Below are 115343 nucleotides of genomic sequence, written 5' to 3' on the forward strand. Positions count from 1 at the left end.
CAGCGGTTGCTGGATATCCACGCCCGGGCCGGTGCCACGGGGGTAACGGACCGCGGAAGGGCCGTGGTACTGGTAGGCACTGGTGAGCAGTTGGCGGCATTCATTTTCGTCGGAAGGCGCGGCGACGATCATGTTTGGCACGGTGCGCAGATAGGCCAGGTCAAAGACACCGCCATGGGTGGCGCCGTCTTCACCCACCAAGCCGGCGCGATCCAGGGCAAAGGTCACGTCCAGATCCTGCAGAGCCACATCGTGGATCAGTTGGTCATAGCCGCGCTGCAGGAAGGTGGAATAGATCGCTACCACCGGTTTCTGGTCTTCGCAGGCGAGTCCGCCGGCCAGGGTGACGGCATGCTGTTCGCAAATGGCCACGTCGTGGAAGCGGTCCGGGTACTGCTGGCTGAAGGCGACCATGCCGGACCCCTCGCACATGGCCGGGGTAATGCCCACCAGGCGCTTGTCCTGGGCTGCCATGTCGCACAGCCACTGGCCGAAAACGTCCTGATACTTGGGTGACTTGGCTTTGGTCGGCACGGCCACCTGGACCTTGGGCTTCGGCTCGATCTTGTTGATGGCGTGGTAACCTACCGGGTCGGCTTCTGCCGGGGCAAAGCCTTTGCCCTTGGTGGTGTAGACGTGCAGCAATTGCGGGCCTTCCAGGGCGCGCATGTTGCCCAGGGTGCGTACCAGCTCGTCGATGTTGTGGCCATCGATGGGGCCGATGTAATTGAAGCCAATGGCCTCGAACAGCATGTCCGGGCTCACCATGTTCTTCATGCTCTCTTCGGTGCGGCGGATGAAATCCCAGGCCGCCGGCATGGTAGAGAGTACCTTCTTGCCGCCTTCGCGCAGGGCAATATAGCTCTTGCTGGCCCAGATGCGGGCAAAGTAATTGGATAGCCCGCCCACGTTGTGGGAGATGGACATATTGTTATCGTTAAGGATCACCAGCAGGTTGGAGCGGGTGTGCGCCGCGTGGCTCATGGCCTCGAAGGCCTGGCCGGCGGTCATGGCGCCATCCCCGATAATCGCTACCGCCCGCCGGTCACTGCCGGCCATTTCTGCGCCCAGTGCCATGCCCAGAGCGGCACTGATGGAGGTGGAGGAGTGGCCCACACCAAAGGTGTCGTATTCGGACTCGCTGCGCTTGGGAAAACCGGACAGGCCATGCTGTTGGCGGATCGAGGTGATGCCCTCACGGCGGCCGGTCAGGATCTTGTGGGGATAGCACTGGTGGCCCACATCCCATACAAGGCGGTCGTCCGGCGTGTTGTAGAGGTAATGCAGCGCCACCGTCAGTTCGACAACGCCGAGCCCGGCGCCGAAATGGCCGCCGCACTGGCCGACTGCATACAGCAGGTACTCGCGCAGTTCATCCACCACCCGTCCCAGTTGGCTGGCAGGCAGCCGTCGCAATTCAGCGGGGCTGTTCAGTGTGTCCAGCAACGGCGTGGAGGGGCGCGTCAGCGGAATCTGCGTAAAAGTCTTGGGCATAGCGTTGGATTGCCTGGGTCGGTACTGGCTGCATGTCAACAGGGTTTAGTATACAGGCCCGGAGGGTGAGTCGTCAGTGATTGCGGGCAATGATGTATTGCGCCAGTTGTTGCAGGGGCGCGGCGCGGCTGCCATAGCCAGAGAGAACCTGTTGAGCCTGCTCGCAGAGCAAGCGGGCCCGTTCCCGGCTGGCATCCAGCCCCAGTAGCGAGGGGAAGGTGCTCTTGTTGAGCTTCTCATCCGAACCGGAGGGCTTGCCCAGTTGCTCGGTATCCATGGTCACATCGAGAATGTCGTCCTGGATCTGGAATGCCAGGCCAATGGCATCGCCGAACCGGGTCAGGTCCTCCAGCAGCACGGGCTGGTCGATTTCGGCGGCAAAATAGCCCAGCTGCAGGCTCACGGTGATCAGGCGGCCGGTCTTCAGGTAATGCATTTCTTCCAGTGCGGCCACGGTCTGTTGCTGGCCCTGGGCCAGCATGTCCTGCATCTGGCCTGCGGCCATACCGTCCACGCCTGCGGCGCAGGACAGTTGGCGGATCATGGCGATGCGGGTCTCGGCACGAAAATCCCCTTCGCTGGCGAGCAGCTCGAAGGCCCGGGTGTGCAGGGTGTCACCGGCGAGGATGGCCGTGGCCTCATCAAACGCCCTGTGACAGGTGGGTTGGCCGCGGCGCAGGTCATCGTCATCCATGGCCGGCAGATCATCGTGGACCAGGGAGTAGGCATGGATCAGTTCCACTGCACAGGCGGGGATGTCAGCCTGGCCGGGTGTGGCGCCGGCCAGTTCGGCGGCGCCATAGACCAGCAGTGGGCGAATGCGCTTGCCTCCGCTCAGCGCGGCATAGCGCATGGCCTCACTGAGGCGGCTGGCCGCACTGGTGGCGGGAATCAGCCGATCCAGACTGTCGTCCAGCCGGGTCAGGGAGGTGGTACGCAGGGTGTCCAGCGCCGGGAAACTACTGCTCATCATTGTCGCCGGTGAAAGGCTGGGGCTCGGCATCGCTGTTCTGCTCCAGCAGAATGCGGACTTTCTGCTCCGCTTGCTGCAAGGCCTGCTGGCAATCGCGGGACAGACGCACGCCCTCTTCAAAGGCTTTCAGGGACTCTTCCAGGGTCAATTCTCCGGATTCCATCCGTTCAACCAGGTTTTCCAGGTTGTCCAGTGCGGTTTCCAGGGCGGGCGGCGCCTTTTTGGCCATGGGAAGTCTCCGGGGCTGCGTTGGTGGCATTGGCTGGATTATACGGCGGCAACAGTAAATCAGCCTGAGGGGTGAATCAATCCGTTTATGGCCTGAAAATCACCGTTACATGACCCGGTTGGGGTGGGTTGGCAGTGTTGTAACCTATTGAAAGAGAGGCTTTTTTGTCCGGAACTTTGCCCGGCTGCGGATTGATTCCAAAAGGTTCTAAAGAAAGGGTTTCGGGGCGGGGCCGAGCCTGCTTATAGTGAAAGACCCGCCGGAAACCGCAGGGCGGCTTCTTCCTCTGATCTCCTAAGCTATGGCGTGAGCCCTGCGGCGCCGGCGGGGTTCTTGATTGGCGCTGGACGCCGGATGCTTGACGCCAGATGCAAACCAAACCCTGGAAACCTCTGACACTTCCGAATCCCGCTGTTCTGTTGATCAAATGGCATGTCTTTCAGTAGACGCCGCGCCCGGGGTTCGGACGCGGCGTCTTGGGTCAGTCTTACTGCACACCTTGGTGTCGCGTTGTTGCGTGCAGCGTGATGCGTGAAGCGTCTCTCTTAAAAATCATAGCGCAGACCCAGTGAGAAGGCCTGACCATCACTTTCCGCCAGATAGGGAGCCAGCGTGTCAAAACTGCGGCTATTGGGGGTATAAATCGCGTAGCTGAGCTCTTCATAGAAGTAGTCGGCGAACAGCTTCAGATTTTCGCTGTACTGATAGTCGAGACCGACCTGATAGGAGTCACCCTGATAGAAGGCGGCGGGATCATCGGTTTCCTCGCCATTGGCAAACATGGCTTTCACCGTGTACTTGTTCCAGCTGTAGGAACCATACAGGTTGTAGGTAACCGGATCCTCGTCCTGCAGACCATCAATGTTGGATTGCAGCTGCTCCACCTTGGCGGCAAAGCGCCATCCACCGATCACATAAGCCAGCGATGCCCCCGCCTGGTCGGCATTATCACCGGTTTCCTGCTCGGTATCCTGATAGGCCAGTCCCAGGGTCAGGTCGCCAATGGCCCAGCCAAGGGCGTACTGCCAGCTATCCAGGTAATTGGTACCGGCCTCATGGGTCATGTCCACGGCAGAGACGGTAGCCGTCAGCCCCCCGATGGTTGGGGTGGTGTAGGTGGCGGCATCCCGGCGGAAGGTGGCCTGGGTGGCAAAACCGGAATAGAACGAACTGAAATAATCCACCGGGTAGGCCACTGTATTGTAGTAGGCCAGCCATTGGGTACCCACACGCAGGGTGCCCAGATTGTCTGTGGTAGCGGTGATATCCGCCACCCGGGGTTTGTTGTTGCCCTTGTAGGATGCCTGGAAGAAGGACGGATCTTCCGCGCGGAGCAGTGCGGAATTGATGGGGAATTCTACAGTGGCGTTGAGATCTACCCAATCGAGATCATTATAGGCAGCCGTTACCCCCAGACGGGAATAGGCATCGCGCAGGGCGGTGTAAGAGTCATCTTCACCGGGTTTGGCATCATCCACAGACACCGCTTCGGTAGAAATTCGCAATGAGCCGTACGGGGTGACTTCCAGTGCGGCGGAAGCCGGCAATGCGGCAAGGCTGGCGAGGACTGCAGAAGACAGCCTCAAGGTACGTTGATAGTTCATTGTTTTCTCCCTCTGGTTTTAAACAATCAGCACCGGGCATTGCGCCAGACTGGCGACGCGCTGCGACACACTGCCAAGAAAGTAGCCGTCCACATCACTGCTGGTACCCCGGGCGCCCATGACAATCAGGTCAATACCGTTGTCCTTGGCAAAGCGAACAATGGCGCGTGACGGTCTGCCGCCCTTGACGAAGGCGCGCACCTTTTTTGCGCCCGCCTTGATGGCCATTTCCCTGGCATGTTCTGCAACTGTGGTGGCGTACTCCCGCAGGGCGTCGTCAGGCAGATCGACTTCCTCGGGACGCACCATGGACAGTGAGGCTTCGAAGAGGCTGTGGTGCTTGAACACGCACAGGAGAATCATTTCGGAGTCATCACTGTCATCCTGTTGCAGATGGGCAGCATGATCCAGCGCCACCAGCGACTGTTTGGAGCCGTCGATTGGAACCAGTATTTTCTTGTACATGCGAGCCTCCGTGCGCGAATGACAACCTCTTATTGGAAGAATACGTCCCGCAGGAACAGCGCAATCTGCGGGAAGAAAATGACGAGTAACGTAGCCGCCAACAGCATGATGACAAAGGGTGGTGTGCCCTTGATCACTTCCCAGTAGGGACGCTTGAAGATGGCAATGGCGGTGAAGATATCGCATCCGAATGGGGGCGTTGCCGACCCCACGGCCACCATCATGGTAATCAGGATGCCCACGTGTACCGGGTCCAGCCCGGTGGACGCTACCGCTGGCGCAAAGATCGGTGTCAGTACCAGGATTACGACAATGGGATCCACGAACATGCAGGCAATGAAGAAGGCAATGGCAATGGCCAGCAATACTCCATTGGGGCCAGCTTCATTGATGCCCAGGGAGCCCAGTACGGTTTGCGGAATCTGGGCAAAGGAAAGAATCCAGGAAAAGCCGTTGCCAACGGCAACGAGAATGAAGACCACCGCGGTGATCAAGCCGGTGGATTTGGCAATTTCGTAGATGTCTCTGGCTTTCAGTGAGCGGAAGATTACGAATTCCAGAATCACGGCATAGAGTACGCAAGCGGCTGCGGCTTCAGTGGGGCTGAAGATGCCGCCGTAAATCCCGCCCACAATGATGACGGGAAAACCCAGCGGCCAGAGCGCCTGGCGCACGGACCGGAAACGTTCTCCCCAGCTGGCCTTCGCCTCCGTGGGAACATCCATCCGGTATGCATAAATGATGCAGTAGATGGAGAACATGAAAAGGATCAACAGGCCCGGGCCAATGCCGGCGATGAACAGTTCGGCAATGGAGGTTCCTGAGATGACCCCATAGATAATCATGCCGATACTGGGGGGAATCAGGAAGGCAATGTCACTGGCGTTGATGATCAGGGCCAGGGTGAAGGAATCCTTGTAACCGGACTCCAGCATGCGCGGGCGCAATGGTGAGCCCACTGCGACCACGGTGGCCTGAGTCGAACCGGACACCGCGCCGAACAGGGTGCAGGAGGTGGCGGTGCTCACAGCCAGGCCGCCTTTGATATGGCCAATGAATGCCATCACCATGTTCACCAGCCGGTTGGCGGATTGTCCCCGGGTCATGATATCGGCAGCAAGGATAAACATGGGCACGGCAATCAGTGCGGTGGGGCGGATGCCTGCCAGCATTTGCTGGATGAAGAATTCCATACGGTCAAAACCGTCGAACATCATCACGAAGCCGACCACAGCGCCGAGAATCAACGGCACCTTCATGGGAAAGCCAAACAGCAGTAGCGCAAGCATCACCAAAAACATTATCCACGCCATGATTCAGACCTCCTTCTCTTTTTCTTCGTAGCCATCCAGCACAGAAGTGGAGAGGTACACATCACGGGAGACAATATTCTTGATGCCTGTCATCAGGTATTGAATGCCGGTCACTGCCAGCCCAACGGGCACCCAGAGATAAATGGTATAGATCGGGAAGCCCAGGGTGGGCAAAACGCGTCCGGTGCTGTAGACCGACTGGATATAAGTGACGGAAAACCAGCACAGGAAAAACATCACCGTCGCCGTCACGAAACTGATGATGACCATCATCACCCGGCGAACATGACTTGGGAAAACATCGTAAAGCGCAGACATGCGGATATGGCGGCCATGTCGTGCCGCGTAGCCGATACCGGCAAAGGTGATAAGTATGATCAGTATACGGTTCACTTCCTCGGAGAAATGCAGGCTTTCACCGAGAAGAAATCGGCCCACCACATTGGCAACCGTATTGACTGCCATCAGCAGAACGCCGAGGGCCAGAAAGAGTGACTCTATTCGGGCGATCCCGTTATCGATGGTGCCCAGGAAGCCAGGCAGGCTGGAGTCATGGTCAAGGGGCGCATCGTCGCTCATGGTCGTTTCCCTTTGTCAGCCGATACAGGATCCGGGTCCGATCTTCCTGACCGACCTCTGCTGAGCCGCCACGTACCCGGAAGCCCTTCCGGGCGCGAGGCGGATTGTCATGCCGGGGCGGGCCCCTTGCAGCGTTGTGTTACTCGGCGGCTTCGTCGTCGCCGGCGTCGCTGGTAACGGCCTGCAGGTCAGCCTTGAATTGTTCAAGCAGCTTTTCGCCGCGTTCACCGGTCATTTCAATGAACTTGGCTTCTACTTGCGGGGCGCGATCGCGAAACGCCTGGCGTTGCTCTTCATCCAGTCGGGTCACAGTGACTTCTTCGCTGTCCGCCATAATGGTGCCCAGTTTCTTTTCACCCAGACCTGGCACGTACTCGAAAATATGCTGGCGGGCGTGGGCGGTGGCATCTTTCACCAGTTGCTTGTTTTCTTCAGAGAGGCCGTTGTAGAAATCCTGGTTGGCCATCATGGCGGTCACAAACTGGCTGTGCCCGGTGAAGATCAGATTGGGGGACACTTCATAAAGACGTGCAGATTCGATCCAGAAGATCGGATTCTCCTGCCCCTGAATGATATTGGTCTGCAGGGCACCGTAGACTTCGCCCCAGGGAAGCGGGGTGGGCGTGGCACCAAAGGCACTGTAGGTCTCAGACAGCAACGGATTGGTCATCACCCGAATGTTCTTTCCCTTGAAGCCTTCCGGAGTTGTGACTTTTTCATCGGCCGTGACCACGACTTCACCTTCCGGGTACATGGCCAGCAGTTCCAGGCCCTGCTCGGCATAGAGTGCCGGGAACTCATCGTTGATGGCCTTGCTTTCCTTGAAGAAGGATACGATTTGCTGGCTGTCTACCGGCAGCAGGTAAGGGATGAAAAAGATTTGTGCTTCGGGGATCAGGGAGCCGGTGAAGCCGGGGGATTGATTGACGAACTGCAGGACGCCGGCCTGGGCCAGTTCCATGGCATCATCGGATTCGCCGATTTCACCATAGCGGTGAATCTTCAGGGTGTGAGGAGAATTCTCTTCGATGTATTCCTTGAATTTGTAGGCAAAGACATCCTGTACATCACCTTCGTATTCCTCGTGAGCATAACGCCAGGTCTGACCTTCTGGCTCAGCGCTGGCTGACTGGCTGGCGCTCTCACTATCGTTGTCGCTACATGCGGCCAGCGTGGTCATCATGACAGCCGCGACGATAGCACCGGGGAATGATCGAATGGTCATGGCAGTACCCTCTCATTGCCTGTTTTTCGTCAGATTTTTTATTCGAAACTCGTCCATTGTTTCGAATTAATGTGCTTTACCGTGTCAAATGAAAAGCGTGATTGCAAGGAACTGACGGCATTTATCCCGGTTATTTCCTTTATTTCGTCAATAGGTAGCTAAAAGTAGAAGGTCATTGCAGTGCGATAATTTGATAAAGGATCGCGGGTTGAACACCACTCGAGGGTGGCGTTTTCTGAACGGTGCACCGTGGGTGTGGGGGAACGTGATAGCGGACAATAAAGAGGAGAAGTGCGCAGAGAGGTCTTCGGTGCCATCCGCAATCATGCCGGTGGCTGTGCTGCCTGTGGTGTTTCTGTGTGTTGCTGGAGTTGTTGCCGCTGATTGTCGGTGATCGCCTGGCTCTTTCGTGTCACCGTGTTGAAGCTGACCAGTGCCGCCTTGCCCTCTGCCGTCAGTACCCCGTTCTGCCAGGCCCGTTGAATGACCTGCAATGAGCTGTTGCCAATGCGGCCAATGGTGGTGGTAATGGTGACCGGGCTGCCAAACATGGATTCAGCCTTGAAGGCGATCTCCATGTTGACCATGGCCAGACCATTGTCCGAACGGGTGGGGTCGGGTGTAAAAAGGGCAATCACCGGCTCCCGGGCTTCCAGGAACCAGACGGGTAAAACCGTATTGTTGATGTGCCCCAGTGCATCGGTTTCGCAAAAGCGGGGGCGGATGGTTGTCGTCCACATGCCAGAAAGTATGGCGCAATTCCGGGGAAGGGCAATGACCAAAAGCGACGAGCCACGGGCTACGCTTGACTGGATTAGGAAAGGCCAAAAGGTTCCCGGGGGTGGGCGGTTTCTTTAGTTGCCCGATTCGCCCAGGCAAGCTGGGCTCCTACAAAAAACACCCGGGGCCGCTGTAGGAGCCCAGCTTGCCTGGGCGATCCGAGCCTCGGCGAGGCAAGGATTCCAGAAACGCATTGAGGTAGGCCAAATTCTCTGCTTACTGGCCCGCACTTCACGTGCCGCCTGCCCCATCCTGCTATAGAATCCGCCCCATGAAACTGATTCTGGCCCCTATGGAAGGCTTGGCGGACTTCTGGGTCCGTCAGGCGCTGACCGATGTGGGCGACTACGACTGGTGCGTCAGCGAATTCGTCCGGGTCAATGGACTGCTGCTTCCCCCAAAAGTTTTCTATCGCTGGTGTCCCGAGCTGAAACAAGGCGCGCGCACCCGGGCGGGTGTGCCTGTGCATCTGCAATTGTTGGGGTCTGATCCTGCCTGCATGGGGGAAAACGCGGCCAGAGCGGTGGAGTTAGGCGCGCCTGCCATTGATCTTAACTTCGGTTGCCCGGCTAAAACGGTGAACCGGCATCGCGGTGGCGCGGTATTGCTGGACGAGCCCGACGTGGTCCATGCCGTTACCCAGGCAGTGCGTCGGGCCGTGCCGGAGCACATTACTGTGTCTGTGAAAATGCGGCTGGGTAATGAGGACGATGCGCTGTCGCTGGAGAACGCGCGGGCTGTGCAAGCCGCCGGTGCCGCCTGGTTGACCGTGCATGGACGGACCAAGCGTCAGGGCTACAAGCCACCGGCGTTCTGGGACCGCATTGGTCATATCCGTGAGGCGGTCAGCATCCCGGTGATTGCCAATGGTGAGATCTGGACGGTGGCCGATGCCCGTCGCTGTCAGCAGGAAAGCGGGTGTGATGACCTGATGCTGGGCCGGGGGGCGGTGGCCAATCCCTGGCTGCTGCGTGACCTGCGAACCGGGCAGCCGTCAGACTGGGAGAGTGTGGTGGCGGTGATACAGCGCTTTGCGCTGGATATCATGGGCACGGGGACCGACGCTCAGGTAGCCGGCCGGATCAAGCAGTGGCTCAGCTATCTGCGTCGGCAATGGCCCCAGGCCGGCGCCATGCTGGAGCAGGTCAAACGGGTCAACCAGCCGGAGGCGATGCTTCCGTATCTACAGGGAGATCAACGGATTCCGGCGGCGTCAGCGTCAGCCGCTGAAAGGGTTTGAGCACCACGAAATCACCGTTATGCCGATTGGCCAGCGCGTCGAAGGATTTATCCAGATTGTCGAGCAGCCAGGGCAGCGGCTTGACGTCTTCCGTCAGTTCCACAAAGAAGTTATCCCAGTGCACCGGGATGATGGTGTGTGCCCCCACGGCACCGACGGTCTCATCATAGAAAACCTGCTGATAATACTCACTCTGCTTCCCCAGGCTGGCACTGGCCAGCAGGGCATAATCTGCTTGGTAGCGATCCAGTTCGCCGGGCTGCATACCTGCACTGCCCTGGATCAGCAGGCTGCCTGAGGGGTGTTTGATCACCAGACCATAGCAGCCGCCTTCCTGCCAGGCGCCCAGATAGGCGGGCGGTTTTACTGGCGCGGTAATCTCGCCCTTGCCGGTCCATTTTTCGATGGGGCGGGGCAGCGGGACATGATCGGCAGGCACAAAATAAAGGGTGAATTCGCCGAATTGATAAGGGTGATGGGTCTGGACGGTGGTGATGCGTTTTTCATCCAGATCGCTACCACGTGCTGCCATGGCCGACGACGTAGAGCCCAGCAGCTGGGCGTCAGTCATGCGCGCAACGATGCCGCTATCCATGGCGTGATCAAAGTGGGAGTGGAGTACCGGGATGGCGTCCAGTTTATCGATGCCGGCCTTGTTCAGGGCCGATTCAATCCGCGCCTGATCCGGCTCGATACGGGTAAAGAGCTCGGGAATGCTCACCCGTGAAAAGTAGCCATCCGTGAGTATTTGGGTCTCGCCGTCACTGATCAGGATGGTACTGGTGCCCAGATAAGTGATCGTCACTTCCCCGGGGGTTGGGGGCTGTGGGGCAAGGGGCCAGCTACCCAGGTTCGGGGAAAGCTGCAGGGTGGCAGTGATGGTGATCAACAGGAGCAATACCGCACCCAGAATCCATCGTACTGCTTTCATTGCGACATCCATTGTTGTTATTAGGTTGGGGTCGTTCCTGACCAGACCCACCCATGATACTGAAATTCTTGCTCAGGTGCAGGCCCGGGGTCCGATAAATACAGGCCCCCAGGCCCTTCGACTAAAGTCATACTGTGCCAGACCTGCCCTTTGGCTAGTCTTGATACAAGCCCGATCTCCTGAGGAGAAGGCCACTTGTAACGAGGACGCAGAGGGACGAGTAATGAGAGAAGAAAACGCCCGTGCATATTGGGCCGCCAACCTGCGATTGATTCTGACCTACCTGGCTATCTGGTTCGCTGTCTCTTATGGCTGCGGCATTTTGCTGGTGGACGAACTCAATCAGATCAACCTGTTCGGTTTCAAGCTCGGTTTCTGGTTTGCACAACAGGGCGCGATCTATGCGTTCCTGGTACTGATTGTCATGTACGCGCATTCCATGAACAAGCTGGACCGCAAGTTCGACGTCCACGAAGACTGAGCTGGGAGGCCGTATGGATATTCAAACCCTAACCTATTTGTTTGTGGGCGGCTCCTTTGCCCTGTATATCGGCATTGCGATCTGGTCGCGGGCCGGCTCCACCAAGGATTTCTATGTGGCGGGTGGCGGTGTCTCTCCGCTTGCCAATGGTGCGGCCACGGCTGCGGACTGGATGTCAGCCGCGTCGTTCATTTCCATGGCAGGGATCATTGCCTATGCCGGCTACGATGCCTCGGTCTACCTGATGGGGTGGACAGGTGGCTACGTGTTGTTGGCCATGTTGCTGGCCCCGTACCTGCGCAAGTTCGGCAAGTTCACCGTGCCGGATTTCATTGGTGACCGTTATTACTCCAGTGTGGCAAGAACCGTTGCGGTGATCTGCGTGATCTTCGTGTCGTTCACCTATGTGGCCGGGCAGATGCGTGGCACCGGTATCGTGTTTGCCCGCTTCCTGGAAGTGGACGTGAACACGGGCGTGGTCATTGGTATGGCGATCGTTTTCTTCTACGCCGTATTGGGTGGCATGAAGGGGATTACCTATACCCAGGTGGCGCAATACTGTGTGCTGATTTTTGCCTTCCTGGTGCCGGCAGTATTCCTTTCCATCATGATGACTGGCCATGTTCTTCCGCAAACCGGCTTTGGCGGTACGGTGCTGGATGCTGCCGGGAATGACAGTGGCGTCTACCTGTTGCAGAAGCTGGATCAGGTGGTCACCGATCTTGGTTTTACCGAATACACTGAGGGCTCCAAGTCCACCATTGATGTGTTCTTCATTGCGGCAGCACTGATGTGCGGTACCGCGGGCCTGCCCCATGTGATTGTGCGTTTCTTCACCGTGCCTCGCGTAAAGGATGCCCGCATCAGTGCCGGCTGGGCGCTGTTCTTCATCGCGCTGCTGTACACCTCCGCACCGGCCGTGGGCGCTTTTGCCCGTCTGAACCTGATCGATACCGTGAACGAAACCCAGTACACCGAGCTGCCTGAGTGGTTCTACAACTGGGAGAACTCCGGACTGATCGGCTGGGTGGACAAGAACGGCGACGGTACCGTGCAGATGCGTGCCGGCGCACCGTTCGAAGGCAAGCCCACCTTTGCAGGCAGCCGTGAGGAAGCCTCCGGTGACTACGGCGAGCGGGTGCTCACCAATGCACCCACCGACAACACCTCCGAAGTCTATATCGACCGTGACATCATCGTACTGGCCAATCCGGAGATCGGTAATCTGCCGGCCTGGGTCATTGCTCTGGTGGCGGCCGGTGGCGTAGCGGCGGCGCTGTCCACAGCGGCAGGCCTGTTGCTGGTGATTTCCAGTGCTATTTCCCATGACTTGCTGAAGAAGACCCTGAAGCCGGATATCAGTGAGAAACAGGAACTGCTTGCTGCACGCGGTGCGGCGGTGGTGGCGATCTGTATTGCCGGCTACTTCGGGATCAATCCACCGGGCTTTGTGGCACAGGTGGTGGCCTTTGCCTTCGGCCTGGCTGCGGCAAGTTTCTTCCCGGTGATTCTCATGGGCATCTTCTACAAGCGGATGAACAAGGAAGGCGCCATTGCCGGCATGCTGGTGGGCCTGATCTTTACCTTCAGCTATATCGTGTTCTTCAAGTTCATCTCTCCGGAGCTGAACACGGCGGAACACTGGTGGTTCGGTGTGTCACCGGAAGGCATCGGTACCTTCGGCATGGTGCTGAACTTTATCGTGGCCTTTGCCGTGTCCCGTGTCACCGCACCGCCGCCGGAGCACATCCAGCACATTGTTGAGGATATCCGTATTCCTCGCGGTGCCGGTGAAGCTCACGCTCACTAAGATGTAGAAAAAAAGGGAGAGCTGGCCGGTATGAATGAAACATTCATGCCGGCTTTTTTCTCTGAGTTCAAAGTTGAAAGTTAAAAAGCGCGCTTGATGTGATGAGTGTTTCAGGCGCAGTGCCCGCGCACTACCAGGTGGTGCACGGCTGTTGACGGGCCAAGCTTAGACGTAGCTGTTTCGCGTTTTAACTTTCAACTTTCAACTTTCAACTTTCAACTGGGTTTAACCAGATGATTGAACAGGAACTCAATCACTACCCTTTTACCCTGCTCAGCGAAGCTGCACGGCATCGTCTTGATCAGGGTATGGACCTGGCGTATTTCGAAGAAGGGGACATCATTCTTGATGCCGCCAGCCCCAGTGACTATGTCTACGTGGTGCACAAGGGCAGTGTGGCCGAGCTGGATGTGAATGCCCCGGATGGTCGCAGTCAGGTGGGGGTCTATGCTGCGGGGGATCTGTTTGGCGCCATCAGTGTCCTGAACGGAAAAAGCCGCTACCGATTCCGTTGTGAAGAGCAGACGCTCTGCCATCTGATTCCGGCAAAACTGTTTCTCCAGCTGTGTGACGGCGATGACGAATTCGGGCGTTATTTTCGCCAGACACTGGCGGAAAAATCCCAGCGCTTGGCGGAACGTCGCGAAGGCGGTGTCACCCTGGCGGGCTTCATGCTGGCCCGGGTGGAGCAGTGCATGCGCGAGCCCATGATCATGTCTGCCGGTGCCAGCCTGCGTGATGCGGTGGAAACCCTCAAACGGCATGGCGTGGACAGTGTGTTGATCGAAATGGATGGCAGTTTTGCCATTGTTACCAAGACCGATCTGCTCACGGCGCTGGTGATGGAAGGGCGCAGCGCCGACGACCCGCTTTCCCATGTGGCAGAGACCCATCTGGTCACCGCGCTACCAGAAGATTACCTGTTCACGGCGCTGACCCTGATGACCCGACACAAGGTGGCACGTGTGGTGGTCATGGCCCATGAGCAGGCGGTGGGTGTGGTTGAGCTCACCGATGTGCTCAGTTTCTTCTCCAGTCGTTCCTATGTGGTGGGGCTGGAGATCGAGAAGGCCGAGAGCCTGGAGGCATTGCGCCTGGCCAGCGAACGGCTGCCAGAGCTGGTTGAGGCACTGATGGCACAAGGCGTAAAGATGCGTTTTGCCATGGACCTGCTTGCCGCCCTGAATGGTCGCATTATGGCCAAGGCCTTCGAGATGGTCATTCCTGCGGAGCAGCACACTGCGGCACTGATTGTCATGGGTAGCGAGGGGCGGGGTGAGCAGATTCTCAAGACCGATCAGGATAATGGACTGATTCTTGGCGACCATCAGGACTGGCCACGTTGCCACGACGATGCCCGGCAGTTCACCGAAACCCTGTTGATGCTGGGCTACCCGCCATGCCCGGGCAAGATCATGGTATCCAATCCGCAGTGGGTGGGCACCCTGAGCCAGTGGCGCGAACGGATTTATGACTGGGCTGGCGATGCGGGCGGGGAGGGCATGATTCATATCACCACCCTGGTGGATGCCCACTGCGTAGCGGGCACCAGCCACCTGCTGGATGAGCTGCGTCAGGCACTGTTCGACCGCTGCAGCGGTGACGAGGTATTCCTGCGCCATTTCGCCCGCCCGGTGCTGCAGTTCGCCACCCCACTGAACCTGTTCGGCTCGCTGAAAAAGCCCCAGCACGGCATTGATATCAAGAAAGGTGCCCTGTTCCCGCTGGTGCACGGGGTGCGAGCGATGGCGTTGCAGTGTCGCATTGAGGAAACCTCCACCCTGTCGCGCCTGGAGAAGCTGGTCGAGGCAGGTGTCATGGAAGCGGCCTTTGCAGAAGACCTGGGTGAGGCCATGGAATTGTTCAGCGAATTACGGCTGAACCATCAACTGGAGAACCGGCACGGGGATGAGATGAATATCCCCGGCAACCATATCGTGGTGCAGCGTCTGTCATCCCTGGAGCGTGATCTGCTTCGGGATGCGCTGCACCTGGTCAGTGATTTCAAACAGCGGCTGTCCCGTCGATTCCATCTGGAATACTGATGGCGCCGCTGCCAGGAGTACGCAATATGATCAGACAGTTACGCCGCTATGCCGACCGCTACCGTCATGCCCATGGCCCCTATGGCCATCTTTTTCTGCCCTATGAAGGCAGCGACGTGGTGGCGCTGGATTGCGAGACCACCGGGCTGGACAGTCGTCATGCCGAGCTGGTGTCCATTGCCGCTGTGCCGGTGCGCTCTGACCGCGTTTGTGCCAGCGAAAGCATGGATGTGCATTTTCAGGCGCCACCCAGCCTGACCGGTGAATCCATCGCCATTCACAGGCTTCGACCGGTGGATCTGGATGAAGGTGTCGATGTGGCTGACACCCTGGAGTCCCTGCTGGCGTTCATCGGCAACCGCCCTGTGGTGGGTTGGTGTATCGATTTTGACGTGGCCATGATCAACCGTTACTTGCGCCCGTTGCTCGGCTTCGATCTGCCCAACGCCACCATCGAGCTATCGAACCTGTACCAGAAGAAGATGCGCTATTGGCAACCGGACATTGAACCGGACCTGCGCTTTGAAGCCATGGCGAAAAGCCTGCGGGTCCCGATGATGGCGCGCCATAGTGCCCGGGGTGATGCGGTGACGGCGGGATTGATGTACCTGCAATTACAGCGGCCCACCCTGGATCAATAACCGGATAACGGGGTGACCCGAGAACAAAGAATAGGGAGAGTATCCATGCAGATCGCTGAACAGCTCCTGTTGGTGGCCGGGTTGGCCATCGTTGCTTTCAGTTACCTTAGCTACTGGCGTCGCACCGGTGATGCCCGCGGGGTGCTGGCTTTCTGGCGCAAGGGCATGGCGCTGGACACACGTGAATTCAAACTGCAGCGGGCGGGTCTGTGCCTGTTACTGGTGGCTGTGGTGCTGCGTTTTGTCGGTGCTCTGGTATAAAGGGGGAGATCAGGCTGCATGCTGAAGGGGCATGTGAAGCCCCCTGATGAGACCAACAAGAACCGGGAGCTGCCGTGCTATCGTTGTGGGAGTTGAGCGGGCTGGCACTGTGTTATGTGCTGGTGCTGTTCGTTATCGCCTGGCTCGGTGACCGGGCCGCCAGAGAAGGCAGAAAAACCTTTCAGAACGCCTGGGTCTACAGCCTCGGGCTGGGCGTGTATTGCACCTCCTGGACCTTCTTCGGCGCGGTGGGGGAGGCGGCACAGAACGGCTGGAATTACCTTCCCATTTATCTGGGTCCCATCATTACGGTGCTGTTGGGGGGCTCGCTGATCTACAAAATGGTGTCGGTGGCCCAGCAGCAGAACATCACCTCCATTGCAGACTTTCTGGCTGCCCGCTACGGCAAGTCCCGCCGTCTTGCCGTACTGGTGACCCTGGTGGCTGTGGTTGGCGTTTTGCCCTACATCGCCCTGCAACTCAAGGCGGTGACCCTGTCTTTTGACTATGTACTGCAGGACAGCAACAGCGCATCCGTGGACACGGCGCTGGTGGTTGCGGCCCTGATGGCCCTGTTTACCCTGTTGTTCGGCACCCGGCATATCGATACCACGGAGCATCAGTCCGGATTGATGCTGGCGGTGAGCTTTGAATCCTTCGTCAAACTGGTGGCCTTCGTGATGCTCGGGCTGTACTGCCTGTATGGCATTTTTGATGGCCCGGCAGACATGTGGTCGCAGCTGGCAAACCGCCCGGATGTGATGCAAACCTTCGAGCCCACCCTGTTTTCCCAGAGCTTTGTCACCGCCCTGTTGCTGTCCATGGTGGCAATCCTGTGTCTGCCACGGCAGTTTCATGCCGGGGTGGTGGAGAACAATGATCTGAGGCATTTACGCAACACCCGCTGGCTGTTTCCTCTGTACCTGCTGATGTTTGCCCTGTTCGTGCTGCCGATTGTGATCAGCGGCGTACTCACGCAGCCCTATCTGCTGGGGCAGGCGGACACCTACATGCTCTCCCTGCCTATGGCGCAGGGCAATGCGGGCATGCTGGTGCTGTCCTTTATTGGCGGGATTGCAGCAGCCACCGGCATGGTGATTGTGTCGACCATGGCATTGGCCATCATGCTGACCAACGAAGTGCTGCTGCCCATGTGGTTGCAATCGCGTTTGCATGAAAAGGACCAGTTATCGGATCTGGGCAAGCAGCTTCGTTTTCTGCGCCGCACCAGTATTCTGGTGTTACTGGGGTTGGCCTTTGCGTTTCATACCCTGATTGATCGTTTCGACGGGCTGGCCAGTATCGGCCTGTTGTCCTTTGCGGCGGTTGCCCAGTTTGCGCCTGCCCTGCTGGGCGCGCTGTACTGGCGCAATGGGCACAAGCAGGGGGCCTTCGTCGGCCTGGGGGTGGGCTTCGTGGTGTGGTTTTATTGCCTGCTGCTGCCGGTAATACTGCCAGTAGACTGGGTTGTCTCGCTGGATACCCACGGGCTGTTGGGGCTGGGATTATTGCGCCCCCATGCCATGTTTGGCATTGAAGGCCTTGAGCCTCTCACCCATGGGGTTTTCTGGTCGATCAGTCTCAACCTGGCGGCCTTTATCTATTTCTCACGCAGGGCGCGCCCTGACGCCCTTGATGAAGCCCAGGCCGCCCGCTTCGTGGATATGCCCACGGACTGGTGGCGCGAAGGCATGGGCCACCCTTCCATTACCACCGGTGAGTTGCTGGATGTCTGTCGACGGGGGCTCGGTAACCCCCGGGCGGAGCCCCTGTTTTTTGATTACATGCGGCGCCGGCATGTGTCGGAAGACCAGGACCTCCCCGCGCCGCTGCATCTTGTTCGTTACGTGGAACGCTTGCTGGCGGGTGCCATGGGTGCATCCACCGCCCGCATCGTGATGAGCTCCCTGCTGCGCAAACAGAACAGTCGCCACGATGATGTGGTGCGGATGATGGATGAGGCCTCTGAGCTGATTCAGTTCAATCACCAGTTGTTGCGCACCACCATTGAAACCATTGCCCAGGGGATCTGTGTGGTGGACCGCAGTATGCAGGTGGTGGCCTGGAATCAGGCCTATGTGAAGCTGTTCCAGTATCCGGATGGTCTGATCCGTCTGGGGCGGCCCATTGAGGAGGTGTATCGCTTCAATGCCGAGCGCGGGTTCTATGACGGTGAAGACATGGATGCGAATGTGCACAAACGGGTGCAGTTGTTGCGCGACGGTCATTCCCATCAATTCGAGCGTGAACTGCCCAACGGAATTGTTGTTGAGGTGCGCGGCACTCCCATGGTCGGCGGTGGGTTTGTCAGCACCTACATGGACATCACCGAACGCAAGCGGGACGAACAGGCATTGCGGCAGATTAATGAAAATCTGGAAAACATGGTGGCAGAGCGAACCCGCAAACTCACCGAACTGAATCTGCAGCTGGCGCAGGCCAATGAGGGCAAGACCCGCTTTCTGGCGGCGGCAGGGCATGACCTGATGCAGCCGCTCAATGCCGCCCAGTTGTTTGCCTCGTCCCTGCGTCAGCAGCTCCGGCAGCAGGATGAAAGTGGCTTTGCCAGGGAAGTGGATGTGCTTGGCCATATCGACAGTTCACTGCAGACGGCGGAACAAATCATTTCTGCGCTGATGGAAATCAGCAAGCTGGACACCGGGGTCATGCCGGTCCACCTGCACCCGCTCAGTCTGCAGAAACTGATGGAGCCACTGGGGCAGGAGTTTTCTGCCCTGGCGAGGGCCAGCGGGCTGAGATTGCACATGGTGGCCTGCTCGTGTGTGGTGGAAAGCGATGAAGTGTTGCTGCGCCGGGTGTTGCAGAATCTGTTGTCCAACGCCATTCGTTATACCGAATCCGGGCGCGTGCTGTTTGGCTGTCGGCGCCGTTCAGGCGCCGTTCGTATCGATGTATGGGACACGGGCCCCGGCATTCCTGATGACCAGCATGAGCAGATCTTTCAGGAATTCCAGCGCTTGCCCCAACAGAATGGCCGCGATGTAAAGGGGTTGGGGCTGGGGCTGGCCATTGCCGACCGTATTTGCCGTTTGCTCAAGCATACCCTGACCGTTCGTTCCTGGCCGGGCAGGGGCACCCTGTTCAGTGTCACGGTGCCTCTGGCCAGTGGGGAGCTGCCGCCCATGCTTTCCCATGAAGAGGAGGCGGTGCAGCGGGACCTGTCCGGCATGCGGGTGTTCTGTGTGGACAATGATCCCGGACTGCTGGCCAGCCTGGTGGAAGCGCTGAAAACGCTTGGTTGCGAGGTGGTGGCCGCCAACGGGCTCGTGGACGCCAGAGTCAAGGCGCAGGCTTCACCGGCACCAGACCTGTTGCTGGTGGATTACCAGCTGGATCACGAGAACGGTTTTGATGTGATCGAAGGGCTGGATGATTGCTGGGACGATGTGGTCCCCGCCACCCTGATGACCGCCGACCGCCGCCCGGAAATTCGCCAGCGCGCTGAAGAAAACGGCGTGGGTTTTTTGCAGAAGCCGCTGACGGAGGCGATGCTTAAGCGAACGTTAGAGGCAGTGAATAGTTAACAGTTAACAGTTAACAGTTAACAGTTGCGCGTGTAGCGCCTTGGGGGTTTGAAACGTATGAGGCCGCGCCCGGATTCCGGGCGCGGCCTCATACGTTCAACATCAAGAGCACGCGAGATCGCGCGCTGTTCACTGTTCACTGTTAACTATTCACTGCCTACCGATGGTTGCTCAATCGCCAGATCCTTCAGTGCCAATACCGCCTGGGTGCGGTTGCGGACGCCGAGTTTGCGGAAGATGGCGGTCATGTGGGCCTTGATGGTGGCTTCCGAGACTTCCAGTTCGTAGGCAATGACCTTGTTCTGCATACCTTCCATCAGCATGCCCATGACCCGGAACTGTTGAGGCGTCAGGCTGGCGATGCGCTCGCTCATGGCCGAGAGATCCGGGAGTGAGGGGGGCATGGCGCGGCGGGCGTGTTCGGGCAGCCAGCGCTCTCCGTTCATGACCTGCTGCATGGCTTGCGTCATGGTGTCTACCGGCGTGGATTTGGGGATGAAACCGTCCGCTCCGAAATGGATAGCTCGCTGAATCACATCCACATCCTCGGTGGCAGAAATCACGATCAGTGGCACCTTGCGATATTGCTCCCGCAAATAGATTAGCCCGGAAAAACCGTGTGTGCCGGGCATGTGCAGATCCAGAAGAATGACATCGAAAGGCACAGATTGCTGGCCCAGCGATTCCAGTGCCGCCAGAGAGTCGGCTTCGAGAATATGGGCATCGGCAAAGCTGGCGCTGACAGCCTGTTTCAGGGCTGTACGAAAGAGCGGGTGGTCATCAGCAATCAGTATGTTTGTCATGGCATTGTTCTAGCGATTATTTGTTCTTCTGTACAGCCTTCGACAACGAGAGCTGTGTAGCGTCTTGTATCCGTTTTCATGCCTTGAGGCATTGTCCGTGTTGCTGTTAATTGAGTTTCGATTAACCCGCCGTGAAAGGCAAATAAACCTGCCTGGGTCTTTGCGTGTTGCATGAAACGTGATGCAGCCGCAGAGCGGCAAAAAAAGGTTCATCGCGGAATGTCGGGGAAAGCCCGATTCAAGCCTCCCCCTTTCCGTAGGAGCGTCGGTTATTCGCTGCGCTCACCCCTTCGGGGCCGCCTTGTCAGGCGTTCCTTCGCTGCGCTCGTTGGCGGCGCGATAACCCAAACCTGAAGAACGACATTTACCACAGAGGCCACAGAGCACACAGAGTGAAAACCTGTTTTTCTCGGTGACCTCTGTGCCCTCTGTGGTGAGACAGCTTTTGCTCCTGGTCCTGGAATCGCGCCGCCAGCGACGCTCCTACGGAATGGTCTTTGCTATGCGCCATTCCTGCTAACCCGCGATGAAACAAAAAAAGGCTGCCTGGGCAGGCAGCCGGGGGAAGGGTTAATAACAACAGAATCCTTTCGTTAGGTGCCGCCATCTGTCACCCCATCCCATGCGGGGGAAAGAGGGAAAGGGGACGTTGGAGGTTGGTCCAGTCCCTGGACGGTGCTCACGATAAGGCGAGGCCAGTGTGGAGTGGCATGGGGGAAAGCCCAATTAGACTTTGGTCGTAAGGTGTCGCTTCAAGGGTTTCCGGGCAGGCGTTCATGGCTACGACCTATGGCTAATGGAGAACAAAACAGGACCTGTCGCAAGCTGCTTGTCGGAGTCAGTTATATCTTGCATCTGAATGACAACAAGAGGACAGGGCCATGAAAGCAATAACACCCAAGTACCTGTGCGCCAGTATTGCACTGGCCTGCGCCGGAACCGCCGGCGCGGCAACACTGGAAGAGCGCGTAGAGATGCTCGAGCAGCAGGCAGAGAATCAGCAGGCTGCCGGTCAAGCACAGGCGGGCAATACCCAACTCAGTTTCGGGGGCTTTATCAAGGCGGATACCCTGTACAGCAAGTACAGTGACGGTGAAGAAGCCACCGCGGGTGTGGGGGATGATTTCATGGTGCCGTCCACGATCCCGGTGGATCCCGCGGACCTGGTCGATGAAGGCTCCGGCAAACTGAACATGATCGCCAAGCAAAGTCGCTTCTGGTTGAAAAGTGCAACCGAAACCTCAGCAGGTACGGTGAAGAGCCATATCGAGGTGGATTTCCAGACCAATGGCATGGGCGATGAGCGCATCAGCAACAGCTATGCGGTTCGCCTTCGCCATGCCTATCTGACCTGGGACAAGTGGTTGTTCGGTCAGACCTGGTCTACCTTTTTCAATGTCAGTGCGCTGCCGGAAACGCTGGACTTCGTGGGCGCCGCGGGCACCGTTTTTGAACGCCAGGCACAGATTCGCTACACCAATGGCGGCTTGATGCTGGCCATGGAAAACCCCTCCACCACCCTTTATGGCGGTACCGAGAATCCCTACGACGATAACGCCATGCCCGATCTGGTGGCACGTTATAACTTCACCGGTGACTGGGGCAACATGAGCCTGGCTGCCATGGGTCGTGAACTGGCCTACCAGGACAATATCGGTGGCCTGGACCAGGATGAAAGTGAGTACGGCTACGGTGTCTCCTTTGCCGGTCGCGTCAAACTGGGCGAGATGGATGATGTCCGCTTCCAGGCCAACTATGGCAATGCTCTGGGTCGCTATACCACACTAAATGCGTTCCGTTCCGGGCAGATTGAAGCCGATGGCAATATCGATCTGATTGATCAATGGAGTGCGGTACTGGCGCTGCGTCACCACTGGAGTGATCAATGGCGCTCCAACTTTGCCTTGTCAGTGAGCCAGGCCGATAACCCGGATACGGTCGCCCTGACGACCAACAAGCGCATCGAGAGTGCCCATGCCAACCTGATCTGGCAAGTGGCCAAGCCGCTGTCTCTGGGTGGCGAGCTGATCTACGGTAACCGTGAAATTGAAAACGGTGAAGATGGCGATCTCAAACGCGTGCAGTTCACTGCCAAGTATGCGTTTTGAATAAGAGACGCTACATGCAGCACGCAACACGCTGCACGCGAAAAGACTAAAAGAAAGGGGCGCTTCGGCGCCCTTTTTTATGCCTGATTCTGAACCTGGGGCGCCAGACAGTTTCTAGGTGGGAAACTCAGCTTGCTGAGTGAGCAGCGCCCAACGTTTATCAAACGCTGCATTCGTTCAGCAAGCTGAATCTCCCACAAAAAAAGAGCGCCGAAGCGCTCTCTTTTTTGTTTTGGCGTGCAGCGTGTTGCGTGCTGCTTGCAGCGTCTCTTAATCCAGATCCGCCGGGTATACGCCATTTTCATCGTGCACTTCCTTGCCGCTCAGCGGCGGGGTGAAGGCACAGGCCACGACCATATCTTCATCGCCACCGTACAGCCAATGTTCGTCGTGCTCGTCGAGCAGATAGATAGTGCCCGGCTTCAGGTCGTAGACCTTGCCATCGGCGATGGTTTCGATCTTGCCGTTACCGGAAATCACGTACACGGATTCCCAGTGGTTCTTGTAGTGGATGTGGGTCTTGGTGCCCTTGAAGATGGTGGTGATGTTGAAAGAGTGCCCCATCTTGTCATCTTTAAGAGACAGGCGAACAGACTGCCAGTTGCCGTTTTCGGCTTTTACGCAGCGCTCTGAATTCTCGGCTTCCGCCAGAGTACGAACGATCATGGATTCATTCTCCAGGGTGGGTGATATAGCAGCCGCCCGGTTGGGCGGCTGTGTGAATCGTTCCGGTGACTGGCAGGATTAGCTTGCCAGGCTGGATACGGAGTGAGCTTCGCCGCGCTTGATGCGGTCGGTCATCACTTCGCTGACGCTTTCCTTGATGATGTCCAGCGCACGGGTCAGATCTTCTTCACTGATCGTCAACGGACACAGGGTCTTGATCACCTGGTCGTCGGCGCCGGAAGTCTCGATCACCAGCTGGCGCTTGAAGCAGGCTTCGGTGATTTCGCCGGCCAGCTCGCCGTCACGTGCCACCAGGCCCTGCATCATGCCGCGACCGTTCAGGTAGAACCAGTGGTCGTCGTAGCTGTTGGCGATCTCGCGGAAGTGCTCGGTAATGATGCCTGCCTTCTTCTGCACTTCCTTGGCGAAGTTGTCATCGCGCCAGTAGTGGTTCAGCGCTGCGGCAGCGGTCACGAATGCCAGGTTGTGGCCACGGAAGGTACCGTTATGTTCGCCCGGCTTCCACTGGTCCAGTTCCGGCTTCATCAGCACCATGGCGAACGGCAGGCCATAGCCGCTCAGTGACTTGGACAGGGTGATGATGTCCGGCTGAATACCGATGTCATCAAAGCTGAAGAAGGTGCCTGTACGGCCACAGCCTGCCTGGATGTCATCCAGAATCAGCAGCATGTCGTGCTTGCGGCAAACCTTTTCCAGGTTGCGCAGCCAGTCGAAGCTGGCAGCGTTGATACCGCCTTCGCCCTGAACGGTTTCCACGATCACGGCGGCCGGGTGGTCTACACCACTGGAGGAGTCGCCCAGCACCTTGTCCAGGTATTCGGTGGTGTCAAAGGCATCGCCCAGGTAACCGTCGTACGGCATCGGGGTTACGCCGCTCATGGAAACACCGGCCACACCGCGGTGGTGGCTGTTACCGGTAGTTGCCAGGGCGCCCAGGCTCACACCGTGGAAACCGTTGGTGAAGCTGATGATGTTTTCACGGCCCTTGATGTTACGGGCGATTTTCAGTGCGGCTTCCACGGCGTTGGTGCCGGTGGGGCCAGTAAACTGCATCACGTGATCCATATCGCGGGGTTTCAGGATCACTTCATAGAAGGCATCCATAAACTCACGTTTGGCGGCAGTGTGCATGTCCAGACCGTGCACGATACCGTCTCGCTGGATGTACTCGATCAGCTTTTCTTTCAGGATCGGGTTGTTGTGGCCGTAGTTCAGGGTGCCGGCACCCGCCAGGAAATCGATGTATTCCTTGCCGGTCTCGTCGTAAAGGTAGCTGCCCTTGGCCTGGTCGAATACCACCGGGAAGCTGCGGGCATAGCTCATTACTTCCGATTCGTGGCTTTCAAAAATCTCTGTGTCCATAGTCATGGTCATAATCCTCGCTTGAATTCGTTCAGGCTTCTTCGCGGTTGAAAGGGCCAATCCGCAGCAAATATTCATCGTTGTGTTCGCCGGCAAAATGAATGCGGGAATCGAACAGGATGAACTCTTCCGTCGGGTAGCTACGCTCATAGGCGAAGCTGCGGAACATTCCCCAGGACGCTTCATTGTCCGGGGTGATGGTGGTCTCAATGAACTGAACTTCGGCGCTTTCTTCCCGTTCAATCAGTTCTGCCAGCATGCGCTTGGCCAGTCCCTTGCCGCGGGCTTTCTCATGCACGGCCACTTGCCATACAAACAGCACGTTTTGCTGCTTGGGCGGGATATAGCCGGAGATGAAGCCGACCAGATCGCCGTCCATTTCTGCCGCCACGGAGGTGTCGGCAAAGTGGGTGCATTGCAGCAGGTTGCAATACACGGAGTTCTCATCCAGCGGTTTGCACTCGCTGATCAGTTTGTGAACCCGGCTGCCGTCCTGGCTTTCAGGTTTGCGAAAGGTAATGTCGTCCCCGTTGGTGGACGTATTCTTTGCGTCGTTATCTGCAGGCATAGTCTCAGTAATGGTCCGCTTCGAAAGGTTATTGGTTGCCGCCGTTGGCACGTTGGGCCAGATCCACCGCGGGTTGTGCGCGGTCGATGGCGCCCAGGTCGAGCATCGGCGAGGCGTCAATCTCTTCAGCATTCATCATGGCCGCCACTCGCTGCAGTGAGCTGAGGATCAGCGACTGCTCCCAGTCCTCCAGCCGGTCAAACCGGGAAATGAATTCTTCCTGGAGTGGCGTAGGGGCCTGATCAATGATGGCTTCGCCGGCGGGGGTCAGGTGGGCGTACACCCGGCGTTTGTCGGTTTCGCCCCGTTTGCGCTCAATCAGGTCGCGCTTTTCCAGCCGGTCAAGAATGGTGGTCACGGTGGCCTGGCTCAGGGATACATCATTGGCCAGATCACCCATGGTGATCTCACCCTTGGCCCCCATCGCCTGCATCACCAGCAGTTGTGGGGAAGTAAGCCCGGATACCTTGCTCAACTTCCGTGAGTAGAGGTCCGTTGCGCGAATAATCTGTCGTAATGAAATCAGCACGTCTTCGTGTCTGGCCATTGCCGCAAGTTCTCTTGATAACAAAGTAATGTGACGAAAAATGGTCACGGTGCCTCCTCAAACAGTTTTGAGGTGTAACGGCCTTTTTCAGTCAAACTTTCCCTTCAGCCAAGGCAAGGCCTTAAATTTCCTTGTTAGAATCGGCGAAGTATTTTAGGGGTAAAACATTTAGATGTCAAAGTAATGGGGTGGCTGCACAGGTCTCTTCCGGTGGAAAGCCGCGTGACAAAAGGGCTGGAGAGGGAAGGGGGGCAGGTCAGGGTTGGTTGCTTTTTAATCAGCGACACTGCCTTCACTCTGGTACTGTTCCAATCAACGGCGACTAGGGAGCCTCTAAATAACTTCTTGCGTACTCAGCGTGGCCTGGAGCGCCCAGCTGTTGTGTCTTGTCTCGATGGTCAGGGTGGTTCCCTTTTCGAGAGGCAAGGCGCAGCAGATGGGCGCTGCAGGCCGCGCCCTTCGGGTTTTCCAGGCTGAGTATGCAAGGGGTTATTCAGAGGCTCCCTGGGCCTCGCCACGCAGATTCATCGCAACAGGTGGAGGAAAAACCTTGCTGCAACGGGCTAAGCGAATTCTGGTAATTCTGGCGCTGTGCGTATCCACAGCCTCTGTTTATGGTGCAACGGAGACGGACCCTGGGCCCCGGGAAGAGGCGCAGAGCGAGATAGAGAAGGGGCCGGTGATTTCCCAGTTCCGGGAAAACTGGATCCTGAGTGAACTGCGTACCCTGCGGCAAGACATGATGGAGTACCGCAACCAGATGAACCTGCTGGTCACGGACCGGGAGCTGGAAGTGGCCGACAAGGCCATGGGGTATGCCACGAACACGGTGACCTACTTCTTCTATCTGATTGCCGGTGCGGCGTCCATTCTGGCGCTGGTGGGCTGGTCTACCATCCGGGACTTGAAGGACAACGTGCGGGTCTATGCGGAAAAGGAAATGGCCCGACTGACCAGCGAATACGAGTCCCGGCTGGCGGATCTGGAGCGTGAGCTGCGCAAGAAATCGCGCACCATTGCCGAGAACCAGGAAGAAATTGAGCGGACCAACGAGATTCACAGCCTGTGGCTCAAGAGCACCAAGGAGCCGAGCGCCCAGGCGAAGATCGAGATGTACGACCGCATTCTGGAACTGCGACCGGACGATGCGGAGGCGTTGGCCTGGAAGGCGGATGCCGCGCTGGAGCTGGGCGAGCAACGCTGGGCCCTGAGCCTGTGTGACCGGGTACTGGAAGTGGATGAAGAGAACTCCCATGCCCTTTACCAGCGGGCCTGTGCCTGGGCCGGGCTGGGTGAAATTGACAACGCCTTGCAGGATCTGGAGGCGGCGATAAATACTTCGGAAACCCTGGTGCGGCATGCCCGGGTGGAAGAAATGTTCCGCCCGCTGCGTGATCTGGAGCGTTTCCAGGCGTTGGTGGGAAGCGGCAACGAGCCCTCCGGTACCGTCTGATAGGTGTTCGCTGTCACTCTAATAGGCGCTGAAGCGCCGCTAAATGGTCAATTTGGCGGCGACTTTCTGCTAGACTTGCGCCCCCTTGTAGGAAAGGGTGATGACCCTCATATGAATAGGGTGTGACTTCTGCGGCCCCGACGTGACCCGGAAGCATAGTCATCACCTCTGTGGAGAATCCCATGACACGTGAAAACGGTGCTGGTGGCACCAAGCAGATGCCCGATGTGGCATCCAACTCCATGGTGGATCACATCCATAGCACCCTGGACTGGGTTGGCATGAGCGAGATCCATCTGCCTGCCCGGGTGAGCGATACCCTGGCCGGTGAGCGCCCGGTGAGCACCTCGATCCAGGCCTATGTGAATCTGGCGAACCCGGATGCCAAGGGTATCCACATGTCTCGCCTGTTCCTGATGCTGGAAGAAACCTTCGGCGATCACTCCGTCAGCGCGGCGTCCATTGAGCAACTGCTGCGCAACTTCCTGGAAACCCACGAAGGACTGAGCACCCGCGGTTTTGTCCAGCTGGATTTTGAATACTCCATGCGCCGTCCGGCTCTGAAAAGCAGCTACTCCGGCTGGAAGAGCTACCCGGTGAGCATCAAGGGCACCCTGTGTGAAGAAGGCATGCGCATCGAGATGTATGTGGAAGTGCCGTATTCCTCCACCTGCCCCTGCTCTGCGGCCCTGTCTCGCCAGTTGATCCAGGAGCAATTCCGCAAGGACTTCCAGGACGGCAAGATCGATGCGGAAGCCGTTTACGAGTGGCTCGGCACCGAAGAAGGGATTGTGGCAACCCCGCACAGTCAGCGCTCTGTGGCCCAGGTGCGTGTCCTGCTGGATCACACCGAAGGGGATGCGTTTCCGATCACGGCCCTGATCGATTCCATCGAGGGGGCGCTGAAGACGCCGGTACAGACGGCGGTTAAGCGTGTGGATGAGCAGGAGTTCGCCCTGCTCAATGGCCAGAACCTGATGTTCTGTGAGGATGCGGCCCGTCGCCTGAAACAGGCCATCGACCCGCAGACCTGCTACAAGGACTTCTGGTTGCGTGTGAATCACCTGGAAAGTCTCCACGCTCACAACGCGGTGGCCATTGTCACCAAGGAAGTGGACGGCGGTTACCTGCCAATCCCGTAAGGAACGGCGGGCAACAAAAGCAAGGCGGCCATCGGCCGCCTTTTTTTGTGGTTCATCGCAGAATGACGGGAAACAGGGGCAGGGCTGGACTGGCCGAGGCCGATTTTCGATCTTGAGGAGGGAACGTAGCGTAGCGGAGTAACGCACGGAGTGCGGCCCGAAGGGTGAGCGAAGCGAATAATTTGCTTGCAGACGAAGGTTTTCCCGCACTCGACCAAAACCCTTCGCTTGCAAGCAAGCTCCCACAGGGAGAATCGGAGCAACGTTCGCTGATACTGATGTTCAGTCACCTTTCCCTCTGACCCACAATAAAACCCATCGTTTTACCTCAGTGATCTCTGCGACATCTATATCCGCTGTAGGAGCGGCCGTTCGGCCGCGATCCGAGCCTAAGCGAGGAAGTGAGTTTCGAGTTTCGGTAAGCGAGTTGCGAAGATCGAAACCCGAACCCGACAGCCGGTTTCAGCTCTTCGAAACTCGGCACTCGAAACTCGCTTCTGGAATCTCTACCTCGCCAAGACTCCGGTCGCCTGCAGGCAGGCTCCTACGGAAAAAAAAGGGGGGCTTCGCGGAAATCCGCGATGAACCAAAAAAAGGGACGCCGAAGCGTCCCGTTTTGTTGGCGCGTTGCCTGTTGCTGCGCTTACAGGTTGCGGCGCTCGCAGGCCACGGTGACACGGGGATCCACCGAGGTTGTCGGCAGGCCCCAGCGGTTGACCCAGCAGCTACCACCGAAATGTTTCTCCATGATCTTCTCGGCGGTGCGGGTGGCGATGGCCTGGGTGGTCAGGGTCGGGTTAGGGCCCCCCAGCGCATTGGCCAGCGACGAGTTGTCGGCGATGTACAAGCCCTGCACGGCGCGTGCCTCACCGTTCTCATCCACGACAGAGTTGGCAGGGTCGCTGCCCATGCGCATGCTCGACTGCATGTGAATCAGGGAGGGTGGCGCCTTCGGGCGAATCACCTCTGAGGCGCCGGCGGCCTTGAGCAAATCCACCGCTTTTTGGGTCAGGTACTCGCGGTTGCTGCGTGTCCGTGCGGTGAAGTTGGCGGTTTGTGCGTTCACCAGCGGTACCGGGCCGTTTTCATCGGCCGGCTGGGCGGACAGGGAGACGCTGTTGCGTGGATCCACATCGTCGTCGGTGAGGATCACGATGCTGACCAAACGATCGATGTCGCTCATGGTCTCTTTCAGCTTGGGGCCGACCAGCCGACCGACCACATCCGCACCGGATTGATCCACTTCGCCGCTGTGATCATAGGCGCCCGCGATGCCGGCTTCACTGCCCAGGAAGGCGTTGGCCGCATAGGCGCCGGGCATGCCGCCGAAGGATTCGAATGAACCGTACCCCGGGAAGTCCGCACGCACGGCAGAGGCGGGGCCCTGGCTGCCTTTGGTTTCAAACGGCATGACCCCGGTCACCACGTCGGTGGCATGGGTGGTCAGGCCCTTGCCGACCCAGCCATTGTCGTTGGGTAGCCCGCTGTTCAGCCACAGCCGCGGTGTCTCGATCGCGCCGGCGGCCATGACGACCACTTTGGCCGTTTCTACCTGGGTTTCCCCGGTGGCACCAATGCGGAAGCCGACCCCCACCGCCTTCAGGCTGGCGCCACTGCCTTCGGTCAGCACCTGGGTGACAAAGGCATCGTCGATAATCTCTGCGGCCTTGCCATGGCGGGACCACAGGTCAGCAGTGAGTGCCATGGGCGCATAGCTGTTATAGGTGGAGCGTTTGGCTTTCAGGTTGCGCGGCGCCCGGCGGGGCATGCTGCAGCCCTGGTAGCAGTGGCCGCAGTAGGTGCAACCGCGGGCCCAGGGGAATTTCAGCCAGTCGGCCTTGTCGGTGCGGCCGGCAAGCCCACCGGGTTGCAGGATAGCGTTCTGCTGGGGACGGAAGCTGGCCTTGTCCACATCCTTGCCGCGCTCGTAGTGCAGGCCGATGCCTTCGGCACCACGAATAAACACTTCTTCCTTGGTGCCCATGGCCGCCGTCTGCACCGGCAGGATCTTTTCCACCCAGCGGTAATAGGGCTTCAGCTCGTCATAGCTGAAGGGGAACAGGTAATTGTTGTCATACAGGCTTTTGTCTGCGCCGTTGTAGCCGGCAAAACTGCCGGGCATGGCACGGGGTGAATTGCCAAAGTACTGCAGCGTCGTGCCGCCCACCCCGGCGGTCTGAAAGGCGGTGGACGCTTGGGCATATTCGCGCCGCCAGGGGCCCATGGCGGGATCGGTCGGGCCCCAGCGCAATACGCCCTGGGAGGCACTCTCATATAGAGGCCATTCCTGCTCGGCGTCACCGGTGTGGCGGCCCGCCTCCAGCATGAGTACATCCAGGCCCTGTTCGGCCAGTTCCTTGGCGACTACGGCGCCACCACCCCCGGCACCGATAATGATTACGTCACGCATGGCGTTATTCCTTCTGAATTTTTTTGGTTTGCTTGGCTAGCGTGTTGTTCGATCAGTAGTCGTAGGCGAAACGCTGGTTACGGTAGTAACCCTGGTAATCATCCCGTCCCACCGAAATGCCCTTGTAGTCGCTGATCTGCCAGCCCACCGGCTCGGCTATCAGTTCGCCGGTGAGCGGATTGAGCACGCCGGCTTCGGAGTAGCTCACCAGCCCGGAATAGAGCAGCAGGGCATTGGCCAGCGTGATCAGTTCGGCGCCAGCCAGTCCGCTCTCCATGGCGCTGAAAACGGCCACTTTTTCGTTCCAGGTCAGGTTGGCAAAGCGCGCGCTGAACGGGCCGGTGACCGTGGGGTTGATGAAATCCGTAACGTTATCCAGCGCGAAGCTGATCAATTCGGAGAGTGAATCGAACGGCGGCGGTGCCAGGCCGGCGGTATTGAGGCCAAATTCCAGAGGGAGCTGGGCATTGGCCTCCACGCCACCGGGCTGGTCGTCGGTGAGCTGCTGCTGCACGGAGTAGGGGTCTGCGCCGGGGACCACAAACGCGAGCACCGCATTGAGGGTGTCGGTAATCATGGCCGGTGGCAGAACCGCGGCGTGGGCCTTGCGGCTTTTCAGCAGCGCCGCTGCGGCGGCCACGGCTGCCGTAACCAGTGCAGAGCGGGCAAGAAACTGTCGCCGGGAGAGGGGTGCCAGGGGCTGATCTTCTGGCGCCTCGCTGGCTTTTTCTGTGATGTTATTTTGATGCTTTGTCATTATTTTTTCTCCAGAAAAAATAAAAAAGTCGTATCCCCGATGACTGACGCTAATGAAAAAAATTGCCCAAAAAAAGGAAATTTTTTTGCATATTTTGTGCACGTGAGTATCCACTACGGTGAGCCATTGCCCATGATTTACAGGGTTTCAGCGGGGTGTGGCGAAAAGGTGCCGTTGGTGGTTGTGGGAAATAACGCTAAAAATCGCCAGTTTGTGGCAATAAATGTGATGGGGCGCACGGTTTGTAAAGTCACCAGCGTGGGAGGGAAGCGGCACCAAGGTACAAAAAGGAAACAGATACAGGGGGGATTGTGACCTTGTGCAAGGAATGGCACTGTCGTGTCGGCTAGATTTGCGGGGGCATTGTGTGCGGTGGCCCGTGATGCCGGCACGACCATAACAATAACAACGTATTCCCAGGCAGGGAGTCGCTATGAGTTCGGGACGAACCACACGTCAGTTATCCGGCCAGTTCTACCGGCGGGAGCTGGTAGAACACCTCAATGGCTGCCATGACTATCCACTGACCTTGCTGCTGGCGCCGGCCGGCTCCGGCAAGTCCACCCTGTTGAACCAGTGGCGCCAACAAATGGCCATGGAGCAGGTGGTATTCATGGCCATTCAGCCATCGGACGATGACCCGGTGCGGTTCCTGCGACGTTTCGCCGAGCGCACCCGCGCGCTGGTGCCCGCGTTTGATACCTCCTGGTTCATGCCGTTTGATGTGTCGGAATTGCCGCCCTCTTCCATTGCCGAGGCCTTGCTGGATGCCCTTGGGCAAGTCCAGGAACCGCTCTACATCGTGTTTGATGACTTTCAGCACATTCGCAACGCAGAGACCCTGAAAGTCCTGGATGTGATGTGCGCCGCGCCGCCGGGGCGGGTACATCTGCTGATTGCAAGTCGCACCCGTCCCGGTTTGAATCTGACCGCCCTGCGTTTGCATGACGCGTTGCTGGAGCTGGATGCCAGTGCATTGCGGGTCAGCCGTGATGAGGTGATCGAACTGAACCAGCGCCTGGGCGGCGCGCCTCTGGAAGACGATGCCCTGGATCACCTGATGAGCATTACCGAGGGCTGGGTAGCGGGCGTCAAAATCGCGCTCATGGGGGCAATGGGGTCTGGAGTGAATACCCTGCATGATTTCCATGCCAGCCAGCCGGAGATCATGGAGTATTTTGGCCATGCGGTGCTCAAGGGGTTGCCGGAGTACGCCAGAAAACTGTTTCTGGAAAGCAGCCTGTTGGATCACTTCAATGCGGATATCGGCGATGCGGTGCTGGACACCACCCACTCGGCAGCGCTGATGGAAGAATTGTCCCGCCGGGAGCTGTTTATCATCCCGGTACCCGGGCGCCCTGGCTGGTACCGCTATCACGCGCTGCTGCGTGAGTTTCTGCAAACCCGGGTCCGTATCGACATGCCGGAGTGTGTGGCCCCCATTCATGCTCGCGCTACGGCCTATTTCCTGCAGCAGGGGGACTACGAACAGGGGCTCTGGCACGCACTGCGTGCGGATGATGTGGAGTTGTTGCTGGATGCGCTGGCGTGGGCGTTCGATTTCTGGCTACGCGAGGGCTACGCCAGCCAGATTCTGGAATGGGCAGAGCAGATCCCGGATGAGGAGTTGCTGGCACGCCTGGATCTGGCCGCGCCGCTGATCAGTACCCTGACCCTGTCCCGCCATTTTTTCCGCGCCCGCTTCTATCTGGATGCCTATCGGGACCAGGTGTCTGCCGCATCGCAGCAGGACCCGGATGCCCAGCAGACGCTCACCTTCCTGGAGCTGCATCTACAGCTGTTTCAGCACGATACGGATTTCATGGAAGGGGCCAATCTCTCCCTGCTGATGGAGACCAGCAGCCATCGGGATGTGCGCGCCTTTTCCCTGGCCATGGTGGCGTACTACCACTTGCAGCACGGTCGTCTGCAATCGGCGCTGGCGTTCTCCTCTCAGGCCCGCGAGGTGTTGATGCAGCTGGGTCAGCATTTTACTGCCGGTTACGCCGGGCTGATCAGTGCGCTGGCCCATCATCAGCTGGGCAATATTGCCGAGGCGGTGACCCTGGTGAGTGAACAGTTTGTCGCCACGCCCCGGGACTGTCCCACCTGGACGTTGTGGGCCACCGGCATGGTGGTGGTGCTGTACGACCAGAACCGCCTGGAAGAAGCGCGTCAGCTGTGTGAAGACCTGTTGCCGCTGGTGTCTTCTGCGTCGGCCACGGAAGTGATCCACACCGTGTACCTGATTCTCTCACGGTTGCAGCACCACCAGGGCAACCGCAAGAACTCCCTGCGCATGCTGGACAAGCTGTACAGCATTCTGCTGTTGGGGAACTACGAGCGCTTCATGAGTGGGGCGGTACTGGAGATGGTACGACAGGCCTATGTGAACGGTGACTGGGCACGGCTGGACGCGGTTGCCGAACGGTTTCAGTTAAGCCAATGGGTGGAGGGTAATCTCGGCCAGGCGCCGGCGGATTACAGCCAGAGCTGGGAGCGCCGGGGGCTGGCGGCGGTGTACTGGCTGATGGCCTCCGCCCGCCACGGGGAGGCAGAAGCGGCACTCATACTGCTGCGTGATGTGATCAATCGCGCCGGCATTCGCAGCCGCGGCGCGATCATGGAGGCCAACCTGCTGGTGCTGGCCGGCAAGCATGGCAGCGACATGGAGCAGCTGCGCGGTATCGAGACCCTCATCAGTCGGCATGGTCTGATGAATATCAACCGCTCTGTGTTTGATGAGGCGCCGGGCCTGGGCGGGCTGATGAGCGATCTGTGGCGGCGGGGACGGCTCTGCCTGCCTGACTTTTACACCCAGCTGTTTTCGGGGATCTTTGATCAGGAGCCGGAGCAACAACCCCTGGATGTGGATCCCGCTTCTGTCCTGACACCCAAGGAGTTCGAGATCTTCGAGCTGCTGCAGAACGGGTTGAGCAACGCCAGGATCAGTGAGCAGACCGGCGTGTCTGTCACCACCACCAAGTGGCACCTGAAAAATATCTACAGCAAGCTGGGGGTCTCCAACCGCACCGAAGCCGTCCTGCGCGCCACGTCGAGATGAGTTGAAAGTTTAAAGTTGAAAGTTCAAAAGCGCGGGTGAGGACGATGGGGATTTGCCATGTCGTGCCCGCGCTCAGAGGCCTGATTGTCGCTTGATCCCAGAGCCAGAGGGCCAGGGCCAGGTTTTGATTCTCCTTTTCAACTTTAAACTTTGAACTTTCAACTGCTCCCCAAACCTTGAACCCGTTCGCGTTTTCCCTTCCCGTCCCCCCCCGCCCCCTCCCGGAGGAGGGGGTGGGTAGGGGGCGCCGTTGCTAGAGTCCTGCCGTTGTCTGAATTACCCCGATAAAAACAACGACGGAGACTACTCATGGCGATGTCCCCCTGGGTCACCTGGCCGGCCCTTACCAAATTCGGCTCTCTTGGCGTCATGGTCGCACTGCTGGTGCTGGCCGGTGAGCGACAGGAGCTGCTGGAAAACAACATGTTCGACACGGAAGACTGGCAGGAAAAAAATGCCGATATTGTCTGTGATGAACGCAGCCTCACCGCCCGTACCGAAGACGGGACCTGTAATATTCTGGAGAACCCTGCCGAGGGGTCCGTGCATGTGAACTTCGGACGTAACGTGGACCCGGCAGCGGTGTATGCCGAATCCAACAGCGGCAACCTGCTGACCCCGAATCCCCGGGAAGTCAGTAACCTGATCATGTCTCGCGGTGGTGACTTCAAACCCGCGACCACACTGAATTTCATTGCCACCTCCTGGATCCAGTTCATGGTTCATGACTGGTTCGATCATGGCCCCCGTACCGATGCCAACCCCATCGAGTTCCCGCTGCCCGCCGGGGACGTGCTGGGTGGCGGCACCATGTCGGTCCAGCGCACCCGCCCCGACCCGGATGTGAGCGGCGATGAGGGCATCATCACCTACGAAAACATCAACACCCACTGGTGGGATGGCTCGCAGCTGTACGGCAGCAGCAAGGAAACCAACGACGAAGTGCGTGCCTTCGTGGACGGCAAGCTGAAAGTGGATGGCGATGGCCGCCTGCCCACCGAATTCTTCAGCGGCAAACCGGTCACGGGCTTCAATGAAAACTGGTGGGTGGGGCTGAGCATGCTGCACCACATCTTTACCCAGGAACACAACGCCATTGCCGACATGCTGGTGGCCAATTATCCGGGCGAAACAGACCAGTGGTATTACGACAAGGCGCGGCTGATCAATGCTGCCCTCATGGCCAAGATTCATACCGTGGAATGGACCCCGGCGATTCTCGCCAACCCGGTACTGGAGCGTGCCATGTACGCCAACTGGTGGGGCCTGGGTGGCGATCGCGACAAGCGCGACAAGTATCAGAACGATCTGGATAACCTGAACAATAACCTGGGCCAGATTGGTGGCCTGCTGGATCTGGTGGGTATCGATAACGGTCTGGGCGACAGCCCCACCGGTTCACTGGAGCATGCTCTGGCGGGCCTGGTTGGCTCGCGCACGCCCAACAACTACGACGTGCCTTACACCCTTACGGAAGAATTCGTGTCCGTGTACCGCATGCACCCGCTGCTGCGTGACGAAATCAAGGTGTACGACATCGGCTCCAACGTGGTGGACCAGGAAATCGCCCTGGAAGATACCCGCAACGGCGATGCCGAAGACCTGCTGGATGATCTGGGCCAGGACCGCTTGTGGTATTCCTTTGGCATTACCCACCCCGGTGCGCTGACCCTGAACAACTACCCGGACTTCCTGCGCAACCTGTCCATGCCGCTGATTGGCGACATCGACATGGCCGCCATCGATATCCTGCGTGACCGCGAGCGTGGCGTACCCCGTTATAATGAATTCCGCCGCCAGATTGGCCTCAAGCCGCTCACCAGCTTCGAGCAACTGACCAGTGATCCCGAGCTGCTGGCGGATCTGAAAGCGCTGTACAACAACGACATCGAACTGGTGGACACCCTGGTCGGGCAACTGGGTGAAGAAGTGCGCCCGGAAGGTTTCGGCTTTGGTGAAACCTCCTTCCAGATCTTTATCCTCAATGCGTCCCGTCGTCTGATGACCGACCGCTTCTTCACCACCGATTACACCGATGAAGTCTATACCGCAGAAGGTATCGACTGGGTGGAAGAGAACACCATGGTGGACGTGATCCGTCGCCACTTCCCGTCGCTGGCCACCAGCCTGGTGGGCATGGATAACGCCTTCAAGCCCTGGGGGCTGAACATGCCCGCGGAGTATCAGCAATGGGATGCGCAAACCAAGCAGAACCACCTGTGGGTAAACGGCGCCCTGCGCACCAGTTACGCGGACGGCGAAGTGCCAGCCATCGAGCCCATCGATATTGGTGGCCTGATCAATTCCGTCCTGTGGAAGAAAGTGCAGGATGTCACCGACGTGGCACCGCCAGGCTACAGCAAGCCGATTCACCCCCGTGGCGGTCTGGCCAAGGTGAAGTTCATTCCCGCCGCCGGTCACGATTTCACCGGCCTGTTCCAGGGTGCTGATCACGGCCTGCTGCGTCTGTCCGTCACGGGTGATCCTTCCGACCGCGGTTTTGCCCCCGGCCTGGCACTGAAACTGTTTGTGGACGGCAAGCGCTCCGAAAACGTGTCCGCGCTTTACACCCTCAGCGGGCAGGGCAGTAACCACAATATCTTTGCCAATGAACTGTCCAACTATGTTCAGCCGGAAGTGAACGAGACCCTGGGCACCACCACCCTGTTCTCGCTGGTATCCAGCAAGCCCACGCTGCTGGTGATGAACGACATGGCCAAGGTCACGCAGGACGGTACCGTTGTGGGGAACCCCAAGACCCCGTCGCAGATCTACTTCGTGCCCAACAGCACCCTGCGCAACAACATCACCACCGGTGCCCATGATTTCCGTGACGACCTGACCGCTATTCCCGCGGGCACCAAGGTCTACGACATCTACGGCACCACCCAGCGCATCAAGACCTCCATCTGGCCCTGGGTAACTGCCCGCTACGCGCGCGAGCGTCGCAACAGTGCGGTGAAAATCGGTGAACTGGTGACCGATTCCGAATTCACCCTGTCCCAGTTCGGCGACACCGGCATCTTCTTCAAGCACCAGCGGTATGAAGACCGGTAAGCGCCACAGTCACTCAACGAAGGGAGAGCTGCACCGCAGCTGATTCAGGCCCGGACAACGCCCGTTGTCCGGGCTTTTTTATGCCGCTCCGGATCACGCATCACGCAAATCCGGAAAACCACTCTGTGGGAGCTTGCTTGCAAGCGAAGCGGTTTTGGTCGACCTCGGGAAGGGTTTTGTTTGCAAGCCTCCCAGCCAGTACCCAATTTGGGGGATGGAGGCGGGTGAAGAGCTTGTTACGGTGGCAGGGGAATACATTCTGATACCACGGGAAAGGGGAAAACCATGAAAAACGAATACTGATCGCCATCCTGACACTGTTGCCCATGCCGCTGCTGGCCAACGAGATGGCGGCCACTTGCGCGGCTTTGCAGACACAGCTGTCCAAACTGGAACCCGCTGACCGGCGCGCCCTGGAAAGCCAGATGGCGTCAATCCTCGCCGAGTGCGACAAGGAAGATACCGGTAGCTACAAGGACGCCATGACCAGCGGCACGCTCTACTGCCGCAGTGGAGACCTGTGCGCGAGGTACGACTTTGCACTGGCCTCAGACAGAAAAATCTATGAGCCCCAGTGCGCCCAGGTGGCCAGTTGCCCCGGCAACTTCAGCGACAAGTGCACCGTTACCAATGACCAGGTAAGAGGCGGGCAGGGCACCGTGGACTGGACGATCTATGCCTACAACGGACTGGTACGAGATTCCAATGCAAACCTGAATTGCGAATAACCGTATCCGGTGACCGGATGACTACCGTCATGGGCTAAAGGAGGGCGAGCGACAGCTCGCCTTTTTTGTGTCATGAGAAAGCCATCTCCTAAACGGAATAACCCCGTGCTCAACAGACAGGATCATTCCCGTGTAAGAGATGGCTTACAGAAAATGCTAAATGATTGATATAAGGTGTTTTGTTCGGGGAGGCGAATGCGGTTCGGGTACGGTTGTACCGGTACTATGTCGAATGATTCGCGTTTTGTCAGATGAGAAAGGTTGTTGTTTTTTCGGTAACCTGTTGAGGTGATGGTTTTTTTGTTTGGGGTGATGTGTTTCTGGCTCAGAAATATGTGGAAAAAAGATATGTCGAACCGTTCGACTGAATACGCTGTTATGTGGTGTGGATAGCGAGAAATGAAAAAGTTTCTGCGAGTCCTTAGCGGAATACTAGGCGTCTGTGGAATTGGTGTTTTTGGCCTCATGCTTTACGCCGTTGCGGTTGACCTTTCTCACTTTTCAGGTCTTTTTATAAGTGCAGTATTTCTGGCGTATGGTATTGGTGGAGAGAAAGTAATCGGGGCTGTGTTTCCAGGGTTGCTGAGGAGTAAGTGGTAGCCAGTCACACATAACAAGCCAAGGCAGTGGGACATATTTTGTTTCGCTGCGCTCAAAACACAAAATATGCCCCTGCTTGGGGCGTTAGGCAGATATGAAACTCGAGTCTGAACTAAGAAAACTGGAGGAATGGATCGACCATCTTCCAAAGTTGGGCAAAGAGACATTGGGGCACGGTGATCGCCCCATGTACGTCCTTGACCTAATTTTTATTGGTGTGCTGAAGCGCTCGATGAGCCTCGCAATGGGGGTCAAAGCTCTAGTTGATAATAAGAACATGACCTGTGTGAGGGCCATGGTCCGAATGCAGTTGGATACGCTAAGTCGATTGCTGGCTTACACGTATGTTGATAACCCCTCAGACGTGGCACAACAGGTCATGGCGGGAAAACCTTTGAATAAATTTAGGTGCAGGGACGGAAAGAACCTTCGCGATGGATATCTTATCGATCGAATGACTGAGCAGTACCCATGGGTGAAAAACGTTTATCAGTATACTTCTGGTTATGTTCATTTTTCGGAGAGGCAAGTTTTTGACTCGATCCAATCGATAGGGTCTGAGGGATTAGAAACGATTGAATTTGGTGTAACACGGGAGGACCTTGGTTTTCCCGAAGATAGCTGGGTTGAGGTAGTTGCATGCTTCAATGAGATGTTATCCATAGTTCGTGATGTTTTTACAACGTATCGCCACGAGTTGGATCAAATCCGCGGCAATACTTAGCCTAACCAATACGGTCAACGGACGCTCCTTGCGTCGCGCCGCTGCCGCCAGCGCTAGCTAGCTCCCCAAAAAAGCAGACACCCATGATAAACCCCGTCATCCAGGAAGAAGAAACCGGCTGTGGTATTGCCGCCGCGGCCTGCATCCTTGGTCTCACCTACAAGCAGATGAAAGCGGTTGCCAATGGCATGGGCATTCAGGCTTCTGATCCTTCCTTATGGTCCGATACACAGTATGTGCGGCGGCTGTTGGCCTGGGGTGGGGCGAAAGCGGCTTTACGGGAGACGGCGTTCTCCTCCTGGGCGGCGTTGCCGGATCTGGCGCTGCTTTCCATCAAGCACCACCAGGAAGACGGTGTGAATTACTGGCACTGGGTGGTGTTTTGTCGGCTGGAAGGGCAACCGGCCGTGCTGGATTCGGCCCATTACCTGCCGAGCAATGTCCGTTACGATTTTGCGGCCATGCACCCCAAGTGGTTTATTGGTGTTTCCCCGCCTCAGTGCGGATCTGTGTGACAGCGTTGCGGCTAATGTTTCCTGCTCTATTCTGATCAGGCCAATAGGCATCTTTCTCTCTTTTATCGTGATTTCCTGTCGCTGATCGACTTGCGATACCTCCGGGGCTCCCCATGTCTGTGGCGGGACCGCACGGGTAAGGACACCTTCGATTGTGATGAGCAGGTTCACGTGCGTCGATGCAGGTTTAATCAAAAGGGAATGCCATGGGAAAGAAGATTGCGGTGATTCTGGGGAGTCCGGATCCGGACAGTTTCTGTCGTGCGCTGGCGGATCGCTATGCAGAAAGCGCGGAGCAGGCCGGGAACCAGGTGCGTTATTTCCGGTTGGGCGAGATCGAGTTTGATCCGGTGCTCCGCCATGGCTACAACCAGCGACAGGAGCTGGAGCCGGGGTTGCTGGACATCAAGGAGGCATTTACCTGGGCGGAGCATGTGGTGTTGGTGTTCCCGGTGTGGTGGGGCTCCATGCCGGCCATCATGAAAGGCATGTTCGACCGTGTTTTTCTGCCGGGGTACGCCTTCAAGTATCGCAAGAATTCCCAGTTCTGGGACAAGCTGCTGGCGGGGCGCTCGGCCCATGTGATCACTACCATGGATACGCCCCCCTGGTACTTCAAACTGGTTTATCGCAGCCCGGCGCATAACCAGATCCGCAAAACCATTCTGGAGTTTGTAGGCATCAAGCCGGTGGAAATGACGGTGTTGGGCCCGGTGCGGTATGCCTCGGATGCCAAGCGGCAGACCTGGCTGGAGCGGATGTCCGCGTTTGCCCGCAAGGTCTGAGCCACGCCTGCGGGGCTTGGCGGGCGTTTGCATGGGCGGTGGCTCCACCGCAATGCAGTATGGATTCGCGTCTGGACATCGCGGTCGAACGACCGCTCCTACGGTGAGCTCTGTGTACTCTGCGGTAAATCTGCTTTTGATCTTTGCGTGCCGCATGTTGCGTGAACCGTGTTGCAGCCGCGAAGCGGCATAAAAAAACCGCGCGGCTGCGCGGTTTTTTTTGGTGCCTGTGCCGGTTCAGAAGCGACCGTTGAGGCCCAGCGCCAGGTTGGTGACTTCATCGCCGCTGCGATCCACCACGCGCATGTATTCCAGGCTGACGAACATGCTGTTGGTGATGGTCACATCCACGCCCAGGCCCAGTGACAGGTCCTTGAAGTTTTCGCCATCGCTGCCACCAAAGCGGTTTTCCACGGTGGTTTCCATGTAGCTCACACCGATCAGGCCGTAGGGACGAACCGGCAGGGTGTTGGGGAACTGGCCACGGAAGAAGGCGCCGTAGTAGCGATCGATTTCCAGATCGGCGCTGTTGGTCAGTTTGTCATCGCCCATGCCCAGGCCCAGACGAAGCTCCCCGCCCAGGGTTTCGTCCTTGTTGATCCAGCTACCGAATTTGAACTGCAGGGCCTGCGGTTTGGCGGAGGCGGTGGTGTTGTCCGGTTCGATCTTGCTGCTGACGTAGTCCAGGCCGGCAAAGCCGCCCGCATTGGCACAAAGAGGCAGTGCCAGGGTGGCCGCAATAAGGGCTTTCTTCATGGTGTCTCCTGCATGGTCCGCAATAACGACAGTGTGATGAAGGGAGATTGTAGTGAAAAGCGCCGGTGACGGCGACTCTGGTGATTTTGCGGTGAGATAGCCCGCAGTGAGGGGCTTAAGAGGGGGAGATTGAAGGAGAAGTGCCCCTCCCCCTTATGAGGGGAGGGGCTGAGCAGACCGGGGATCAGTGGTCGTGGTCATGCTCATGGTCGTGGTCTTCTTCGTCTTCGTGTGCGTGTTCCTCGTGCTCACCGTCAAGGCCGACCCAGGCCAGCGCGGCAGGGGGGAAGCTCAGCGGCAAGGCGCCTTCCACGCTGCCTTCTTCCAGATGCACCACCACAATGGACTGGTTGCCGGCATTGGACATGAAGACGTGGGCGGGCTCACCGGCCACGGTCATGGAAACGCGGCTGCCGTGGCCGGTGGCGGGCGGCGCGGCGCTTGCCGGGTCGATGGCGTCTTCCAGGTGGGCGTGCTCGCTCCAGTCTGCGGTGTCGAAGATGCGCAGGTCGCCGGCATCATCCAGCAGCACCAGGTGTTCGCCATGGGGATCCAGGCTGTGGGTGTCCAGGGAAACCGCCGCCCCTTCGGTCCAGTCCAGTTCTTCCACGTCGCCATCATCCGGGTGAACAATGAAAATACGGTCGCCAGCGTAGCCTACGAAGTGCGCCATTTCATGGTGACTGTCGAAACTGCCGATGCGCTCGCTGCCACTCAGGCCGATGGTGGCATTGTCCACGTGCTGTGCGGTGAAGGTCTCTCCGTCCTGGTGAACGATGAGGATGCCATCGCTGCAGCCGAACACGGAGTAGTCTTCATTGGAGCCAGCGCCATGCAGGCCCGGGCAGTCCAGGCTGACAGTGCCTTCCTGATGGTAGTGGTCGTTGTGCTGGTGGTAGATGTCCACTTTTTCCGGCAGGCCGCTGGCGGCAGTGCGGAAGGTGGCCAGCAGGACATCCCCGCGGGGCTCGGCCACGCCATGGTGGGCGCTGGCCAGGGTTTGGCTTGCCACACTGCCGGCGTTTTCCAGGGATTCATCCGTGAGCAGTTCTACTTCCGCCATGATGGCGCTGCCGGCATCGCCGTCATAGAACAGGGCTGCCTGTTCGCCATGGACACGATAGTGGGTGGGCGCCGGGCCGCTCAGGGTGCCGGTGAAGCGGGGAGAGACTTCATCCACATGGTCGTCGTGGTAGTACAGGCCGCCATCCACAATCTGGACCTGGTTGGCTGCCCGCTGTGGCGCCAGTACAAAGCGCTTGCCCGGGCTGGTGTAAAGGCCGCTGGGGGCGTTGTCCAGAGCCAGGCTGCCCGGCAGCAGGGCGCCTTCTTCCAGGTCAAAGACATAGAGCTGATCGCCTGCTCCATCGCGGGAGGCGATCACAAGGCGGCCCGGGTGGGCGCTGCTGCCATGCTCATGATCATGGTCGTCTTCGCCTCCGCCCAGTGGACTGGTGCCGGTTTCATTACAGCCGGTCATGGCCATGGCGATCATCAGTGACAGGGGCAGAGCGGCGTTGTGTTTCAGTTTATTCATCATGCGTTGCATGGTTTTCTCCAATAGCGTTTTGCTGCCCGGCTAAAAAAGTGCCGGGGACATTGCCGTGGTAACGGCGATCAGAATTCAATGCGGGTGCCTACGGTGATGTTGCGTCCGGGTTCCGGCACGGTGCTGGCCAGGAAGGAGGCATGGTTGAACACCTCTTCGCCAAGCAGGTTGTTGCCGCGCACGAAGAAGGTGTAGCGCTGGTCACCGCGCAGCCGGTAGCTGAGGGTGGCGTTCACCATGTCGTAGGACGGGGTGGTTTCCTCGAAGCCGGCGATCTGGTCCTGGGTGAAGCTGCGGTAGAACTCCAGTTCACCGTCAAAGTGACCCACATAGCTGTTCAGGCGGGTGCCCAGACGTTTGGCCGGAATGCGGGGCAGGTAGCCACTGCCGTCATCGAACGTGGCGCGCACCATGTCAGCGAAGACGGTGATGCCCACCGGGTCGATACCGAAGTAACTCACCGACCCTTCGGCACCGGTAAAGGTGGCGTCGCGCTGGCTGTACTTGATCAGGCGGAAGTCTTCCTGCTGGTCCAGGGTGCGGGCATAGATATAGTTGTTGATGCGGTTTTCGAATACCCCCACATCAAACAGCCAGTCGCCCTGGGTCTTGCGCAGGTTCAGGTTGGCACTGAGGCTGATTTCATCGTCGAGCAGGTCGCGGGGGGTACCGCCACAGTCGCTGAGCAGACCGCACTCATAGGTGTTGGTGGCCAGGTGCACGCCATCGGCATACAGCTCCTGCGCTGTGGGCGCGCGACCGGAGTGGGCCGCAGACAGCACCAGTTCATAGCCAGGCACAAAGCGCCAGTTGACCGCGCCGGAGAAGGAGGCATTGTCCGCCGTCACCTTCAGCAGGGCGTCACCGTCACGTGCATCCGGTGTTTGGGTGAGATGCTCCTGACGGGCCCCCAGCTCAAACGACCATTGTTCGTTGAGGGTGTATTCCTCCACAACAAACGCGGCGATGGACTCGGTTTCGGTTTTGGGCACGAACGCTTCCGCCCCCAGCGAGCTGAAGTCGAAGCGGGTGTACTGCAAACCCACCACCCCACGCCAGTTACCGAACGGCGTGTGCTCCACTTCCAGCCGGGCATCGCCGCCCTTGTTGGTGAAAGTGCTGCCAATGGTGTTTTCTTCAATTTCGTGATGGCGGTAATCGGTGACGTTGCCCCGGAAGCGAACCTTGGCAATGCCGCTGAACGGATTGCGGTACTCGCCACGGGCATCAACACGGCGGCTGGCCAGGTCCACATAGGGCACGCCATGATCATGATCGTGGTCGTGGCTATGACCGCCGGCGGGGCAGTCCAGACTGGTGCCATCGGCCTCACACGCCTCGAACTCGTGGCTGTGGCCGGGCAGGTCATAATGATCACGACGATAGCTGTAGGCCAGGCCAAAGTAGCCCTGGTCCCCGATCCAGGAGGCGCCAATACTGCCGTTGTCGCTTTCAGAAAACGTGCCGGGGACCGTGAGTTGCTCGAAGCCGTTGATCTCGTAGTCCTCGGCGTCCCGGCGGCTGCCTTCCACCCGGAACACCAGATGGTCGGTGGCGGAGACGGTCACGCCGGCGGCGGTGGCATTTTCATCGGCCACGGTGTTGGCGCGCAGTCCCACAAAACCTTCCACGCCCTCTGTGGGCCGCTGGAAGGGGATGCGGTTGTCCAGCACGTTGACTACGCCGCCACTGGCTCCGCTGCCATACAGCAGGGTGGCCGGCCCGCGCAGCACCTCGATCTGCCGTGCCAGCATGGGGTCTACGGTGATGGCGTGATCCGGGGAAATGGTGGAGGCATCCAGCACCTGGGAGCCGTCGCTGAGTACGCCCACACGGGGGCCGCTCTGGCCACGGATCACCGGCCGGCTGGCGCCACCCCCGAAGGTGTCGCTGTGCACACCGGGTTGGTTGTTGAGCGTGTTGCCCAGGGTGTCTTCGTTTTTCTGGGTCAGGGTCTGCTGATCCATTACCGAGTAGGGAGTACTGGGGCTGCCACTGCCCAGGGGCAGCGCAGAGACATCCACTTTTTCCAGCTGGTGAATGTCCGCATTGTTGGTTTCGGCCATGACTGCTGCAGGCGCACACAGCGCTGCAACGACGCACCCGGCCAGGGTTTGGCGTCGAGAAAACATAACTACCTCTGTCTTTACCGCTCATGCAGGGCATGACGGCACAGGGATTCCAGGGGGAATCCGCTATGGAACGAACCGACAGGGGCCCGCCAGTGGCAAGGCGCCGGCTGTCAGATAGAACAGTTGGCTGTGGTGTTCAGACAGAGGCGGGAGGGCCGCGAGGCAGCGGCCCGATACCACGGGTGTGCCCCAGTGGGGGGAGGGTGGGATATAGCGGTGCCGGTTCGCTATGCGGCGACACCGGGGTGTCGTAAAGACTGGGCAGGGCCAGCAGGCCATGACCATGGGTACAGACATGGCAATCGGCGGCGGCAAGCAGTTCCGTTTCGGAGTCGTGCTCCGGGGTGAGAATGTGCGCAGGCGAGTGCCAGGCGAACAGGAGCTGTGCGCACAGCACGGCAAGGGCCAGCCATATCGCGAGATGACGACGACCGCTGGGCGTGGCGGGCTGTGGCCCACCCCCTTTGGTCGTGGCGAGGTGTCTGGCAGGTGTCGTGCTCATGCTCGTGCGGTGATCGTGCGGAAGATGGCGATAGCGGTGGCACAGAGTGCAAGACTGGTAACGATCGCCGGCCCGCTGGGCCAGTCAAGATACAGGCTGGCGGCCAGACCGATCAGATAGCCACTCAGCCCCGCCGCCAGCGCGTAAAGCACAGGCCGCTGGCTGCCGTAGCCCGCCAGTGCCGGGAAGATCAGAGAGGCAAACACCAGATAGACCCCCACGGCCTGTACCGAGGCAGTAATGGCGATGGCAAAGGGCAGATAGAACGCCAGTAGCGGGTGGCGGAACAGGGTCATGGCGGCGAGCGCGGCAAGGGCGCTGACTGCCAGCCCGATCAGCTGGTGGTTATCGACCCACAGAATCTGTCCGGCCAGGCTGCTGTTCAGGTGTTCGCCGCCATGGGGATCATGGGCCAGCAGCAGTACGCTGACACTGGCCAGTACCACAAAGGTGGCGCCAATCAGGGCCTCCTGAACCCGGTGCCCCAGCCGTTCCAGCTGGTGCAGGATGACAGCGAATCCCAGTGCGGTGCCAATGGCCACCGCCTGCAATACCCAGTCGGATTCCACATGGGCAAAGCGGTGTACCGCAATCAAGCCGGTGGCCGCAGCCTGGGCCACGGCCAGATCGATAAAGATGATGCCCCGCGCCAGTACCTGCCGCCCCAGGGGGATGTGGCTGGCCAGCACCAGCATGCCGGCCATGAAGGCCGGCAGCAGGATATCGATCATGGGGTCTCCTGGAGACAATCTTGCCGCGCCGAGGTGAGGCGCTGGATCACCGTGCTGTAGAGACTGGCGAGGGTGTCGGTGCCTTCTTCCCCTGGAGAGAAGGGCAGCTCGACCGCACAGGCCGCCGTCCGCGCAGCCAACCAGCTGGCCGCATCATCACCATTGATGGGGCGGTACAGGATCAGACCCACCTGCTCGGCCTCCGCTTTGCGGACCAGTGTTGCCAGGTGCCCCGGATTGGGGGGCAGGCCGGGTTTGGGTTCCAGTTCATCTACCCGGGTCATGCCCAGCCAGTCCAGCAGGTAGCTCCAGGTGCGGTGATAGGTGATGACCTTGAGCCCTTCCAGCGGCGCGGCTTGTGCTTCCCAGTCACTGATCTGTGACTGGAACGCGGCTTGCCAGGCCTGCTGCTGTTGGCGATAGGCGTCGGCATTGTCCGGATCCAGTTGGGCAAAGCGTTCCGCCAGTTGCCCGGAAATCGTGATCACCCGGTGCGGGTCCAGATGCACATGGGGGTTGCCCATGGCATGCACATCACCGTCGGCACGATCCAGGGTGGTGGGAATTTCCAGCCGTTCAACCTGCTCTGCGGCAAGGAACAGTCCTGGCGCCTGGCGCACTGCGGGGTTGCCGCCACGGTTGAGCAGTACTGGCAACCAGCCGGTTTCCAGTTCCGCGCCCGTGCACAGCACCATGTCGGCCCGGCGCACCTGGGCGAGCAGGCTGGGGCGGGCCTGGATATGATGAGCATCCTGGCCCGGTGCGCTGGCATTTTTGACCTGTACCAGCTCCCCGCCGATCTCGGAGGCCAGCTGCCCCCACTCTGTTTCACAGGCCAGGACCCGCAGTTTGGCACTGGCGGGCAGGGCCACCATCATCAGCAGAAGCAGGCACAGCCCCTGGACGGGGCGGCGCATTGTGTCGAGACGCATAGTCATCCTGTTTGCCTCTTCAGGTGGCGGATCAGAATGTGTGAGCCCCGTGGGCACCCAGGCTCAGGTTGTACTGCAGAAAGACCTGGTTGTACTCCTCGCTGCCGTCGTGGCCGTGCACATCGTTGCGGTTGAATTGCAGGCGCAGCTTGGAGAATTCGGTGGCGTACCAGGTCAGCGCGGCACTGTGCTGGCGGGACAGGCGCACTTCTTCGGTTTCGTCGCCCTCACTGAATTCACCACCAATGCCGCTGGCTGCCGTACGCAGGCCGATCTGCCAGCGTGGGGCGAAACCGTAGTTGGCTTCCACGTAGGCGGCGCCCTGTTCACTGGTTACCGGCAGGCCCAGTTCGGCGGGGTCGCTGTGAAAAACAGCTTCCTGGTCGGAATCGGCATAGAAGTATTCGCCGGCGAGGCTCCAGCCGCCCTTGCCATACTGGCCAGAGGCGAAGTGCTTGTACACCGCCTGGGCGCCGTACACATCGGTATCGCCTTCGGTGACGAACAGTTCGCCGCCGCCTTCCTCATGGAAGGACTGGCTGTCCTGGTGGCGGGCGGCGGACAGGCCCAGTTGCAGAGCGCGGTGGGCGCCCAGGTCCGGAGCGAAGCGCAGGGTAAAGACGCCCAGTTGCGGGCCATCCTGCTCGGACAGATTCAGGTCCTCTTCAGTGACGGTGCTGCCGAGCTCGGCAGTAATGTCTTCAGCAATGTGCTCGGCATCGATAATGCTGCCGACCCGTTCCAGATTGTCCCCCTGGGTGATTTCCAGACCCAGTTGCAGGTAGCTGTCGGTGGGCGCCAGCCAGGTGAGCTGGATGCCGTCGCCGCTGACGCCGTGATCACCGAACAGGCTCAGGTACGCCAGGTTCTGGTCGGCGAAGTTCCAGCTATGGGGGTGTTTTTCATTGTGATAGCCGATGGCGCTGAGGAAGCGACCGGCTTTCACTTGCAGGCCGGCGGGCAGGGACTGGCTGCGGATCCAGGCTTCTTCCAGCTCAAAGTCGCCCTCGCTGCTGATGGCGGCGGACAGCCAGGCATCGAAGTAACTGTCGACGGAACCGCTCATGGTCAGCTCGGTTTCGTTCAGGTTGAAGCCGCGCTTCAGGTCACCGTGTTCATGCTCTTCATGACCGCCGTGGCTGTGAAAGGCACTGTCGGTTTCTTCCAGCAGGGCTGCCCCTTCCCCATCCACGTTGTCGTGATAATACATGCCATCAAAAATCACCGAGAAGGCCGGGTTGAAGGCGGCCAGGGGGTTGTTGCTGGTGCTGTTGCCTTCGGCGGCAACCAGAGAGGAAGACAGGGCCAGCATGGCGCCGGCAGCAGTAATCTTTTTCATTGTTACGTCCTGATTAATCGCAATGTATCCGTCACGGGCATGGGAAGCAGGCGCACGGCGCCCTGAATAGCACGCAGGGGGCAATACGCTCACCACAACCGTCGAGTTGTCCAGTGGGCGGGAAAATCAGGCGTAATACGGCGGTGCCCGGGCTTGTGAGCGCCGGGCGGAGCGGGGTGCAAGGAAGGGTTGGGGCTGTGTCTGCCCCAGTACCGGAGCACTGGCGGGCAGGAACGGGACGCCGCTGCTGGGCAGGGCGACGGTGCCACTATGGCCGCACAGGTCGCAGTCGGCCACCTGCAACGCCTGTTCATGGGGCGCGCTGTCCGGATCAATGTGGCTGGGGCCGTGCCAGGCCAGAAACAGCTGGGCACACAGCAGTGACAGCACCAGCATGAATGACAGGCGGGAGCGACTCATTGCGATGCCTCCGCGTTGTCATGGGGTTCAGTGCCGGGCACATAGTCAAAGCCGCCGGGATTGCCGGGATGGCATTTGCAAATGCGCTTCACCGCCAGGCCACTACCGCGCAGGGCGCCATGCACCTCTATCGCCTGCTTCGCGTAATGCGAGCAGCTCGGATAGAAGCGGCACTGGTTGCCTGTCCAGGGGCTCAGCACTTTCTGGTACAGCCAGATGATGCCGAGCAGGAGCGGTTTCACGATGGAAGCCCTGCATGGTGAATAAGAATCAGGGTGATAATACGGGTAATGGGGTGGGTTTGACTACAGCCTGGTGACAACGGGCAGCGTAGGATCCTGCCTGCAGGCGGCAGGGAAGCAAGCTACAAGCTTCAACGCGAAGCAAGCCCATCGTGGCCTCCTTACGCCGTGCCCGCGCACCATCTTGTGTGCGTTCGCGGGCACAGGCTGCCAGAGCACGACAACCTTTCTCGCGTTGCAGCTTGTAGCTTGTAGCTTGCGGCTCGGCCCCTGGCGCCTGCAGGCAGGATCCTGCGGCTGGGGTGGTCGGTTGGGACAATTTCCCGGGGGCGCTTGAGTCGCGGGCTAGTGGGTGCATACTGCGCGCTGTTGATGCACTGCATTGGAGAACGTGATGAAAGCGCTGATTTTGGCCCTGTTGATGGTGGCCAGCCCGGTTTGGGCACAGGATGACATGGCAAGTTGGGACACCACCCGTGTGGGGGAAGCGCGTGGCGAGGTGAGCACCTATGCCCGCAAGGTGGATGGCAGTCCGGTGAAGGCATTCAAGGGTGAGGTTGAGCTGAAAGCGTCCATGACGTCGGTGCTGGCGGTGATTACCGCCGTGGATACCTTCCCGGAATGGATCTTCCAGAACCAGAGTGCAGAGCGCCTGACCAGTGATCACAAGGAACGTATTCTGATGGCCTTCAACGGCATCTGGCCGGTGTCGGACCGGGATGTGGTGTTGGCCAATACCCTGAGCCAGGACGACGCCAGCAAGACCATTACCCTGCACAGCGTGAATGCGGAAGGATTCGCGGACAAACGCGATGGTTTTGTCCGCATTCCGGCCCTGGATAACCAGTTTACCCTGACCCCGCTGGACGACGGCTGGGTGCGCGTGAAATTCGAGACCTTCGTGGATCCCGGCGGTAGCGTGCCGGTGTGGCTGGCTAACCTGGTGGCCACCCGGGCGCCCTATGAAACCCTGGAAGGCATCAAGGTACAGCTGCAGAAGCCGCGCTTTGCCAATGCCACACGGGACGACCTGCCGAACCTGCCAGGGATGGATCAGCTGGAGCTGTAAGGCAGCTGTGAGCTTTGAGCTGTCAGCTTCGAGGAAAAGCGGCAAGCTGCAAGCCTCAAGCTACAACGCGTGTTTCTGTAGGAGCTTGCCTGCAAGCGATCCGAGCCCAAACGAGGTAAGGATTCCAGAAGCGAGTTACGAGTAACGAGTTTCGAAAATCAAAAACAACAACCGGGCACGTGGTTTGAGGTTGTGTCTTTCGACACTCGCTTCTCGTAACTCGAAAGGCATTTCCTCGCCGAGGCCCGGATCGCTTGCAGGCATGCCCTGACGAGCACAGAGCGTTCCTGCGGCGCCCGGAAAGGTTCCGCGTTGACACATGGTTCGCGCCTCAAGAGGCACTCCTACAGCAAGTTTCTAGCCTGTGTTGGGCTCGGAAAGGAATCCCCTGTCAGGCCTGCGGCGGTGAAGGGATCGTTGTAGGAGCGGTCGTTCGACCGCGATGTGCCTGAACGCTGAGAATCGCGGTGGAACCACCGCTCCTACGGTTTGAGGAAGGGGCGGCGGCTAGCTCAGTGGACAAGATGCCGTTGTCACTGATGACATTGGCAACAATACCGGGTTTGATTTTCGCAACTCGCAACTCGTACCTCATTTCCCGCAAAACGCAAAAGGCCGCGCCCATCATCCGGGCGCGGCCTTTGCGTTTGTGTAGCGATAAACTTTCTGCCGCGTTGTAGCTTGTGGCTTGAAGCTTTTCCTCACAGCTCACAGCTCACAGCTCACAGCTGACAGCTCAAAGCTCACAGCTGCTTTACCGACTCCAGCGCGTCCCCTCGCGGGTGTCTTCCAGCTGGATGCCGGCGTCGGTGAGTTGCTCACGGATCTCGTCGGCGCGGGCGAAGTTCTTGTCTTTCTTGGCCTGGGTGCGCTCGGCGACCAGCGCATCGATCTCGTCGTTGCTGAGGCCATCTTCGCTCACGTTCTTGTTCTGGAACCAGGCAGTGGGTTCCTCGGTGAGCAGGCCCAGCAAGTCGGCGGCGGCCAGCAGTTCGGCTTTCAGTTTCGGCTTGTCGGCCAGCTCGGCCTTGTTCAGTTCGCCGGCGATGGCATGCAGGGCGCTGACCGCTTCCGAGGTGTTCAGGTCGTCCTTCAGGGCTTCCAGTACCGGGTGGTTATCCGGCAGCTGGTAGCCCGCTTCCGGTTCCACGGTTTCGCCACGGCCAAGCAGGGCGTAGTACAGGGTATCCAGACCTTTCTCCGCATTCTCCAGCACGTCGGCGGAGAAGTTCAGCGGCGAGCGGTAATGGCTGGAGACCAGTGCAAAGCGCAGGATCTCACCGTGGTACTGGGTGAGCAGGTCACGGACCAGACGGAAGTTGCCAAGCGACTTGGACATCTTCTCGCCGTCGATGTTGATGTAGCCGTTGTGCATCCAGTAGCGCACATAGTCGGTGCCGTGAGCGCAGCAGCCCTGGGCGATCTCGTTTTCGTGGTGCGGGAAGATCAGGTCCTGGCCGCCTCCGTGGATATCGATCACGTCACCCAGGTGTTTGTGGATCATGGCGGAGCACTCGATGTGCCAGCCGGGACGGCCACGGCCCCAGGGGGAGTCCCAGCCCGGTTGTTCATCGGTGGAGGGCTTCCAGAGGATGAAGTCGCCAGGATGGCGCTTGTAGTCGGCCACTTCCACCCGCGCACCGGCGAGCATGTCTTCCAGCTTGCGGCCGGAGAGCTTGCCGTAGTCGGGCATGGATTCTACCGCGAACAGTACCTGGCCATCGGCCTCGTAGGCGTGGCCTTTCTCCACCAGGGTCTCGATCATCTTGATCATCTCGGGGATGTGATCGGTGGCCTTGGGGATGATGTTCGGGGTTTTGGCGTTCAGGGCCGCCATGTCTTCCAGGAAGGCGGCACTGAAGCGCTCGGTGAGGGCGCTGATGTCTTCGCCGTTTTCCGCGGCCGCAGTGATGATCTTGTCATCGATGTCGGTGATGTTGCGGGCGTAGGCCACGTTCGGATAGAGCCGCTCCAGCAAGCGATAAAGCACATCAAACACCACCACCGGGCGGGCGTTGCCGATATGGACGAAGTTGTAGACCGTGGGGCCGCACACGTAGAGGGTGATACGGTTGGGGTCCAGCGGAATGAAGTCGTCCTTTTTCCCGGTGAGGGTGTTGTGCAGTTTTAGCGTCATGGCTTGCAGGGCTCTACTTGTAGAGTTCTTTGGGATCGATGATCGGCGTCTTGTCGATGGTCACGCTGTCGGCGTCGGCTTTCCAGTAGAAGCAGTCGCGGCGGCCGGTGTGGCAGGCGGGGCCGGTCTGGTCCACTTTCACCAGCAGGGTGTCTGCATCGCAGTCGATGCGCAATTCTTTCAGCATCTGCATCTGGCCGGAGGATTCGCCCTTGCGCCACAGCGTGTTGCGGGAGCGGGAGAAGTAACAGACGCGTCCGGTGTTCAGGGTTTCTTCGATCGCTTCGCGATTCATCCACGCCATCATCAGCACTTCGCCGGTGTCGTGCTGTTGGGCGATGGCGGGTACCAGGCCCTCGCTGTTGTACTTGAGGTTATCCAGGGCCTCCTTGAGGGGGGCCTGGAATCCTTCGGGCTGGTGTTCGTTTTGTTTGAACATGAGAGCTCCGGGGGCGGGTTGTGTAGGAGCTCCGCTTGAGGGACGAACCGGGCGAGGGGCTATCCTCGCTGAAGCTCGGTTCGCGCCTCAAGCGGCGCTCCTACAGCGGCTCCGTTAGATCGGCAGGCGTGCGGCGTCGGCCAGTGCGGCCACGGCTTCATCCAGGTCCACGGTTTCGGTGGCCTGGGAGCCCAGGGTGCGGATAGCAACCTGCTTCTCTTCCGCTTCTTTTTCACCAATTACCCAGATGCGCGGGGTCTTGGTTTTGGAATGTTCGCGTACCTTGAAGCCGATCTTCTCGTTGCGGATGTCCAGCTCGGCCGGCACACCAGCGGCCACCAGTTTCTGCTGCACTTCGCGGGCGTAGTCGTCGGCCGCGCTGGTGATGGTGCAGATAGCCACCGGTACCGGCGCCAGCCACAGAGGCAGGTGACCGGCAGTGGATTCGATCAGGATGCCCAGGAAGCGCTCCAGGGAACCCAGCACCGCACGGTGCAGCATCACCGGACGCTGGCGGGAGCCGTCTTCGGCCACGTATTCCGCATCCAGACGCTCGGGCAGTACGAAGTCCACCTGCAGAGTGCCGCACTGCCAGTCACGGCCAATGGCGTCACGCAGTACGAATTCCAGTTTCGGGCCGTAGAAGGCACCTTCACCCGGGTTCAGTTCGCACTCCAGGCCCAGGGATTCCACCGCTTCCCGCAACGCGCCTTCGGCCTTGTCCCAGGTCTCATCGGAGCCGGCACGGTTGTCCGGGCGATCGGAGAACTTGATGCGGAAGGATTCGAAACCGAAATCCCGGTAGACCTCTCGCAACATGGTGATAAAGCCGGCGGTCTCCACATTGATCTGTTCTTCGGTACAGAAGATGTGAGCATCGTCCTGGCTGAAGGAGCGGGCACGCATCAGACCGTGCAGGGCGCCGTGGGCTTCGTTACGGAACAGGGTGGTGAACTCGCCGAGACGAATGGGCAGGTCCCGGTAGCTCTTGATGCCCTGGTTGAAGATCTGCACGTGGCCCGGGCAGTTCATGGGCTTCACGGCCATCTCGCGGTGGTCGTGGGTACAGACGGTGAACATGTCATCGCTGTATTTGTCCCAGTGGCCGGACTGTTCCCAGAGGATGCGGTCCATCATCTGCGGCGTGGCGACTTCCTGGTAGCCGCCTTTTTCCATCTTGCCGCGGATGTAGTTTTCCAGGTTCTTGCGCATGCGCCAGCCTTTCGGGTGCCAGAACATGCTGCCCACCGCTTCCTGCTGGATATGGAACAGGCCCATTTCCTTGGCCAGTTTGCGGTGGTCACGCTTTTCCGCTTCCTCAAGCTGCTTGAGGTAGGCGTTCAGTTCTTTCTTGTCGCGCCAGGCGGTGCCGTAGATGCGCTGCAGCTGGGCCTTGGAGGCATCGCCACGCCAGTAGGCGCCGGCCACCTTGGTCAGCTTGAAGCCATCGCCCAGCTTGCTGGTGCTGGGCAGGTGCGGGCCGCGGCACAGGTCGATGAAATCGCCCTGGCGGTACAGGCTCACTTCCTGGTCGGCGGGCAGATCACGGATGATCTCGGCCTTGAACTCTTCGCCGGCTTTCAGGAAGAACTCCACCGCTTCGTCGCGGTCCCACACTTCACGGCGGATGTCCTCGTTGCGGCGCACAATGTCCTGCATGCGCTTTTCGATGGTCTTCAGATCATCCGGAGTGAACGGTTCGGCACGATGGAAGTCGTAGTAAAAGCCGTTTTCGATGGTCGGGCCAATGGTCACCTGGGTGCCGGGGAACAGTTCCTGAACGGCTTCAGCCATGACGTGGGCTGCATCGTGACGAATCAGCTCCAGGGCGTCGTCGGTGTCGCGGGTGACGATCTCCACCGTGGCGCCATCGTCGATGGGCAGATAAACGTCGATCAGGTTGCCGTTGACCTTGGCGGCCAGGGCCTGTTTGGCGAGTTTTTTGCTGATGCGACCGGCAATATCCAGTGCGGAGGCCGGTTGATCAAACTCCATGGTTGCCCCATCGGGCAGTTGGTAGCTCACACTCATGGGTGACAAGGGATCCAGGTGGTTGGCTCAGAACCGGAGGATGGTAGGGGCTGTTGGGGTTTCATTCAAGGTATAGCCCGTTCACAGCCCCGGCCAGACCCCATTTTCGGACGTATGGCTGCATCGGCGGGGCCAGGTTATGACGCAGAGGTTTCCCGGAGTATCCTCACCGCCTATTCTTGTATGAGATGGAGATCACATTTGGAGCCGGATGCTCATGACAACACCTGAACCCGACACCGACGTCCGTGATGGCAAGGACGTGCTGCCTCGGCTGCTACGGGTTGCCCAGCATCTCAGTGAACAGAAGGACGTCCCGCGGTTGATGGACGCCCTGCTGCGTGAAGCCCGTTTCCTGTGCAATGCGGACACCGGCTGGGCATGGCTGTGCCGGGATGACGACCGGGGCGAGGGACTGTTCTGTCTGGCCCCTCCTGCCGCCGGAAGCCCGGTGCGGGAAAATGATGCCTTGTTTCGGCCTCTGGGCGGCGCCGGGCTGGTAGAAGCCTGTTTCGCCGACGGTGAGCCGCTGACGGTGGTGCTGGACGGCCAGACCTTGCCGCCGGCAGATCAATCCTTGCTCACGTCACTGGCGCCAGACTGCAAGGCCACCCAGCTGTGGCCGCTCTACAACCATGAGGGGCGGGTGACCGGGGTCATGCAGCTGGCCTACCAGTGCGAGGTGCCGCGCAATCTGCAGCGGCTGGAAAATGGCCACCTGATCTTCCAGTCCTTGCTGACCTATGCCGGCACGGCGCTCAGCAACCTGAGCCAGGTACAGGATCTCAAGGCGTTGCTGGATGCCTTCATCAAGGTGCTGGCCCAGGCCATTGATGCCAAGAGCCCCCATACCAGTGCTCATTGCCAGCGGGTGCCAGTGATTACCGAATTACTGGCCCAGGCGGCCTGCGATGATCAGGACCAGTTCGCCGATTTCAATCTGGACGAGGACGGCTGGTACGAGCTGCATGTGGCGGCCTGGCTTCATGATTGCGGCAAGCTGGCGACCCCGGACTCGGTGCTCGACAAGTCCACCAAGTTGCACACTTTGCATGATCGCATTGATGAAGTGGCCAGCCGGTTTGCCGCCCTGCGGGCGGAAATCTGTTTCCGCTACGAGCGCGAATGTCTGCAGACGCCTCATCTTGAGCCTTCCCTGCGCGAGCGAATGGAGCAAGAAATCAGCGCTCTCACCGGTGACCTGACGTTTCTGGAACGCATTAACCGGGGCGGGGAAACCATGGCCGTGGAGGACCAGCAGCGGGTTCGGGATATTGCCGCCCGCCACTGGACCGATGCCTGGGGCCAGAGCAAGCCGCTGCTGACAGACGATGAAGTCAGGAACCTGTGTATCACCCGTGGAACCCTGACCCCTGAAGAGCGGCAAATCATCAACGGGCATATGGATGTGACCCTGGACATGCTCGGCTCGTTGCCCTTTCCGCCCAAGCTGCGTCAGGTGCCGGAGTATGCGGGGGGGCACCACGAGAAGATGGATGGCACCGGGTTCCCGCTGGGGCTGACACGGGATCAGATGTCGATACCGGCCAGGATCATGGCCATTGCCGATGTGTTCGAGGCGCTCACCGCCAAGGAACGCCCCTACAAGACGCCCCTCAAGCTCAGTGAGGCCCTGGCGATCATGCAACGCATGCGCGACAACCAGCACCTGGACCCGGATCTTTATCAGCTGTTCATCCGCTCACGGGTATGGCGCGACTATGGTGAGAGGCATCTGGATCCGGTGCAGCTGGATGTGGAGGACGGCGCGGGGTTTTTGTAGCTACAAGCTACAAGCTACAAGCTACAAGCTACAAGCTACAAGCTACAAGCTACGCTTGATTGGATTAAGAACGGCCGAAAAGTTCCTGGGGGAGAGCGGTTTCTTTCCCTACCCGGATCGCCCAGGCAAGCTGGGCTCCTACAAAGGAACCGGCGTTTCTACGAAGCCACTGTAGGAGCCCAGCTTGTCTGGGCGATCCGAGCCCAAGCGAGGTGAGGATTCCAGAAGCGAGTTTCGGGTACCGGATTATCGAAAATCCAAACCCGGCTGCCGGGGCTGGGTTTTCATTTTCGAACCTCGCTTCTCACAACTCGCCGTGCCAGGTTCCCTTATGAACGGCACCGTATTTTTATTTGAGGTTTTATGTTGAGAACACTCTTTCTTGCCGGGCTTTGTCTTTTTTCGGCGCCGTCGCTGGCCAGTGACTGGCTGCTTTCCCTTAACGGTGAGCGCACCCAGGGTTCGCTGCTGCGTGGTCAGGTGACGCCGGGGGTGAGTGTGATGCTGGCGGGGAAGCCGGTGCGTACCACTGAAGCGGGTTTTTTCGCGGTGGGGTTTGGTCGTGATGCGGACCTGGAACAGACCCTGGAATTAAAAAAAGGCGACCAGCGTCAGCAGGTGGCCGTGACCCTGGATAAGCGCGAGTACAACATCCAGCGCATCGAGGGCGTCCCACAGCGCACCGTGGATCCGCCGCCGGAAGCCGTGCTCAAACGGATTCGTGCGGAGGTGGCGGCCATCAAGCAAGCGCGGGCATCGGATACCGATCTGCAGGCATTTCTGAGTGAGTTTCAGTGGCCGCTGACCGGCCGTATCAGCGGTGTTTATGGCAGCCAGCGAGTCTATAACGGCAAGCCTGGCCGACCCCACTTTGGTGTGGATGTGGCACGGCCTACCGGCACGTTGGTGGTGGCCCCGGCAGATGCGGTCATCACCCTGGTGCAGGACGACAACTACTACTCCGGTGGTACCTTGATTATGGATCACGGCTACGGTGTGTCGTCCACCATGATCCATCTCAGTGAAGTGCTGGTAAAACCCGGTCAGGTGGTGAAACAGGGTGACCCCGTGGCAAAGGTGGGCGCCACCGGCCGAGCGACGGGGCCGCACCTGGACTGGCGCCTGAACTGGTATGACGAAAAACTGGACCCGGTCACCATCGTGCCGCCGATGGGGGAATGATAGCTACGAGCTACGCTTGATTGGAATAAGAAAGGCCAAAAAGTTCCCGGGCTGGGCGGTTTCTTTGGCTACCGGATTCGCCCAGGCAAGCTGGGCTCCTACAAAGGAACCGGCGTTTCTACGAAGCCACTGTAGGAGCCCAGCTTGTCTGGGCGATCCGAGCCCAAGCGAGGTCAGGATTCCAGAAGCGAGAAACGAGTACCGAGTTTCGAAAATCAAAAAAAGGCGGCCAAGTGCGAGGTTTACGTGTTTTGCTTTTCGAAACTCGAAACTGATTTGCCAGCACCTCAAACGACGCTCACACAGAGGGACGCACCCCTACCGCCACAACACCCTCAACTCATTCCCATTCCTGATCACCTCCGCCAGTGTGTAACCATCCAGCACCTTTAGAAACGCCTGCTGCGCCTGCAAGAACATGTTCTTGAGCTTGCAGGCCGGTTCGATGGTGCATTGTGAATTCTCACCAAAGCAGTCCAGCAACTTCAGGTTTTCTGTTTCCCGCACCAGGGTGCCCAGGTTGATGCTGTCCGGGGTGCTGGCCAGGACCAGGCCGCCGCCGCGGCCGCGCAGGCTGTTGATGTAGCCCAGCTGGGTAAGCGTCTGTGCCACCTTGGCCACATGGTTGGCGGAGATGTCATAACGGCGGGCGATTTCCTGCACAGTCATGGGGGCATTGTCCGGCTGCAGGGCCAGGCAGATCAGGGTGCGCAGGGCGTAATCGGTATGGGTGGTCAATTGCATGTCAGTTTTTGTGCTTGCACGTCGCTAAACAGGTAAATAATATGCCTCTTTAAAAGAAGCATGTAAAATACCTAATAAAGGAGAAAGCCGATGCTGAGCGAAAGCCAACTGGCCGTGATCAAGCAGACCGTTCCGATTCTTCAAGAGCATGGTGAAACCCTCACCCGCCATTTCTACCAGCGCATGTTCCGGGAAAATCCCGAAGTGCTGGCCTTTTTCAATCCGGCGCATCAGCACGCCGGGACACAGCAGCGGGCGCTGGCGGGGGCCATCTGTGCCTATGCCCAGCACATCGAGACCCCGGAGGTGCTGGCGGATGCGGTGGAGCTGATTGCCCAGAAACATGCTTCGCTGCAAATTCTTGCCGAGCATTACCCGATTGTCGGTGCCAATCTGCTGGCGGCGATTCAGGAGGTGCTGGGTGAGGGAGCCACGGATGCGGTGATCGATGCCTGGGGCGCGGCCTATGGTGTGCTGGCGGATATCCTGATTGCCCGTGAGGAGCAGATTTATGCAGATCAGCAGAAGGCTCATGGCTGGAAGGGCTTCAAGCGTTTTGTGGTGGCCCGTCGTGAAGCCGCCAGTGACAACATTGTGTCTTTCTATCTTCGTCCGGAGGATGGTGAGCCGCTGCACGCGGCGTTGCCAGGCCAATACCTGACCTTGCGGGTCGCACCCGATGGCAGCGAACCGGTGATGCGAAACTACAGCCTGTCCGGTCAGCCCGACCCAGACCTGTACCGTATCAGTGTGAAGAAGGAAGAGGGCAATGGCGCCGAACAGCCTGCCGGGGTGGTGTCTGCGTACCTGCATGAGCAGATTGGTGAGGGCGATGTGGTAGAGCTTGCGCCGCCCTGCGGTGAGTTCACCCTGCAACCCGCCCCGGCCGACGATATACCGTTGGTACTGATTGCCGGTGGTGTCGGCATTACTCCGCTGATGGCCATGCTTCACGGTGCCCTGGCGCAGCAGGCCGGGCGTGAAGTGATCCTGATCCAGTGCGCACGCAACGGTGCCGAGCAGCCTTTCGTGGAGGAGCTGAACAGTCTGAAAGGCATGCACGATAACCTGCGTACTCATGTGCGCCTGAGTGAAGCGCGTGCCGGAGATGAAGGTTTCGATAGCGAAGGCTTTGTGGATGGCGCTCTGCTGGATGAGCTGGTCGGCAATCGTCGCGCCCAGTATTACTTCTGTGGTCCCGCACCGATGATGCGGATGGTGAACCAGTTGCTTGTGTCACGGGGCGTGGATGACGCTGACATCCATTTTGAGTTCTTCGGGCCGAAGGAGGATATGGCGGCCTGAGGCGGCACGGCTACGAGCTACGAGCTACGAGCTACGAGCTACGAGCTACGAGCTACGAGCTACGAGCTACGAGCTACGAGCTACGAGCTACGAGCTACGAGCTACGCTTGATTGGAATAAGAAAGGCCAAAAAGTTCCCTGGCTGGGCGGTTTCTTTGGCTACCCGATTCGCCCAGGCAAGCTGGGCTCCTACAAAGGCCCCGGCGTTTCTACGAAGCCACTGTAGGAGCCCTGCTTGTCTGGGCGATCCGAGCCCAAGCGAGGTAAGGATTCCAGAAACGAGTGACGAGTAACGAGTTGCGAAAATCTAAAACCGGCGGACAGGCCCTGAATTTCGGTTCTGCCTTTCGAAACTCATTACCTCGCTTGGGCTCGGATCGCTTGCAGGCAAGTTATTCGCTTCGCTCACCCCTTCGGGGCCGCACTTGGTGCGTTACTCCGCTGCGCTACGTTCCCACAGCGGGGTATAGCGAGTTTTTTGCATCAGTCATGTTGCGTGAAGCGTGCTGCGTCTCTCTACGTCAGCATCTCCACCATGCCCTGATTGTTCATCATGGCGACCCGGTTACGGCCGGCACCCTTGGCTTGATAGAGGGCTTCGTCGGCTTGCTTGAGCAGGGCGCCGCCGTTTTCGGCGCCGCCGTCGGAACAGGCGACGCCGATGCTGATGGTGACCACCTGGCTCACCCGGGAACCGCTGTGGGGCAGACCCAGTTGTTCAACCCGATTGCGCATTCTTTCGGCGAATACCAGAGCGTCATTGAAGCTGGAATCAGTGAGCACGATGACGAATTCCTCGCCCCCGTAACGGGCGGCGAAATCCTTTTCGGCCTGGACCATGGACAGGGGCACGGCGGACACCTTTTTAAGGCATTCATCGCCGGCGGGGTGGCCGTAGGTGTCGTTGTACTGTTTGAAGAAATCGATATCGAACAACAGCAGGTTGATGCGCTCCGGGGCATCCGGGCTTTTCTGACTGAGCTGGTGATAGAGCTGGTTGAGACGGGCTTCCATGCCGCGCCGGTTGATGCAGCCGGTCATGCCATCCACGGTGGCCTGGCTTTCCAGTACCTGGTTGGCGGTATGCAGTTCATCCCGGTGTTGGTACAGCACATGTTCGGACAGGAAGTGCTTGCGCAGCAGCCGTTCGTAGATGTATTGCCCAAACAGACTCATGCTGATGAAGGCGAGGCTGAGAACGGTCAGGGTCAGGTGTTCGAAAGGCGTGTTTTCAGGGGCCATAAAGAGCCCGCCAATCATTGCGGCAGTCATCAGAACCGTGCTGAAAACGGTGCTGTGCAGGGGCAGCCGGAACAAGGTGCTGATCATCACCACGGATAACGGGGTTTGCAGGAAAAACACCCAGGAAAGCGGATGATCAATAATGACGCCCAGGTAAATGCCGGAAAGGGAAAGTGTAAAGGCGAGGGTCAGCAGGGCCGGTTGCAACCAGTCCCGCCAGCGGGGTTGCTGGCTCAATATCAGGCAGCCACCGGTAACCATCAGTGTGAACAGGCGTGGGCGCCATGTCTGCAGCAGGATGTCCGGCCCCACCAGCGATTCCACCAGCATGGCACAGAGCAGCAGGATAATCATCAGCAGGGCGGTGGACGCCGCCCCTGCAGCACTGTTGCGGGAATAAAAACGGAAATCCTGTTCCAGCGGGGCAGGAAGACGCAGATGCCAGGGCAGGCGGATATCGTTGCCTGTGGGCAGCGGAGTTTGGGTCTGGTTTGCTGTCACGCCGATTGAAGCTCCCTGGTTCCTTGTTAAGGCCGGACTCCCTTGATCATTGTCCGGCCCCAGACGCCTATTGTAGGGAGACTAGTCCAGTAGAGCCAACAACGCATGCTGTTTGGCAGGGGAGAGGCGACGGAAGCGTTCCAGCAGGTGCGCTTCTTCATTGCCCTCCGGGACCGCCGGCGCGCCCTGCGGGAGAGCGTCGGGCCAGTTTCCCAGGCTGTGCTGGAGCCGGGCGATAATTTCTGCATTCATGCTGCGGTGGCTAACCTGGGCCGCTTTTGAAACTTCTGCACGCATTCCGCAAGGAAAACGCACCACGAACTTCTCGGCTCGCGTGGTGACGTTACTGGTCATAATTACCTCTGATGCACTTCCGGCTAACTGAACCCGGATGACGTTTGCGGCTCGCCGGGGTTCGACAACTTGCTGGAAGGTTAGTGAACAGGGAATAACAAACCTAACCTTACGCATTTTTCTGCGTTCAGGCGATACTGGCAGCTTGCTATTAGTGCTAATTAGCGACCCTGTTAACACTGTCGGCGCTAACCAATTTGCTGATTGGCGCTCTCGCGGCGGCAAGTGTGATCCGCTACACATTAGGTGTGGGCCTGCGCCAGTGCTAGAATTTCGCACATTGATGACAACCTTTCGGCAAGCTGATCGATGAATATTGCGTCCGCGGATCTCAACCTGCTCAAGTACCTTGACGTCCTGTTGCGTGAGCAGAATGTTACCCGTGCTGCCGAGCAGCTGGGGATTACCCAGCCCGCCATGAGTAATTCGTTGAAGCGGCTGCGGGAGCTGTTTGGTGATCCCCTGCTGATTCGCACCAGTGATGGCATGACGGCGACCGAGCGTGCCCAGGAACTGCGTCCCCTGGTGCGCCAGATTCTGGCCCAGAGCGAGCAGTTGTTTACTCCGGAGGACAGTTTCCGGCCTGAAGAAAGCCGCAGGGTTTTCCGGATCATGACCAGTGACTATGCGGAAGGCACCCTGGTGCCGCACATCGTGCGCCGTCTGCGTGCAGAGGCGCCCCATGTGGTACTGGACTTCCTGACGCCCTCTGACGTGAGTTACCAGGACATGGAACAGGGCCGGGTGGATATGGCGGTGAACCGCTTTAATGAGATCCCGGGCTCGTTTCACCAGGTAAGTCTCTGGAAGGACTCCTTTTCATGTCTCCTCAACCGTGACAACCCGATTGCAAAGGATTTCGATCTGGACAGTTACCTGTCCGCGCAGCATATCTGGGTATCCAAGACCGGCTTCGGGGTGGGCTTTGGCATGAACCCGGAGAAACTGGGTGGGCTGGGCTGGATTGATCATGCTCTGGAACAGCTGGGCAAGAGCCGCAAGATCAGTATCTTCACCCGCCACTACCAGATGCCGGCGTTGCTGGCCATGAACAATGATCTGGTGGCGACCCTGCCATCCCGGGTGGCCCGCATGCAGGCACAGAACCCGCGATTGCTGATCAAGAAGCCGCCGTTTGATATCCCGGAATTCGAGCTGCAGATGGCCTGGTCATCGCTGCTGCATCACAACGTGGCTCACCGTTGGCTGCGCCGGCTGATTCAGGAAGAAGCCGAGCGGATTCTGGACGAGGAATAACAGCTACGAGCTATGAGCTACGAGCTACGAGCTACAAGCTACAAGCTACAAGCTACAAGCTACAAGCTACAAGCTACAAGCTACAAGCTACAAGCTACAAGCTACAAGCTACAAGCTACAAGCTACGCTTGATTGGAATAAGAAAGGCCGAAAAGTTCCTGGGGTGGGCGGTTTCTTAGCTACCCGATTCGCCCAGGCAAGCTGGGCTCCTACAAAGGAACCGGCGTTTCTACGAAGCCACTGTAGGAGTCCAGCTTGTCTGGGCGATCCGAGTCCGAGCGAGGTAAGGATTCCAGAAACGCGTTTGGAAATACGGGAACCTGAGCTCGGTATGGCGAACCGTGCGCAGCCTGAATCTGACCGGATGGCCGGACGCACACAAGGTTATTTGAGCTACCAGACCCAAAGTTCTCCGATCTTCCTTTTCAACGTTAAACGTTGAACTTTCAACTCGCCCTAAATCACCGCCGCGCCACTCAACCAGCCTGAATGGGCCTTGCCGGGCATGTCCTCACCGGCTTCGGCGATGGCCCCTTTGCCAATACCTTCAAATGCCCGTACCCGGAAATGTTTACCGGGGGCCTCATTGGCCAGCTGTTCGGCAATGTGGGCCGCCAGTTGCTCCACGGTGGAATCGGTGTCGATCAGATAGCAGTGATCCTCCGGGATCACCAGCTCAAAACGCCCCTGCGGTGCATCATAGCGGAACCGGTGGTGGGGAATTTCATCGATGTAATAGGTGCCTTCCAGGTCTTCCTGGGTGCCGATGTAGATATCTTCCCAGCGGTCTGCCCAGAGTTTCTCCCAGTAACGGCTGCGTCGTCCGTTTTCAAAGATATGAATGTTGGAGCGATGGCCATGGGCAATACGCTGACAGTTGCCATCGTGCTTTTTCAGGCCGTGGGAATAGTGGTAGTACGGCGCGGTGCCGGTATCTTCCTCACGCAGGATCACCCTGACCTCGTGGACATTGTTCGGTACCACATCCTGCACCAGCTCCATCAGGTAGAGGGTCAGGCTGGCCTTGGACACTTCCGGGCCCTGCATCAGCAGCAGGCTGTCGCTGGGTACCACCATGCGAATGGTGCCGCCGCGGTATTGCCATTCCAGACTGGTATCCCCGTCACGCTCGGCCACGTTGGCCTGGTCACAGTCCACCGGCACCAGCAGGCGGTGGTCGACGCTCTCGTCGATGGCTTCCTTGATGCGCTTCTTGATGTGGCCGAAGTCAAACACCATGCCCTGATTGTCCAGATCCCCGCTTAGCTCGAGATCCACCAGCCAGGATTCACCGACCATACCGCGCTTGGAGTGCAAGTAGGAAAAATCGGCGACGGTCAAATTTTCAACGAAGAGTGTGGCCATGCTGTTCCGGTTGATCAAAAGTGGGTTCAGAGAGCACTATAATGCCACCATTGTGACCCGTCGCTAAGGTGAACGTCACGGTATCGGTGCGAATTAGATGCAATTATGGTGTGAGCTGTGAACCGCGCCACACACTATAGACAGGAAAGTGCACATCTTGCGTCCATCTGCCGCCGGTGTTGGCGAATCGCTGAGGAGCTATCCCATCCATGTCTGAAACGCTTTTTTCCAAGATTATCGATCGTGAAATCCCGGCTGATATCCTCTTCGAGGATGACCAGTGTCTGGCATTCCGAGATATCAATCCGCAAGCGCCTACCCATTTCCTGGTGATCCCGAAGAAGCCCATTCCAAAGTTATCCGATGCGGATGCCGGTGATCAGGCCTTGCTTGGTCATCTGTTGTTGATTGCCAGTCAGGTGGCAAAACAGGAAGGGCTGGAGGATTTCCGCCTGAATGTGAATAACGGTGCCGGCGCCAGCCAGACCGTATTCCATCTGCATGTGCATGTCCTGGGTGGCCGCTCTTTCAGTTGGCCTCCGGGTTGAAGATAACGTCCCTCCGGGGCGTATCAGCGTATGAACTATCTGGCCCACCTGACCCTGGCACAGCCTTCCGTTTCCTCCAAGGTGGGCAACATGCTGGGAGACTTCATGCGCGGCGTGGATGTGCAGGCGCTACCCGCGCCGGTGCGTCAGGGGCTGGATAACCATCGTCTGGTGGATCGTTTTACGGATCATCATGATTGGGTGCTGGCGCAACGGCGGGCATTTTCGCCGTCCCGGCGGCGCTTCGCCGGGGTGGCCCTGGATGTGCTGTTCGACCATTTCCTGTGGCAGCACTGGAGCACATTTCACGACCGTCCCCGCGATGACACTATCCATCTTCATTATGCCCAGCTGCAGGCCGGCAATGCCCTTATGCCAGATGCCATGCGCACACGTATGCAGGCCATGGTGGAGCAGGATTGGCTCAATCGCTATGCCCGTCTTGAGCAAGTGGGGCAGGCGCTGGACATGATTGCCAGTCGCATCCGTTTTGCCAATGGTTTTGCGGGGATCGTGGAGGAAATCGCGCCCCGTTATGCGGAGCTGGAAGCGGGCTTTCTGGTGTTCTATCCCCAGTTGCAGGAAACCGTGCGGTCGGCGGGGCTGGAGTAACAAGCCTCAAGCCTCAAGCTACAACGCGGCACATGCGCCAGGGGTTACGTACTGGTCAGGGCCGCGCCCGGGCCTGGGCATGGCCCGGGTATTTCTGATCAATACTGCGCGTTGTCGCTTGCAGCTTGGGCCTGTCCCTACAAGGTCTACAGGGCCGGCAGGTCCAGCTCGGCCATGGTGTCGTAATACAGGGTGTCGGCCAGCGCAGTGTTGCGCGCCAGTGGTGAGCGCATCGCCGGTTTGAAATTGGCAAAGTATTGCCCGGTGATACCAGCGTATTGCGCATCCAGTGCCAGGCTGACCGTCTGCCGGGCGGCTTTTTCCGGGGTGGTCAGGGTGGGGCGGATCAGTGCCATCAGGAACTTGGGGGCGTAACGGAAAATCGGGGTATCCACGCCCCCTGGGTGCAGGGCGTTGCTGGTGATGCCCAGTTCCGCCAGGCGCTCGGCCAACACATTGCTGAACAGGATATTGCCAAGCTTGGACTGCCCGTAGGCATCCATGACCAGATAGGGCTTGCGGCCCCGCCAGGTCTTCTTGTTGATGCGTCCCAGCCAGTGCGCCACGGACGCCAGGTGCAGAATGCGCCCTTGCTCGCTTTTTTGCAGCAGCGGCAGCATCAGGTGGGTGAACAGCACCGGGCCAAGATAGTTGACCGCGAACTGCATCTCGTAGCCGTCCTTGCTGTATTCCTGCCGGGTGGGCACCACACCCGCGTTGTTGATCAGTACATCCAGGTGGTCGAGTTCCCTGTTGATGATGGCCGCACTGTCACGCACCTTGTCCAGGTCGGAGAGATCCAGCGAAAACAGACGCACCTTGGCAGAAGGATGGGCATTCTTAATGCGGGCGACGGCGGCCTGGCCCTTTTCCAGATCCCGGCAGGCCAGGATCACCTCGGCTCCCCGGCCAGCCAGTTGTTCCGCTGTGCAAAAACCTATGCCGGAATTGGCGCCGGTAATCAGAACCCGTTTGCCCATGAAGTGATCCTCCTGAAAGCGGCCGCCGTGGCAGCCGGGTGGTACCTGAATAGGGAAGTCATAGCCTATCAGTCTGAGCGGTGCTGTAACTGGCTCGCTGGGCCAATTGTCAGGCGGTTGGTGGAAGGCCCGGTGATTTTCTGACCCGTTACCACCGGTTGGGGGTTGGCCTGTTCTTCCAGCCACTGGAGGATCAGCTGACTGGTGGCGGGCCATTGCTTGCCCTGCAGCAAGAGATGGGGGCCTTGCTCGATCTGATGGTAATGAACTTGCCCCTGCAGGTGGGTGCGAAGTGCCTGTATGCCAGCGGCCGGTACGCTCTGATCCTTTTCGCCGTACAGCAACAGCACGGGAATGTCCCATTGGGTCAGCGCCGGTACCTGGTCGCTGGCCGTGTCTGCCAGTTTGATCAGCCCCCAGTAGCTGTCCAGCCGCACTTCCCGCATGACTCTGTCATCGTAGGCCAGCCGCTGGGCACTGTGGGGGGAGAGCAAGGGGTTGTCAGGGTTGCGCTCCACACTGACCCGGTAGCCCGGCGCCAGTGTTGCCGCGCTGGCAATGGCCAGGTTCCAGCCGTAGCGCAAGCGAATGCCTTCGCGCACCGCCGGGCCGGACAGGATGAGGCCCGCCACCCGGTCCGGTTGCTCCAGCGCAGCAAGAATGGCCACGGCGCCTCCCAGGCTTTCACCCATCACAAACACCGGCTGATGATAAGCTGATGACAGTTGTTCAATGCGTCTGGCGGCTTCTTCCACCAGCCGTGTTTCGCCGGCCCAGCGCCCTTCAAACTGGCGTGCGCCGAATCCGGCCTGGTCGTAACTTTCCAGGTAGATGCCCGCGTCGGCGAACCACGGGCCAAGCTGGTCATAGGCGGCGGAGAAATCGCCAAAACTGTGCAGGGCAAGGATCACGGCACGGGGAGGTTCTTCCGGTTGCCACTGGCGCAATGTGGGTTCGAGCGGATGTTCATGCGCGTTGAAGGACGGCGCGGCGCAAGCGCTGAGCAACAGAGATAGCATGATAAGAAACACAATTCGGAGCATATGATGACTGTACCGATTCCGCTGCAACGCAAGGTGAATGCCCTGGGCCTGGCACTGGTGCTGGTGATCGTGACCTGGGCGGTGTCCGTGAGTGAGGCGGGTCCACCTCCGGTGACCATGACCGTGACCGCTACGGCCTACAATTCCCTGCATGGGCAGGGCCATGGCAAGGATCATGCGTTGGCGGCCTGGGGGGATCGTCTGGAGCCGGGTATGCAGGTCATCGCCGTGTCCCGTGACCTGATTCCCCTGGGCCTTGGTCACAATGCGGAGCTACAGATTGAGGGCCTGCCCGGCACCTGGCAGGTGAAAGACAAGATGCATAGACGCTGGAAGAAAAAAATTGATATCTACATGGGAGAGGATCTCGAGGCGGCGCGGGAATGGGGCAAGCGCCAGGTGACGATTACCTTTGCGGCGCCGGAGGACGCGGGTGGCGCTGAAGACTGAATCCACATCGTGCTATTCCCTGCTGTAGGAGCTTGCCTGCAAGCGATCCAAGCCTGGGCGAGGTAAAAAGATTCGAGTCGCGAGTACCGAGTTTCGAAAGGCAAAACCTGCTGCGAGGAACCTGGTTTGGGTTTTGATCTTCGAAACTCGAGACTCGCCTCTGAAATCCTTACCTCGCTTAGGCTCGGATCGCGAGCAGGCTCGCTCCTACAGCGGGGTATAGTGAGGGTTTTACCGACGCAAAAAGGCCCGCCCGGGTTACGGGCGGGCCTTTTTGCGTCAGGCGTCAGGCGTCACTCCCTGCTCATGAATTTCATCAGCATGCGAGTGGTGAAGCCGGGCAGCAGCTTGTCGCCCAGTTTCATCAGTTTGAAAACCCCGCCTACCGGGTTGTGGACGCCGGTATCCTGGTTGGCGGTCTGCCACACGGCGTTGGCGATGTCGTCAGCGTCCAGATTTACGCCCATGCGATCAATCACCGGTGCGCGGAACTCGGCGTCGGTGACCATGGGGGTGCTCACAAAGGGGGGCATCACGTCAGCTACGCGAATGCCCTGCCGGCCCCATTCGATATCCAGCGATTCGGTCAGTGAGCGCACGGCAAACTTGCTGGCTGAGTAGGAAGAGAAGTGCGGGGTGCCATACATGGCGGAGGCCGAGCTCATGTTGATGACAACCGGCGTCTTGCTCTCCAGCAGATAGGGGTAGGCGGCCAGGGACATGTACATCAGCCCGGTCACATTGATATCCATGATCTGTTTGTGTCTGGCGGCGGGGATATCTTCAAAACGCCCCATCTGCAGGATGCCTGCGCAGTTGAACAACACATCCAGGCCGCCTTCGGCGGCGAAGTCCCGGGCTGCGTGCTGGCAGGCCAGATCATCCGTGACATCCAGCTGCCGATACCAGCAGCCATCCAGTCGTGTCGCCAACTCACGCAATGCGCTTTCATTTACATCCGTGATGCCCACCGTCCAGCCGTTGTTGTGAAACAGTGTGGCGGTGGCCAGACCGATGCCGCTGGCGGCGCCGGTGATGAAGATACGCTTCATGATTGAGCTTCCCTGCGGTGTTGATGGATAAAGCGGGCACAGGTCATCAGTGCGTGATCTGCATCGGCCAGCACCCCGGCATGTAGCTGAAAATCATGCCAGCGCTGTGGATGCACCTGCAAGCGGGACTCGGTGCCACTTTGGTTCAGTGCCTCGTTCAAGCGCAGACTGTCATTGAGCAGGATCTCGTCGCTGCCGACCTGGATCAGCACCGGGGGCAGGCCGCTCAGATCACCGTTGATGGGCGAGCAGGCCGGGCGTTCGGGGGCATTGCCGGCATAGTCCCGGGCCGCGTTGCGAAGCCATTTGGGGCTGAGCAGCGCATCCCGGTCGGTGTCGAACAGGTCGGTCAGGGTCAGGTCCACCCAGGGGGAAAACAGGATCACACTCGCGGGCAGGGGGATCTGTTTTTCCTTGAGCGCCAGCAGGGTAGCCAGCACCAGGCCGCCACCGGCGGAATCGCCCATCAAGGTCAGGCTCTTCGGCTCTACCCCTTGTTCAAGCAAGGTCTGATACACGCTTAGCGCATCCTCGATGGCGGCGGGGCAGGGATGCTCCGGTGCCAGCCGGTAATCGGGGACCACCACGCGCGTGTTGGCAAAACGGGCAAGATGAGAGGTTATTGCCTTGTGACTGTCCGGACTGCCTGCCACATACCCCCCGCCATGCAGATAGATCACTGTCCCTTCGGCATGCAGGGTCTGGTAGTGACGGCAGGGGACGCCGCCCACCGGATCATCATGATCTGCCACGTCACGGGCACGCAGGGTGGTGTGGGCAAGGATATCCAGCCAGCGGCGCTGGGCGGGCAGGCTCAACAGCAGCGTCGCGGGCTTGAACAGCAGTGCCAGGGACGTGCGCAGCAGTCGTGCCAGAATCTGTTGAAACAGTGATTGCGAACGGCTGACCCGATCAACGAACAAGCTCATAGTCGCTCCAGTTAACCTGACGGGTCAGGCGGCGATAATCGAAGGTGAACCCCGGCCAGTTGTTGGTGTTCTTGCCGGATGCGGTCTTGTACCAGCTATGGCAGCCCTTGTCCCAGACCGTGTCATGAATCTTGCGCTGAATCCCTTCATTGAAATGGGACTGGATGTGGGCGCGAACATCCACGGCCTTGAGCCCGTCGTCTTCCATGGCGGCCAGGCACTGGCGGATGTAATGAATCTGGCTTTCCAGCATGTAGATGATGGAATTGTGGCCCAGATTGGTGTTGGGGCCATAGAGCATGAACAGGTTCGGGAAGCCGTGCACGGCAATTCCCAGGTACGCTTCCGCGCCGTCCTTCCAGGCTTGATTCAGGTCCTGGCCTTCGCGGCCGGTGATTTTCATGGGGGTCAGGAAATCGGTGGCCTGAAAACCGGTGCCATAAATGATCACATCGGCTTTGTGGTGGGTGCCGTCGCTGTCTGTCAGCCCGCTGGCGTCCACGGACTGTATGCCGTGGTTGATCACCTCCACATTGTCCTGGGCCAGTGCGGGGTAATAGTCATTGGACATGAGGATGCGTTTGCAGCCCATGGGGTAATCCGGGGTGAGCTTGTCACGCAGCGCCGGGTCCGCAATCTGCTTGTTGAGGTGGCGTTTGAAAAGCCACTGGTAAAGCTTCATGGCTTGCTGCAGGGAGGTGAACCCCAGCACGCGGGCTTCGTTGGTGGCATAGATGCGCAGCCGGTCCAGGGTCTGGGTGATCGGCAGCCGCTTCAGCAGCCAGTGTTCGACGGCAGTGTAGGCACGGTCCGGCTTGGGAATGACATGGGCCGCCGAGCGTTGAAAAAGCATGACCTTGGCGGCGCGTCTGGCCACTTGCGGAACAAACTGGATGGCGCTGGCCCCGGTGCCAACCACGGCCACGGTCTTCCCGGTCAGGTCCACATCATGGTCCCAGCGCGCGCTGTGAAACTGGGGGCCCGCGAACGCCTTGATGCCCTCCAGAGGCGGATAGGCTGGCTGGTTCAGCTGGCCGGTGGCGGTGATCAGGGCCTGGCAGGTGAGGGTGTCACCGTTGCTGAGGGTGATCTCCCAGACATTGTCCTCATCCCGGTAGCGTGCCTCTGCCACTTCCGTATTGAAGCGAATGTGGCGGTAGAGATCGTATTTGCGGGCGCAATGTTGCTGGTACGCAAGGATTTCCTGTTGCGGCGCGAAGCGTCGGCTCCAGGGGTAATGGCGCTCGAAGGAAAAGGAATAGAGGTGCGAGGGCACATCGCAGGCGGCACCGGGGTAGGTGTTGTCACGCCAACAGCCGCCCACGTCGTCAGCCTTTTCAATGATCAGCAGATTGTCCTGGCCCTGTTCCTTGAGGCGGATGGCCATGCCCAGTCCGCCAAAACCGGCACCGATGATGATGACCTGATGTGTCGTGTTCATGGGGTAAACATTCCTGTTGTCATTATGGAGGTCACAATAGCGGGACTGGGCCGGGGTGTTTATGGCATTGTGGGACAGAAAATTGTGGAAAGCGGACACGCATGATTGCCCCAAGAACCCTTACCAGTGTGCGGTTGCAGGTCGGCTACGGTGTCGAGCAAGGCCTTGATGCGCAAGGGCTGCTGAACGGCTCCGGGATCACCCTGGACAGGCTGCACCATCAGAGCGATGAGACCATCGAGGCGGAGCAGGAATTGCGCGTGGTCGAAAACCTCTGTGCGCAATTGGGCGATCCGGTTCGCCATGGCCTGGCCATGGGGCAGCGGTACCATCTCAGCAGTTATGGGGTGTGGGGCTTTGCCCTGCTGACCAGTCCCACTTTTGGCGATGCCTTGCGCCTGGGGGTGCGTTATCTGGGGCTTACCTTTGCGTTTCTGGCAGTGGACCTGGCCGAGCGGGGTGAGGAAGGGGTGCTGATGCTGGGCGATGGGCATTTACCCGAGTCTGTGCGTCCCTATCTGTTGGCCAGAGATGCCAGCGCCATCATGGTAATTCAACAGGAGCTGTTTTCAGAGCGGGTGGCGCTGTCATCGTTGCGTCTGCGACTACCTGCGGGGAATGAGGCGGATTTTGTGCGGCTGTTTGGTCGTTGTCCTGACTTTGATGAGGATTGCAGTGAGGCTGCGTTTGCCCTGGAGGCGCTGGCGCGGCCACTGCCCCAGGCCAATCCCCTGACGGCACGATTGTGTGAAGAGCAATGCGACCAGCTGCTGGCCAGCCGCTATGCCGAGGACAGCCTGGCGGCGCGGGTCAGGCGGCGGTTGCTGCAGCAGGCCGGTCAGTTTCCCGACGCCGAGGCTGTCGCCGGGGAGATGGGCATGACCAGCCGCACCCTGCGCCGCCGGCTGAAACGGGAAGGCACCTGTTTTCGGGCGCTGCTGGATGAGGTGCGGCGGATGTTGGCGGAGCAATGGCTGCAGATGGGGGTGTTAACCATGGAGGAAATCAGCGACCGGCTGGGGTTCTCGGAATTGTCCAACTTCCATCATGCCTTCCGCCGCTGGACCGGTCAGACCCCGGCGCGGTTCCGGCGAGGGGTGAGGGAAGGCCTGAGTGTCCGCTGACCGCGGTCGCTTGTCTGCATTCGCTTGCAAGCAAGCTCCCACAAAGGAAGGTGAGAGGCAGTCCCAAAGCGGGGGGTAAAATGTGGGGCAGCAGTGGGCCCCCTGCCTTCTGTGGGAGTTTGTCTGCAAACGATGGTGCGGTTGGAGAAGCCGCATCGCGTGCAGGCAGGCTCCCAGATTGAAGGCGCCTGCTTTCCAGGTGACGGGCTAGCGGGGCATGGCGGGCAGCGCCATTTCCCCTTCCTTGTCGAAGCTGAGCGGAATGGGCACACCGGCAACTCTCGCCTTGCCTACCAGGCGATAGGTCAGCGGTGTTCCCGGCTCCTGCTGGATCTTCTGCAGCTTTTGCAGGCTTTCCAGCAGGCTGGTGGTAATGGTCGTGGTTACGGTGGCATCGCCCATCGCCGGCAGAGTGACGCTTTCCGCGGTCAGGCCACGGCCGAATTTCTCGCCATTCACATAGATCTCGTAATCCAGGCTTTTCAGGGTCAGATCGCGGTCATTGGGGTTACGCGCCCGCAGTGTCAGTCCCCATTCCTGTTCAAACAGGGTGACCTTGTTCAGATTGATCCCTGCCACCGACACTTCCGGTGATTCCAGCGAACCCAGCGTCTGACAGCCGGAAAGAAAGAGGGCTGTCACAAGCAGCCATGCAGAAAGCAGTGGTTTCATGGATATTTCCGTGTTTTGAGGTTCTGACATTGGAGCCAAGAATAACCAGAAGGTTCAATGGGGGCATGCCGGATGCTGGATGCCGGACAATAAAACCAAACCTGCAAATTATCAGTTTCGTCTCTGGGCTGGAACGTTAAAGGGCGTGATCATGGCGCTTAGGGTTGCGCTTTATTTGGACAGGTTGATCAGCATTGATGGCGTCAGGCGTCAGGCGTCAGGCGTCAGGCGTCAGGCGTCAGGCGTCAGGCGTCAGGCGTCAGGCGTCAGGCATGGGAATAAGTGCATGCCGGACGGCCCGGACTCCTGTCGCGCCACCGCGCCCTTTGCAAGGCGCGCATGGCGCGGCGTATGACCGGGCCGCCGGCACGTAGCCGATAGAGACTATCGACCTTTTGATAATGGTACCGCCGGCGAGGTTGTGGCAAGGAACATTTGTCTGAAAAATGTATCCCTTGATGGATGTTGTCAATTGCCGGATGAGAAGCTGGCAACAGCTACTGACACAAAGGTGTGTTAGATTCAGAAAAAATTTTCGTCACTGTTGTGAGAGGGAAGGATGCGCCGTGTAGTCATCGTGTTGCTGTTGTTGGCATTTTCGCCGCTGCAGAGCGCCGAGCTGGACAAGGATCTGGCGGATTTCAAGCGGGAAGTGCTGGAGGTCAACAAGCGACTTTTATTGCTGGAAGAAGAGCTGCTTTTCCCGGCGGATACCCAGGTGGGTGTCTATGTGTCTCTGGATGTGGGGCATTTCTTCGAACCGGACAGCATCACCCTTGAGCTGGATGGGGAAGTGATTGCCAGCCACCTCTATACCGAAAAGGAAGTGCGGGCCCTGCGCAATGGCGCGGTGCAGCGCCTGGCGGTGGCGAACGTGAAGAATGGTGGCCATGAACTGGTTGCCTTTGTCACCGGTGATGGCCCCCAGGGCACCGAAATTCGCCGGGGCGTCAATGGCCAGTTCGAAAAGGGCCATGGCCGGCACTTTGTGCAACTGCACATCGAAGATGACGCTGCCAAGCAGCAGCCCCGCTTCCGTTTCCGTGAATGGCGCTGATCCATGCGATTACTGCTTGTCACACTGAGCCTGTTGCTGGCTGCGCAGAGCTGGGCGCGCCTGGATGAAGAACACAAGGTACAGGAGCCTGCCTATGGTGAGGTGGCCTACCTGTATTTGCAGGGGGAATACTTCGCCGCCCTGACACGAGCCCAGATGGCGTTGGAGCGCGGAGAGGTGGATCACCACCGTGCCGATCTGCAGGTTTTGCTGGGGGCCATGTACAGTGCCTATGGCATGCCGGAAGATGCCGAGAAGGTGTTCAACGCGCTACTGGATACGTCGGTCAGCGATAAGGTTGCCCGTCGCGCCTGGGTGCATCTGGCCGGGCTGTACTACCGTCAGGGAAAATACAGCCAGGCTCTGGAAACCCTGCAGGAGCAAGTGGGTACACCGGATCCGGAGTTGGCGGAAGTCTATTACAGTCTGCGTGCCAGAATCCTGATGCGTCTTGGCCGTTACGAGGAAGCGGCCGAGTCCCTGGATGCCTTTGCAGAAGATCATCCGCTCAATGCCTACCTGCGCTACAACCTGGCTATCAGCTGGATCAACGGTGAGCACCCGTCCCTTGGACAGGAGTGGCTGTGGCAGCTGGCCAACCTGCCTCCCGGCGAGACCGAAACCGATGCCATCAAGGACAAGGCCATGTTGGCCCTGTCGGTGTATATGTTGCGCAGTGATCAGGAAGACAGGGCGCTGGAATTGTTGTCTGCGTCCCGGGCGGATGGGCCTTTTGCGGATGAATCCCTGATGCTCTACGCCCGCGCTGCGTTGATTGAAAACCACCCTGGCAAAGCCCTGCCTGCGCTGCAGAAGCTGGATCAGATGTCCATCCAGCGCCCGGCCGTGCAGGAGGCTCAGCTGGCCATTCCCATCCTCTACGACCAGCAGGGCAACCTGAAGCAGGCGCGTGCCGGATTTGAAACCGCCATCACGCGCTTTGATTCCCTGGATGACTACCTGTTGGGGATCGAGGCCCGCATTGCCAGTGGTGAATGGTTTCAGGAGATGGTGGGTGAGCCGCAATGGTCCACGGCCATGGATCCGGTACCGAAATTCCTTCCCCAGCGGGTGGAGAGCTTCCCCACGTTCTACAGCTGGTTTGCCACAGCCGGCTTTCAGCAGGGCTGGAACAACTATCACGAGCTGATGCGCCAGCATAACCTGCTTTCGCTGTGGGAAAACAAGCTGCCGGCCCTGAATGCCATGGTGGAAGCCCAGGAATACAAGCAGGAATCCCTGCGCCCGGAAGCGAAGGCCTTGCTCAAGGAGCTGTCGGATCAAGCGTTTCAGGGCAAGCTGAGAAAACTGGAAAAGCGCTATGACGAGGCGGTAGAAGATGAAGATCCTCTCCCTTTCGCCACGGATAAAGAGCGGCGCTTGTGGCGGGCTCAGCAGGAAGCCAGTGAAACCACCGGCCAGTGGGGCGACAAGGCGCGCCCTGATATGGATGAAAAACTGGCGTTCTACCGTGGCGTACTGCTATGGGAGATGCAGGAAGACATTGTTCCCCGCCAGTGGGAGCGTGAGCGTAGGCTCAAGGAAGTGGAGTCGTTGCTGGAAGAGAACCGCAAGCTGCGCAGCCGGTTGCTATACGCCACCAGCCGGGCTGATCGGCTGGAGCATTTCAAGACGGAATTGCCGGAATTGGCGCGCATGCTGGCTGACCTGCAGCAGCGCGGTGACGTGCTCATGCGTCGCCAGCAATATGTGCTGCAGGCAGAGGCCGTGCAGCACGTGGCCAGGACCCGTGGCCGGCTGAAGCGTTTTTCCGCTGCTGCTCACGAAGGGCTCGCGGATCTGGTTTACCGTTCCCTGCGGGCCAGCCGCGCAGCGCCCGCCGGGCCTGTCGAACCGGACGTGCCTGCCGGAAATGCGGAAGTGCCTTCCGAAGAAACGACCACACCCCAGTAGCGTCGCTGGGGGCATGACCGTCCGCCGTTGTGGCGCGGTCATGCGGCATGGTTGTGTGGAGTGGGTATCAGGCCGACGCGGTATTCATCGGGATATGACGTTGGTGATGCTCACTCCGGCGGCACCAGGTCGTCGGAGTAATAGACTTCGCCTTGCTGGTCGATAATGATCACGGACGTGTTTGCCAGTCGGTTGATCAGCGCCAGCCCCTTTTCCCTGCCCAGGACAAAAACACTGGTAGACAGGGCGTCTGCATCAATACTCTTTTCCGTCAAAATGGTCACGCTGACCAGTTCGCCCGCGCTCTTTCCTGTCTCGGGGGAGATGATGTGGTGGATACGTTCGCCCTTGCTGATGAAGTAGCGTTGGTAGTCGCCCGAGGTCGACATGGCGATATCGCTCAGTGGCAGACGCATGGCGATGGCATCCTTGTCTCGTGGATGTCGGATGCCGACGCCCCAGGGGCGCCCGCGATGATCGCCAAGCACGTAGCTGTCACCACCCAGGGATAGCCAGGCCTGTTCGATACCCGCCCGCTTCAGCAGGTCGATGCCCTGATCAATGGCATAGCCCTTGGCGATGCCGCCCAGATCGATGGTGGTGCCGGGGTCCGTGAAGCGAACCTGGTTGGCCGGCAGTAACTGGATGTTGCTTGCATCAATATGGCGTGTCGCTTCCTGCAGGGTTTCCTCATCCGGTGACGTGCCCTCACGGTAATCATAGAGGTGTCCCGCGCTGGCGAAGCTGATGTCGAAAGCGCCCCCGGTGAGTTGGTAGTAGTCCCGGGATTTTTCCAGCAGGGCATAAAACTCGGCACTGATGGTCTGCGCTTCACTGGCCGCCAGGCGATTTACCTTTGCCAGTTCACTGTCTTCCACCCAGGGGGACAGCAGTATGTTGAGACGGCTCATTTCTTTTTCCAGGGCGGCAAACAAGGGGGCCGCATCCTGCTCGGACCACAAGGTGACACTGGCCCGGGTGCCCATCACGTCCCACTGGTGTTGCTGCCATTGCGCCAGTGCGGAATGTGGCAGCAAGCTGGAAAATAACAGCAGGGCAGACAGAAGGGCACGTGGCATGAGGGTCTCCATGAAGGTGAGTGTGCAGTGTAGACCGCTGGCAGCATGCTCGCCATGCACAAAACTGGTATCGACTGGGCAATTAGGCTACAAGGGAGCCTCTGAATAACTCCTTGCGTACTCAGCGTGACCTGGAGCGCTCAGCTGTTGAGTCTTGTCTCGATGGTCAGGGTGGTTCCCTTTCCGAGAGGCAAGGCGCAGCAGATGGGCGCTCCAGGCCGCGCCTTTATGCCCGAACGGGTGCTCTCGGGTTTTCCAGGCTGACCCACACTCGTTGTTGCCTGTTCTTGAAGATGTGAGCCTTGACAGGCAACCAGCATGCCTTCAAAAGTGCGCCCCTCTTTACCTTTGCCGAGGGGGTGGGCCAGCCTGAAAGACTGAGCATGCAAGGAGTTATTCAGAGGCTCCCAAGTGATGACAATGCACTGAGGCCCCTTTTTCATGGCAAACGGAAAGGCCGGCGACAACCTCATCGACTGGCCCGCTCTCATTTTTGAACCTCGCTTCATGGCCGGCCTGGAACGCATGGCCGCGCGCCGTTTTGTGCAACCGGTGCTGGCGGAAGAAGCCTGCACGGCCATGCTCGAAGCGCTCAGCGACAATGACTGGGGGGCCCTGAAGTCCTTCTCGGGGAACAGCGCGCCGGCCACCTTCGCCTACGCGGTGGCGGCCCGTGCCATGGAAGATTTTGCCCGTCGCAAATTCGGCCGCCCACGCCCTCCCCAGTGGCTGCAGGCCATGGGGCAAGCCTGGGTGCGGCTGTGGCGCATGCTGTGTCTGGAGCGGCAGTGGCCGGAAACCATTCAGACCCGACTGGCCGGAGAGTTCCAGGATGGACTGATCAGCGACGCCATGCGGGAAATCAAACAGCGCATCCCCCGTTGTGGGGAGCCGGGCTTTTCTGAATCCTGTGTCACCGAATTGGGGCTCGACACTTTGCCGGAGGACCGGGGCGCCTCGCTGGATGCCAGTTTTCAGGAGGCCCAGCGGCACCAGGCGCTGGCGCTGATGGGCATGCTGCTGAACCGCCAACCCGGCGAGGCAATACCGCAGGCTTGTCCGTCCAATGAAGACACGGCACTGGCAACACTGGTGGCATCGTTATCGCTATCCGCGGACGATCGATTGCTGCTCGCGCTCCATTATGAAGACGGGTTGGCCAGCCGGCGTATTGCCGAGCTGACTGGCAGCAGTCCGGCCACGGTGCAACGGCGCCTGCAGGGGTTGCGTCAGCGCTTGCTGAAGGCGCTCGAAGACATGGGCATGACGGATAACGGGGAGGTCGCGTTTGAATTCGGACAATGAAAAAACGTTGATGCAGTCTCTCCGACAGCCAGGGGAACGTGAAGCCGACTTGCTGGAGCAGTCGCTTTTTTCGGGTTTTGCCAGTGAAGACGAGATTCTGGCGGCGTGGCAGGAGGGCTCGCTGGATAGCCAGCAGGAAGCCGCGCTGAAGGCGGCCCTGGCCAGCAGTAATACCCTGCGTCAGCAGTGGCTGGCACTTTCTGATGCGGTGCCCAAGGCTTCCCATGGAGCCGTCTGGCATGGTCTGTTCCGCTGGCACTGGGCCACCATCGGCATGACCGCCAGTGTGGCGCTGGTGGGCGTATTGCTGTTCCGCCAGGGGCAGCTGCCGGTGGTGCCCGAACAGAGTGTGGTTATGCACTCGCCTGTGGAGAACCAGGCTGTGATGACGGATGACATTCAGTCTGATCAGAGGGGCCAGCGGGAATTGCTGCTGGAGCGGCAACGTCGGGAGCCCGAGGCAAAAAAATCCCGCGACTTACCCCGCCGGAGTGAGTCGCGTACCGAGGAGGCGTTTTCCGGTGACCGCGCGGATACGCTGGCAGGCGGTGCCGAGTTTGATGGCGCCATGGCCGATAGTGCGCCAGTAATGAGTGAACGAGCCATGGAGCAAGCCAAGCCCCGGCCGGCCCCGCTGGCGCCTGCGCCGTCATCACTGCCCTCGGCGGCGCGATTGGCGCCAGAGCCGGTGACAGAGGCAGTGCCCTGGCAGGATTTTCTGGCGGTATACCAAGGCAATCCCGCGGCCTCCAGCGACCCGGAAATGACGGCACTGGCCGAGGCCGCACTCGCGGTAGAAGCCAGTGGTTGTGCTGCCTCGGACGTTGCCTTGCTGCAGCAGGCCTTCCAAACGGTGAAAGAGCGATACCCTGATACCTTTGCTCCCCTTGCCCCGACGAATCCGGATGGCTGGTGCGAACTCGGCCCGTTGCTTGAGCGTGAGGCAGAGGCGCCTTAATCCCGGGTTTTGGCCTGTAGCATCAGGCATCCGGCGTCGAGCGTCAGGCGTACATACTTCATGATGCATCCGCGAAGCGGAATTTTTGAGGCAGATCCCGCGCCTGTCCGTCTTACCTCCTTGATAGCTAACAATGACTCTGGAGGTAACCGTGAAAACTCTTGTTCCTGCACCGCTGGTACTGGCGATGAGCATGACTCTGGCAGCCTGCTCCCATCAGGCCGAGCAGGCTGCACCGACCCATGACGTGGCGGACAGTCGACAGCCGCAGACCGTACCCGGCAAGCCGGTGATGGCAGAGGCCAAACGGATGATGGCGGATAGCGCCTACAGTGGATTGGCGGCGGTCCAGGTGGCTCCCCAGCCGCCGATGGGCGTGCCTGCTCAGCACGAGCGGGACCGTTTCGCCGAGATCGACGACAACGGCATCATCCGGACACAAGACACCCCGGTATCAACCTTTTCCATTGACGTGGACACGGCGTCTTACAGCTTCTCCCGCCGTCAGATCAATCATGGTCGACTTCCCCAGCCAGACGCCATTCGTCTGGAAGAGTGGGTGAACTATTTCGACTATGACTACCCGGCACCGGACACCCCCGACACCCCGTTCCTGACCCAGGTCTCGGTGAGTGATTCCCCGTGGAGAGCGGGCAACAAGCTGCTGCACATCGGGATCAAGGGATTTGAACCGAAAGCGGAAACCCGCCCCAAGGCCAATCTGGTCTTCCTGCTGGACGTGTCCGGCAGCATGATGGCTGAAGACAAGCTGCCCCTGGTTACCCGTTCCCTGCGCATGATGGTGGACCAGATGCACCCCGACGATACGGTTGCCCTGGTGGTTTATGCGGGGGCTGCCGGCGTGGTGCTGGAGCCGACCGAAATCAGGGACAAGCACAGGATCGAGACGGCGTTGAAGGCATTGAGCGCCGGTGGTTCTACCGCAGGCGGTGAAGGGATTGAGCTGGCCTATGACCTGGCCGAGCAGCATTTCGACAAGGCCGCCATCAACCGGGTGATCCTCGCCACCGATGGCGATTTCAATGTGGGGGTAACGGATCAGGATGCGTTGGAAGGCTTGATTACACGCAAACGTGAAAAGGGCATCTACCTGTCGGTGCTGGGCTTTGGTCAGGGAAACTACAACGACAGCCTGATGCAGACCCTGGCGCAAAACGGCAATGGTGTGGCTGCCTACATCGATACGCTCAATGAAGCGCGCAAGGTGCTGGTCACCGAGTCTACCTCTTCACTGGTGCCGATTGCCGAGGATGTGAAAATTCAGGTGGAGTTCAATCCCGCCACGGTGCAGGAATATCGTCTTCTGGGCTACGAAACACGGGCTCTGGAACAAGAAGACTTCAACAACGACAAGGTGGATGCTGGCGAAATTGGTGCCGGCCACACGGTAACGGCGATCTATGAAATTACTCCGGTGGGTGCTGCGCCGATGATCGAACCGGGTCGCTATGAAACAGGAAAAAGCAAAACCGACACCCCGTTTGCTGGTGAATATGCCTTTCTGAAACTGCGCTACAAGCGCCCGGGAGAACGTCGCTCACAACGGATTGAAACGCCGGTGCCGGTGGACACGAAAAACACGGATGCGCTGCAATCCCGCGAAACCGCCTTTGCGGTAGCGGTAGCCGGCGCCGCCCAGCTTCTCAAGGGCAGCCCGTACACCGGTGACTGGCAGCTGGAGGATGCCATCGAACTGGCCCAGAAGAACAAGGGCGACGATGCCTACGGCTATCGCAGCGAATTCATCCAGCTACTGCGCCAGGCGGAGGTGAGTGAGAAGATCTAGCTACGAGCTACAAGCTACAAGCTACAAGCTACAAGCTACAAGCTAGGCTGATTGGAAAGGCAAGCCCAAAATAGTTCCCAGGTTTCTGCGCTTCTACAGCGCGCTGTAGGAACGTAGCGTAGCGGAGTAACGCACGTAGTGCGGCCCCGAAGGGGTGAGCGGAGCGAATAACGAGCCTGCTCGCGATCCGAGCCTAAGCGAGGTAAGGATTCCAGAAACTCTGTTCGAATGGAAAAAGAAAGCAAACCGTGCGAAACACGGAATCGATCTTAGGGCGATCAAAGCCGAAATCAAAAAAACCGCACCCTGAAGGTGCGGTTTTTTCATGGCATGCCAGCGCGGAGCATAAAACTCCCCGGTTAACTGAGGCATCTCTTCGTGTTGCAGCTTGAAGCTTGCAGCTTGCTTATATCGTCCCGTTCACAATCGGCTCGAAGGCCGTGAGTCGATCCAGTGAAGACGCGTTGCCCAGGCTGTGATTGGGGAAACGGCTGGCGAACTGGCCTTGTTCGCCGTGCAGGGCCATGTAGTTGAGCCACACCGTTTCCGCCAACAGGTTGACGTTGTTGGCCGCCGGGCTGCCGGCGGTTTCCACCGAGGCGTCCGGGCGCATCCAGCCCAGTTGCTGCTGGCCATTGTTCAGCGTCGGGCGGGAGCCCGGGTTGTAAACCAGAATGAAGGAGGCGGCGGTAGAAGAGTTGTCGCCGGTCCATTCGCCCTTGCCGCGGCCGCTCACCGAGTCATCGATTCGCCCGTTACTGGCTACCGAGCCATCACTGAACACATACAGCATCAGCGGAACGCCCTTGCGCCGCGCGTATTCGAGGCAGGCCCCCATGCAGCGCCCGGCACGCAAATCTCGCACTTCCCCGGTGGCCCGTTCGCCGGTGTGATAATCAAAGCCGCCCATGGAAATGCAGCCGGCGCCAGCGTAACCGTTGACGACCAGTTTCATGATGGACGCAGTCTTGGCGAACTCGCGGTCATTGAGTTCGTTCTCGGAGAAGATCGACAGGATATCCAGGTCTTCTTCCACGTTCAGTGGCGTGGGGTCGCCGTAACGGTCGGTGATATCTGCGGCTTCCACATACCCACAGCGCAGCAGGTCCTGCAGATTGCTGCGGCGATTGCTGTCGGTGATGCCGCTGTCGATGCGGTCGATGCGTTTGTGGCTGATGCGGGCGATGGATTCCATCACCGCAGTGGCATCCTGCTGGTTGAGCAGCCCCACCAGCTTGCCGGTGTCCACCAGGCCGGTGACATCGGAAAAACGGTCGATCTTGGTGGGTCGGGCGGACGCAATGATGGACCCATCCGGGGCCAGGGAGTTGCCGCCGGACAAGGAGCTGCGGGAGCCGATCAGAGACATCAGTTCACCGTCGGCGCCGGCGCTGAAAATACCGTACATGGGGTTGTGCGGGTTGTTGGCAGTATCGTTTTCCGAGCGGGCAGGAATCACGCAGCCATTCACATTGGGCGCCGCCGCAGAGGCTTTCTGCATGATGCCACGCAGGAAAGCCGAATCGCTGTGGAAAGCCAGGCCAAGATCCCGGTTGACCAGCCCCGGATTGCTGCTGGGGGCCAGGTTGCCGGGCAGACCCAGCTTGGAGTAACCGGCGGTGGTGAGGAAATCCTCCTGGCCTCCCTGGCCGCCCACCAGCACGTTGGAGCCGGCAATGTTGGCGCCACCGGCCAGATCAAAACAGATAAACGGGATCTTGCCGGCGCCTTCGGCCACGATGCCGCAATCGGTCTTGATGGCTTCCAGATCGGAAGACAGGGAGGCCATGGCCTCGCGCGGGTTACTGAACAGACCGAACAGGCCCACGGTGCCGAACGCTGCGCCACTGATCAGGCCGCGGCCGAGCATGTCGCGCCGTGAAACGGGCTTGCCGTGGCCGAGATTCAGCAGCGGGGCGTCCGGGTGCAGGGGCTGATGACGTTTCCTGAAAAAATGTCGTTTGATCATGTCTCTCCCCTTACTGCACAAGCATGGTGGCACTGCCCAGCACGGTGGCGCAGGCGGCTTTGGTGGCAGTGGCGGTACGTTCGGTGCAGTCATTACTGCACTGGGTCAGGTTGGTATCAAACAACAGGTGTTCCAGTTCGTCGCCAATCTCATCCCGTGCAGGTTGTCGTGTCTGACCATTGCCGATCATGCGTTCGAACAGTGGGCTGATTACCCGGTCGCGCCATTGTTGCTGGCTAATGCTGGTCACATCGCTGTTGTAGTTCATGTAGGGGAACAGCGGAGGGATCGACGGATTGTTATTTCTCTCCGCTTCCACCAGTGCATTGCAATATTCGATGGCAAGCTGGGCAATACCGATCTGGTGCGCGGTGAGGAAGGCCTCGATATTTTCCTCACTGGGCAGCTGGGTACGCAGGCGAAGGTAGGTGTCCGGGATGTCGCCATGGGTCTTCGGCACACCGGTCAGTTCGCTCATGGTGGCGTTGATCTCGGCAAAGTCGCGCAGCCCCACGGTCGGTTGTTCGCCGTACTGGTTGGCTGCCAGCGGTAGCGGGGTGGGTTCGGTGAAGACATTGGTATGACTGCCCAGCCGTTCAAAGGTCAGGAAGAATTCGTCGCTCTCCTGGCCCTGTTCAACCGGGAGCAGGGTGCCAAGCCGGGACAGGGTTTCGCCCTGGCTGCTGTACCCCTCTGCGCCCAGTCCGGTGTCCAGCGGAGCGAAGGACTGGCCCACCTCCGGAACACGGCCATTGATACCCACGCGTAGCCCTTGCATGGGCGTGCTGCTCTCCACGGTGTCCTGTTGCAGATTGATGAAGTAGGGGGCTGCGAACAGGTAGCTGTAGTTATCAAAGCGGGAGACTTCAAACACGACATAGGCACCAGGTTGTTCAATCAGGTGACCGATGTAGAACGGCAGGAAGAAGCGTTCCCCCACCCCGGCAGCAAAGTTGGTCTGCACCTGTTCGCCGGTGAGGGCCCGGTTGTGAATGGCGGCAAACCGGATGACCCCTTCCCAGGGGTGATCGTTGGACGCCTCATTGCCGAGGATCAGTGCGAAGGTGTCGTCCCAGGTGTTGAGCAGACCGGGGGCGGCCGGGTCTACGGCGGGCTGCAGCTCACCATTGATGTAAAGGCGGCGGCCATTCACCGGATCATAGGTGGCGGCAATGTGCTGCTGGCTGGCCTGCAGCGGCATGTCCTCGGTGAGCAGGGCGGGTTCCCCGTTCAAGTCCGTGCTTTCGCCGGTTCGCTGGTAGACCACAAAATCGCTGTCACTCTGGGCCAGGGTCAGGTTGCGGGCGTCCGGGCCGGCAGAGTAACTGATGATATGCGCGTTATCCTGGCCGGTGCTCACCGGTGTGATCCAGGCTTCCAGGGTGAGTTCGCCGGTGGCCTGGATCATGTCACTGAGCTTCTTGCTGGTCAGGGTGCTGCCCTGGGCCTTGCCGTTATTGAGCCGGATGCCCCAGCCCCCTTCCCAGCTAACATCACCGCTGAATTGCAGGTTGATGGCGGGCTCCACGCCGGAGGTGTCGTAGGCGACAGTGCCTTCTCCGGTCTTGAACTCGTAGCGGGCAATCACATTGCTTTCGTAGCGGCCGCCCCCTGCAGCAAGGGTGCCATCGGCCACATTGAGGGCCTTGCTCAGCACCAGGTTTTCATCCGGTGCGGTGGCGGTGATGCTGTTGGCCATGGCGCGGATGGCGTCTTCCATGTCCAGGGCATCGCTGCTGCAGTCGCTCCAGCAGTTGTGGCCATCTTCGCCCAGTCGCTCGACCAGTCGGCTCAGGTCTGGCTGGTTCAGGTCAATCTTGCTCTGGGCGGCGGCGTAGGCTTCGTTCACGTCGTCGGAGGCCAGATAGGGACTCTGTGGCGTGCTGGCATCGCTCTGGTGACAGTCGGAGCAGAAATTGTCCAGCAGAGGATAAACATGGGTCTGGAACAGGGTGGGGTCCGCCGGGAAGTTCTTGCTGTTACCGGGTTCCTTGATGGGTGGCTCGCTGAGTTCCGTGGTGCCGCCGCCCAGCCCCAGGCTTTCCCCTGCCCAGGCAGAGATCCAGGTACTGATCAGGTCTGCGCACACCTGCGCATCGGTTTCCCAGCAGTTATGGCCTCCCGCCACTTTCTGCACCATACGTGAAGCGGCCGGCTGGTTCAGGTTGATCAGCGGGTTGGCAGCTGCGTAAGCGGCGTTAATGTCACCGGTTTGTACAAAGTCGGGTTGCTGGTTTTTGTGGCAGCCGCCGCAACGCTGTTCATCAACCAGATTGTTCCAGATGTAGATCTTGAAGGCCGAGATGTCGCTGTTGCGCGGTGCCGGGCCCTGGTAGCTGGTCTGGCCACTGCCTTCCGGAGGCGGAGGGTTGCTGCGGGTGCTGGCGCCGCTGTCGCTGCCGCCACAGCCGGCCAGCAGGAACAGCAAGAGGGTACTGATGAGGAGTCCGCTACGCATTGCTTCAGTCCCCCATGCAGTAGGTGGCCGCATCAGCAAACAGCGTCTTCATGCGGTAGTTGTCGTTCTTGAAGGCGCTGGTCATGGTGGCCAGCTGGCTGGTGTCAGCATTGTCTGCGGGTTTGCGCAGGCAGACGGCCTTGAACACCTTCTCCGCCTGGCAGCTGGCAAACACCTCGCTGTTGGCCAGTTCTTCCCCCAGGCTGGCGGCTCCGTTGCCGTTTCCGGGCAGGGTGCTGTCCCAGCCCAGGTTGGCATTGGGGCCCGTGCGCCAGTAGTTGTCCCACTTGTCATCCGGGGTGATGTAACCCCAGGGGAAGTTGTTGCTGTTGATCAGGTACTTGCCCTGGACGCGGGTGTTGGTGTCCGGATCCATGCCCGTGTTGTAGACCATGCGTCCCCCGTCCCCTTCCTGTTCTCCTTCCCAGTCGTAGTAGGCAAACGCCTGGGCCAGAGGATCCATGCCGCTGTGACAGCCAATACAACTGTTGCGGAAAATGCGGCTGTCACCGCCGGGGCTGCGGCTCACGTCCTGACGAATGCGGTCGGAGGGGCGGGTGGTGTCCTTGACCTGTTCCAGGTCCCGGCACATGTGATTCATCAGGGTGAAGCGCAGCATTGCCCGGTTGGTGCCGGCGTAGAAAAAGGCATTGGCGGCGGCGCGGGTGGTCAGTACTCCGGCGACGGCCTGGGCAGGGGTGCCGTACTGGCTGACCTGGCTGACCGGTTGCAGCACCTGTTGAAGATCCGCGTGGCTGCTTTCCAGATTGCGGTAGTGGGCATTGCTGTCAGCGGCGGCGGCGGGGCTGACGTTGCCCACGTAGAGCAAGTCGGCGAACAGGATGCGACGGAAATCCAGGTCATCGCGAATGGCGCCAATGACGGTGGCCGTATAGTCATTCAGATCTGCGAACACATCCTGGGCCTCGTTGGTCCAGGGAGTGGCAAATTGCTTCAGGGTGATGCTGTAAAACGCCGGGTGCTCCATGGCCAGCTCGGCCGCGGCACTGGCATTGCCATCGTCGATCAGGTCGGCCATCTCGGTGAGTGTGGCCGCATCGGCGGGCACCCCGGCCAGGCGGTTATGAATCCGTTGCGCCTGATCGCGGCTGTTGGCCTGGCTGTGTGCGGAGGCCAGCAGCAAAGGCAGGGCTGCCAGCCAGATCCCCCAGGTGCGTCTCATTGGAAGCATCCCTTTCTTGTGGTTTTTAACCGCAGAATTATGCGCGGTGGTTACCGTTGTTCAACTGAATTCCCGTTCCCTATTGTTATTCTCACCCGGATTTGGGGCTCGGCACTGTGATTCGGGCCCCAGAAATCTAATAATATCTTCGCGATACTGACACAAGACTAAGAAATACGGATGGGTGGGGTGAAAAAACTAACAGTGTCCCTCCTGCTGGGGCTGCTAGGGGGCTTGAGCGGCTGTGGCGGGATGGACGGGGGAGAACAGGGCCGGGATCCCGCGATTACGGATATCCCGCTTGCCTACGTGGAAAGGACAGCACCGGTTCTCGACATGGACGATGACCCGCCGGATTCTCTGCGGGATCCTGCGGGTTTCCTGCCGGGCGCCCGATTGCTGATCCGTAATGGCGTTTCCAGTCGGGCGCAGGTGCGGGATGTCTCCACGCCGCTGCTGGGGGGCGGGCACGACATCCGCGACCTGTCCACCAGTTATGATGGTTCGCGCCTGCTGTTTGCTGCCCGCGCACCGGAGATTCCGGATGCGGATGATGATGAGCAGCCCACCTGGAATATCTGGGAATACCGCTTCGACACGGGGGTGGCCTCCCGTGTCATGGCCAGTGAGGTGCTGGCGGAACAGGGTCAGGACCGTTACCCCGCCTACTTGCCCGATGGCCGGATCGTGTTTGCCTCCACCCGCCAGCCGCAGACCCGGGCACGTATGCTGGATGAAGGCCGTCAACAGTACTATCCACTGGAAGAGCGACGTGATGTGCGCGCCTTTGCCCTGCACGTGATGGCCGCGGATGGCTCTGGAGTGGAGCAGATCACCTTCAATGCCAGCCATGATGTGGCGCCGCTGGTGATGCCCGATGGCCGCATCCTGTTTCAGCGCTGGGACAACAAGGACGCCAACGACCGCTTCGACCTGTACCGGGTCAACCCGGACGGTACTGCGGTGGAGCCTCTCTACGGGGCGGACAGTCACGAGTGGGGTGAGGATCAGGAGCGACAGTTTCTGCCGCTGGCCATGGCGGAGGATGGCCGGGTTGTTACCGCGTTACGTGATGTGGGATCCCGGGAGCTGGCCATTGTGCCGACGCTTATCGATGTGCGCCGGTTCGTTAACCGGGCGGGGCCCTTGCAGGGTACCGTTGGGGGGGCTGCGGAGCAGGGCCTGAGCCTGCCGGCCACCCGACCGGGCCGGGCCGGCGCGGAAGGCTGGCTGGCGGACCTGTCTCCCATGAATGACGGCACGGGCCGGCTGCTGATGGCCTGGTCTCCCTGTCGCCTGAATGACCGCGGGGCGTTGCTGGCCTGTACGGATGACAATCTGGCCCGTGGTCTGTCGGCGGCCCCGCCTGCCTACGGGCTGTGGGTATTTGACCCGGCCAGTGGCGCCCAGCGCCCGGTTGTGCCTCCCCGTGATGGCCTCTGGATCACCGAGCTGGCTGTGGCCACGGCCACGCGGCTGCCGTCCTCCACTGTGGCGACGCAACGGGATGAGGATCTGGCGGCGGCCAATCAGGCGCTGCTGGATATCCGAAGTGTGTACGATCTGGATGGCGCCTTCTCGGGGTTCATGGACCCGCTGCCTGCGGGGGGCGAGAACTATGCCGGCTTCTCCAATCCCGCAGTGATTTCGCCATCACAGCGTGCGGTGCGTTTTGTCAGGGTGATCAAGGGGGTGCCCATTCCCGGGGATGATGTACGCAATATTCCCGGCAGTCAGTTGGGACGCTTGCCGGCATTCGGCATGCGCGAAATTGTGGGGTATGCGCCGGTACAGCCGGATGGCTCGGTACGCGTTCAGGTGCCTGCAGATGCGCCCCTGGGTTTGCAGTTGGTGGGCAGCGACGGAAAAGCGCTGTCTGGCCGGCATGGGGCCTGGATCACGTTGCGCCCGGGGGAGACCCTGCAATGCCGGGGCTGTCACGCAAACAACAGCCCATTGCCACATGGCCGTCAGGACGGCCTGTTACCGTCAATCAATGCCGGGGCGCCGCTCACCGGCCTGCCGTTCCCCAATACCCGCAGCGATGTGGTCAGTTTTGCAGATGCCGGGGAAACCATGGCACAGGCGCTGACCCGTCTCTACCCGGAGCGTGCCCTGCCGGCCATGGATATGGTGGCCGAGGATGTCTGGACCGATCCGGCGCCGGATCCCGCCACGGAGCTGCAGCTGCGCTATGATGCGCTGCAGACCGAGATCCCTGTGAACGCGGTCTGCCAGGCTGACTGGCAGCCGGGCTGTCGCACCATCATCAATTATCCGGATCACATACAACCTGTCTGGGATGCGCAAAGAAATGTCATGGTCGATGGGGTCGCAACGGAGGTAACCTGCGCTGAGTGTCATAGTCGGCGTGATGCCAGCAATGCCATTCAGTTGCCTCCCGGCCAGCTGGAACTGACCGGGGACCCGGCGGTGGATCAGCCCAATCAACTGACCAGCTACCGGGAGCTGTTGTTTGATGACAACGAGCAACTTTTACTTGACGGTGCATTGATAGACCGTTTGGCTATTGCACTGGATGATGAGAACAATATCGTGTACCAGACCGACGAAGACGGTGAGCTGATACTTGATAGTAACGGTAACCCTGTTCCACTGGTGGAGCCGGTGGAGATACCTTCACCGATCCGTGCGGGCCAGGCGCGTAATTCAGATCGTTTCTTCAGCCTGTTTGCTCCCGGAGGGAGCCATGAAGACTGGCTGAGTGAAGAAGAATTACGGTTGCTGGCTGAGTGGATTGATCTTGGTGCGCAGCAATATAACGACCCATTTCGGGTACCGGAGTAAACGGACTTGCCGCAAGAATGCTAGATGTAAAGACACACGCTGTGTGTCCTGAAGTACTCCTGAGGGTGTTGTTGCTCGTGGTGTGCGCAGGAATGATTCAGCCAGCGGTTGCAGACCAGGAGACACCAACGACGCCCTTGCAGGTCAAGGTGGATAGCTCCTTTGTGGAAATTCACACCGGTCCTGGCCGGGGCTACCCGGTATTTCACGTGGTCGAGCGTGATGCTCCCCTGACCCTGTTGTTTGAGCGAGCCGGGTGGATCAAGGTGGAAACGGTCCGTGGCCGGATAGGCTGGGTGCCCCGCGAAGCTTTCCTGAATACGGTAGATGGCACTGGCCAACCCCCTGAACTGGCCTATCACCTGGCAGACTGGCAGAAGCATCCCTGGCAAGCCTCTCTGCTGGGTGGCGATCTGGATGGCGCCAATTCCCTGGCCGCGGCTCTGGGTTATCGATTTACCGAAAATCTGATCGTGGAAGGCATGTATTCCGCGGCCAGTGGTGACTTTTCCAACAGTGAGATGCTGGAATTGAATCTGCAGCATCATCTTTTCCCGCAATGGCGTCTGTCTCCTTTCGTCATGCTTGGCACAGGCCGGGTGTCGATTGAGCCCCGGGCCACACTGGTGCAACCGGAAAATCGCAATGAAAGCTATGCCCAGGCGGGTGTCGGGCTCAAGTATCACCTTGCCCGTGGCTTCTTGTTGCGCACGGAATATCGCAGCTATGTGCTGTTTACCGACGAAAACCAAAACCGGAATATTGAAGAATGGAAACTCGGGTTCTCTGTGTTGTTCTAGGTCTGCTTTTGCCCTTGCTGGGCCATGCAGAAGAGCAGGCAGAACAGGAAGATGTGGTTCGTGATGCACGTCCGGAGTCGGTGCTGGATCCGCGCATTGAGCGGCGTCGCATTACCGAGGCTGAGATCGACACGGAAAACTTCGAAGCGGGTATTTATACCGGACTGATCTCCATTGAGGATTTCGGCACCCAGCCGTTGATCGGCCTGCGTCTGAATTACCATCTTTCCGAAGATGTGTTCTTCGAGGCCATGCTGGGCCGCAGCAAGGCGGACGAGACCAGCTTTGAACGCCTGAATGCCGGGGTAGAGCTGCTCACCGATGATCAGCGTGCCTACACCTATTACCAGGCAGGGGTGGGCTACAACCTGCTCCCCGGTGAAGCTTTCCTGGGTGAGAATCGCGCGTTCAACAACGCGCTCTATTTGCTGGGTGGTGCCGGCATGACCGATTTCGCCGGCGAAGAATTTTTTACGCTGAGCCTGGGCGTGGGCTACCGGCTGTTGATCAATGATTTCACCACCGTGCGAGTGGATATGAAGGATCACATCTTCAGCATGGATATCCTGGGTGAAGACAGAATGACCAATAATATAGAACTCAGTGCAGGCGTGAGTCTGTTTTTCTGATTGATTCAGGGGGAGCCACCATGAAAACACTGTTTGCGGCAATTTGCCTGTTTTGCCTGGCCATCAGTCTGCCAGCCCAGGCTGCTGAAGAGGGCAAACCGGCACCCGGTTTTACGCTCAAGTCTCTGGATGGCTCCAATGTGAAATTGAACGAGTTGCGGGGCACGGTGGTGCTGGTCAACTTCTGGGCGTCCTGGTGTGGTCCCTGCCGGACCGAGATGCCGTTGCTGGATGAGTTGTACAAGGAATACCGGGACTATGGCTTCACCGTGCTGGGTATCAACCTGGACGAGGAGCATAACCGGGCCCTGAAATTGCTCGACCGGGTGCCGGTGAGCTTTCCGATCCTGTTTGACCCGGATAACAGCACCAGTGAAGCCTTTGGGGTCGATGCCATGCCGACCACGGTGCTGGTAGACCGCGATGGCGTGGTGCGTCATCACCACCGTGGATACAAGGACGGTTTCATGGCCAAGTACGAAGAGCAGGTCAAGACGTTGGTGCTGGAATAATGATTCGAATCGCGCTGCTGGTAATGATCGTGTTGCAGACAGGCTGCTCCATTCAGCCCTGGGTGAAGCCCTATGAGCGTTCCCGACTTGCCGACCCGGTGATGAACGCCGCGGGGCATCCGGTCTCTGAAAGTTATATGCATCACGTTCATCAGGCGCGGGAAGCCATGCGAGGCGCAGAAGGAAGTGCTGGAGGAGGTTGCGGGTGCAACTGATGCGTTCAGGCCATTGGCTGCTGTTACTGCTTATTCTGTCGGTGTCGGCACAGGCGGCCGTGCTGCCGGAAGACCGGTTTGATGTGTTGGTCCACCAATACGATGGTGGCGGCATGGATATCAAGGGGCCCTCGGTTCTGGTGCGCAAGTCGTTCCAGGACAAGCTGGCCATCCAGGCAAATTATTATGTGGATGCGGTCACCGCCGCCTCCATCGATGTGGTGACCACGGCCAGTCGCTACTCGGAGAACCGGATAGAGAAAAGCATTGGTGTGGATTATCTGCACGGCAAGTCGATCTATTCGTTGAGCTATAGCACCAGCAAGGAGAACGATTACGAGGCCAGCTCGGTGCATTTCGACCTGAGTCAGGATTTCTTCGGCGACCTGACCACGCTGACCCTGGGCTTTTCCCAGGGGGAAGATGATATCTCCCGCAACACGGATCCAACCTTCGAAGCGGAAGCGGAACGCCAGCATTTCCGGGTGGGGCTTTCCCAGGTGCTGACCCGTGATCTGGTGGCCAACCTCAATCATGAGCTGATCACTGATCAGGGCTATCTGAATAACCCTTACCGCTCCGTGCGGTATTCAACCAGCCCCTTCACCTACAGTTTTCAGCCGGAACGTTATCCCAACACCCGCACCAGTGAGGCCACCACACTGGGGCTGTCTTACTACCTGCCCTGGCGTGCAGGGTTGCACGGTGAGTATCGCATGTTCAGTGATTCCTGGGGTGTGGATGCCAATAGCTGGCAGTTAAAGCTGATTCAGCCGCTGGGTGAGCACTGGACACTGGAAACCCGATATCGCTCATATAGCCAGGGTGAAGCCGATTTTTACTCGGACCTGTTCCCCTTTCAGAATGCCAGCAACTTTCTGGCCCGCGACAAGGAGTTGAGCGATTTCGATTCCTCCGTGTTCGGGGTAGGTATTGGGGTGCAGTTCAGCAGAAGCGAAGAGCAAACCTTCAACCGCGCCGGTCTGCATCTGTGGGTGGACCGCTTCAACTTTGACTACAACAACTTTCGTGACATTCGCGTGGATACCACGCCAGGCACGGAGCCGTTGTACAGCTTCGATGCCATCGTGACGCGTTTGCTGTTCACGGTCTGGTACTGAGAGACTGAGGGAAGCGGTCCACGCATCATGCAACACCTCCGGCTCAGCGTGTTGCATGGCGCTTGTTGTGTGATGGGTACTTACAACGAATCTGTCAGCAGAATCCCGACGCTGAAGCGGTTCTCGTAATCATCGTAATTGATCAGCGAATCCCCATAACCGGTAAACACCTGCACCAGCCCCTTGAAGCGTTTGCTGAGCGGGAAGGAATAGTTAAACCGGCCTGCCCCCTTGTTGTCACTGCGCAGGTTGTTGCGCACCATGATTTCCAGCACGTGATTACCGAAGGGGCGAGCGACTTCCAGCTCGAAGTGTCCCAGGTACTTTTCGATGTCCGGGTTGTCATCGCCCCGGGTGTCCAGCGGTTCGTCCTTTTCATCTTCCGGCAACCGGTACCAGGGTTTGATGGACCAGTAGTAATCCCCGGTCCTGGCCACGTAATTCATGAAGATGCGGTTCCAGCTCCGTGATACGGGCACATCCTGCCCGTTGGACTCATGCACAAAGCCCAATGCCAGCAGTTCGGAATCCACGGGGCCAAATTGCCAGTTGATCGGCTTGGTGATGAACAGTTCCGGTTCGTAGTTCACTTCCCGGAAAGGCGCTGACTCTTCCGTGTTATACGCTTGCCAGTAGAACGTCCCGGTAAACGCCATCCACAGGGTGACGTCATCAATGATGTTTTCCTTGATCGGGGCTTTCAGGGATAACTGGAATTTGACTTCAACCGGATCCAGGGAGCTGTCTTCCTTGTCAGGATCATTCCATTTCCGGTTGGACCAGTAACTGTAAGGCATCAGGTAGTTACGCCGGTGGGGCGTAATCACAAAGGGGTTGCCCTGAGTGTTGTTTTCCAGCGCCAGTCGGGCGCGCAACGCATCCTCGTGGACACTGCGTTCTTTCTGCGGTTCGCCGTTGGTGCACCAGCCACGCATTTCCTGCACGGTCACCTGCGCGTCTGCCGTCTGGGCACTACGAAGCAGGCATTCGTTCAGTTTCTGCTGTTCGGTCATCTGGTTGGCCGAAGTGTCCTCGGAGGGGACTTCCGCCTGGGAGTCAGGGTCGGTTACCGGCCCCTGGTCAGGTTGGCTTTCTGCGGCCAGTAGTGGGGAGCCTGCCAGCAGCAGGCAGAAGGCGAGCGCATTACGCATGAACACATCCTTGGCGAAAAACGCCAGCGCCGGGTTCAAAGGGTTTTCAGTTCGTCGTCACTCAAGGCACGGGCCTGTTCTTCCAGCATCACCGGAATGCCGTCTCGAACCGGGTAGGCCAGCCCGCTGGCCTTGCACTTCAGTTCGGCCTGTTTTTCGTCGTAGACCAGGGGGGCCTTGCTCACCGGGCAGACCAGAATATCGAGCAGATTGGGGTCGAGCATTTTCATGATTCCTTCATCAGTTGGGGCCGAGTATAGCAGTGATCAGCGTGAAATCGGTGAAGTGATAAACGCCCTGTATATTTTTGCAGAATTTTAATAAGTCACTGTAAATAATGGGGTTTGCATCGCAAACGGCAGTTTCAAACGCTTGTTTGACTTGTGGGTCACAAATAGCACTGGAGACTGGCTGGAACGCTGACCTAAGATTACTGGCCTAATGAACGGTGACCCGCTGGGTCGCCCCATTTTCACCGAGTATTTTGGGAGATGTGAGATGCCGGATTACAAGGCTCCCCTGCGCGACATGCGCTTCGTACTGAATGAAGTCCTGGACCTGGATGGCCACTACGCAAGCCTGGGTCTGGAAGACATCAACAGTGAACTGCTGAATGCTTTCCTGGAAGAAGGCGCCAAGTTCTCCGAAAACGAGCTGGCTCCCCTGAACCGTTCCGGTGATGAGGAAGGCTGTGGTTTCGAAGACGGCGTGGTAACCACCCCGAAAGGCTTCAAGGAAGCCTACGCCAAGTACGTGGAAGGCGGCTGGCCAGCCATGGGCGGCGATCCGGAGTTTGGTGGCCAGGGCCTGCCGGGCTCTGCCGGTATCGCCATCTCTGAAATGACCGGTACTGCCAACTGGTCCTGGAGCATGTACCCGGGCCTGTCTCACGGTGCGGTTGCCACCATCGAAGAGCACGGCACCGACGAGCAGAAGCAGGCTTACCTGCCCAAGCTGACCAGCGGTGAGTGGACCGGCACCATGTGCCTGACCGAACCTCATTGCGGTTCTGACCTGGGTATTCTCAAAACCAAGGCCGAGCCGAATGCTGATGGCTCTTTCAATATCACCGGTACCAAGATCTTCATCTCTGCCGGTGAGCACGACATGGCCGAAAACATCGTTCACATCGTACTGGCCCGCCTGCCCGATGCCCCCAAGGGTACCAAGGGTATTTCCCTGTTCATCGTTCCCAAGTTCATGACCGACGGTAACGGCGGTGTGGGCGAGCGTAACGCGGTGACCTGTGGTTCCATCGAGCACAAAATGGGCATCAAGGCGTCTGCCACCTGTGTGATGAACTTTGATGGTGCCAAGGGCTACCTGATCGGTCCGGAGAACAAGGGCCTGAACTGCATGTTCACCTTCATGAACTTTGCGCGTCTGGGTACCGCCATCCAGGGTGTGGCTCACGCTGAACTGGGCTTCCAGGGTGGTCTGACCTACGCCAAAGAGCGTCTGGCCATGCGCAGCCTGTCCGGCCCGAAGAATCCGGAAGGTGCGGCTGACCCGATCATCGTTCACCCGGACGTGCGTCGCATGCTGCTGACCTCCAAAGCCTTTGCCGAAGGCGGCCGTGCGCTGGTGTACCTGTGCGCCCAGCTGGGTGACAAGGTGAAGCTGGAGAAGGATGAAGCAGCTCGCAAGGAAGCTGACGATCTGATGGCGCTGCTGACTCCGATCGCCAAGGCGTTTGTGACCGAAGCGGGTCTGGAAGCGGCCAACCACGGCGTTCAGATCTACGGCGGCCACGGCTTTATCCGTGAGTGGGGCATGGAGCAGAACGTACGTGATGCCCGCATCTCCACCCTGTACGAAGGCACCACCGGCATCCAGGCTCTCGACCTGCTGGGCCGTAAAGTGATGATGACCCAGGGTCAGGCCCTGCGTAACTTCACCAAGATCGTGCACAAGTTCTGTGAAGCCAATGCCGACAATGCCGACCTGAAGGTGTTCCTGGAGCCGCTGGCTGCCTACAACAAGGAATGGGGCGATCTGACCCAGGCCATCGGTATGCAGGCCATGCAGAACCCGGATTACGTGGGTGCCGCTTCCGTGGATTACCTGATGTACTCCGGTTATGTGACCCTGGCGTACCTGTGGGCGCGTATGGCTGCTGTTGCCCATGCCCAGCTGGAAGCGGGCGCGGGTGATGAGGACTTCTACAAGGCCAAGATCAGCACCGCCAACTTCTACTTCAAGCGTATCCTGCCGCGCGTAGCCGGTCACAAGGGTGCCATTGAAGGTGGTCTGGACTGCATGATGGAACTGGATGCCGAACACTTCGCATTCTGATCGATCCTCGCCCCAACAAAAAAACCGCCGTCATGGCGGTTTTTTTGTTGGGGCCGCAGCACGCAGCACGCAGCACGCAGCACGCAGCACGCAGCACGCAGCACGCAGCACGCAGCACGCAGCACGCAGCACGCTTCACGCCAAACCGGGAGATCGGCACTGTGGGAGCTTGCCTGCAAGCGATTCGAGCCTTGGCGAGGAAATGGATGACCCGCGAGTTGCGAGTAACGAGTTGCGAAAACCAAGGCCTCTAGCCCCCGAGCCGGGGTTTTGCCTTTCTCTCCTCGACACTCGACACTCGTTACTGCCTCCTCCGCGTTGTTGCGTGAAGCGTTCTGCATTTTGCGTGCCGCGTTATTCGATGAAAGGCGCCGTTCCCGGGTCTGTAATGCCTTTGCCTGCAGTCGCTCCCCGTCGCATACTGATGTCATTGTGAAATGCGAGTGGGGCCCGTTCTGGTGGCTCCACCAGGGACAGGCAATGGTAAGGACACTGTGCTGGCGATTTCTGGCGATCTTGTTCGTGGCCATCGGGATGGTCGGCGTGATCGTGCCCGGCTTGCCCACGGTGCCGTTCCTGCTGGTGGCCGCCTGGGCGGGAAGTCGCGGCTGGCCTGCGCTTGAACAGTGGTTGCTGGAGCATCCCCGTTACGGTGAGCCGCTGCTGCAATGGCGCCAGAGCCGTGCCATCTCCCGCCGTGCCAAGTGCGCTGCGTCCACCATGATGCTGATCAGCATCATGATTATCTCGTTTTCCGGTGCCCATACTGCCGTCAAGATTGGCGTGCCGTTGATGTTGTGCGTGACATTATTGTGGCTGTGGAATCGGCCGGAGCCGGAAAAGCCGGTTTCAGACAATCACCGGGCGTGACTTTTCAGTCAGCTTGAGTGGCTCAACGCGCCGCATGCCGGCATGAACGGTGAGTCACAAATAAGCCTGTAATCAAGGGCTCTGGCTGCCTAAAATTTGCGCCCTGCCAATTTTCGGGAGATGTGCAAATGGCGATCTATAAAGCGCCCCTCGAGGACATGCGTTTTGTTCTCAACGATGTGTTCAAAGCGGACGAGCAGTGGGCCACCATGCCTGCCACCGCCGAGGTAACCCGCGACCTGTCCGACGCCATTCTGGAAGAAGCGGGCAAAATGACCGAAGGCCTGCTGTTTCCTCTCAACCGTGAAGGTGATGAGCAGGGCTGTAGCTGGAATGACGGTGATGTGGCCACTCCGGCCGGCTTCAAGGATGCTTTCAAGACCTTTGCCGAAAACGGCTGGACCGCGTTCTCCGGCAATCCGGAGTTCGGAGGCCAGGGCATGCCGAAATCCCTCGCGGTGTTGTTCGAGGAAATGATGCACAGTGCCAACTCTTCCTTTGCACTGTATCCGGCCCTGACCAGTGGCGCCTGTCTGGCCATTGATGCCCACGCCAGCGAGGAACTCAAGAACCAGTACCTGCCCAAGCTGTACAGCGGCGAGTGGAGCGGCACCATGTGTCTCACCGAGCCGCATTCCGGTACTGACCTGGGCATCGGTCGTACCAAGGCGGAGCCCAATGACGATGGTTCCTTCAGCATCACCGGTACCAAGATCTTTATCACCGGCGGTGAGCACGACCTGACCAGCAACCACATTCATCTGGTGCTGGCCAAGCTGCCGGGCGCGCCGGAAGGCTCCAAGGGGATTTCCCTGTTCCTGGTGCCCAAGTTCCTGCCGGATGCAGACAACAACCCTGGCGAGCGCAATGGCGCAACCTGTGGCTCCATTGAGCACAAGATGGGCATCAAGGGCTCTGCCACCTGTGTAATGAATTTTGACAACGCCAAGGGCTGGATCATCGGCGAGCCGAATCAGGGCCTGGCGTGCATGTTCACCATGATGAACTACGAGCGTCTGTCCATCGGCCTGCAGGGTCTGGGGCTGGGCGAGGTGAGCTACCAGAGCGCGGTGGATTATGCCCGCGAGCGCCTGCAGGGCCGAAGCGCCACCGGCGCCAAGAACCCCAATGGCCCGGCGGATCCGATCATCGTTCACGGTGATGTGCGTCGCATGCTGATGAACATGCGTGCCATCAACGAGGGTGGCCGTGCACTGGCGGCTTACGTGGGTATGCAGCTGGATGCCGCCAAGTTCAGTGAAGATGCGGACATCAAGAAGAAAGCCGAAGATCGTGTCGCGCTGCTGACCCCGATCGCCAAGGCGTTCTTTACCGACCGCGGTCTGGAAACCACCATCACCGGCCAGCAGGTCTTTGGTGGCCATGGTTATATCCGTGAGTGGGGGATGGAGCAGTTCGTTCGTGACTGCCGTATTTCCCAGATTTACGAAGGTACCAACGGTATTCAGGCGCTGGATCTGGCCGGCCGTAAAGTGGCCCGTAATGGTGGCAAATCAGTGGATGCCTTCCTGGCGGATGCCGATGCCTGGCTGGAAGCCAACGCCGGTAACGCAGAGCTGGCCCAGGTGCAGGATTCCGTGAAAGCGGCCCTGGCGCTGCTGAAGTCGGCAACCGATGAATTGCTGTCTCAGGCAGGTGACAACCCGGACGCCATCAGTGCTGGCGCAGTGGAGTATCTGGATATCTTTGGCTACGCCATCTATGCCTGGTTGTGGGCGCAGATGCTGGCCGCCACTGAGGGCCGTGATGATGACTTTGCCAAGGCCAAGCGCATCACCGGTCAGTATTACTTCCAGCGTTTCCTGCCCAAGGCTGAGGCCCTGCTTGCCCAGCTGAAGGGTGGCGCGGCGACCATGATGAGCCTGGATGACGAGCTGTTCTGATCGATAGGCGCTTCATGCAGCACGCAACACGCTGCACGCAAAAAAAACCGCACCTTTTGGTGCGGTTTTTTTATGGTTCATCGCGGAACTGCGGGAAAACAGGTTGGTCAGACGCCCGACCAGACTTCGCCACTTCCCTCAAATTTGCGATGAACCTTTTTGGGGGCCCCTCTGGGGCTGCAGCATGCCCAGATAACACCGTAGGGCGGAAATCGGCGGAAGCCGATCTCCGCCGCATTTTCCATCACTGCCCCGCACCACAGGAAAGGCCCTGTCGGAGATCGCCTGCGGCGATTTCCAACCTACGCGGCCTCGCATCGCACACAGGCGTCCGATGCAACCCGGTATGGTGTTCCTGTCGTCAGGCTTCTGGCTTCAAGCATCTGGCGGCCTGTGAGCGGGATTAAGGCAGGGACATTCATCTCATCGCCCCTTCCTGCCAATCCGCGATGAACCTTTTTTATGCCGCTTCGCGGCCGCAACAGGCATCACGCTTCACGTAACATGCGGAAAGCCTGGTGGACAGGGTCTGCTGTCCCACAGTTTGATTTAGCGAAGTCCGAAACCCGCCAGGCTGGCAAGCCGGCGGGTTTCTCTGTTTAGGGAAACAGGATTTCACCGGTGCATTTTGACTCTCGCAGATGCCTGTCTCGTGGGAGCCTGCTTGCAGGCGAATGTTGGCGCGGAAAGGACTATTCGTTTGCAGGCGAACTCCCACAAGAGGCAGGAGCTTGCTGTTTTGCAGGAGCGGGAGGGGCGGGCGCCGCTTTGCGTGTTGCGTGCAGCGTGCAGCGTGCCGCGTATCGGGTCAAGGGAACTGCATATTCAGAGGGGAGGAGCCTTTCATGGCATCAGCCTTGGCCGGGTCATCAATAAACGGGTTCCTGTTTCCCTGGAACTTCTCGATCTCGTCATTTCTGCGCTTTTCTTCCTCGTCCACCGGGTCTTCCTCATTCCAGCGCTGATACATTTCCAGCGTGCCCAGCAGCGGTAGCTCATAACGTTCATGAAGATACAGCATGGCGCGGGCCACATTCCCCTTGGCATGCTGCGGTGGATCAAACACCTGGAAGGATTGCTGGTAGCCGCATTCCGGATCCACGGTCACATTGTCGGGCAGGTCGCCAAACAGGTTGCGCCGTCGAACCAGCTCGACTTTGCTGGTTACCGGGTGCAGCCCGTGGTAATCCTCATTGATCTGGACAAAGTCTTTGTTGCCTCGACACAGACGGCTGCTCCGGCATCCGAAATGCTTGGCCAGCCGGCGGTCATCATAAACCCCGTCCACCGATATCCGGCTGTCTGCCCGGAAGGGTTCCTGACAATAGAGTGTCTTGCCGCCTTCCGGATAAAGCTGCTGGATAAATCTGTCATCCCGCCCGTCTGCAAAACTGGTGCCGGCAGACATGAGTAACGCTGCGGCAACCAGTGAAAACTTATTCATATTGTGATCCCTGTCACGTTTTCTGCCCCCATGTTAGCCCCCAAAGCCAGGGTGGCAGATATCCATAATGTATACGGTGAAGACGGGCGGTGCCAATGGGGAGATAAGTGGTTGTCTGACAAGGCAAACCACTTTCTGACTAAATCCATTTCGGGTGGCGCTGAGGCTCTGGCTGCTCAAAGCGGGAAGCTAAAGAGAGAGGGAGGGGCAGGGATTTCGCCTCTGTCACAAAACCTCGGGGGATATGACCTTGCCTGGCTTGTGAGGCACCGTTCGATCACTGACTTTAGGCAGTGCCTTTGTATCCTTCTGTGCCTAGTGCCGCTCTTGGGTGGTGGTACAGTCACTTATCAGTCAGTGCCTGCTGGCGAAAGAGAGTGAGGGGGGACGGAATTTTTGGCATCGTTTGCCGACAATCGACTGGCTTTCATCGCCAGCAGGTTGGCTCTCGTATAAATCAGAAAACAGCGCTCCAGTGAATCGCATGGCACCCTTGTGGGAGCTTGCCTGCAAGCGATGCTGTACCGAGTTATCAGAAAGGGTTTATCGGGGAAGCGCAATCCAGCTTAGTACCCCGTGCTGACGCTCGCGCCAGCGGAAGGGGATTTCCGTGCCCTTGGGCCAGTCGGCATTGAGGGTGCGTAGCAGCGTCAACCGGTCTGGCTTGCGTCGTTCCGCGTCGTGGAAATAAAAACGCTTGCCGGTCAGTGGGTACAGGGCCTTGAACAGACTTTCCTTTGCAGAAAAAATCAGCGTTAACCGGTTTGCCCGTTGCAGCGGCGTCATCAGGTTCAGCTGCTGGCGTTCGTAATCGGTAAACAGTTCTTTCTCCAGCCGGCTTGCCCGTTCCGGGTTGACCCACTGTTCGGTGTCTAGCCCAACGGTAAGCCACAGGCCGGCGTTCGCGACCAACACCTCGGCAATGCCATGGCTATGGGTAATGCTCCCGGTCATGCCCTCGGGCCAACGCGGCGAGCGATCCTCATTGACGCCGGGGATTCCGGTGACGCCAAACCCCTGTAATCCCGTACGGGCACACCACCGCCCGGCCAGATATTCGGCCTTTCGTTTGGCGACAGCGGTTTTCAGGGTCGCCGGGAGAGGAATGTCTGCCAGCTGGAAGCTGTCATCAAGCAGCCGCTCAGGGTGATAGCGGCAACTGACACGAAGCAGTCCGTTTGCCAGTTCTTCCTGGTGGGGTTGGCTCAGGCAGGCCGGGCGTTGAGGGTCCGTCATGATCACACGTTTCCTGACATGAAAGTGGACTATAACAAAGCCGCGCCTGTGCGTCCCTTTGTCCCAGCGGTAGACTTGCTGGAGCAGAAATCCTGTTACCGTCTACACTGCCGTGCGCCAGACCCAGAGGAGAACACCATGGCCGGAACCAGCCTGCTGGCACTGATCGATGATATTGCAACGCTACTTGATGACGTCTCGGTGATGACCAAGGTAGCGGCGAAGAAAACCGCCGGCGTGCTGGGGGATGATCTGGCTCTGAATGCCGAACAGGTATCCGGGGTCAAAGCCGACCGCGAACTGCCGGTCGTTTGGGCGGTGTTTAAAGGCTCGGCCCTGAACAAGTTGATACTGGTGCCGGCGGCGCTGTTGATCAGTGCCTTTATGCCCTGGCTGATCACACCGTTGCTGATGCTTGGCGGTGCGTTTCTGTGCTACGAGGGGTGTGAAAAGCTGGTGCACAAATTCTTTCACCGCGATGCCGATGAGAGTGCACACCAGGAAAAACTCAAGGCGGTAGCCGATGCTTCGGTGGATCTGGTGGCCTTCGAGAAGGAAAAGATCAAGGGCGCTATTCGTACTGACTTCATCTTGTCTGCGGAGATTATCGTGATCTCGCTGGGGGCTGTGCAGTCCGCCTCTTTTGGGGTGCAGGTGGCGGCAATCTGTGCCATTGCCGTGCTCATGACCATCGGGGTCTATGGCCTGGTGGCAGGCATTGTGAAGCTGGATGACGCTGGCCTGTATCTGGCCAAGACGGACCCGCAGGCCTCCGCCGCCGGGGCGCGAATCGCGTTGGGTAAAGGCATTCTTGTTCTCGCTCCCTGGCTGATGAAGACCTTGTCCGTGGTTGGGACCGCAGCCATGTTTCTGGTGGGCGGAGGCATTCTGGTTCACGGCATCCCCGGCTCCCATGACTGGGTGCATCACCTGCAGGCGATGGCCGGTGCGGTGGCCTTTGCCGTTCCGCTGCTGGTGAATCTGGTGGGCGGGGTGATTGCCGGTGCGGTGGTGCTGGCAGTGGTCAGCGCCGTCGGCAAGTTGCGCGCCTGAAAGCGTTGCTTGCCATTGAGCTTAACCCTCAGCGAGGCCGAGTCATCCTCACTTGGGTATGCCGCGGCGCGAAGCGTCAGATTCCTCTGGCCAGGTCCTTTCCTACTCTTTATTACAGGGTGGTTTCTCGTTGTTCTGCAGGTGGATACCGGAGGCTCTCAGTAATTGTGCGGCTCTGATTTTTCGCCCTTCCTTCAGGGCAACCTCAATATCGTCTGCCAGCGCAACCTGGCCGACCTGTCGTAGTTGCTCAAGCGCGGTTTGCCAGTCCGGGATCCAGTCTTTTTTTCCGTCCATTGTGGCTCCGAAAAGTGTGCGTAGTTAATGATGGTCCGCTGTCCATCGTGATGGCGGCATTCCGAACCAGCGGGTAAACGCCCGTGAAAAGGCGCTCAGGTCCGCATAGCCGAGCAGGTCGGAAAGTTGGGTGACTTGCAGGGTGGAGTCCCGCAAATAACGCAGTGCCATTTTCTGTCGCGTTTCATCCAGCACGGCCTGAAAGGACGTGCCGGAATCACTGAGCCGCCTTTGCAGGGTGCGGCGGCTCATGGCCATGCACCGGGCAATGTGGTCCACGGTCACCCGCCCCTGTGGCAGCAGGTCGCGGAGCAGGTTGCTCACATAGCCCGGCAGTTCCAGATCCGTGAGGTTCTGCAGGGTGTCCAGGTGTTCCCGGATCAAACGGTGCAGGGTTGGATCGGCCTGGCTGAGCGGTAAATCCAGTTCTGCCGGTTTCAGGAGCAGGGCCGTGGTATCGCTGTTGAACCGTGGGGAGACCCCCAGCAATTTCTGATAGGCCGTTAGGGGGGCCTGTCGGGCGTGCTCAAGCAGCATGGGGTGGGGCTGCCAGTTTTCCCCCATCAGTGTCTGCAGCAACTTGCGGCCAACACCCAGCGCCAGTTCTGCGCCCTGGTTGATACCGGGTTGGCCCGGGTCCAGTACCCGGTAGGCCAGCTGGATCTGGTCACCGTATGCACTGACCTCAACGTGGGCGGCGCCCATGTGCAGGTGGAAGTACTGTTTGAGTTCCGTGAGTGCCTCGCCAACCGTGCGTGCGTTGTTAAGCAGGTACAAGATCGGCCCGAAGATCGACACCCCCTGGCTGAGCCCCAGCTTCAGGCCGAACAGTGGATCGCCGCTGCGTGCTGCACTCAGTTTCAACAGCTTCAGGAATCGCCGGTAGGACACCAGGCCCTGAAGGTTGTCCAGCGTGTTTTCTGGCAGGCCTGCGTCGCGTAATAGCTCGGTGTGGGAAAGCCCGTATTCGGCCACCAGGGTATCGAAACCCACCAGCGCGGAGGCCCTTGCAAAATCCTGCATGGCGTTTGTCCTTGGCCCGGCCTGTTGTGATTGTTCTGGCACTAAATGCTAAATCATTGGCGCACTTTATCAAGTGTGTTCCGCGCTTCCGGCGCACCATGGTCTCCGATACCAACAACATGTTTATTCAAGGGAGAGCTACCATGTCCATGTTGCCGATGCTTGTAAAAGACCACGACGAACTGCTGACGCTGAACAATAACGATATGCCGATCTACAAGGACATCATGGTCCCGGGTCTGGATGTTCAGCCCCAATATGTGGATGTGAACCGCGGTATCTGGGTGTTGCGTGTCATGTTCCACCCTGGCGTTCGTCTGCCCATGCATTACCACACTGGCAGCGTTCACCTGTGGACCCTGTCCGGCAAGTGGAACTACGTGGAGTACCCGGATCAGCCGCAGACCGCTGGTTGTTATCTGTTCGAGCCTGGCGGTAGCGTCCACACCTTCAATGTGCCGGAAGATAACACCGAAGTGACCGATACCCTGATGCTGGTAGAGGGCGCCAACGTGAACTTTGACGAGAATGGCCAGTACCACAGCATCCTGGATGCCAACTCCATCACCTTGCTGATCGAGCAGTACATTCAGGAAAACGGTCTGGAGCCGGCGACCTACATCAAGCCGTCCATGCCGGACCATGCCAACAAGATCCAGGGCTGATCTCAAGCTGACAGGTAAGGCCGCCTGCCAAGGCGGCCCTGCTTTCATATGCAGAAGGGCAAAACCATGACAACAACAATGCCGACTGGCTCTGCCGGTCAACAACCTGCTGTTCCCCAATCGGTTTTTATTACCGGTGCTGGCGGCTTTATCGGTCGGGCGATCATGGCGCGCTACAAAGCGCTGGGCTGTGACGTACGCGGTATGGATCTGCAACCGGATCCTGACGCCAATATTGTCGCTGGTGATATCACCAACCCTTCCGGTTGGGCAGACCACGCCAAAGGCTGTGACCTGTTCATCCATACCGCAGCGGTGGTCAGCCTGGCGGCACAGTGGGCGGCGTACCGCAAGATCACCGTGGAAGGTACCCGCAATGCCATCAAAGTGGCGGTGGCCGCCGGGGCAACGCGTTTCGTGCATTTCTCCTCCATCGCGGCGCTGGGGTATGACTACCCGGATGGCGCGGATGAAACCTGGCCGGTGGTCATCGGCAATGAATACCTTTACGGCGTCGCCAAGGGCGCCAGTGAGCATGTGGCGCTGGCGGCCCATGCAGCCGGCGACATCAATGTCACGGTGATTCGCCCCGGCGACGTTTATGGCCCCGGTTCCCGCGCCTGGTTGATCGAGCCGCTGAAGATGGCCAGAGCCGGCCAACTGATCCTGCCGGACAAAGGCCAGGGCATGTTTACCCCCGTCTACATTGACGACCTGCTCGACGGGACCATGCTCGCCGCCGGTCTTGAAGCCGGCAAGGGACAGATATTTATCCTGTGGGGGGGCGAGGGAGTGTCCTGTAAGGAATTCTTCAGCCACCACTGGCGTTGGGCGGGTCGTCAGGGTTCCCCGCGCAGTCTGTCCTTGAAGGCGGCGCTGGCGCTGACAAAAGGCATCTGGAAAGTGAATCAGATGATCAAGCGCAATGATGAGGTGACACCGGATGCCATGTTGATGTTCACCCGCAAGGGCGGCTTTTCCATCGACAAGGCGAAGCGCCTGCTGGGCTATCAGCCCAAGGTAAACCTGGCGGAAGGCATGCGTCAGTCCGAAGTCTGGCTGAAGGACGTTGGCGAACTGAATAGTTCAGAATCGGAGGCAACAGCATGAATCACGTAATGATTACCGGTGGCGGAAGCGGGCTTGGTCTCGGCATGGCGCGTCGTTATCTCAAGCGCGGTATTTCCGTCAGCGTGCTGGATCTTGTCGTCAGCAATGGAAACCAGGGTCTTCTCACCCAGGCAGCCAACGAAGGCGACAGCCAATGGGCGTTTTTCGAAATGGATATCACTGACGATGCGGCGGTGGAACAGGCGGTAGCCGCAGCGGTCGCCAAATTTTCCAGCCCGGATCTGGCGATTAATTCTGCCGGTGTTGCCATCAACAAGACACTGGCAGACATGAAGCCGGTGGAGTTCCGCAAGGTGATTGATATCAACCTGAATGGCAGTCTGCACTTTGCCTCCGCCGTGGCTCCGCATCTGGTTCCAGGTTCGCGTTTGGCGCTGGTTGCTTCTCTGGTAGGTATCACCAGTAATTATGGTTACAGCGCTTATGGTGCCTCCAAATTCGGTGTGGTGGGTCTGGCCACTGCGCTGCGTTACGAGTACGAACCGCTTGGCGTGAAGCTAAGCTGTATTTGTCTGCCGGAAGTGCACACTCCGCTGGTGGACAAGGAGCGACAGGAAGGTAACCCCATTTCCTTGGCGCTAAAGAAGACCGCTGGCTGCATGGATCCGGACGAGGCCTGTGACCAGATCGTGGCAGGGCTGGATGCCGGCAAGTGGATGGTCATTCCCGGTGCCTTGGGAAAGATCACTGGCTTTGTGACACGCCACATGCCCGGCATGTTCAATGGTTATATCCAGATGATGGTCAGGAAGTTGATGAAGCAGTATCCGGTGCAGAACGCCGGTTAATTCCTTGTGTGCATGGTTGCACTCCTTCGAGGCCGCATCTTCCACGATGCGGCTTTTTTTATGCTCATCGCGGATTTCCGGGAAAGACCAACCTTTCCGTAGGAGCGTCGCTGGCGGCGCGATTTCAGATCAGGATCAGAAACGTTTTCATCACAGGGATCAATGAAACCTCAGCTCGGGAGCTGTTGTCAGAACCTTCGTTCAGCAAGCTGAATCTCCCACCAGACATCGATTTCTCCTAAAGCGTAGTAAATCGCTGGAATCGCGCCGCCACCGAGCGCAGCGAAGGAACGCCTGACAAGGCGGCCCCGCGGGTGAGCGGAGCGAATAACCGACGCGCCTACGGCACAGGCTTTGTGTAAAGCCTTCCCTCAAATCCGCGATGAACCTTTTTTATGCCGCTTCGCGGCCGTAACAGGCATCACGATTCACGCAACATGCGGAAAGGCTGGCGGAGAGGGTGGTGCTGTGGGATCGCTCGTGCCCTTCAAGGTATGTCTGCACGGGCAACGATTGTTCGAGGTTGGGAAAAGCGTCGTTTGCAAGCAAGTTATTCGCTTCGCTCACCCTTCGGACACGCACTGCCTGCGTTACTTCGCTACGTTAGGTTCCCACATCAAGATTGAAAATTAACTTCAGTCAATCGACTCCCTCTCCTGTTCCCCGCTAATTTGCAATGCGTGTTTTCCGGGGCTCGGACTGGCGATAAGTTGCAATGGGAAGAATGCCTGCGCCTGTGCTTCCTCCGTCCATTTCTGGATAGCCGTTAGCCATCCTGAAAACGGCCTTCCGCCTTTACGGATCTGCGCTATCGGCTGGGGCAGATTCGGGAGTCCAGCCTTGTCGAATCTTGCGGGAAAAATGCTTTTCATCAGGGGAGACTGCGCTGCTGACCCGGGCATTAAGGCGGGTTTGGATCAGGTCGTCATCGGTATTGATGATACCGTGATCAAGCAACACTTCATCGGAGTAGCCGGGTAGAATGATGCGGTAATCCAGCCAGTGATGCAGGTCATTGTAGCGCCCGGATTCAGCCAGCAGTCCAGTCAGGCAGTTGTCAGTGAGAGTGTTGTAGAAATCAGGGATGCGGGACAGGTTGTCGGCACGGCGCAGGAAGTTCAGCAGTAATGCATGGCCCTGCAGGGATGAGCCCTTCAGGGGATAAAGGTATACCGGATTGTTGCGAATGTGGGAGCGTACGCCGATGACATCTTCTTCGGTGGCCAGTACCACAAACTTGGTGTACTGGCGTAAGGCACCGGAAATCGGGCTGTATTCTGTCTGGTCTTCTCGCAAGCGAGCCTCAATGGATACGGCCAGGAACTGGCCGTCACTGAATTCGAAGCTGGCAAAGGCGTGGGCCAGTCCGTTGTCTGCGAAGTGCGAGAGCCCGAACCATACCCCTTTCAGTGCTGAGAGCGGATAGCGGCGATCGACATAGCGGGCTTCAATCACCTCACCGTCATCATCGTAGCGGAAGTCCCTGAGATTATTGATATGCAGCATGTCGCCACGAAGTTGAATGTCAGGGTGGCGCTGATACTCCTTGTTCCATGCGGCCTGTTGGGCCGGGATGCGTGTCGTGAACCAGATGACATAGGCCAGCAGCAACAGCAGGCCTGTCAGAAAGAGTGTCTTGAGAACACGTTTTCCCCGTACCATGTGGTGTTTCCTTATCGAAATACGTGGCCGAAGTAGATATTGAAGGAATAGTGATCCCCTTCAGTGGCACCCACAGACACATAGCCCGGGCCCAGAGGGGTGCGGGTCCCCAGAAACAGGCTGCCCCCGGACAGCAGGGAGTCTGCGTCCACATCATCCCGTTCAATCCAGACATTCCCGGTTTCGTAGGAAGCGCCAGCGTAGATCTGAACCGACGCGGGCAGTATCAGGTTGCGGCGTAACGGTTTGGCGATGACCACGCGCGCCAGTGCACTGTGAGCCCCCCAGATGCTGTCCGGTGGTAGCCCGGAGAGCCGCAGAAATCCCCCCAGCGGTTCGATGGCTTCCGAGCCAGGTTCTTCTTCAGAGAGGGCAAGGCTGGCTTCGGTGACTACAGAGAAGCCGGCAATTGTGGTGGCAAAGCCCAGCTCCGCAAGGTGTCGGTCATAGTCGATGTCTGCACCGAATCCCTGATCGTGTTTTTGATACTCAAGGGTGGCTTTGGCGCCGCTGGAAGGGAATGCAAGATTATCGTAGGTATCCCAGCTAAGGCGGGAGAACAGATAGCGGTCCTGGTAGGTCTCATCATCCAGGGGAGGGCCAACCTTCAGATCAAACTTCCCTTGCGCACCATGATAGCCAACACGCAGCTCTCCTCGTTGCCGGAACAGAGCGGCACCGGCGTGCAGGCCGCCATAGATTTCCGCACGGCGATACGTGGCAATGGCCGGGTCATCAATATCATTCTGAAGATACAGATCAATCGAATCAGCCCGATAGCCGGCAACCGGCTCCACGAAAAAAATGAGCCGGTGGTCGATCGGCTGGAAGAAGCGGGCTTCCAGCATGGGGCGGGATCCCAGATTGCCAAACAGCGCGGCGGTTCCCCCGTAACTGTTCAGACCGGCTATTCTCAGCGATCCAAACAGGCCAAAGGTACCATTACCCTGCATGTCATCGGAGAACTGCAGGCCGACTTGGGCAAACGTATTACTGGTGTCACGCTCTTCCGCCTGGATATGAAGCTGGTTGCGACCATTATCTTTTTTCAGTTGGTAGCGAATGCTGTCATGGAAGTCGAGGGCATAGATGTGCGAAATATCGTCACGGATCCTTGCCCGGTCCAGGGGCTTTCCTGATTCCTGATGAATCATTGCACGGACGACATTGTCGCTCACCACACCGCTATTGTTGACGATGATCTCGTCGATAACCGGACTGGTCTCCAGCGGCTGCACCGGTAAGCCAGATGACGGGGTGTCCTGCTCTTCAGGCTGCGTTTCAGGGGGCGGGCCCAACACTTCAATGGCCGCGGTGTAGCCCGCATCAATGGCCTGTTGAGCCTTGTTGAAATCACTGCTGGAAATCCCTTCGAGGTTGGGCTTGATGACGATGTCATCCTGGTCCAGCGTGGCAAGACTCTGGTCGCTATTGTTGCGCACCATCAAGGCGCTGAGCTGTGCCACCACCATGCCAATCGAGGTGATGTCCTCCTTCACCCAACGTGGGCTGCCCACATCCACCACGACCAGACGATCCACATTCTGATCATCCAGGGCACTGACGGGAATATTGTTGGCAATACCACCGTCGACCAGCATTTTGTCATCAATCACAATGGGCTCCAGCAGCCCGGGGATCGACATGCTGGCGCGCACCGCTGAGCTCAGCCTGCCGTGCTTGAGGACCACCTGTTTGCCGGTAATCAAATCTGCCGCCACTGCCCGGTAAGGCACCGCCAGTTGATCAAAATCGGTAATGTCTCTGGCGGGAGAGAATATCTCGTCGAGAATAAGGGTGAGGTGCTGACCCTGCAGAGCGGCGCGGGGCAGGGCAATACCGTTGCGGTTGATCCGTAACCGGTAATCCACCGGCGCGCCCGCATCCATCTGGCGGTAAGCAAACAGGGAATGGGAGCGAGGAGAATTGTCCGAAAAGGCTTCCTTCCAGTTCATTTCCGTGGCGATTTGTTCTATCTGCTCCACGGAATAGCCGGTGGCATACAGGCCGCCCACGATGGATCCCATGCTGGTGCCGGCAACGGCACTGGGTTGTATGCCATGCTCAACCAGAGCCTTTAGTACGCCAATATGCGCCAGCCCTCTGGCGCCACCACCAGACAGCACCAGTCCCGTGCGTTCCTGTGCTAGCAGTGCCGGTGGCAGCATGCTGCATATCATGAGCAGCCCCGCCCCGGCCAATCTGCCCATCCGTTGCCTGTTCAACGCTGATTTCCACCCTGATCCAGTCTGTACGCATTCATCATAGCGACGGTTGTAGCCTGGCGCGACATACCCGTTGGCAGTAGTTGGGAGAAGCTCGGGCACTGTTTGGGGGCTGGCGGTTCTGCGGGTTTCTGTCTTTCCATCCTTGTTGCCCGGGTATGTGTCTTCAAGGCACCTCTGCTGACCGAGCATTTAAGTTGTATCTCATTTTGCGTGGGTGCATTGTATTAAACCTGTTCATCCTTTGGTCACATCAGCGTGGCGGGATGGATTGGGAAATCAGGATGTTGATGGGATCAAGGAGACAATGACAATGAAAGGTATCATCAAGCATGCCGGCCTGGCGGCGGTTCTGACGCCGTTGCTATTACTGGCTGGATGTAATGAGGATAAAGGGACTGCCTCGGCTCCGGTCACGGAAATCACGCCAGTGGATGAGGCGCAACAGGCGACCATTGAGGCCAATAATGCCTTGAGAGAGATGTTGCCGTTTGATGACACCAGTGATTTCGATCGCGTCAACAAGGGGTTTATCGCATCGCTTGATGACCCCAAAATCATGGCGGGCGAATCGGTTGCCTTCGATCTGAATCAGTATGACTTTATTTCCGGCGAGGCGCCGGACACTGCCAACCCCAGCCTGTGGCGCCAGAGTGAGCTCAACGCCAAACACGGTCTGTTCAAGGTATCGGAAGACATTTATCAAATCCGGGCGTTTGATCTGGCTAACATGTCCTTCATTCGTGGTGAAAAGGGCTGGATCATCGTCGACCCGCTCACGGCCAACGAAACAGCGGCAGCTGGCCTGAAGCTGCTGCGTGAGAAAGTGGAAGACCTGCCTGTCTCCGCAGTGATTTTTACCCACAGTCATGTCGATCACTTTGGTGGCGTCAAGGGTGTGCTGACAGAGGAAGAGATTGCCTCCGGGGACGTTCAGATCGTGGCCCCGCTGCATTTCTTTGAAGAATCCGTCAATGAAAACCTGATGGCGGGCAACCAGATGTCCCGTCGCGCCAGCTACATGTATGGCAACGTGCTGGCGAAATCCGAAACCGGCACCCTGGGTAGCGGGCTAGGCACGACTACCGCTGCGGGCACCGTGACGATTGCCGAACCTAATGTGACCATTGAAAAGTCACCCCAGACAGAAGTGGTCGATGGCGTTGAGATGGTGTTCCTTTATACGCCGGGAGCCGAAGCGCCTGCAGAGCTGATGTTCTACATTCCCTCCATGAAGGCCATGAGCCAGGCGGAGGAGATCAATCACACCCTGCATAACCTCTATACCTTGCGTGGCGCCAAGGTGCGCAGCGGGTTGCTGTGGTCCAAGTATATTCATGAGACCATCGAGCGGTTCGGCGATGATGTGGAAGTGTCCTTCGGTAGCCACCACTGGCCGACCTGGGGGAACAGCGATATCCTGTCCCTGTGGACATCCCAGCGTGACGTGTACCGCTATATCCATGACCAGACCTTGCGGCTGGCCAACCATGGCTACAATGGTATTGAGATCGCCGAGATGATCGAACTGCCGGATTCCCTGAAAACCGTCTGGGCCAACCGCGGCTACTACGGATCGGTCAGTCATAACGTACGCGCCCAATATCAGCTCTACTTCGGCTGGTTTGACGGCAACCCTGCCAACCTGCACGCCCTGCCGCCCCAGGATTCTGCTGTGAAATATGTGGAATACATGGGCGGCGCCGATGCCATTCTCAGCAAGGCCCAGGACGATTTTGAGAAGGGTGAATATCGCTGGGTGGCCATGGCGGTCAATCACCTGGTGTTCGCACAACCGGATAATCAGAATGCCCGCGACTTACTCGCCAATGCATATACGCAGTTGGGGTATCAGGCTGAATCCGGCCCCTGGCGTAACTTTTACCTGAGCGGTGCCAAAGAACTTCGTGACGGCGTCGTCGAGGCGGCCACTCCGTCCACCGGTAGTGCTGATATCGTCAACAACCTGAGCCTGCCTACCTTGCTGGATTATCTGGCGGTTCGCTTCAACGGTGAAAAGGGTACAGATCTGTCTGGCACCATTAACCTGGAGCTCGCTGACACCGGTGAGAAAATGGTGCTCTATATCGGTAATGGTGTGCTCAATTACACGCTGGACAAGCAACTGGATGAGGCAGATGCAACGGTGAGCATGAAGCGTACTACCCTGAACGAAATCAACATGGGTATGACCACCATTGCGGATGCGGTCGATGACGGGAAAGTTCAGGTGAGCGGTGATACCAAGCTGTTCCGCGACTTCACAGGGAACCTGGATACCTTCGAATTCTGGTTCAATATTGTCACGCCCTGATTCACGCGAACAAAAAAAGCCGGGCTATATGCCCGGTTTTTTTTGGTTCATTTCTGAGTTCCGGGAATGGCTGCGGTAGCAGCAACTTCCCGCTAACCCGCGATGAACCTTATTAATGCCTCAGGGAGGAGACGGGCTGCCGAAATTTTTGCTCAAGGGCGCGATTGGGGAGGTCTATTCGGTTCTTTATTCGTCCTGAACAAAAGAAGGGGCCGTAAAGGCCCCAAAACACACACAGCACAAGGTATCTCTTGGTTATAGCTTCTTGAGCCACTCCACAAAGGCGATTAGATCTGTCTTGCTCTCAACCGTAAGAAGGTAGGCGCGGTTACCGGTGGCGAGTTTGGGAGCTTGACTGGCTAGGTGGCAATTACGGGTCTGTTCTTCTGGATAGGGCTGGCCTGGCAACTTGCTATTGGTTACTTGCAGGCCAGCAAGACTTGGGCAGAACACTTCGCTCCAGACCTGCACTCGTTTCGTGTCTCTGTTCAGGGCGACCTGTTTGCCTGATTGAGTCACAAAGCCTGCGATCTTTTTGGTGGGATCACAGATTCGGCGGAGCATGGTGTCAAGTACGGCTTCAGCCTGGACCGGGTTGAAGCTCAAGCTGTTCATTTCAGTGGTGTTCATTGGATAACTTCCTCTGTTGGATAAAATTTGGGCATAGCTTCCCCTTGAGCCGGAATTGTCCGACTCGGGGTGGATCATGGGTTATGGGTGTTAGTGAGTTTGGGGTCTCACGCTGTCAGGGATGACGGTGGGTTTGAAGTTTCGCCGGTTGCTGAGCCACCGCAAGGCTTCCTCATGGGTGACCATGGTTTTGGCGCCGACCTTAATGGTCTCCAGCCGGTCTTTTGCCTTGGGTTGGGTCGCATTGCGCACGGCTTTCTCGGTCATTTGCGCGAGTATGGCAACGTGCTGCAGTGTCAGTGGGGTGCGATCAGTCGGTAGAGTGGCATAATCCAGCTCTAGCCCTTCCACATTTGCGTATAGCTGGGTTCTGACAAGTGCCATACCAAGTACTTTTTCTAGGTGCAGAGGGTTTTCTGTGTTGTAAAGTTCGGTCGAAATCCGCGCGACACCAGACATAAAAGAAAAATCTGCAATAATGTCCTCTAAGTGTTCAGTCTTACCCACGCGTTTTGCATCTGGCCAGACGCCCTCTATCGCATAATCAAAAAGGACATCAGCAATACGGCAAAGCCTGGCACTCATTAAGCGATATTGCTTGCCGCTGGTTGTGTTTTGATCAATGTCCAAGCCTGCGATATTGCCGAGTCCATGGCCGATTCCATGCATACAATCTCGAACCTGGTCTAATACCTGTTCTTTAGTGCAACGAAGCGCCGGGCGAAGTACCGGAGTGTACGATTTAAGTCGGGATTCAAAGCTCATGGGAAGCACTCATATTCCATCTGTATTGGAATAATTAAACCCTCCCCTGATTCCGCAGTCAACAAATATTCCAAAATAATTGGAATGTTTGTTGTGCGGGAGGAAGTGCTTCCTATTCGAGTCTCTCCTCAACGCAGGGTTTGGCTAGCTCTGTCGGGCTCACATCCTGCTGAATCCCCTTGCGAAAGCACTCTGTAGCAAGGCTGGTGGGGCGCTCGATAACCCCGTTCTCACTGCAGTTGGGGCAATGGAGGTGCAGGGAATTGGGGAATCTGTCCCGTTTCTC

General features: G+C 58.7%; 98 protein-coding genes (1 of these 98 running past the window's edge). 45 read left to right on the plus strand and 53 right to left on the minus strand.

The window, feature by feature from the left end; all coding sequences use genetic code 11:
* From dxs to HF945_RS02350, 9 genes are all read right to left on the minus strand, one after another.
* On the minus strand, window positions 1-1494 hold the 5' portion of the coding sequence (gene dxs, locus HF945_RS02310) for a 1-deoxy-D-xylulose-5-phosphate synthase (protein WP_290524161.1). It extends 426 nt beyond the left edge of the window; 1494 of the gene's 1920 nt are visible here — the first part of the coding sequence; the start codon lies at window positions 1492-1494; its stop codon lies off the left edge, out of view.
* Between the two features lie 73 nt (window positions 1495-1567).
* A complete protein-coding gene (locus HF945_RS02315; RefSeq protein ID WP_290524162.1) occupies window positions 1568-2464 on the minus strand; it encodes a farnesyl diphosphate synthase in 897 nt (298 codons plus the stop codon).
* The gene (xseB, locus tag HF945_RS02320; protein ID WP_290524163.1) at window positions 2454-2696 is read right to left on the minus strand and encodes an exodeoxyribonuclease VII small subunit; all 243 of its coding nucleotides are present in this window, start codon (window positions 2694-2696) and stop codon (window positions 2454-2456) included. Before xseB ends, HF945_RS02315 begins: the two co-directional genes overlap by 11 nt.
* 545 nt (window positions 2697-3241) lie before the next feature.
* A complete protein-coding gene (locus tag HF945_RS02325; protein WP_290524164.1) occupies window positions 3242-4300 on the minus strand; it encodes a porin in 1059 nt (352 codons plus the stop codon).
* 18 nt (window positions 4301-4318) lie between these two features.
* On the minus strand, window positions 4319-4765 hold the full coding sequence (locus HF945_RS02330) for a universal stress protein (protein WP_290524165.1): 447 nt from the start codon (window positions 4763-4765) through the stop codon (window positions 4319-4321).
* Between the two features lie 29 nt (window positions 4766-4794).
* Window positions 4795-6078 carry a TRAP transporter large permease gene (locus HF945_RS02335; protein ID WP_290524166.1) on the minus strand — a complete coding sequence of 428 codons (1284 nt, stop codon included), beginning with the start codon at window positions 6076-6078 and terminating at the stop codon, window positions 4795-4797.
* A 3-nt stretch (window positions 6079-6081) separates the two neighbouring features.
* Window positions 6082-6657, minus strand: coding sequence for a TRAP transporter small permease (locus tag HF945_RS02340; RefSeq protein WP_290524167.1), 576 nt, complete (start codon window positions 6655-6657; stop codon window positions 6082-6084).
* Between the two features lie 139 nt (window positions 6658-6796).
* Window positions 6797-7882: a TRAP transporter substrate-binding protein DctP gene (gene dctP, locus HF945_RS02345; protein WP_290524168.1), complete on the minus strand. Its 1086-nt coding sequence runs from the start codon at window positions 7880-7882 to the stop codon at window positions 6797-6799.
* A 323-nt stretch (window positions 7883-8205) separates the two neighbouring features.
* Window positions 8206-8622 (minus strand): thioesterase family protein, encoded by a 417-nt coding sequence (locus HF945_RS02350; protein ID WP_290524169.1) that lies wholly within the window; start codon window positions 8620-8622, stop codon window positions 8206-8208.
* Between the two features lie 302 nt (window positions 8623-8924).
* Between HF945_RS02350 and HF945_RS02355 the strand changes: the two genes are divergently transcribed.
* The gene (locus HF945_RS02355) at window positions 8925-9902 is read left to right on the plus strand and encodes a tRNA-dihydrouridine synthase (protein WP_290525377.1); all 978 of its coding nucleotides are present in this window, start codon (window positions 8925-8927) and stop codon (window positions 9900-9902) included.
* On the opposite strand, the gene HF945_RS02360 is transcribed toward HF945_RS02355, so the two are convergent.
* Window positions 9817-10833, minus strand: a complete 1017-nt coding sequence (locus tag HF945_RS02360) for an MBL fold metallo-hydrolase (RefSeq protein WP_290524170.1) — start codon at window positions 10831-10833, stop codon at window positions 9817-9819. The two genes, HF945_RS02355 and HF945_RS02360, sit on opposite strands and share 86 nt — an antisense overlap.
* A 223-nt stretch (window positions 10834-11056) precedes the next feature.
* Between HF945_RS02360 and HF945_RS02365 the strand changes: the two genes are divergently transcribed.
* From HF945_RS02365 to HF945_RS02390, 6 genes are all read left to right on the plus strand, one after another.
* Complete coding sequence (locus HF945_RS02365) at window positions 11057-11314, plus strand: DUF4212 domain-containing protein (RefSeq protein ID WP_290524171.1); 258 nt, start codon at window positions 11057-11059, stop codon at window positions 11312-11314.
* A gap of 13 nt (window positions 11315-11327) precedes the next feature.
* Window positions 11328-13124, plus strand: a complete 1797-nt coding sequence (locus HF945_RS02370) for a sodium:solute symporter family protein (protein WP_290524172.1) — start codon at window positions 11328-11330, stop codon at window positions 13122-13124.
* Between the two features lie 233 nt (window positions 13125-13357).
* Window positions 13358-15169 (plus strand): putative nucleotidyltransferase substrate binding domain-containing protein, encoded by a 1812-nt coding sequence (locus tag HF945_RS02375; protein WP_290524173.1) that lies wholly within the window; start codon window positions 13358-13360, stop codon window positions 15167-15169.
* Window positions 15170-15195: 26 nt separating this feature from the next.
* Window positions 15196-15810: a 3'-5' exonuclease gene (locus HF945_RS02380; protein WP_290524174.1), complete on the plus strand. Its 615-nt coding sequence runs from the start codon at window positions 15196-15198 to the stop codon at window positions 15808-15810.
* A gap of 45 nt (window positions 15811-15855) precedes the next feature.
* On the plus strand, window positions 15856-16071 hold the full coding sequence (locus tag HF945_RS02385) for a hypothetical protein (protein ID WP_290524175.1): 216 nt from the start codon (window positions 15856-15858) through the stop codon (window positions 16069-16071).
* Between the two features lie 74 nt (window positions 16072-16145).
* Window positions 16146-19616, plus strand: coding sequence for a hybrid sensor histidine kinase/response regulator (locus tag HF945_RS02390; protein ID WP_290524176.1), 3471 nt, complete (start codon window positions 16146-16148; stop codon window positions 19614-19616).
* Window positions 19617-19762: 146 nt separating this feature from the next.
* Here HF945_RS02390 and HF945_RS02395 read toward each other — a convergent pair whose 3' ends face one another.
* Window positions 19763-20419 carry a response regulator transcription factor gene (locus tag HF945_RS02395; protein ID WP_290524177.1) on the minus strand — a complete coding sequence of 219 codons (657 nt, stop codon included), beginning with the start codon at window positions 20417-20419 and terminating at the stop codon, window positions 19763-19765.
* A gap of 881 nt (window positions 20420-21300) precedes the next feature.
* On the opposite strand from HF945_RS02395, the gene HF945_RS02400 reads away from it, so the two are divergent.
* The gene (locus HF945_RS02400) at window positions 21301-22527 is read left to right on the plus strand and encodes a DcaP family trimeric outer membrane transporter (RefSeq protein ID WP_290524178.1); all 1227 of its coding nucleotides are present in this window, start codon (window positions 21301-21303) and stop codon (window positions 22525-22527) included.
* 270 nt (window positions 22528-22797) lie between these two features.
* On the opposite strand, the gene HF945_RS02405 is transcribed toward HF945_RS02400, so the two are convergent.
* The 4 genes from HF945_RS02405 to HF945_RS02420 all read right to left on the minus strand — a co-directional run bounded on the left by HF945_RS02405 (window position 22798) and on the right by HF945_RS02420 (window position 25691).
* Window positions 22798-23193: an ectoine synthase gene (locus HF945_RS02405; RefSeq protein WP_035233423.1), complete on the minus strand. Its 396-nt coding sequence runs from the start codon at window positions 23191-23193 to the stop codon at window positions 22798-22800.
* Window positions 23194-23271: 78 nt separating this feature from the next.
* Window positions 23272-24576: a diaminobutyrate--2-oxoglutarate transaminase gene (gene ectB / locus HF945_RS02410; RefSeq protein ID WP_290525378.1), complete on the minus strand. Its 1305-nt coding sequence runs from the start codon at window positions 24574-24576 to the stop codon at window positions 23272-23274.
* Window positions 24577-24607: 31 nt separating this feature from the next.
* Entirely contained in the window at window positions 24608-25144 is a 537-nt protein-coding gene (gene ectA, locus HF945_RS02415; RefSeq protein WP_290524179.1) for a diaminobutyrate acetyltransferase, read from the minus strand.
* A gap of 28 nt (window positions 25145-25172) precedes the next feature.
* Window positions 25173-25691, minus strand: coding sequence for a MarR family transcriptional regulator (locus HF945_RS02420; RefSeq protein WP_290524180.1), 519 nt, complete (start codon window positions 25689-25691; stop codon window positions 25173-25175).
* Between the two features lie 550 nt (window positions 25692-26241).
* Here HF945_RS02420 and HF945_RS02425 point away from each other — a divergent pair.
* Both HF945_RS02425 and folE2 read left to right on the plus strand, forming a co-directional pair.
* Window positions 26242-27144 (plus strand): hypothetical protein, encoded by a 903-nt coding sequence (locus HF945_RS02425; RefSeq protein ID WP_290524181.1) that lies wholly within the window; start codon window positions 26242-26244, stop codon window positions 27142-27144.
* 182 nt (window positions 27145-27326) lie between these two features.
* Window positions 27327-28286, plus strand: a complete 960-nt coding sequence (gene folE2, locus HF945_RS02430) for a GTP cyclohydrolase FolE2 (RefSeq protein ID WP_290524182.1) — start codon at window positions 27327-27329, stop codon at window positions 28284-28286.
* Window positions 28287-28929: 643 nt separating this feature from the next.
* Here folE2 and HF945_RS02435 read toward each other — a convergent pair.
* Both HF945_RS02435 and HF945_RS02440 read right to left on the minus strand, forming a co-directional pair.
* On the minus strand, window positions 28930-30696 hold the full coding sequence (locus HF945_RS02435; RefSeq protein ID WP_290524183.1) for a GMC family oxidoreductase N-terminal domain-containing protein: 1767 nt from the start codon (window positions 30694-30696) through the stop codon (window positions 28930-28932).
* Between the two features lie 52 nt (window positions 30697-30748).
* Entirely contained in the window at window positions 30749-31453 is a 705-nt protein-coding gene (locus HF945_RS02440) for a twin-arginine translocation signal domain-containing protein (RefSeq protein WP_290524184.1), read from the minus strand.
* A 433-nt stretch (window positions 31454-31886) separates the two neighbouring features.
* Between HF945_RS02440 and HF945_RS02445 the strand changes: the two genes are divergently transcribed.
* From HF945_RS02445 to HF945_RS02475, 7 genes are all read left to right on the plus strand, one after another.
* A complete protein-coding gene (locus tag HF945_RS02445; protein WP_290524185.1) occupies window positions 31887-34517 on the plus strand; it encodes a LuxR C-terminal-related transcriptional regulator in 2631 nt (876 codons plus the stop codon).
* Between the two features lie 309 nt (window positions 34518-34826).
* Window positions 34827-37574 (plus strand): peroxidase family protein, encoded by a 2748-nt coding sequence (locus tag HF945_RS02450; protein ID WP_290524186.1) that lies wholly within the window; start codon window positions 34827-34829, stop codon window positions 37572-37574.
* Window positions 37575-37900: 326 nt separating this feature from the next.
* A complete protein-coding gene (locus HF945_RS02455; protein ID WP_290524187.1) occupies window positions 37901-38302 on the plus strand; it encodes a hypothetical protein in 402 nt (133 codons plus the stop codon).
* 399 nt (window positions 38303-38701) lie between these two features.
* Window positions 38702-38902: a hypothetical protein gene (locus HF945_RS02460; protein ID WP_290524188.1), complete on the plus strand. Its 201-nt coding sequence runs from the start codon at window positions 38702-38704 to the stop codon at window positions 38900-38902.
* Between the two features lie 94 nt (window positions 38903-38996).
* Window positions 38997-39626 carry a hypothetical protein gene (locus HF945_RS02465; RefSeq protein ID WP_290524189.1) on the plus strand — a complete coding sequence of 210 codons (630 nt, stop codon included), beginning with the start codon at window positions 38997-38999 and terminating at the stop codon, window positions 39624-39626.
* An 83-nt stretch (window positions 39627-39709) separates the two neighbouring features.
* The gene (locus HF945_RS02470; protein ID WP_290524190.1) at window positions 39710-40141 is read left to right on the plus strand and encodes a hypothetical protein; all 432 of its coding nucleotides are present in this window, start codon (window positions 39710-39712) and stop codon (window positions 40139-40141) included.
* 206 nt (window positions 40142-40347) lie between these two features.
* Window positions 40348-40926: an NAD(P)H-dependent oxidoreductase gene (locus tag HF945_RS02475; protein ID WP_290524191.1), complete on the plus strand. Its 579-nt coding sequence runs from the start codon at window positions 40348-40350 to the stop codon at window positions 40924-40926.
* 237 nt (window positions 40927-41163) lie between these two features.
* On the opposite strand, the gene HF945_RS02480 is transcribed toward HF945_RS02475, so the two are convergent.
* From HF945_RS02480 to yidD, 9 genes are all read right to left on the minus strand, one after another.
* On the minus strand, window positions 41164-41682 hold the full coding sequence (locus HF945_RS02480) for an outer membrane beta-barrel protein (protein WP_290524192.1): 519 nt from the start codon (window positions 41680-41682) through the stop codon (window positions 41164-41166).
* Between the two features lie 184 nt (window positions 41683-41866).
* Window positions 41867-43231: a hypothetical protein gene (locus tag HF945_RS02485; RefSeq protein WP_290524193.1), complete on the minus strand. Its 1365-nt coding sequence runs from the start codon at window positions 43229-43231 to the stop codon at window positions 41867-41869.
* A gap of 68 nt (window positions 43232-43299) precedes the next feature.
* Window positions 43300-45297 (minus strand): TonB-dependent receptor, encoded by a 1998-nt coding sequence (locus HF945_RS02490; protein ID WP_290524194.1) that lies wholly within the window; start codon window positions 45295-45297, stop codon window positions 43300-43302.
* Window positions 45298-45499: 202 nt separating this feature from the next.
* Window positions 45500-45865 carry a hypothetical protein gene (locus HF945_RS02495; protein ID WP_290524195.1) on the minus strand — a complete coding sequence of 122 codons (366 nt, stop codon included), beginning with the start codon at window positions 45863-45865 and terminating at the stop codon, window positions 45500-45502.
* Window positions 45862-46596, minus strand: a complete 735-nt coding sequence (locus tag HF945_RS02500) for a metal ABC transporter permease (RefSeq protein WP_290524196.1) — start codon at window positions 46594-46596, stop codon at window positions 45862-45864. The genes HF945_RS02495 and HF945_RS02500 overlap by 4 nt, the downstream gene beginning before the upstream one ends.
* Window positions 46593-47528 carry a zinc ABC transporter substrate-binding protein gene (locus tag HF945_RS02505; protein WP_290524197.1) on the minus strand — a complete coding sequence of 312 codons (936 nt, stop codon included), beginning with the start codon at window positions 47526-47528 and terminating at the stop codon, window positions 46593-46595. The genes HF945_RS02500 and HF945_RS02505 overlap by 4 nt, the downstream gene beginning before the upstream one ends.
* A 31-nt stretch (window positions 47529-47559) precedes the next feature.
* Window positions 47560-48867: a hypothetical protein gene (locus tag HF945_RS02510; protein WP_290524198.1), complete on the minus strand. Its 1308-nt coding sequence runs from the start codon at window positions 48865-48867 to the stop codon at window positions 47560-47562.
* Window positions 48868-48993: 126 nt separating this feature from the next.
* On the minus strand, window positions 48994-49287 hold the full coding sequence (locus tag HF945_RS02515; RefSeq protein WP_290524199.1) for a DUF2946 family protein: 294 nt from the start codon (window positions 49285-49287) through the stop codon (window positions 48994-48996).
* Window positions 49284-49529: a membrane protein insertion efficiency factor YidD gene (gene yidD / locus HF945_RS02520; protein ID WP_290524200.1), complete on the minus strand. Its 246-nt coding sequence runs from the start codon at window positions 49527-49529 to the stop codon at window positions 49284-49286. The genes HF945_RS02515 and yidD overlap by 4 nt, the downstream gene beginning before the upstream one ends.
* Before the next feature lie 394 nt (window positions 49530-49923).
* Here yidD and HF945_RS02525 point away from each other — a divergent pair, with 394 nt between their 5' ends.
* On the plus strand, window positions 49924-50598 hold the full coding sequence (locus HF945_RS02525) for a hypothetical protein (protein WP_290524201.1): 675 nt from the start codon (window positions 49924-49926) through the stop codon (window positions 50596-50598).
* A gap of 754 nt (window positions 50599-51352) precedes the next feature.
* Here HF945_RS02525 and cysS read toward each other — a convergent pair.
* From cysS to thrS, 3 genes are all read right to left on the minus strand, one after another.
* On the minus strand, window positions 51353-52735 hold the full coding sequence (gene cysS, locus HF945_RS02530) for a cysteine--tRNA ligase (protein ID WP_290524202.1): 1383 nt from the start codon (window positions 52733-52735) through the stop codon (window positions 51353-51355).
* 13 nt (window positions 52736-52748) lie between these two features.
* Window positions 52749-53174 (minus strand): phosphoribosyl-AMP cyclohydrolase, encoded by a 426-nt coding sequence (gene hisI / locus HF945_RS02535; protein ID WP_290524203.1) that lies wholly within the window; start codon window positions 53172-53174, stop codon window positions 52749-52751.
* A 114-nt stretch (window positions 53175-53288) separates the two neighbouring features.
* Entirely contained in the window at window positions 53289-55205 is a 1917-nt protein-coding gene (thrS, locus tag HF945_RS02540) for a threonine--tRNA ligase (RefSeq protein ID WP_290524204.1), read from the minus strand.
* Window positions 55206-55422: 217 nt separating this feature from the next.
* Between thrS and HF945_RS02545 the strand changes: the two genes are divergently transcribed.
* Entirely contained in the window at window positions 55423-56988 is a 1566-nt protein-coding gene (locus HF945_RS02545) for an HD domain-containing phosphohydrolase (RefSeq protein ID WP_290524205.1), read from the plus strand.
* Between the two features lie 363 nt (window positions 56989-57351).
* Window positions 57352-58170, plus strand: coding sequence for a M23 family metallopeptidase (locus HF945_RS02550; protein WP_290524206.1), 819 nt, complete (start codon window positions 57352-57354; stop codon window positions 58168-58170).
* 318 nt (window positions 58171-58488) lie between these two features.
* Here the strand turns inward: HF945_RS02550 and HF945_RS02555 are convergent, their stop codons facing one another.
* A complete protein-coding gene (locus HF945_RS02555) occupies window positions 58489-58914 on the minus strand; it encodes an Rrf2 family transcriptional regulator (RefSeq protein ID WP_290524207.1) in 426 nt (141 codons plus the stop codon).
* Between the two features lie 90 nt (window positions 58915-59004).
* On the opposite strand from HF945_RS02555, the gene hmpA reads away from it, so the two are divergent.
* Window positions 59005-60219 (plus strand): NO-inducible flavohemoprotein, encoded by a 1215-nt coding sequence (gene hmpA / locus HF945_RS02560; RefSeq protein WP_290524208.1) that lies wholly within the window; start codon window positions 59005-59007, stop codon window positions 60217-60219.
* 516 nt (window positions 60220-60735) lie between these two features.
* Here hmpA and HF945_RS02565 read toward each other — a convergent pair.
* Both HF945_RS02565 and HF945_RS02570 read right to left on the minus strand, forming a co-directional pair.
* A complete protein-coding gene (locus HF945_RS02565; RefSeq protein WP_290524209.1) occupies window positions 60736-61962 on the minus strand; it encodes a diguanylate cyclase in 1227 nt (408 codons plus the stop codon).
* Between the two features lie 81 nt (window positions 61963-62043).
* Entirely contained in the window at window positions 62044-62316 is a 273-nt protein-coding gene (locus tag HF945_RS02570; protein WP_290524210.1) for an Arc family DNA-binding protein, read from the minus strand.
* 309 nt (window positions 62317-62625) lie between these two features.
* Here HF945_RS02570 and HF945_RS02575 point away from each other — a divergent pair, with 309 nt between their 5' ends.
* On the plus strand, window positions 62626-63573 hold the full coding sequence (locus HF945_RS02575; RefSeq protein WP_290524211.1) for a LysR family transcriptional regulator: 948 nt from the start codon (window positions 62626-62628) through the stop codon (window positions 63571-63573).
* A gap of 456 nt (window positions 63574-64029) precedes the next feature.
* Here HF945_RS02575 and HF945_RS02580 read toward each other — a convergent pair whose 3' ends face one another.
* Window positions 64030-64938, minus strand: coding sequence for a 6-carboxytetrahydropterin synthase (locus HF945_RS02580; RefSeq protein WP_290524212.1), 909 nt, complete (start codon window positions 64936-64938; stop codon window positions 64030-64032).
* A 209-nt stretch (window positions 64939-65147) separates the two neighbouring features.
* Here HF945_RS02580 and HF945_RS02585 point away from each other — a divergent pair, with 209 nt between their 5' ends.
* Together HF945_RS02585 and HF945_RS02590 are read left to right on the plus strand one after the other, a co-directional pair.
* Window positions 65148-65486, plus strand: coding sequence for a histidine triad nucleotide-binding protein (locus tag HF945_RS02585; protein WP_290524213.1), 339 nt, complete (start codon window positions 65148-65150; stop codon window positions 65484-65486).
* Between the two features lie 30 nt (window positions 65487-65516).
* On the plus strand, window positions 65517-66098 hold the full coding sequence (locus HF945_RS02590; protein WP_290524214.1) for an ACP phosphodiesterase: 582 nt from the start codon (window positions 65517-65519) through the stop codon (window positions 66096-66098).
* Between the two features lie 146 nt (window positions 66099-66244).
* On the opposite strand, the gene HF945_RS02595 is transcribed toward HF945_RS02590, so the two are convergent.
* The gene (locus tag HF945_RS02595; protein WP_290524215.1) at window positions 66245-67078 is read right to left on the minus strand and encodes an SDR family oxidoreductase; all 834 of its coding nucleotides are present in this window, start codon (window positions 67076-67078) and stop codon (window positions 66245-66247) included.
* A 68-nt stretch (window positions 67079-67146) separates the two neighbouring features.
* Entirely contained in the window at window positions 67147-68097 is a 951-nt protein-coding gene (locus HF945_RS02600; protein WP_290524216.1) for an alpha/beta fold hydrolase, read from the minus strand.
* Window positions 68098-68124: 27 nt separating this feature from the next.
* On the opposite strand from HF945_RS02600, the gene HF945_RS02605 reads away from it, so the two are divergent.
* Window positions 68125-68571, plus strand: a complete 447-nt coding sequence (locus HF945_RS02605) for a hypothetical protein (protein ID WP_290524217.1) — start codon at window positions 68125-68127, stop codon at window positions 68569-68571.
* Between the two features lie 293 nt (window positions 68572-68864).
* Here the strand turns inward: HF945_RS02605 and HF945_RS02610 are convergent, their stop codons facing one another.
* From HF945_RS02610 to HF945_RS02620, 3 genes are read right to left on the minus strand one after another with little or no spacing between them, the layout of a single operon-like run.
* Window positions 68865-69623, minus strand: a complete 759-nt coding sequence (locus HF945_RS02610; RefSeq protein WP_290524218.1) for an SDR family oxidoreductase — start codon at window positions 69621-69623, stop codon at window positions 68865-68867.
* Window positions 69620-70552: an alpha/beta hydrolase gene (locus tag HF945_RS02615; RefSeq protein WP_290524219.1), complete on the minus strand. Its 933-nt coding sequence runs from the start codon at window positions 70550-70552 to the stop codon at window positions 69620-69622. The genes HF945_RS02610 and HF945_RS02615 overlap by 4 nt, the downstream gene beginning before the upstream one ends.
* Window positions 70536-71993, minus strand: a complete 1458-nt coding sequence (locus HF945_RS02620; RefSeq protein ID WP_290524220.1) for an NAD(P)/FAD-dependent oxidoreductase — start codon at window positions 71991-71993, stop codon at window positions 70536-70538. The genes HF945_RS02615 and HF945_RS02620 overlap by 17 nt, the downstream gene beginning before the upstream one ends.
* Window positions 71994-72094: 101 nt before the next feature.
* Here HF945_RS02620 and HF945_RS02625 point away from each other — a divergent pair, with 101 nt between their 5' ends.
* Window positions 72095-73117 (plus strand): AraC family transcriptional regulator, encoded by a 1023-nt coding sequence (locus HF945_RS02625; RefSeq protein WP_290524221.1) that lies wholly within the window; start codon window positions 72095-72097, stop codon window positions 73115-73117.
* Between the two features lie 207 nt (window positions 73118-73324).
* Here HF945_RS02625 and HF945_RS02630 read toward each other — a convergent pair whose 3' ends face one another.
* Window positions 73325-73789 carry an LEA type 2 family protein gene (locus tag HF945_RS02630; RefSeq protein ID WP_290524222.1) on the minus strand — a complete coding sequence of 155 codons (465 nt, stop codon included), beginning with the start codon at window positions 73787-73789 and terminating at the stop codon, window positions 73325-73327.
* A gap of 559 nt (window positions 73790-74348) precedes the next feature.
* Between HF945_RS02630 and HF945_RS02635 the strand changes: the two genes are divergently transcribed.
* Together HF945_RS02635 and HF945_RS02640 are read left to right on the plus strand one after the other, a co-directional pair.
* The gene (locus tag HF945_RS02635) at window positions 74349-74846 is read left to right on the plus strand and encodes a hypothetical protein (RefSeq protein WP_290524223.1); all 498 of its coding nucleotides are present in this window, start codon (window positions 74349-74351) and stop codon (window positions 74844-74846) included.
* A 3-nt stretch (window positions 74847-74849) separates the two neighbouring features.
* Window positions 74850-76760 carry a tetratricopeptide repeat protein gene (locus HF945_RS02640; RefSeq protein WP_290524224.1) on the plus strand — a complete coding sequence of 637 codons (1911 nt, stop codon included), beginning with the start codon at window positions 74850-74852 and terminating at the stop codon, window positions 76758-76760.
* Between the two features lie 110 nt (window positions 76761-76870).
* Here the strand turns inward: HF945_RS02640 and HF945_RS02645 are convergent, their stop codons facing one another.
* On the minus strand, window positions 76871-77839 hold the full coding sequence (locus HF945_RS02645) for an FAD:protein FMN transferase (protein ID WP_290524225.1): 969 nt from the start codon (window positions 77837-77839) through the stop codon (window positions 76871-76873).
* Between the two features lie 441 nt (window positions 77840-78280).
* On the opposite strand from HF945_RS02645, the gene HF945_RS02650 reads away from it, so the two are divergent.
* The 3 genes from HF945_RS02650 (at window position 78281) to HF945_RS02660 (ending at window position 81909) form a co-directional block, all read left to right on the plus strand.
* Window positions 78281-79144, plus strand: a complete 864-nt coding sequence (locus tag HF945_RS02650; RefSeq protein WP_290524226.1) for a sigma-70 family RNA polymerase sigma factor — start codon at window positions 78281-78283, stop codon at window positions 79142-79144.
* Between the two features lie 10 nt (window positions 79145-79154).
* Entirely contained in the window at window positions 79155-80102 is a 948-nt protein-coding gene (locus HF945_RS02655) for a hypothetical protein (RefSeq protein WP_290524227.1), read from the plus strand.
* A gap of 151 nt (window positions 80103-80253) precedes the next feature.
* Entirely contained in the window at window positions 80254-81909 is a 1656-nt protein-coding gene (locus tag HF945_RS02660; protein WP_290524228.1) for a VWA domain-containing protein, read from the plus strand.
* A 406-nt stretch (window positions 81910-82315) separates the two neighbouring features.
* Here the strand turns inward: HF945_RS02660 and HF945_RS02665 are convergent, their stop codons facing one another.
* From HF945_RS02665 to HF945_RS02675, 3 genes are read right to left on the minus strand one after another with little or no spacing between them, the layout of a single operon-like run.
* Window positions 82316-83878, minus strand: a complete 1563-nt coding sequence (locus HF945_RS02665; RefSeq protein WP_290524229.1) for a general secretion pathway protein GspF — start codon at window positions 83876-83878, stop codon at window positions 82316-82318.
* Window positions 83879-83888: 10 nt separating this feature from the next.
* Window positions 83889-86336 (minus strand): LamG domain-containing protein, encoded by a 2448-nt coding sequence (locus HF945_RS02670; protein ID WP_290524230.1) that lies wholly within the window; start codon window positions 86334-86336, stop codon window positions 83889-83891.
* Window positions 86337-86340: 4 nt separating this feature from the next.
* Window positions 86341-87519 carry a hypothetical protein gene (locus tag HF945_RS02675; protein ID WP_290524231.1) on the minus strand — a complete coding sequence of 393 codons (1179 nt, stop codon included), beginning with the start codon at window positions 87517-87519 and terminating at the stop codon, window positions 86341-86343.
* Window positions 87520-87699: 180 nt separating this feature from the next.
* On the opposite strand from HF945_RS02675, the gene HF945_RS02680 reads away from it, so the two are divergent.
* From HF945_RS02680 to HF945_RS02705, 6 genes are all read left to right on the plus strand, one after another.
* Window positions 87700-90327 (plus strand): hypothetical protein, encoded by a 2628-nt coding sequence (locus tag HF945_RS02680; protein ID WP_290524232.1) that lies wholly within the window; start codon window positions 87700-87702, stop codon window positions 90325-90327.
* A gap of 92 nt (window positions 90328-90419) precedes the next feature.
* Complete coding sequence (locus HF945_RS02685; RefSeq protein ID WP_290524233.1) at window positions 90420-91127, plus strand: outer membrane beta-barrel protein; 708 nt, start codon at window positions 90420-90422, stop codon at window positions 91125-91127.
* Window positions 91097-91756, plus strand: coding sequence for an outer membrane beta-barrel domain-containing protein (locus HF945_RS02690; protein WP_290524234.1), 660 nt, complete (start codon window positions 91097-91099; stop codon window positions 91754-91756). Before HF945_RS02685 ends, HF945_RS02690 begins: the two co-directional genes overlap by 31 nt.
* A 20-nt stretch (window positions 91757-91776) precedes the next feature.
* Window positions 91777-92268, plus strand: coding sequence for a TlpA disulfide reductase family protein (locus HF945_RS02695; RefSeq protein WP_290524235.1), 492 nt, complete (start codon window positions 91777-91779; stop codon window positions 92266-92268).
* Window positions 92268-92483, plus strand: coding sequence for a DUF4266 domain-containing protein (locus tag HF945_RS02700; protein WP_290524236.1), 216 nt, complete (start codon window positions 92268-92270; stop codon window positions 92481-92483). Before HF945_RS02695 ends, HF945_RS02700 begins: the two co-directional genes overlap by 1 nt.
* Window positions 92483-93604, plus strand: a complete 1122-nt coding sequence (locus HF945_RS02705) for a DUF3570 domain-containing protein (RefSeq protein ID WP_290525379.1) — start codon at window positions 92483-92485, stop codon at window positions 93602-93604. The genes HF945_RS02700 and HF945_RS02705 overlap by 1 nt, the downstream gene beginning before the upstream one ends.
* Before the next feature lie 80 nt (window positions 93605-93684).
* Here the strand turns inward: HF945_RS02705 and HF945_RS02710 are convergent, their stop codons facing one another.
* Window positions 93685-94755 (minus strand): phospholipase A, encoded by a 1071-nt coding sequence (locus tag HF945_RS02710; RefSeq protein ID WP_290524237.1) that lies wholly within the window; start codon window positions 94753-94755, stop codon window positions 93685-93687.
* 35 nt (window positions 94756-94790) lie between these two features.
* The gene (locus tag HF945_RS02715; protein WP_290525380.1) at window positions 94791-94979 is read right to left on the minus strand and encodes a Trm112 family protein; all 189 of its coding nucleotides are present in this window, start codon (window positions 94977-94979) and stop codon (window positions 94791-94793) included.
* A gap of 274 nt (window positions 94980-95253) precedes the next feature.
* Here HF945_RS02715 and HF945_RS02720 point away from each other — a divergent pair, with 274 nt between their 5' ends.
* From HF945_RS02720 to HF945_RS02730, 3 genes are all read left to right on the plus strand, one after another.
* The gene (locus HF945_RS02720) at window positions 95254-97050 is read left to right on the plus strand and encodes an acyl-CoA dehydrogenase C-terminal domain-containing protein (RefSeq protein ID WP_290524238.1); all 1797 of its coding nucleotides are present in this window, start codon (window positions 95254-95256) and stop codon (window positions 97048-97050) included.
* A gap of 480 nt (window positions 97051-97530) precedes the next feature.
* Complete coding sequence (locus HF945_RS02725) at window positions 97531-97920, plus strand: YbaN family protein (RefSeq protein WP_290524239.1); 390 nt, start codon at window positions 97531-97533, stop codon at window positions 97918-97920.
* Between the two features lie 128 nt (window positions 97921-98048).
* Entirely contained in the window at window positions 98049-99824 is a 1776-nt protein-coding gene (locus tag HF945_RS02730; protein WP_290524240.1) for an acyl-CoA dehydrogenase C-terminal domain-containing protein, read from the plus strand.
* 808 nt (window positions 99825-100632) lie between these two features.
* Here HF945_RS02730 and HF945_RS02735 read toward each other — a convergent pair.
* Window positions 100633-101268, minus strand: a complete 636-nt coding sequence (locus HF945_RS02735) for an endonuclease (RefSeq protein ID WP_290524241.1) — start codon at window positions 101266-101268, stop codon at window positions 100633-100635.
* 543 nt (window positions 101269-101811) lie between these two features.
* Entirely contained in the window at window positions 101812-102504 is a 693-nt protein-coding gene (locus HF945_RS02740) for a 4'-phosphopantetheinyl transferase superfamily protein (protein WP_290524242.1), read from the minus strand.
* Between the two features lie 138 nt (window positions 102505-102642).
* On the opposite strand from HF945_RS02740, the gene HF945_RS02745 reads away from it, so the two are divergent.
* The gene (locus HF945_RS02745; protein ID WP_290524243.1) at window positions 102643-103557 is read left to right on the plus strand and encodes a DUF808 domain-containing protein; all 915 of its coding nucleotides are present in this window, start codon (window positions 102643-102645) and stop codon (window positions 103555-103557) included.
* Window positions 103558-103659: 102 nt separating this feature from the next.
* Here the strand turns inward: HF945_RS02745 and HF945_RS02750 are convergent, their stop codons facing one another.
* Together HF945_RS02750 and HF945_RS02755 are read right to left on the minus strand one after the other, a co-directional pair.
* Complete coding sequence (locus HF945_RS02750) at window positions 103660-103854, minus strand: hypothetical protein (protein WP_290524244.1); 195 nt, start codon at window positions 103852-103854, stop codon at window positions 103660-103662.
* A 24-nt stretch (window positions 103855-103878) separates the two neighbouring features.
* Window positions 103879-104877 carry an AraC family transcriptional regulator gene (locus tag HF945_RS02755; protein WP_290524245.1) on the minus strand — a complete coding sequence of 333 codons (999 nt, stop codon included), beginning with the start codon at window positions 104875-104877 and terminating at the stop codon, window positions 103879-103881.
* A 143-nt stretch (window positions 104878-105020) separates the two neighbouring features.
* Here HF945_RS02755 and HF945_RS02760 point away from each other — a divergent pair, with 143 nt between their 5' ends.
* From HF945_RS02760 to HF945_RS02770, 3 genes are all read left to right on the plus strand, one after another.
* Window positions 105021-105542, plus strand: a complete 522-nt coding sequence (locus HF945_RS02760) for a 2,4'-dihydroxyacetophenone dioxygenase family protein (protein ID WP_290524246.1) — start codon at window positions 105021-105023, stop codon at window positions 105540-105542.
* Window positions 105543-105608: 66 nt separating this feature from the next.
* On the plus strand, window positions 105609-106652 hold the full coding sequence (locus tag HF945_RS02765; RefSeq protein ID WP_290524247.1) for an NAD-dependent epimerase/dehydratase family protein: 1044 nt from the start codon (window positions 105609-105611) through the stop codon (window positions 106650-106652).
* On the plus strand, window positions 106649-107461 hold the full coding sequence (locus HF945_RS02770) for an SDR family NAD(P)-dependent oxidoreductase (RefSeq protein WP_290524248.1): 813 nt from the start codon (window positions 106649-106651) through the stop codon (window positions 107459-107461). Before HF945_RS02765 ends, HF945_RS02770 begins: the two co-directional genes overlap by 4 nt.
* Window positions 107462-108256: 795 nt before the next feature.
* Here the strand turns inward: HF945_RS02770 and HF945_RS02775 are convergent.
* Both HF945_RS02775 and HF945_RS02780 read right to left on the minus strand, forming a co-directional pair.
* Complete coding sequence (locus tag HF945_RS02775) at window positions 108257-109123, minus strand: DUF4105 domain-containing protein (RefSeq protein WP_290524249.1); 867 nt, start codon at window positions 109121-109123, stop codon at window positions 108257-108259.
* A gap of 11 nt (window positions 109124-109134) precedes the next feature.
* Window positions 109135-111303: a patatin-like phospholipase family protein gene (locus HF945_RS02780; RefSeq protein ID WP_290524250.1), complete on the minus strand. Its 2169-nt coding sequence runs from the start codon at window positions 111301-111303 to the stop codon at window positions 109135-109137.
* Between the two features lie 358 nt (window positions 111304-111661).
* On the opposite strand from HF945_RS02780, the gene HF945_RS02785 reads away from it, so the two are divergent.
* The gene (locus HF945_RS02785; protein ID WP_290524251.1) at window positions 111662-113662 is read left to right on the plus strand and encodes an alkyl sulfatase dimerization domain-containing protein; all 2001 of its coding nucleotides are present in this window, start codon (window positions 111662-111664) and stop codon (window positions 113660-113662) included.
* A 255-nt stretch (window positions 113663-113917) separates the two neighbouring features.
* Here the strand turns inward: HF945_RS02785 and HF945_RS02790 are convergent, their stop codons facing one another.
* On the minus strand, window positions 113918-114292 hold the full coding sequence (locus tag HF945_RS02790; RefSeq protein WP_290524252.1) for a hypothetical protein: 375 nt from the start codon (window positions 114290-114292) through the stop codon (window positions 113918-113920).
* Window positions 114293-114382: 90 nt separating this feature from the next.
* Window positions 114383-115057 (minus strand): hypothetical protein, encoded by a 675-nt coding sequence (locus tag HF945_RS02795; RefSeq protein ID WP_290524253.1) that lies wholly within the window; start codon window positions 115055-115057, stop codon window positions 114383-114385.
* Between the last annotated feature and the right edge of the window lie 286 nt (window positions 115058-115343).

Origin of the sequence: Alcanivorax sp., assembly GCF_017794965.1 — a bacterium.
Taxonomy (GTDB): Bacteria; Pseudomonadota; Gammaproteobacteria; order Pseudomonadales; family Alcanivoracaceae; genus Alcanivorax.

Excerpts from the sequence above, each read along its gene's own strand:
- HF945_RS02315 (WP_290524162.1), bottom strand. The coding sequence starts at position 2,464 with ATGAGCAGTAGTTTCCCGGCGCTGGACACCCTGCGTACCACCTCCCTG.
- xseB (WP_290524163.1), bottom strand. The coding sequence starts at position 2,696 with ATGGCCAAAAAGGCGCCGCCCGCCCTGGAAACCGCACTGGACAACCTG.
- HF945_RS02325 (WP_290524164.1), bottom strand. The coding sequence starts at position 4,300 with ATGAACTATCAACGTACCTTGAGGCTGTCTTCTGCAGTCCTCGCCAGC.
- HF945_RS02330 (WP_290524165.1), bottom strand. The coding sequence starts at position 4,765 with ATGTACAAGAAAATACTGGTTCCAATCGACGGCTCCAAACAGTCGCTG.
- HF945_RS02335 (WP_290524166.1), bottom strand. The coding sequence starts at position 6,078 with ATGGCGTGGATAATGTTTTTGGTGATGCTTGCGCTACTGCTGTTTGGC.
- HF945_RS02340 (WP_290524167.1), bottom strand. The coding sequence starts at position 6,657 with ATGAGCGACGATGCGCCCCTTGACCATGACTCCAGCCTGCCTGGCTTC.
- dctP (WP_290524168.1), bottom strand. The coding sequence starts at position 7,882 with ATGACCATTCGATCATTCCCCGGTGCTATCGTCGCGGCTGTCATGATG.
- HF945_RS02350 (WP_290524169.1), bottom strand. The coding sequence starts at position 8,622 with ATGTGGACGACAACCATCCGCCCCCGCTTTTGCGAAACCGATGCACTG.
- HF945_RS02360 (WP_290524170.1), bottom strand. The coding sequence starts at position 10,833 with ATGAAAGCAGTACGATGGATTCTGGGTGCGGTATTGCTCCTGTTGATC.
- HF945_RS02365 (WP_290524171.1), top strand. The coding sequence starts at position 11,057 with ATGAGAGAAGAAAACGCCCGTGCATATTGGGCCGCCAACCTGCGATTG.
- HF945_RS02370 (WP_290524172.1), top strand. The coding sequence starts at position 11,328 with ATGGATATTCAAACCCTAACCTATTTGTTTGTGGGCGGCTCCTTTGCC.
- HF945_RS02375 (WP_290524173.1), top strand. The coding sequence starts at position 13,358 with ATGATTGAACAGGAACTCAATCACTACCCTTTTACCCTGCTCAGCGAA.
- HF945_RS02380 (WP_290524174.1), top strand. The coding sequence starts at position 15,196 with ATGATCAGACAGTTACGCCGCTATGCCGACCGCTACCGTCATGCCCAT.
- HF945_RS02385 (WP_290524175.1), top strand. The coding sequence starts at position 15,856 with ATGCAGATCGCTGAACAGCTCCTGTTGGTGGCCGGGTTGGCCATCGTT.
- HF945_RS02395 (WP_290524177.1), bottom strand. The coding sequence starts at position 20,419 with ATGACAAACATACTGATTGCTGATGACCACCCGCTCTTTCGTACAGCC.
- HF945_RS02400 (WP_290524178.1), top strand. The coding sequence starts at position 21,301 with ATGAAAGCAATAACACCCAAGTACCTGTGCGCCAGTATTGCACTGGCC.
- HF945_RS02405 (WP_035233423.1), bottom strand. The coding sequence starts at position 23,193 with ATGATCGTTCGTACTCTGGCGGAAGCCGAGAATTCAGAGCGCTGCGTA.
- ectB (WP_290525378.1), bottom strand. The coding sequence starts at position 24,576 with ATGGACACAGAGATTTTTGAAAGCCACGAATCGGAAGTAATGAGCTAT.
- ectA (WP_290524179.1), bottom strand. The coding sequence starts at position 25,144 with ATGCCTGCAGATAACGACGCAAAGAATACGTCCACCAACGGGGACGAC.
- HF945_RS02420 (WP_290524180.1), bottom strand. The coding sequence starts at position 25,691 with ATGGCCAGACACGAAGACGTGCTGATTTCATTACGACAGATTATTCGC.
- folE2 (WP_290524182.1), top strand. The coding sequence starts at position 27,327 with ATGACACGTGAAAACGGTGCTGGTGGCACCAAGCAGATGCCCGATGTG.
- HF945_RS02435 (WP_290524183.1), bottom strand. The coding sequence starts at position 30,696 with ATGCGTGACGTAATCATTATCGGTGCCGGGGGTGGTGGCGCCGTAGTC.
- HF945_RS02440 (WP_290524184.1), bottom strand. The coding sequence starts at position 31,453 with ATGACAAAGCATCAAAATAACATCACAGAAAAAGCCAGCGAGGCGCCA.
- HF945_RS02445 (WP_290524185.1), top strand. The coding sequence starts at position 31,887 with ATGAGTTCGGGACGAACCACACGTCAGTTATCCGGCCAGTTCTACCGG.
- HF945_RS02450 (WP_290524186.1), top strand. The coding sequence starts at position 34,827 with ATGGCGATGTCCCCCTGGGTCACCTGGCCGGCCCTTACCAAATTCGGC.
- HF945_RS02455 (WP_290524187.1), top strand. The coding sequence starts at position 37,901 with ATGCCGCTGCTGGCCAACGAGATGGCGGCCACTTGCGCGGCTTTGCAG.
- HF945_RS02460 (WP_290524188.1), top strand. The coding sequence starts at position 38,702 with ATGAAAAAGTTTCTGCGAGTCCTTAGCGGAATACTAGGCGTCTGTGGA.
- HF945_RS02465 (WP_290524189.1), top strand. The coding sequence starts at position 38,997 with ATGAAACTCGAGTCTGAACTAAGAAAACTGGAGGAATGGATCGACCAT.
- HF945_RS02470 (WP_290524190.1), top strand. The coding sequence starts at position 39,710 with ATGATAAACCCCGTCATCCAGGAAGAAGAAACCGGCTGTGGTATTGCC.
- HF945_RS02475 (WP_290524191.1), top strand. The coding sequence starts at position 40,348 with ATGGGAAAGAAGATTGCGGTGATTCTGGGGAGTCCGGATCCGGACAGT.
- HF945_RS02480 (WP_290524192.1), bottom strand. The coding sequence starts at position 41,682 with ATGAAGAAAGCCCTTATTGCGGCCACCCTGGCACTGCCTCTTTGTGCC.
- HF945_RS02485 (WP_290524193.1), bottom strand. The coding sequence starts at position 43,231 with ATGCAACGCATGATGAATAAACTGAAACACAACGCCGCTCTGCCCCTG.
- HF945_RS02490 (WP_290524194.1), bottom strand. The coding sequence starts at position 45,297 with ATGGCCGAAACCAACAATGCGGACATTCACCAGCTGGAAAAAGTGGAT.
- HF945_RS02495 (WP_290524195.1), bottom strand. The coding sequence starts at position 45,865 with ATGAGCACGACACCTGCCAGACACCTCGCCACGACCAAAGGGGGTGGG.
- HF945_RS02500 (WP_290524196.1), bottom strand. The coding sequence starts at position 46,596 with ATGATCGATATCCTGCTGCCGGCCTTCATGGCCGGCATGCTGGTGCTG.
- HF945_RS02505 (WP_290524197.1), bottom strand. The coding sequence starts at position 47,528 with ATGCGTCTCGACACAATGCGCCGCCCCGTCCAGGGGCTGTGCCTGCTT.
- HF945_RS02510 (WP_290524198.1), bottom strand. The coding sequence starts at position 48,867 with ATGAAAAAGATTACTGCTGCCGGCGCCATGCTGGCCCTGTCTTCCTCT.
- HF945_RS02515 (WP_290524199.1), bottom strand. The coding sequence starts at position 49,287 with ATGAGTCGCTCCCGCCTGTCATTCATGCTGGTGCTGTCACTGCTGTGT.
- HF945_RS02525 (WP_290524201.1), top strand. The coding sequence starts at position 49,924 with ATGAAAGCGCTGATTTTGGCCCTGTTGATGGTGGCCAGCCCGGTTTGG.
- cysS (WP_290524202.1), bottom strand. The coding sequence starts at position 52,735 with ATGACGCTAAAACTGCACAACACCCTCACCGGGAAAAAGGACGACTTC.
- hisI (WP_290524203.1), bottom strand. The coding sequence starts at position 53,174 with ATGTTCAAACAAAACGAACACCAGCCCGAAGGATTCCAGGCCCCCCTC.
- thrS (WP_290524204.1), bottom strand. The coding sequence starts at position 55,205 with ATGAGTGTGAGCTACCAACTGCCCGATGGGGCAACCATGGAGTTTGAT.
- HF945_RS02545 (WP_290524205.1), top strand. The coding sequence starts at position 55,423 with ATGACAACACCTGAACCCGACACCGACGTCCGTGATGGCAAGGACGTG.
- HF945_RS02550 (WP_290524206.1), top strand. The coding sequence starts at position 57,352 with ATGTTGAGAACACTCTTTCTTGCCGGGCTTTGTCTTTTTTCGGCGCCG.
- HF945_RS02555 (WP_290524207.1), bottom strand. The coding sequence starts at position 58,914 with ATGCAATTGACCACCCATACCGATTACGCCCTGCGCACCCTGATCTGC.
- hmpA (WP_290524208.1), top strand. The coding sequence starts at position 59,005 with ATGCTGAGCGAAAGCCAACTGGCCGTGATCAAGCAGACCGTTCCGATT.
- HF945_RS02570 (WP_290524210.1), bottom strand. The coding sequence starts at position 62,316 with ATGACCAGTAACGTCACCACGCGAGCCGAGAAGTTCGTGGTGCGTTTT.
- HF945_RS02575 (WP_290524211.1), top strand. The coding sequence starts at position 62,626 with ATGAATATTGCGTCCGCGGATCTCAACCTGCTCAAGTACCTTGACGTC.
- HF945_RS02580 (WP_290524212.1), bottom strand. The coding sequence starts at position 64,938 with ATGGCCACACTCTTCGTTGAAAATTTGACCGTCGCCGATTTTTCCTAC.
- HF945_RS02585 (WP_290524213.1), top strand. The coding sequence starts at position 65,148 with ATGTCTGAAACGCTTTTTTCCAAGATTATCGATCGTGAAATCCCGGCT.
- HF945_RS02590 (WP_290524214.1), top strand. The coding sequence starts at position 65,517 with ATGAACTATCTGGCCCACCTGACCCTGGCACAGCCTTCCGTTTCCTCC.
- HF945_RS02595 (WP_290524215.1), bottom strand. The coding sequence starts at position 67,078 with ATGGGCAAACGGGTTCTGATTACCGGCGCCAATTCCGGCATAGGTTTT.
- HF945_RS02600 (WP_290524216.1), bottom strand. The coding sequence starts at position 68,097 with ATGCTATCTCTGTTGCTCAGCGCTTGCGCCGCGCCGTCCTTCAACGCG.
- HF945_RS02605 (WP_290524217.1), top strand. The coding sequence starts at position 68,125 with ATGACTGTACCGATTCCGCTGCAACGCAAGGTGAATGCCCTGGGCCTG.
- HF945_RS02610 (WP_290524218.1), bottom strand. The coding sequence starts at position 69,623 with ATGAAGCGTATCTTCATCACCGGCGCCGCCAGCGGCATCGGTCTGGCC.
- HF945_RS02615 (WP_290524219.1), bottom strand. The coding sequence starts at position 70,552 with ATGAGCTTGTTCGTTGATCGGGTCAGCCGTTCGCAATCACTGTTTCAA.
- HF945_RS02620 (WP_290524220.1), bottom strand. The coding sequence starts at position 71,993 with ATGAACACGACACATCAGGTCATCATCATCGGTGCCGGTTTTGGCGGA.
- HF945_RS02625 (WP_290524221.1), top strand. The coding sequence starts at position 72,095 with ATGATTGCCCCAAGAACCCTTACCAGTGTGCGGTTGCAGGTCGGCTAC.
- HF945_RS02630 (WP_290524222.1), bottom strand. The coding sequence starts at position 73,789 with ATGAAACCACTGCTTTCTGCATGGCTGCTTGTGACAGCCCTCTTTCTT.
- HF945_RS02635 (WP_290524223.1), top strand. The coding sequence starts at position 74,349 with ATGCGCCGTGTAGTCATCGTGTTGCTGTTGTTGGCATTTTCGCCGCTG.
- HF945_RS02640 (WP_290524224.1), top strand. The coding sequence starts at position 74,850 with ATGCGATTACTGCTTGTCACACTGAGCCTGTTGCTGGCTGCGCAGAGC.
- HF945_RS02645 (WP_290524225.1), bottom strand. The coding sequence starts at position 77,839 with ATGCCACGTGCCCTTCTGTCTGCCCTGCTGTTATTTTCCAGCTTGCTG.
- HF945_RS02650 (WP_290524226.1), top strand. The coding sequence starts at position 78,281 with ATGGCAAACGGAAAGGCCGGCGACAACCTCATCGACTGGCCCGCTCTC.
- HF945_RS02655 (WP_290524227.1), top strand. The coding sequence starts at position 79,155 with ATGCAGTCTCTCCGACAGCCAGGGGAACGTGAAGCCGACTTGCTGGAG.
- HF945_RS02665 (WP_290524229.1), bottom strand. The coding sequence starts at position 83,878 with ATGATCAAACGACATTTTTTCAGGAAACGTCATCAGCCCCTGCACCCG.
- HF945_RS02670 (WP_290524230.1), bottom strand. The coding sequence starts at position 86,336 with ATGCGTAGCGGACTCCTCATCAGTACCCTCTTGCTGTTCCTGCTGGCC.
- HF945_RS02675 (WP_290524231.1), bottom strand. The coding sequence starts at position 87,519 with ATGAGACGCACCTGGGGGATCTGGCTGGCAGCCCTGCCTTTGCTGCTG.
- HF945_RS02680 (WP_290524232.1), top strand. The coding sequence starts at position 87,700 with ATGGGTGGGGTGAAAAAACTAACAGTGTCCCTCCTGCTGGGGCTGCTA.
- HF945_RS02685 (WP_290524233.1), top strand. The coding sequence starts at position 90,420 with ATGATTCAGCCAGCGGTTGCAGACCAGGAGACACCAACGACGCCCTTG.
- HF945_RS02690 (WP_290524234.1), top strand. The coding sequence starts at position 91,097 with ATGGAAACTCGGGTTCTCTGTGTTGTTCTAGGTCTGCTTTTGCCCTTG.
- HF945_RS02695 (WP_290524235.1), top strand. The coding sequence starts at position 91,777 with ATGAAAACACTGTTTGCGGCAATTTGCCTGTTTTGCCTGGCCATCAGT.
- HF945_RS02700 (WP_290524236.1), top strand. The coding sequence starts at position 92,268 with ATGATTCGAATCGCGCTGCTGGTAATGATCGTGTTGCAGACAGGCTGC.
- HF945_RS02705 (WP_290525379.1), top strand. The coding sequence starts at position 92,483 with ATGCGTTCAGGCCATTGGCTGCTGTTACTGCTTATTCTGTCGGTGTCG.
- HF945_RS02710 (WP_290524237.1), bottom strand. The coding sequence starts at position 94,755 with ATGCGTAATGCGCTCGCCTTCTGCCTGCTGCTGGCAGGCTCCCCACTA.
- HF945_RS02715 (WP_290525380.1), bottom strand. The coding sequence starts at position 94,979 with ATGCTCGACCCCAATCTGCTCGATATTCTGGTCTGCCCGGTGAGCAAG.
- HF945_RS02720 (WP_290524238.1), top strand. The coding sequence starts at position 95,254 with ATGCCGGATTACAAGGCTCCCCTGCGCGACATGCGCTTCGTACTGAAT.
- HF945_RS02725 (WP_290524239.1), top strand. The coding sequence starts at position 97,531 with ATGGTAAGGACACTGTGCTGGCGATTTCTGGCGATCTTGTTCGTGGCC.
- HF945_RS02730 (WP_290524240.1), top strand. The coding sequence starts at position 98,049 with ATGGCGATCTATAAAGCGCCCCTCGAGGACATGCGTTTTGTTCTCAAC.
- HF945_RS02735 (WP_290524241.1), bottom strand. The coding sequence starts at position 101,268 with ATGAATAAGTTTTCACTGGTTGCCGCAGCGTTACTCATGTCTGCCGGC.
- HF945_RS02740 (WP_290524242.1), bottom strand. The coding sequence starts at position 102,504 with ATGACGGACCCTCAACGCCCGGCCTGCCTGAGCCAACCCCACCAGGAA.
- HF945_RS02745 (WP_290524243.1), top strand. The coding sequence starts at position 102,643 with ATGGCCGGAACCAGCCTGCTGGCACTGATCGATGATATTGCAACGCTA.
- HF945_RS02750 (WP_290524244.1), bottom strand. The coding sequence starts at position 103,854 with ATGGACGGAAAAAAAGACTGGATCCCGGACTGGCAAACCGCGCTTGAG.
- HF945_RS02755 (WP_290524245.1), bottom strand. The coding sequence starts at position 104,877 with ATGCAGGATTTTGCAAGGGCCTCCGCGCTGGTGGGTTTCGATACCCTG.
- HF945_RS02760 (WP_290524246.1), top strand. The coding sequence starts at position 105,021 with ATGTCCATGTTGCCGATGCTTGTAAAAGACCACGACGAACTGCTGACG.
- HF945_RS02765 (WP_290524247.1), top strand. The coding sequence starts at position 105,609 with ATGACAACAACAATGCCGACTGGCTCTGCCGGTCAACAACCTGCTGTT.
- HF945_RS02770 (WP_290524248.1), top strand. The coding sequence starts at position 106,649 with ATGAATCACGTAATGATTACCGGTGGCGGAAGCGGGCTTGGTCTCGGC.
- HF945_RS02775 (WP_290524249.1), bottom strand. The coding sequence starts at position 109,123 with ATGGTACGGGGAAAACGTGTTCTCAAGACACTCTTTCTGACAGGCCTG.
- HF945_RS02780 (WP_290524250.1), bottom strand. The coding sequence starts at position 111,303 with ATGATATGCAGCATGCTGCCACCGGCACTGCTAGCACAGGAACGCACG.
- HF945_RS02785 (WP_290524251.1), top strand. The coding sequence starts at position 111,662 with ATGAAAGGTATCATCAAGCATGCCGGCCTGGCGGCGGTTCTGACGCCG.
- HF945_RS02790 (WP_290524252.1), bottom strand. The coding sequence starts at position 114,292 with ATGAACACCACTGAAATGAACAGCTTGAGCTTCAACCCGGTCCAGGCT.
- HF945_RS02795 (WP_290524253.1), bottom strand. The coding sequence starts at position 115,057 with ATGAGCTTTGAATCCCGACTTAAATCGTACACTCCGGTACTTCGCCCG.